This window comes from Streptomyces sp. NPDC127068, from assembly GCF_042724695.1.
GTDB lineage: Bacteria > Actinomycetota > Actinomycetes > Streptomycetales > Streptomycetaceae > Streptomyces.
Genome location: NZ_JBHXEN010000010.1, coordinates 1 through 112,779, shown reverse-complemented (window position 1 = coordinate 112,779; position 112,779 = coordinate 1). Strand labels below are relative to the sequence as shown.

Here is a 112,779-nt window from a genome sequence, read left to right as displayed (position 1 = left end):
TCGGTGCCCGCCTGCGGGAACTGCTTCATCACGGCCCCGTCACCGTACGTGTTCTCGTTGACGTCGGTGGTGTCGAAGCGCCACCCGCCGGCCTGGAGGCACTTCTTCACCGAGTCGATGTGCTTCATCACGAAGTTCGGCATCTCGACCTTGCCCTCGTCGGTGTACGACGTCTCGGGCTCGCTGCACTCCGTGTCCTCGATGGCCTTCGTGGTGTCCGGACCGCGGTACCCCTCGGCGACCTTCGGCGCGGACGCGGTCGGGCTGGGCTTGGCGTCCGGCTCGTCCTCGCCGTCGCCGCCGATGGAGTTGATGATGCCGCCGAGGACGCCGAGGGCGAGGAAGACCCCCACCACGACCGCCACGGTGTTGCGCTTGCGCTTGCCGCCCGGCCCCCGGGAACCCTGCTGCGGCCCCACGGCGTACGGGGCCGGCGCCTGCTGCGTCGCCGCCCCGTACCCGACGGACGGCCCCGGCACCGGGGTCCCGTACCCCTGCTGCGGATAGCCGTACCCCGGTCCGGCGGGAGCCGGCTGCGCGGGGGACGGCGTGGGCGGACCGTAGGGACCCGGCTGGTACGGCGACTGCACGGGGCCCGGTGCGGGCGCCGCGGACCGGTCCACCGGCGGGAAGACGGCCGAGCCGACGCCCGCCCCGCTCGCGGTCGGCGCCCCCGGCACGATGCTGGGCGCGACCTGCTGGAGCGACTGGGCGACCCGCAGGCACTCGTCGCGCATCGCCTCGGCGCTGGGGAAGCGCTCGTTCGGGTTCTTCCGCAGGGCCCGCGCCACCAGCGCGTCCACCGCCGGGGGCACCGACCGGTTGATGGTCGACGGGGCGACCGCGTTCTCCTGGACGTGCGCGTACGCGATGGCCAGCGCCGAATCCGCCTCGAACGGCAGCCGCCCGGTCACCAACTGGAACAGCATGATGCCGACGGAGTACAGGTCGGAGCGCGCGTCGACGCCGCGGCCGAGGGCCTGCTCCGGCGAGAGGTACTGCGGGGTGCCCACGACCATGCCGGTCTGCGTCATCGACGTGACCCCGGACTGCATGGCCCGGGCGATGCCGAAGTCCATGACCTTGGTGACGCCGCGCTTGGTCATCATGACGTTGCCGGGCTTGATGTCCCGGTGGACCAGCCCCATTTCGTGGCTGATTTCCAGCGCCGCCAACACATCGGCGGTGATCTTCAGCGCGGTGTCCGTGGACATCGCACCGAACTGCCTGACGTCCGACTCCAGCAACGAACCGAGCGGCTGGCCCTCGACGTACTCCATCACGATGTACGGGGTGGTGCTGCCGTTCAGCTCGTCCTCACCGGTGTCGAAGACCGACACGATGTTGGTGTGGGTGAGCTTGGCCACGGACTGCGCCTCGCGGCGGAACCGCTCCCGGAACGCGGGCTCGCGCCCGAGTTCGGTGTGCAGGGTCTTGACCGCGACCTGACGGTCGAGCACCGAGTCGTAGGCCAGGTGGACGGAGGCCATGCCGCCCTCACCGAGCAGGTCCCGCAGCTGGTAGCGTCCACCGCCGACCGAACGCCCTGCGTAGCGACCCTGCGCGCGGTCCTGGCTCATGGTCTGCGTCCCCCATCGGCGCGGTCGGTGACTGTCGCCCGGCTCCCGCGTTCGGTGATCGATTGTGCTATTCCCGGCCAAGTCTGCCGGAGGTCACTGACACGTCAAGTTCGGTGCCCGTTCCGTGACCGTACGCGAATGAAGCGTCGCGGAAGCGTTACCGCGTCCCCCGGCCCCGGACACAGGATTTGCCCCGAACGCGACGGTACGGGTTTGATGGCCGGTCCATCTCGGACCGTGGGGGTCGTCAAAGGCTGTAGCGTTGGCAGGCGGAGACCGTAACAACCACCGCACGTACGCGGGCAGAAACGACGGCGAGGACTGATGGCACAGACGCAGCGCGCCCAGGGCCCGTCCGACCCCGAGGCATCTGGCGGCGGCATGGGTGACGCGCCGGAGAACTGGGGCAACGGCGGACTGGTCGGGGACGGCCGGTACCGGCTCACCCACCGGCTGGGCCGGGGCGGCATGGCCGAGGTTTTCGCGGCCGAGGACGTCCGACTGGGCAGGACCGTCGCCGTGAAGCTGCTGCGCGCGGACCTCGCCGAGGACCCGGTGTCCAAGGCCCGGTTCACCCGCGAGGCGCAGTCGGTCGCCGGGCTCAACCACCACTCGGTCGTCGCCGTGTACGACTCGGGCGAGGACCAGGTCGGCCACCAGACGGTCCCGTACATCGTCATGGAGATCGTCGAAGGCCGCACGATCCGCGACCTGTTGATCAACGCCGAGGCCCCCGGGCCCGAACAGGCCCTGATCATCGTCTCGGGAGTGCTGGAAGCCCTCGCCTACTCGCACCAGCACGGCATCGTGCACCGTGACATCAAGCCCGCGAACGTCATCATCACCCACAACGGTGCCGTGAAGGTGATGGACTTCGGCATCGCGCGCGCCCTGCACGGCGCGCAGTCGACCATGACCCAGACCGGCATGGTCATGGGCACCCCGCAGTACCTGTCCCCCGAGCAGGCCCTCGGCAAGGCCGTCGACCACCGCTCCGACCTGTACGCGACGGGCTGTCTGCTCTACGAACTCCTCGCGCTGCGCCCGCCGTTCACCGGTGAGACGCCGCTTTCGGTGGTCTACCAGCACGTCCAGGACATCCCGGTGCCCCCCTCGGAGGTTTCCGACGGGGTCCCGCCGGAGCTGGACGGCCTGGTCATGCGGGCCCTCGCCAAGGACCCCGACGACCGCTTCCAGACCGCCGAGGAGATGCGCGGCCTGATCCAGTACGGCATCCAGATGCTGTACGAGCAGGGCAGCCACACCGGCACCTGGAACACCGGGCCGGTCACCGGTCACGACGCCGCCCACACGCCCGCGATGGGCATGGCCGGGACCACCGCCCTGCCGCACCCCGAATCCGGCACCACGCAGATCCCGCAGCCCATGCTGCGCCCGTCCGGTGACGACGGGGGCTACGGCGGTTACGGCAACTACGACCAGGGCTACGAGCACGACGGCAACGGGGGCGGGCGCAAGAACAAGCTGTGGCTGCTGGCCGTGCTCGCCGTGGTCGCCGTGGTCGTGGGCGTCGCCCTGGCCGTGCGGGGCATGGGCAACGACGACGCCGGCGACGGACAGAAGACGGAGAACAAGCCTTCGACGTCCCAGTCGCAGAAGACGGACAAGCCGAGCAAGAAGCCGGAGACGGAGGCCTCGCCCAGGCAGTCCAACAACTGGGGCAACGGCACCAGCAGCGGCAGCAGCAGCGGTAGCGGCAGCGGCACCTACAACCCGCCCCGGCAGCAGCAGCCGGGCGGCACCGGTGGCAAGCAGTCGTACTCGCAGCGGCCCACCAACCAGGCTTCGCAGCCGGCCACCCAGCCGCCGGCCACCACCAGCCAGCAGCCCACCGGCGGGCAGTCGCAGGGCAACGGCGGCCAGCCCACGGGCGGCAACACCGCTCCGGTGACCGGCGGCAACGACGGCGGTGCCGACAACGGGGGCGCTGCCAACGGTGGCGGCGACGCCGCGAACGGTGGCGGCGATGCGGCTGGCGGCTCCGGTGAAGCCGCGGGTGGCGGGGCGGGGGCCGGGGGCGGCGCGGCGGATGGTGGCGGGGGCGAGCCCCCGCAGCAGTAGCTTCTCCCCCTGGCGGGGACGGCTACTGTCGTCGGTCGGCTGCGGGTCCGTCGTGGTCACCCGCGCAGTTCCCCGCGCCCCTAACGGGGCCCGACCGGGCTGACGCGCCAACCCAGGGGCGCCCCTTTAGGGGCGCGGGGAACTGCGCGAGCAACCCCCGCGGACCCGCGCGTGCCGGACGAGCGTCAGACGGCGGGGCCCGACGGGTCGGACTCGTGCAGGGTGACGAACTGCGGCTCGATCCGGAGGTACACCGGATCGTAGGGCTCGCCGTCCACCCCCCGCGGGGTCGGACCGAACAGCAGGAGCTCCGCGGGCTCGGGCAGCACCGCCTCGCACAGCCCGACCAACTGGACCGACCACTCGGCCGCCCCCGGCTCACACGTGCCGAGGTTGTCCGCCCCGTAGGCGACCACACTGCCGATGCACGCCCGGTGATAGCCGTAACCGCGGTGCATCCGCAGCAGCAGCCGGCCGTCGACCAGGATGTGGCGGGCCGCCGCGAGGAACGGGAGCGCCCGCATGCTCGTGGCCACCCGACCGTGATCGGTACCGGCGAGCAGGGCGAAGGCGCGCTGCTCGGCGCAGGTGCGGTCCGGGGGCGCGGACGGCGACGGGGACATGGGCATAGGGCTCAATGTCGACCATCCGTGCGTCGAGCGCCAGGGAAACCCGCCCCTGCTGCTCGGGACCAAGGTCCCGAATGCCGTCGAAGGGGACCGCACGGAGACGAAGTGCTCCGAACGGTCGCGTGTGCGTTCACTCGAAGGGGTGGATCAGCCCTTGCGGGCGTCCAGCCGGGCCACGTAGGCGGCGGCCTGGGACCGGCGCTCCATGCCGAGCTTGGACAGCAGGCTGGAGACGTAGTTCTTGATGGTCTTCTCGGCGAGGTGCAACCGCTCGCCGATGACCCGGTTGGTGAGCCCCTCGCCGATCAGGTCGAGGATGCGGCGCTCCTGGTCGGTGAGCGAGGCGAGCTTCTCGTCCCCGTCCCGTCCCGAGCCCTTGCGGCCCCCGTCCCGTAGCCGCTCCAGCACCCGGGCGGTGGCGACGGGGTCCAACAGCGACTTCCCGGCGGCCACGTCCCGCACCGCCGCCAGCAGCTCGTTGCCCCGGATCGCCTTCAGGACGTACCCGGAGGCGCCGGCCATGATCGCGTCGAAGAGGGCCTCGTCGTCCGCGAAGGACGTCAGCATCAGGCACTTGACCGACTCGTCCTGGGAGCGGATCTCCCGACAGACCTCGACCCCGCTGCCGTCCGGCAACCGGACGTCGAGCACCGCCACGTCCGGGCGGACCGCGGGGATGCGCGCCAGGGCCTCGGCCGCCGTACCCGCCTCCCCGACGACCTCGATGTCGTCCTCGACGGTCAGCATCTCGTGGACGCCCCGCCGGACCACCTCGTGATCGTCAAGAAGGAACACCGTTATCTTTCCCTCTTCTCGCACGGTGCCAGTCTCACACACGATCTCTTCCCCCGCCGTGGGCCCCCGGGTTACGGTTCGCCTGTTCCGGCCGCCCTGTCCGCATGCCGCGGCGCCCTGACCAGCGAGAGTTCCCGACCGACGCGATTTACTTGGAAATCCAAGGAAAATTGCAGGTCAGACGGGTTTCGCGGCAAGGCGCGACACTGGGTAACGTGCTAGGTGCAGGGCACCCGCCGGGGCACCTGTCACGCCTTTTCCCGGCGGAGCGCACCCACCCCGTGCGCGGTTGCTCGGGGACGGGCGACCGCACTGGCCCTCCCGGCGAACCCGGGTGGCCGGACCGACGGAGGAGCAGTACGTGACCGCGGACAGCACTGTCAGCACTGTTGCAGGAGGGGCGCGGGGGCGCGCCGCCGCCAAGAGGACGTCGGGCGCGCAGCCCGACCTGGTTCAGCTCCTGACCCCCGAGGGCAAGCGGGTCAAGCCCACCAAGGCGGTCGCCGAGTACGCCGCGTACGTCGAGGACGTCACCCCCGAGGACCTGCGCGGGCTGTACCGCGACATGGTCCTGACCCGCCGCTTCGACGCCGAGGCCACCTCCCTCCAGCGTCAGGGCGAGCTGGGCCTGTGGGCCTCGCTGCTCGGCCAGGAGGCCGCCCAGATCGGCTCCGGCCGGGCCACCCGACCCGACGACTACGTCTTCCCCACGTACCGCGAACACGGCGTCGCCTGGACCCGCGGGGTGGACCCGACGCTGCTGCTGGGCATGTTCCGCGGCGTCAACAACGGCGGCTGGGACCCCACCACCAACAACTTCCACCTGTACACGATCGTCATCGGCTCGCAGACGCTGCACGCCACCGGCTACGCCATGGGCATCGCCAAGGACGGCGCGGACTCGGCGGTGATCGCGTACTTCGGTGACGGCGCCTCCAGCCAGGGCGACGTGGCCGAGGCGTTCACGTTCGCCGCGGTGTCCAACGCGCCCGTCGTGTTCTTCTGCCAGAACAACCAGTGGGCGATCTCCGAGCCCACCGAGCGCCAGACCCGGGTGCCGCTGTACCAGCGGGCCCAGGGCTACGGCTTCCCCGGCGTGCGGGTCGACGGTAACGACGTCCTCGCCTGCCTCGCCGTCACCCGCTGGGCGTTGGACCGGGCCCGCCGGGGCGAGGGACCCACCCTGGTCGAGGCGTTCACCTACCGGATGGGCGCGCACACCACCTCCGACGACCCCACCCGCTACCGCCACGACGACGAGCGGGTGGCCTGGGAGGCGAAGGACCCGATCGCCCGCCTGCGCACCCACCTGGAGGCGCAAACCCACACGAACGAGTCGTTCTTCGCGGAACTGGAAGCGGAGAGCGAGGCGTTGGGCAAGCGGGTGCGCGAGGTGGTGCGGGCGATGCCCGACCCGGACCCGCTGACCATCTTCGAGAACGCGTACGCGGACGGGCACGCGCTCGTCGACGAGGAGCGAGCGCAGTTCGCCGCCTACCAGGCGTCGTTCGCGGACGGGGAGGACAAGTAGCCATGGCCGTACAGAAGCTGCCGATCGCCAAGGCGATCAACGAGTCCCTGCGCCGGGCGCTCGACGAGGACCCGAAGGTCCTGGTCATGGGCGAGGACGTCGGCAAGCTCGGTGGGGTCTTCCGGGTCACCGACGGTCTCCAGAAGGACTTCGGCGAGGAACGGGTGATCGACACCCCGCTGGCCGAGTCCGGCATCGTCGGCACCGCGATCGGCCTGGCCCTGCGCGGGTACCGCCCGGTGGTGGAGATCCAGTTCGACGGGTTCGTCTTCCCCGCCTACGACCAGATCGTCACCCAGCTCGCCAAGATGCACGCCCGGGCCCTCGGCAAGATCAAGCTGCCCGTCGTGATCCGCATCCCCTACGGCGGCGGGATCGGCGCGGTCGAGCACCACTCGGAGTCCCCGGAGGCCCTGTTCGCGCACGTGGCGGGGCTGAAGGTGGTCTCGCCGTCGAACTCGTCCGATGCGTACTGGATGCTCCAGCAGGCCATCCAGAGCGACGACCCGGTGATCTTCTTCGAGCCCAAACGGCGCTACTGGGACAAGGGCGAGGTCGACCCCGAGGCCATCCCCGGCCCGCTGCACCGCGCGACCGTCGCCCGGCAGGGCACCGACCTCACGCTCGCCGCGTACGGCCCGATGGTGAAGGTCTGTCTGGAGGCCGCTGCCGCCGCCGAGGAGGAGGGGCGCTCCCTGGAGGTCCTCGACCTGCGCTCCCTCTCGCCGATCGACTTCGACACGGTGCAGCAGTCCGTGGAGAAGACCCGTCGGCTGGTCGTGGTGCACGAGGCACCGGTGTTCCTGGGTACGGGAGCGGAGATCGCCGCGCGGATCACCGAGCGGTCCTTCTACTACCTGGAGGCACCCGTCCTACGGGTCGGCGGCTACTACGTGCCGTACCCCCCGGCGCGGTTGGAGGAGGAGTACCTACCGGGTCTCGACCGGGTGCTCGACGCCGTTGACCGTTCGCTGGCGTACTGAGGGAGGAGGACGTGACGACCATGACGCAGGTGTCCGTACGCGAATTCAGGATGCCCGATGTGGGCGAGGGCCTCACCGAGGCGGAGATCCTCACCTGGTACGTGAAGGTCGGTGACACCGTCACCGACGGCCAGGTGGTGTGCGAGGTGGAGACCGCCAAGGCGGCGGTCGAGCTGCCGATCCCCTACGACGGGGTGGTGGCGGAGCTGCGCCATCCGGCGGGGACCACCGTGGACGTGGGCGAGGTGATCATCACCGTGGACGTGGGCGGCGGCACCGCCTCCGCCCCTGCTCCGGCCACCACCTCCGCGTCCGCCTCGGTCGAAGCGGACGCGCCCGCTCCGGCGACCGCCGAGCCCGCCGGGACCACCGAGCCCCGGGGCCGTCAGCCGGTGCTCGTGGGGTACGGGGTGGCCGAGAGTTCCACCCGGCGCCGGCCCCGCAAGGCCGAGCCCGCCCCGGTGGCCGAACCGTCGCCCCCGACCCCGGCCGCCGCGGCCCCGACCCCGCCCGTCGCGGCCCCCGCCGCGCCCGCCGTCGAACCGGCCGCGCCCGGGGCGAACGGGGCCAGGCCGCTCGCCAAGCCGCCGGTCCGCAAGCTGGCCAAGGACCTCGGGGTGGACCTGGCGGGCGTGACGCCCACCGGCCCGGGCGGGATCGTCACCCGGGAGGACGTCCATGCGGCGGCCACCCCCGAGCCCCGTCCTACGGCGGACCCGGTGCTCCCGGAGACCCCGGCAGCCACCGCCCCCGTCCCGCAGACGACCGCCCCGACCGCCCCGGTCACCGGGCGCGAGACGCGCATCCCGGTCAAGGGCGTCCGCAAGGCGACCGCGCAGGCCATGGTCGCCTCGGCGTTCACCGCCCCGCACGTCACCGAGTTCGTGACGGTGGACGTGACGCGCACGATGAAGCTCGTGGACGAGCTGAAGCGGGAGGCCGACCGCTACGGACTCGCGGGACTGCGGATCAACCCGCTGCTGCTGGTCGCCCGGGCGCTGCTCGTCGCGATCAAGCGCAACCCCGAGGTCAACGCGGCCTGGGACGAGGTCAACCAGGAGATCGTGCGCAAGCACTACGTGAACCTGGGCATCGCCGCCGCGACCCCCCGCGGCCTGCTCGTCCCCAACATCAGGGACGCGCACGCCAAGACGCTGCCCGAACTCGCCGCGGCCCTGGCGGAACTGGTGTCCACCGCCCGGGAGGGCAAGACCTCGCCCGCGGCGATGCAGGACGGCACCGTGACCCTCACCAACGTCGGGGTCTTCGGTGTGGACACGGGTACCCCGATCCTGAATCCGGGGGAGTCCGCGATCCTCGCCATGGGGGCGATCAATCTCCGGCCGTGGGTCCACAAGGGCAAGGTGAAGCCCCGTCAGGTCACCACGCTCGCCCTCTCCTTCGACCACCGTCTGGTCGACGGCGAGCTCGGCTCCAAGGTCCTGGCCGATGTGGCCGCGGTCCTGGAGGACCCCAAGCGCCTCATCGTCTGGTCCTGACCGCGGGTCGGCGCACCGGCGCGACCGCACACGACGAGGGCCCGTCCGCCACCGGACCGATCCGGTGGCGGACGGGCCCGTCGAGCTCCGCCGCGGGGTGCCCGTAAGGCCCCTCAGCGTCGGAAGCCGTAGTCCATCAGCTTCTTCGCGTCCTTCAGCCGGTTGGCGTCCGAGGAGGACGTCAGGACCGTTCCGATCACGGTCTTGCCGTTCCGGGTCGCGGCGAAGACCAGGCAGTACTTGGCCTCGGGCCCCGAACCGGTCTTGATCCCGATCGTCCCGGAGTAGGTGCCGAGCAGCTTGTTGCTGTTGGTCCACGGCATGTCCCGGTAGCCGCCGTTGCGGGTGGTGACCCGCTGCTTCGTGGACTTGGTCTTCACGATCGTGCGGAAGGTCGAGTTCTTCATCACGTTGCTCGCGAGCTTGGTCAGGTCGCGCGGCGTCGAGTAGTTGTTGCCGTTGCCGATGCCGTCGAACGAGTCGAACTTGGTGTTCCGCATGCCGAGGCTGCGCGCGGTGGAGTTCATCTTGCCGATGAACGACTTCACGCGGGCGGCCCGGGTGGAGCCCGTGCCGAACTTGTCCGCCAGTGCGTACGCGGCGTCACAACCGGACGGCAGCATCAGCCCGTAGAGCAGCTGACGGACCGTCACCTTGTCGCCGACGATCAGTCGCGCGGAGGACGCGGTGCGGGACACGATGTAGTCGCTGTACGCCTTCTGGATCGTCACCTTGGAGTTCAGGTTCAGATTGCGCTGCGACAGGACCACCTTGGCGGTCATGATCTTGGTGGTGGACCCGGTGTTGCGCCTGGTGTCCGCGGTCTTGTTGAAAAGGGTGCGGCCCGTGCGGTTGTCCATCACGAAGCCGCCCTTCGCCGTGACGGACGGGACCGGTGCGGCCTGGGCCTGGGTGGCGGTCACCCCGCCCGTCAGCAGTGCCCCCGCGGTGAGCGTCGCGGTGACGGCCGAGGCACGACGAATGCCCTTGATGCCTGTACTCAAGTCGAATGCTCCAAACGCCCCTGGAAATACCGTGCGTGGGTCGCGGCGCAAAGATGCCGCACTCAGTTAAGACTCTTGGGTGGCGCGTAAGGATGCAGGGAAAAGGTAAAGAATCCCCCGCGTCCCACGAAAGAACTTCCTGAAGTCTCTTTGTCGCCAAATGGGCAACCGCTTCGCCCTCCGGTCGCAGGGGGAGGCGGGGGAGGCCGGCCGCCCCCCTCGGGCCCGTCCGCATCCCGGACGCCCCTCCCCATGCGTACGTGTTGTATCTAACCTGTGCACATGCCTGCCTCCGCCGCGCCGCCCGTGACCACCGCGACGACGGGCGACGCCCCCGCCAAACGGCCGCCCGCCGCCGACCGCGTCTACCAACACGTCAAGCAGGGCGTCCTGGACCGCCGCTACGAGGGCGGGACCCTGCTCACCGAGGGGGAGTTGGCCGAGGCGGTCGGCGTCTCGCGCACCCCCGTGCGGGAGGCCCTGCTGCGGCTGGAGGTCGAAGGACTGATCAGGCTCTACCCGAAGAAGGGAGCCCTGGTGCGGCCCGTCTCCGCGCAGGAGATCGCCGATGTCGTCGAGACCCGGCTCCTCGTGGAGGAGCACGCCGTCCGCAAGGCCGTCCCCGCGCCGCCCGCCCTGCTCGCCCGGCTCGCCGAACTCCTGGCGGAGCAACAGGTGCACGCGGCGGCCGGCCGGTACGCCGAAGCGGCCGTCACCGACCGCCGCTTCCACGTCGAGATCGTCCGCAACGCGGGCAACGAGATCCTGTCCCGCCTCTACGAACAGCTCCGTGACCGTCAGCTGCGGATGGGCGTCGCCATGATGCACGCCCACCCCGACCGGATCGCCAGGGCCCTCGCCGAGCACGAGGAGATCCTCGACGCGCTCGCCGCCGGGGACGCCGAGCGGGCCGCGGACATCGTGCACCGGCACATCGGCCGGGTCGCCGACCTCGCCCGGGGAGGGGTCCGGTGAGCGGCGGGTCGGCCGCTGCGGCCGGGGACCCGCCCGGTGGTTGTCGGGCCGTCTCCATCTGGTCGATCGGCGTGTCCGTCTACTTCGTCGCCGTCATCTTCCGCACCTCGCTGGGGGTCGCGGGACTCGACGCCACCGAACGCTTCGGGATCAGTGCCTCCGCGCTGTCCGCGTTCTCGATCCTCCAACTCCTCGTCTACGCGGGCATGCAGATACCCGTCGGGCTGCTCGTCGACCGGTTCGGCACCCAGCGGGTGCTGATACTCGGGGCCGTCCTGTTCACGGCCGGGCAGCTGGGCTTCGCGCTCGCCCCCTCCTACGGGACGGCCCTCGCCGCCCGCGCGCTGCTCGGCTGCGGCGACGCGATGACGTTCATCAGCGTGCTGCGGCTCGGCGCCCACTGGTTCCCGGCCCGGCGCGCACCGCTCATGGCCCAGCTCGCCGGGTTCGCCGGGATGGCGGGCAACCTGGTGTCCACGCTGCTGGTCGCACGGCTGCTGCACGGCGTCGGCTGGACCGCCGCGTTCGCCGGCAGTTCGCTGGCCGGGGTGGTCGTCCTCGTCCTGTTGCTGTTCCTGAAGGACCAGCCGGGGCGGCCCCGTACCGCCGCCGCCCCGGGTTCCGGGGACGCCGCCCCGCCGCCCGACCGCGCACCGGTGTCCGTACGCCGTCAACTGGGCGCCGCCTGGCGCGAGCCCGGTACCCGACTCGGTCTGTGGGCGCACTTCACCGGACAGTTCCCGGCGATGGTGTTCCTGCTGCTGTGGGGGCTGCCGTTCCTGGTGCAGGCCCAGGGCCTCGCCCCCGACACGGCCGGTGACCTGCTCACCCTGGTGGTGGTGTCCAACATGGCGGTGGGCCTCGTCTACGGGCAGGTCATCGCCCGGCACCACGCGGCCCGGCTGCCCCTGGTCCTCGGCACGGTCGGCCTCACGGCCGCGATGTGGGCGCTCACCCTGGCCTGGCCCGGGGGCCGGGCACCGTTCGCGCTGCTGGTCACCCTGTGCGTGGTGCTCGGGGCCTGCGGCCCGGCCTCGCTGATCGGCTTCGACTTCGCCCGCCCCGCGAACCCGCCCGAACGGCAGGGCACGGCCTCCGGGATCGTCAACATGGGCGGCTTCGTGTCGTCCATGGCCACGCTGTTCGCGGTGGGCGTGCTGCTGGACCTGACCGGCGGGGAGTACCGGATCGCGTTCTCCGCGGTGTTCGTGGTGCAGGCCCTGGGGGTCGCGCAGATCGTCCGGCTGCGCCGCCGGACGGCCCGCCGCGAACGCGAACGGCTGGTCGCCAGCCGGGTCACCACCGTGCACGTCCCGGCGTAGCCGCACCCCGCGGTCCGGTTCCCGCGGACGCACGAGGGCCCGTACCGCACCGGGCCCGGACGACCGTCAGGACGTGATCGCGAAGTTCCGCAGGATGGCCGCCGCGAACTCCTGGTCGCCCTCGGTCTTGATCCGGTCGCGGGCGGACTCCGGGGTGATCCGACCGCAGGCGAGTCGGCCGTAGGTCTCCCAGTCGGTGCTCAACGTCACCAGCGGGCCCAGCGAGGGCGCGCCGTCCACGGAACCCCGGCCCTCCGCGTCGACCCGGACCGTCCGCAGGAACTCGACCGTGCCGTGCACGTCGACGACGACCGCGGTTCCGGGCGGGGCACCGGCGTCCTGGGCGACGACCTTCGGCAGCGCCTCCAGCATCACGTCCCGTGCGAGCTGGGCGCCCGGCGAGTCCAGGTTGCCCGGCTGGTTGAGGGCTACCCGGAGGTCCTGCTCGTGGACCCAGATGTCGAACGCGCGCCTGCGCATCGCGAACTCCAGGGTCTCCTCGGCGCCCAACAGGCCCCGGATCTTCGTGTCCGGCTGCCGGTTCTCGTTGCGGATCTGCCGGTTGCGCCGGATGACGGTGTACTCCAGCTCCGCCGTCATCTCCGGGCCCGTGTGGTGGCGCCGGACGTCGACCTGCATCTCCATGTACCGCTGGTGCTCGGTCTGTACGTGGTAGAGGTCGCGGGGCAGGGTGTGGATGGGGCGGGGGTCGCCGAGCATCTCGCAGTCCAGCCCGATGACATGGGAGACGATGTCCCGAACCGACCAGCCGGGGCAGGGGGTCGCTCGGTTCCACTCCCCTTCCACGAGCGGCTGCACCAACTCCGCGATCGCTTCCACGGAGTGCGTCCAGGCGTCGGCGTAGTTCTGAAGGCTGGGATGGAGACTCACGAGACCCCTCGGGCGGTTGGTGCGTGCGGCGGGCTGCTGTGGCGGGACGGGCGGCAGGTGCTTCCGGTGGTGCGGCTGTACGGCATGTACAGGCTGTACGGGGTGGTGCGGGCTCGGGCACGGTCGGGGGTCCGGGGGCTCCCCGGAAAGGCACAGTACGCTGGTTGCGGGCACCCCGGCAGTGCTTTCGTGTGACGATCGTAGGCCGTGTCAACGGCTCCGACGCCAAGGCGGTGGTAGTGTGCGCGCCTCACTCATCCAGACCGGTCCGGACGACGCAGAGTCGATCGAGGAACGTCGCGAACGGGTCGCCGCGCTCGTGCGCGGGCAGGGCGGGCAGCACGGGGGGCGCGCGGACCCCGTGGACCTGGTGGTCCTCCCCGAACTGTGGACGGTCGGTGCGTTCTCCTTCGCGTCCTTCGACGCGGCGTCCGAGCCGTTGGAGGGACCCACCCACGAGGCGATGGCCAAGGCGGCGAGCGACGCCCGGGTGTGGCTGCACGCCGGGTCGATCCCCGAACGGGACCCGGACGGCACGCTGTACAACACCTCCCTCGTCTTCGCGCCCGACGGTTCCCTCGCCGCCAGCTACCGGAAGATCCACCGGTTCGGCTTCGACCGGGGCGAGGCCGTGCTCATGGGTGCCGGCGAAGAACTCGTCACGGTGGCCCTGCCCGGGCTGACCCTGGGCCTCGCCACCTGCTACGACCTGCGGTTCCCCGAGCTGTTCCGGGGCCTGGTCGACCGGGGCGCCGACGCGCTGGTCGTTCCCGCCGGCTGGCCCGAACGCCGGCGCGCCCACTGGTCGCTGCTGGCGCGGGCGCGGGCGGTGGAGAACCAGAGCTTCGTGCTGGCCTGCGGTTCCGCCGGGGAACACGCGGGGGTGCCGCAGGCCGGTCACTCCGCGGCCTTCGACCCCTGGGGCGAGGTGCTGGGTGAGGTGCCGGGCGCTCAGGAGGCGGTGCTCACCGTGGACTTCGACCCGGGGCAGGTCGCGGCCGTCCGCGCGGAGTTCCCGGCCCTGAAGGACCGTCGCCTCGGCGTTCCCTCGGAGTAGGACGGCGCCGTCGTCAGGGCCAGTCGACCAGCTCCACGAAGGTCAGGCCCAACACGGCCACGACGAACGGCGCGACGAGGGCGAGCAACACCCGCGCCAGCGCGTGCTTGCGGCGCGCCGGCAGCAGCCAGGCGGTGAGCAGCAGGGCGGCGGGCAGCAACAGCCCGTAGCGGAAGAGGCCGAACGCGGGTGGGAAGCTCCGGTCGAAGCGGTCGAGCTCCGCGCCCTCGCACGAGTCGCAGGCCATCTGCGACATCCCCACGAAGAACAGCGCGACGAGGGCCGCCGGCACGGTGACGAGCGTCGAGACCAACGGGGCGATCCAGGCGTGGCGGTCGCGGTCGTGCGGTGCGGGGGTCGGTGGCATGCGTCCAGCGAACCGCACGACCGGAGCGGGCGCCTGAGCCCGGGTACTCAACGGGCGGCCCCGAGTCGTTCGTCGCACCTCCCGGGCGTGCCGGCACTCGCTCGGGGCCCGGTAGCCCGTCGTGATCTCGTTGAGTAGCGGTACTCATGTCCGGTCGGCGGCCCGGGCGGAGGCTGTGCACATGACCCGAACGACCCGAACCACTGACGCACGGAGCACACCCGTCCGTCCCCGGCGCCGTCTGCGCCTGACCGTCGCGGCGACCGCCCTCGGCGCCCTCGCCCTCGCCGCCGCCGGGGCGACGACGGCGAACGCCGGCAACACCACCGCCAAGCCCACGGCCACCGCCGCCGCTGAGCCCCGTGTCGACCCGGAGGTCCAGTTCGTGGAGATGCTGAGCGAGGTCGAAGCCTCCTGCCCCACGGAGGACGTGCCGCTGCCCCCGCCGCTGGTCGACCCGGAGGGCGACCCGTTCACCGAGGGGGACCTGCCCGGGGACCGCTCGCGTGCGGAGCGGGAGCTCACGCCGGTCGAGTGGTGCGCGAAGCACCGGCACGAGGAGCGGGTGACGCAGGCGCTCGACGACCTGAAGAAGCCGACCCCCGACGAGGTCAGGAAGGTCCTGAACCGACTCGGTTACCTCGACGGGCGCATCGACCACCTCAAGCGGTCCGGCGCGACCACGAAGTTCGTGATCGACCTGCGCGTCCTCGGCGGCAAGCTCGCCCTCAAGGGCACCGCGGCGGGCCCGGACACCGTGGTCGACGGGTTCGCCGCCGCGGGGAGCGGGCCGCTCGTTCCGGCGAAGCGGACGTAACGACACCCGGATCTCCCCGCGCCCCTCGGACGTCCCCGGGGGCGCGGTCCCGTGCGGGTCAGGCGTCGGGTGCGTGCGCGCGCTGGGCGATCAGGAGGGCGAGGCCGTCGAGGATGCGGTCGAGGCCGAACCGGAAATCGGCGTCCGGGTCCTCGTCCACCCCGGTGAAGACGTCCGCGTCGAGCAACCGGGTGATCGCGGGCTGCCGTTCGGGGTCGGTGAAGCGCCGCAGGGTGTGCGCGTACCGGGCGAGGACCTGCTCGGGGGTGATCCCGCTGCGGGCGATCGCGTCGCGGTGGTCGGCGACGATCGTGGCGTCGGTGCGGACGTACCCGTAGACCAGCGTCATGATGCCCAGTCGTTCCGCGCCGTCCAGGCCGGTGGACTCCAGTGCGGCGAGGCCGCGTTCCATCCAGGCCACCTGGTGCGGCGCGGCGGGCGGGCTGGCGATCGGGAGGCGCAGGAGCCAGGTGTTGCGGTGCAGCACCTCGCGCTGGGCGTACGTCCAGGCGGTCAGGAGCGCGCGCCAACCGGTCGTGCCCTCGGGGACGGGCGGCGGAGTGCCCACGCCCGCGTCCGCCATCAGGAGGTACAGCTCGTCCTTGGCGGCGACGTACCGGTACAGCGACATCGTGGAGGCGCCGAGTTCCTTGGCGACCCGCCCCATGGAGACGGCTTCGATCCCCTCGCGGGCGGCGAGGGTGATGGCGGCGTCGACGATGCGGTCGAGTCCCAGTCCGGGCCGTGGCCCCTTGGCGGGACGTTCCCGTAGGCCCCAGGCCATTTCCAGGCTGGCGGGGAGCCCCGTTTCCGGCTCCGACATCGCTGGTGCTCTCCCTGCTGCCGGTGGGCGTTTGACCCCATCCTAGTTCTGTGTATTACTTACGCAGTAGAGCGTATGGCATACGCAGAAGAGCATGCACGGAAGAGCCGCCCGCGAGGTGCGCCGATCACCGGGAAGGGGATCCCATGGGCGTTCACGCCACCGCCCTCAGCAAGTCCTACGGCGACCTACGGGTCCTGGACGGTCTCCACCTCGACGTTCCGCCGGGCACCGTGCACGCGCTGCTCGGCCCGAACGGCGCCGGCAAGACCACCGCGGTGCGGATACTCGCCACCCTCACCGCCGCCGACTCCGGCACCGCCCGCGTCGCCGGACACGACATCACCGCCGAACGGTCCGCCGTCCGCGCCCGGATCAGCCTCACCGGACAGTTCGCGGCCGTCGACGCCCTCCAGACCGGCGCCGAGACCCTGCGGATGATGGGACGGCTCGCCGGCCTCGGCGCCCGCGCCGCCCGCACCCGCGCCGCCGAACTCCTCGACCGCTTCGACCTCGCGTCCGCCGCCGGGCGCACCGCCGGCGAGTACTCCGGCGGGATGCGCCGCCGGCTCGACCTCGCCGCCGGTCTGGTCTCCCGGCCCGCCGTCCTCTTCCTCGACGAACCGACCACCGGCCTGGACCCCCGCAGCCGACGGGACCTGTGGGAGGTCGTCCGCGAACTGCGCGCCGACGGCACCACCGTCCTGCTGACCACGCAGTACCTGGAGGAGGCGGACGTCCTGGCCGACCGCGTCAGCGTGTTGGACGGGGGCCGCATCGTCGCCGAGGGCACCGTCGCCGCGCTGAAGGAACAGGTGGCCGACCACCGGCTCGACCTCACCCTCGTCTCGCGCGCCGCCTACGAGCGGCTGCTCGCCCGACTGCCCGGTGACCGCCACCACCGCGATCCGGACCGGCTCGTCATCGGACTGGCCACCGACGGCACCGCGGGGCACGTGCGCGGGCTGCTCGACGCGGTCGACCCGGACGGCACCGCGGTCGCCCGGTTCGCCCTGCGCACCGCCACCCTCGACGACGTCTTCCTCGCCCTGACGGGAGCCCCGTGATGACCGCCGCACCGTTCACCACGGCCCGCACCATGGCGGGCCGCAGCCTGCGGATCAGCCGGCGCAGCCCCGACGCGCTGGTGACCGGCCTGGCGCTGCCCGTGCTGATGATGCTGATCTTCGTCTACTTCTTCGGCGGGTCGATCGACACCGGCACCGACTACGTGACCTACGTGGTCCCGGGGACGATCCTGCTGTGTGCGGGCTTCGGCGCCGGTTCCACCGCCGTGTCGGTGGCCGAGGACATGAAGAACGGGATCATCGACCGGTTCCGGGCCGCGGACATCGGCGCCGTCCCGGTGCTCGCCGGGCACGTCACCGCCTCGGTGGCCCGGAACCTCGTCTCCACCGTGCTGGTGCTGGGCGTGGCGCTGGCCATCGGCTTCCGGCCCTCGGCCGGGCCGGCGGGCTACCTCGCCGCGCTCGGCCTGGTCGCCGCCTGGATCGTCGCGATCTCCTGGCTCGCCGCGGCGCTCGGGCTGCTCGCCCGGACCCCCGAGGCGGCGAGCGGCCTCACGTTCCTGATGATGTTCCTGCCGTACCCGTCGAGCGCGTTCGTCCGGATCGAGACGATGCCCACCTGGCTGCACGGCTTCGCGGAGCACCAGCCGCTGACCCCGCTGATCGAGTCGGTGCGCGATCTGCTCCTGGGCCGGGCGGCGGGTGACGCCCCGTGGACCGCCCTGGCCTGGTGCGCCGCGGTCACCCTGCTGTCGCTGGCCCTGTCCCTGCCGTTGTTCCGCCACCGCACCCGGTGACCCGCGAGCCCTCATGGCCAGTCGACCAGCGCCGTGAACAGGGGGTAGCAGGTCGCGGCCAGTACGGGGGCGCCGATCGCCAGGCCGATGCGGCGCCCGCGCAGGAGGCGGCGGCCCGGCAGGACCCAGGACCACACCAGCAGCGCCCCGGCGCCCGCGAGCACGGCCCCGCAGAGCACCACCGCGAGGGTGTAGGACTCCTCGAAGCGGGCGAACTCCGCGGCGTCGCAGGTGGTGCAGGTGAGCTGGGCCAGCAGCGCCATCCCGGCGAGCACGGCGGTCACCGGGAGCAGGACCAGCGTGCCGATCAGCGGGGCGACCCAGGCGTGCGGGTCCGGCCAGTCGTGGGGGCCGGTGACACGGCGGACGGTGGCGGGGGCCGTGGCCGGGGCGGGGTGGTGCGCAGGGTGGTGAGCGGGCATGGGTCAAGCGAACCGGGTGCGCGGGTCGTGCGCCTGAGCGGTCGTACTCACTTCCCGTCCGCGGAACCACCCGGGGGCGGGGGAACGGGCGGGTGCGCGGCGACGGGCGTCTCGCCCTCCGCATGGAGCTTGGGCAGCACCCGGTCGAGCCACCGGGGCGTCCACCACGCGGAGCGCCCCAGCAACGTCATCACCGCCGGCACCAGCAGCAGCCGCACCACGGTCGCGTCGATGAGCACGCTCACCGCGAGGCCGAGCCCCAGCATCTTCACCACGATGTTGTCGGAGATCACGAACGCGGCGAAGACACTGACCATGATCAGCGCGGCGCAGGTGATGACCCGTGCGGTGATCTCCAGCGCGTGCGCGACGCTCGCCCCGGGGTCACCGGTCCGCAGCCACGCCTCGTGGATGCGGGACAGCAGGAAGATCTCGTAGTCCATGCTCAGGCCGAAGACGATCGCGAACATCATCATCGGCACGTAACTCTCGATGGGCACCGTCCCCGACACCCCGAGCGCCGGACCGCCCCACCCCCACTGGAACACGGCGACGACGACCCCGTACGAGGCGGCGATGGACAGCACGTTGAGCACGGCCGCCTTCAACGCGACGAGCACGCCCCGGAAGACCACCAGGATGACGAGGAACGCCAGCCCGACCACGGCGGCGATGATCCACGGCAGCCGGGCGGAGACGATGTCCAGGAAGTCGACCTGCGCGGCCGTCGTCCCCGTGACGTACCCGTGCGCCTCGGTGCCGGACACGGCCTCGGGCAGCACCTCGTCGCGGAGCCGGTTGACCAGGTGGGTGGTCCGCTCGTCCTGCGGGGCGGCCACCGAGTACGCGGTGCCGACCAGGACGTCCCCGTCGGAGGTGGCCTTCAACGGGGTGACGAACGCGGCGTCGGGCACCCCGGTGAGCGCCTGCTGCGCCTCGGTGGCGAGCGCCGCCCGGTCCGCCTGCGGTACGGAGGACTGGTCGACGACGAGGGTCAACGGGCCGTTGGAGCCGGGACCGAACGCGGACGACATCAGGTCGAAGGCCCGCCGGTCGGTGAACGACTTCGGGTCGGCGCCGTCGCCGATGTGCCCCAGTTGCAGGGAGAACACCGGTACGGACAGCACCGCGAGGACCGCGACGCCCGCACCCGTGTACCACCAGGGGCGCCGCTCCACGCGCAGGGCGTAACGGTGCCAGGCCCCGGTGACCTCCGCCCCCGGCTCGGCGTCCGTCTCGGCCACGGGGGCACGCACCCGCAACCGGTCGATGTGCCGCCCGACCAGCCCGAGCAACGCCGGTACGAGGGTGAGCGCGCCCAACACCGCGGTGACCACGGTGACCGCCGCGGCGAGCCCCAGCTTGCCGATGAACGCGATGCCCGACACCCACAGCCCGGACAGCGCGATGATCACCGTGCAGCCGGAGAGCAGTACCGCGTGCCCGCTGGTGGCCGCGGCCCCGCCGGCGGCGGCCACCGGGTCCCGCCCGTCCTTCAGCCCCTGGCGGTGCCGGGTGACCAGGAACAGGGCGTAGTCGATGCCGACACCCAGCCCGATCATCGTGGCGAGGGTCGGCGAGACCGTCGCGAACGTGGACGCGGCGGCCAGCAGGGCGAGCAGCGCCAGCCCGCAGATCACGCTGATCAGCGCGGTGACCAGGGGGAGGACGGCGGCGACGACGCTCCCGAAGCCGATCAGCAGCACGACGATCGCCACCGCGAAGCCGATGACCTCGCTGAGCCGGTCGTTGGGCTCCGGGCGCGCCAGTTCGCCCAGCGGCCCGCCGTACTCGACGTCGACGCCCGCGGAACGGAGCGGCTGCACCGCGTCGTCCACCCCGTGCAGGTAGTCCTCGCCCAAGGTGGACGGCTGGACGCTGAACCGGACGGTGATGTAGGCCGTGTGGCCGTCGGCGGAGAGCGGACCGACGTCCGGCTGCCCGGACGGGGTCGGGGGAGCGGTGAGGGGGTTCTGCGCGGAGAGGACGTCCGGGAGCCCCTGGAGCGAGGCCACGGTCCGGCCCACCTCGTCGCTGACCGAGGAGAGGGGGCGCGCGGAGTCGTTCAGGACGACTTGGGCGCTGTAGCCCCCGGCGGCCGGATCGTGGTCCTTCAGCACGTCGAGGCCGTGCTGAGACTGGGTGCCCGGCAGCGAGAAGTCGTCCGAGTACGTGCCGCCGTACGCGTGGTGCAGCACTTGGAGTCCGGCGAGTGCCGCCAGCCAGAGGACCAGCACCGTGATCGCGTGCCGTGCGCAGAACTCGCCGACCCGCCTCAGGAGTCCGGGCCGGTCCGCGTGCGGAACGCCCGTGGCTGCCATGCCCCGAGTCGAACACCCGGGGCTGCCCCCCGCACGCCGGCCCGTCGATACGGGTGACGCCGGGCGCCGCTGCCAGCTCCCCGGGTCACTTCTCAGGTCACCCCCCGGGTCACTTCTCAGGTCACTTCTCAGGTCACTTCTCGGGTCTGGCGAACACCTGCGTCCAGTGCGGCCCGTCGGCGGCTTCGGCGGCCCGGTCGACGCCGAGACCCATGTGGGTGAAGGGGCAGTGGAGGATGTTGGCGCGGTGGCCGGGGCTGGCCATCCATCCGTCCATCGCCGCGCGTGCGGTGCGCGGTCCGGCGGCCACGTTCTCCCCCACGACCGACCAGGCGTACCCCGCGGCGGTGACCCGGTCCCCCACGCTGCGTCCCTCCGGCGAGGCGTGGCCGAAGTACCCCCGTAGGCCCATGTCCTGGCTGTGTCGGGCCGCCGCCCGGTTCAGCCGGGGGTCGACCGTGACGGGACGGCAACCCACCCGGACCCGTTGGGCGTTGACCAGTGCGGTGACCTGGGCGATCAGTCCGCCCGATCCGGCGGCGACCGGGGCCGGTGCGGGCTGCTGGGGCGCGGGGCGCTCGCGCGGTGCCGGCTCCGGTGCCGGCTTCGTGGCGGGTCCCGGTGCGGGGGGCCGGGCCGGGGCGGGGGGCGGTTCGGTGGTGCGGGGCTCGGTGGCCGTCGGGGCGTCCGGTGTCCCCCCGGCGGTGGGGGCTCCGGAGGTGGCGGGTGCCTCGGCGGTCGGTGGGGCGGGGGTGGTTGCCGGGGCTGCGGCGGTTGCCGGGGCGGTTGCCGGGGACGGGGACGGGGCCGGGGCGGGGCTGCCCGCGCCCACCGTCGCCGTGCTCAGCGTGACGAGCACGGCGAGCGCGCCCCACACACGTCTGCCGCGGACCGGGCGCCGCTTCCCGGTTCGCGTGATGGCTCCGGTCGGTGTCGGTGGCTCGTCGTACACGGTGGTCCTCAGGGTGGGCGGCCCGGCTGCTCCGGGTGAACCGGTCCGGCGCCCCGAGAGGCCCGAACTCCCCTTCCGTATAACAGAAGTGGGAGAAGGGGCGCCCGTCTTCGACCGGGGGAAGACCTCGTTCGTGTGGACTGCTCCCCGCACGTGCGACCTTGCTCGTCAGCAGAATGACCTCACGTGTACAGTCGTAAATTCGTACGAAACTCACATGGGGGGCAGGTCATGGCACTGTTCGGAAACGCGCACACGATCGACCCGAGTCAGGCGGCGCAGGACTACGCCAAGCTGTTGGGCCACGGCGAGCAGGTCCAAGCCGCCTACCAGTTGGTCCGGGACTCGATCCTCTTCACCGACCGCCGGCTCATCCTGGTCGACAAGCAGGGCATCACCGGCAAGAAGACCGAGTACCACAGCATTCCGTACCGGAGCATCACGCACTTCGCGGTCGAGACCTCCGGCACCTTCGACCTCGATGCCGAGCTGAAGCTCTGGGTCTCCGGCAACCCCCTGCCGATCCAGAAGACGTTCACCAAGGGCGTCGACATCTACGAGGTCCAGGCGATCCTCACGCAGTTCGTGGCGCGCTAGGCGATCCGCCCGACGCGACTGCCCGCCTCCCGGACGGACACCGGCCCGTCCGGGAGGCGGATGCCACCCCCTCCCGCCTCGTCCGGGTCCCCCGGGCGCACCATCCCCCACTCGTAGGCAGTGATCACGGCCTGGGCCCGGTCCCGCAGCCCCAACTTGGCGAACAGCCGGTTGATGTGGGTCTTCACGGTGTGGTCGGTGATGGTGAGCCGGACGGCGATCTCGGCGTTCGACAGGCCCCGGGCGATCAGCATCAGCACCTCCGCCTCGCGCGTGGTGAGCCCTTCGGCCCGGCGCGCCGGCCGCACGCCCGCCCGGCTGCTCACGAAGTCGCCGATCAGTCGTTTGGTGATCTCCGGTGACAGCAGTGCGTCGCCGGCCGCCACGACCCTGACGGCGTGCAGGAGTTCGGGGAAGGTCGCGTCCTTGAGCAGGAACCCGCCCGCACCGGCGGCCAGCGCGTCGTACACGTACTCGTCGAGGCCGAACGTCGTCAGCATCAGCACCTTGGGGGCGTCGACGGGATCGGCGAGGATCTCGCGGGCCGCCTCTATGCCGTTCATGTGGGGCATCCTGATGTCCAGCAGGACCAGATCGGGTCGGGTCCGTGCGGTGACCCGCACCGCCTGCACCCCGTCCTCCGCCTCGCCGACGACCTCGATGTCGTCCTGCGTCGACAGCAGATTGACGAATCCGGTCCGCACCACCGACTGGTCGTCCGCGACGACCGTCCGGATCACCCCGCCCGTACCGCCACTGCCCCTCATGCTCCGCATTCCCTTTCTGCTCCTGGTCGCTTCCGGTCGCTGCCCGGCACCCCTCTCCCCTTTGCCTGCCGCAGGTCGACGAGGGAGTGCCGTTCACCACGGGAGTTCCGCGACCACGGTGAAGCCCCCGGCCGGGCCCGCTCCGGCGGTGAGGCGTCCCCCGACCAGGGCGGCGCGCTCCCGCATGCCGTTGAGTCCGTGTCCGTCACCGCGCGCGTCGGGCGGGATGGGTGAGTCGGGCGGGCCGGGCGGGCCGGGTGAGGCCCGCGCCGGCCCGGGCCCGTCGTCCTGGACCCGCACCACCAGCAGTCGGTCCGTGCCGTAGTCGACCTCCACCAGCGTACGGGCGCCCGGCGCGTGCTTGCGGGCATTGGTCAGGGCCTCCTGCGCGATGCGGTAGGCGGACAGTTCCCATACGGCGGGCAGCGCGACGCGCTCCCCGACGACCGTCAACTCCGCCCGCCCGCCCACCGCACGGTGCTGCTCCAGGAGTGCGGGCAGATGCCCCAACGTGGGTTGGGGAGCGGTCAGTACGTGCCCCGGCTCACCAGGGGTGCGCAACACCCCGAGCAGCCGGCGTAGTTCGTCCATCGAGGCACGGGCGTTCCGGGCTATCTGTTGGAAGCCCTCGCGGGCCTCGACGGTCAGGCCCGGCGTCGTGTACGTGGCGCTCTCCGCCTGGACGGCGATCATCGACACCGAGTGGGCGACGATGTCGTGCAGTTCGCGGGCGATGGCCGCCCGTTCCTCCGCCGCCGCCTCCCGTCGCTCCATCGCTATCAGCCGGGCCTGTGACCGGGCGCGCTCCCGCCGGGTCTCGTCCCGGGCCCGGACCGCGTCCCCCATCGCGACCGCGCCGATGACCACGACCGTCAGGATGAACGCCTCCGCGAACAGCCCGAGCGAGGCGCGCTCTCCGATGGCGGGGACCACCACGCCGTCGATGGGCGGCCAGGTCGCTATGTGCACCAGGTTCACGGCCACGGCGCCGAGCAGTCCGCCCAGCACCAGGACCGCCGGGTGCTGCACCCGGTTCCGGGCGAGGGTGTAGACGCCGCACAGCCCGCTGACGATCGTGACCAGGTAGAAGCTGTAGTCGGCGGCGAAGGCGACGAGCCCCGCGGCGACCGTGAGGAACCCGACGGGCGGGCACACGCGCCTCCACACCAGGGACACCGCGGACACCAACACCCCCACGTCCGCCCAGAGCGAGGCGGCCGGTATCCAGATCAGCTCCAGTACCGCGAGGCAGGTGAGGACCCACCCGGTGGCGCTGTAGTAGGTGGACGTGCCGGTCCAACCAGCCCACGAGCGCAGCCGGGCGGTGCGGAGGTTCGATGCAACGCCCATGCGCTCACCGTACGGACGGCAGGAGCGAGACCACATCAACCCGTGGTGTGAGGTGCGGGTTGGCACCGTCGTATGACGCCCCGCCGGCCTTCCCGTTCCTACTCTCGTCGTCGACGGGCGCCGAACGGACTGCGTGCCCGAGTCCCCACCTCAGGAGACCCGCATGCGCACGCTGATCGTCACCAACGACTTCCCGCCCCGGCAGGGCGGCATCGAGACCTTCGTCGGCGCCCTCGCGGACCGCTTTCCCGCCGCCGGGGTCGTCGTCCTGACCTCGGCGGAGCCCGGTGCCGCGGCGCACGACGCCGCTCTCCCGTACCCGGTCGTACGCACCCGGGCCCGCACCCTCCTGCCCACCCCGGCGGCGACGACGAAGGCGGTGCGGACGGCGCGCCGCTACGGCTGCGACCGGGTCTGGTTCGGCGCGGCGGCCCCGCTCGGCCTCATGGCGCGACGGCTGCGGCGGGACGCGGGGGTGCGGACGGCGGTCGCGACCACCCACGGCCACGAGGTCTGGTGGGCACGGACGCCCGGTACCCGCGGCCTGCTGCACCGCGTGGGCGCGCATACCGACGTCGTCACCGTGCTCGGCCCCGCCACCGGCCGCCCAATAGCGGCGGCGCTGCCGCCCGGGGCCCGGGTGGAGCGGCTGGTCCCCGGTGTCGACACGGCGGTCTTCCGGCCCGGGTTGGACGGCACTCCGGCGCGGGCGCGGTACGGCCTCGGTCGTCGCCCGGTGATCCTGTGCGCCTCCCGGTTGGTGCCCCGCAAGGGGCAGGACACCCTGGTCAGGGCGCTGCCGTGGGTACGCCGGGTGATCCCGGACGCGGTGTTGCTGCTGGTCGGGGACGGCCCCCACGAGGCGGAGCTGCGAAGACTCGCGGTGGCGGAGGGCGTGGCGGACGGCGTGGTCTTCGCGGGCGGCCACCCGCACGGCGAACTGCCCGGGTACTACGCCGCCGCCGACGTCTTCGCCATGCCGTGCCGTACCCGCCGACGGGGGCTGGAGGTGGAGGGCCTGGGCATCGTCTACCTGGAGGCCGCCGCGTCCGGGTTGCCGGTCGTCGCAGGTGACTCCGGCGGCGCCCCGGACACCGTGCGCGACGGGGAGACGGGGTACGTGGTCGACGGTCGGTCGGTAGCGGCGGTGGGCGACCGTCTGGTCCGGCTGCTGCGCGACGGCCGGCTCGCGTCCGACATGGGGGCGAAGGGGCGCGCGTGGGTCCGGGCGGAGTGGAACTGGGACCACTCGTACGAGGTGCTGCGCGGCTTGCTGGAGCCGTCCTGACGGAGCTGAGCCCGTGCGGTGGTGCGGTTGGTCCCGTGCGGTGGTGCGGAGCGGAGCGGAGCCCGCGCCGGGGTGGGCTGACCCGGTTCGGTGGCGGGCCTGACCTCGTGCCGGGGCGGGGGCGGCCCGGTCAGCGCGGTGCGATTGGTCCCGTGTCGTGGTGGTGGTCGAGGGGGGACACCCTTCGGCGGCGGGACCGATCCCCGCCGCGACGCCGCCGACCCTGTTCGGCGGTGGGGGCTGATCCCGCGCTGTGGTGCGGCTGACCCGTGCGGGCGATCGGGTTGGTCCCGTGCCGGAGTGGGCCCGACCCCGCTCAGCGGCGCGGCTCATCCGCGCCGTGGCGGACTGATCCCCTGCCGGTCGGTCCCGCCACGGTCGGTCCCGCCGCAGTGGGGGCCGCCCTCGCCCAACATCGGTACTTGGAGAATCCAAGCGTGTGGCGGGGACGTTTCCGTCTTTCGAGGTCGGGTGGGTCGGCCCGGTGGGGCCGGGGAATGCTTTCCAGTGGCAGAAAGTTCTACATTCAACTAAACTCGGATCACGAGGAGGTCCCCACCATGCCCGCTGTGACCGTTGAGAACCCGCTGACCCTGCCCCGCGTGGCTGCACCGAAGGACGCCGACGCGCGTCCGGTGCTGGCCGTGAGCACCGCTCCGAGCGGCTTCGAGGGCGAGGGATTCCCGGTCCGCCGGGCCTTCGCCGGGATCAACTACAAGTACCTGGACCCGTTCATCATGATGGACCAGATGGGCGAGGTCGACTACGCGCCGGGTGAGCCGAAGGGAACCCCCTGGCACCCCCACCGCGGCTTCGAAACCGTCACCTACATCATCGACGGCACCTTCATCCACCAGGACTCCAACGGCGGTGGCGGGACCATCACCAACGGTGACACCCAGTGGATGACGGCGGGTTCCGGCCTGCTGCACATCGAGGCCCCGCCGGAGCAGCTGGTGATGTCCGGCGGCCTGTTCCACGGCCTCCAGCTGTGGGTCAACCTGCCCGCCGCCGACAAGATGAAGGACCCCCGCTACCAGGACATCCGCGGTGGAGAGATCCAGTTGCTCACCACGCCCGACGGCGGTGCGCTGCTCCGGGTGATCGCCGGTGAGCTGGACGGACACGAGGGGCCCGGCATCACCCACACGCCGATCACGATGGTCCACGCGACCGTGCGCCCCGGCGCGGAGGTCACCCTCCCCTGGCGGCAGGACTTCAACGCCCTGGCGTACGTCCTCGCCGGACGCGGCACCGTGGGCACGGACCGTCGTCCGATCCACCTCGGCCAGACCGCGGTCTTCGGCAACGGCTCGTCGATCACCGTCCGCGCGGACGAGTCGCAGGACTCCCACACCCCGGACCTGGAGGTCGTCCTCCTCGGTGGTCGGCCGCTGCGCGAGCCGATGGCCCACTACGGCCCCTTCGTCATGAACACCCGCGAAGAGCTCCAGCAGGCGTTCGACGACTTCCAGAAGGGCCGGCTCGGCACGATCCCGGCGGTCCACGGCATGTGACCCCGGGGCGTCAGCCCCGTGCGCCCGCACGCCCACGGCCCCGTCCGGCCCACCAGCCGGACGGGGCCGTTCGGCGTTCAGCCCAACAGCCCCGCCCAACAGACCCGTCCCGGAACCCCACCCCGGAGCCCCACCCCGGAACCCCGTTCCGGTTCACCACGGGCCCGCCCGCCGTGATTCCGGCCGACCTCGACCCGCGCAGGGAGGCGACGCCCGGCGTACGCCGACCACAAGGCGCGCCGCCGACCGGGTGAACGCCGCCTGCTGGTCGTCGGAGGCGGCGCGAGGGCCCGGTCCGGCGGCTGTCCGAACTCCCCCGGTACAGGGCCACCCGGGGCCACGACGCGGTGGCCGACACCGAGTTCGTCGCCGAGTTCCCGTCCCGGCCGCCCCGATGCGGTGACATCGGAGACACGCCGCCTTTCGGGTGAACATCAGAACTTCGCCGCTCTAAGTCTTGTATGAACGGCTAGCCTCATTAGCAGCATCGCCACATAAGTGGTGATACGTCTCTCCAAAAGGAGGCACTGATGCTCGCTCAGAAGGACATCCGCATCGTCGCTACCTCTAGTGAGGCAACGGCCGTAGGAACACTGATGCTGGAGCCGGAGACCACGGTCAGCGGCGCTCCCATCTACGCGCCGGAGTCTGTCGGTCTTCTGCTGCTCGCCCTGCTCCTGTCCCCCAAGGAGCCGAGGGAGCCGAAGAGTAAGTGAGCTCTCGGGCGAACTTCGCTGCGGCGGCAGACGAACTCGCCACCCGTGTCCTCAGCGCCCTTCGCGGCGCCGGGGACACGGCGTTCATCGCCCGCCATTTCCACACCGCTCCCGATGCGTTGGCCGCTCTCGCCGCCATCCGGGTCATCGGCGCGGACGCCTTCACCCCGCACGTGCTCATCGGCGTTCCCTTCCACACGGAGGACGCCGCCGCCGTGGCCCGGTCGTTCGACGCCTTCCCGGCGTCGGTCGTCGGCGCCCCGGCCCCCGGCGACGGCGGCGTCGTCGCCTGGCGCGACTGGGCGACCGGGCAGCTCCTGACCCGTTTCGGCGGGGAGACCGCCCCCGGCACGGACACCCCGCCCCCCACCGCGGCCGGCGCCCTCACCGACACCGGCGACTGGCAGCAGTGGTCCGTACGGATGGCGCAGCTCGCCTCGCTCGCCACCCCCGGTCTCGACGGCCCGGTGCACGAGGCGGCCCGCGGCGCGGCGCTGTCCCTGTCCCGCGGCGTCACCCGTTCGGTGCTGCGCCGCGACTACTCCACCGCGGTCCGGCTGATCCGCTGGCTCGCCTGGCTCCACCACGAAGGCGTCGCCCTGCCGCTCGACCCGGTGACGACGACGGAGCACGTACGGCTCCTGGGCGGGACGAGCCCCCGCGCCGCGGTCGACCTGGCGGTCGCCCGGCACCTGCTCGAAGGCCAGCTCCCCCAGTACCCCCAGGACCCGGAGGCGGTACGCAGATGACGGTTCCCGAGTCCGTGGCCGTGGCGGCCCGGAGCATGGCCGACCGGGGCCTGTCCTGGCTGCACGCGAACCGTGCCCACGGCGCCTTCCTCCAGGACGGTACGGAGACGCTCGCCGAACCCGACAGCGTCTACAAACCCCTCAGCGAAACCGCGCTCGCCGCCTCCGTCATCCTGCGTGACGGCGTCGCCGGTCCCGGTCAACTGGTCGCTGCACAGAGCCTGTTGGACTTCTGCTGGGACCAGTTCCGGCAGGGCGACATGCTGTACGAACGCCAGCTCCAGCACGTCCTGATGACCGACCCGTTGGAGACCTACGCGGCCTTCGCCCGCTGCGGATACCGCCACGCGGACCTGCACCGGCTGCTCACCCACCTCACCGGGTTGCGTTCCGTCGAGGGAATCGAGCACCTGCCCAACCGCAAGCTCGCGGTGGCCAACGCCGCCCGGGTGGTGGGCCTGGACCGCAAGGACGACTGGGCCGCGCTCACCCGCGACACCTGGCTCGGCGCCCTGCCGGAACCGTGGGCCATCAACTGGATCACCGGATACGCGGTCACCCACACCGTCTTCCACCTCACCGACTGGGGCAGCCGTCCCCAGGGCCTGTCCCCGCAGATCACCGCGTACCTGCGCACCTGGCTACCGGTGTGGATCGACATCTGGCGCGAGGTCGCCCAGTGGGACCTGGTGGGCGAACTCCTCATCGTCGGCGCCAGCCTGGACGAGCCCTACTGCAACCCCGAGGACTGGCAGATGCTCGCCGACCTCCAACAGGAGGACGGCTTCGTCCCCCGCGACGGCGACCCCGTCGACGAGGACCCGGCGCTGCGCTTCGCGGACCACCAACACACCGTCGTCGTCACCGCGGTGGCCGGTTCCGTCGCCCTCGCCCGGGCGGCCGGGGACCGGGCCGTCGGGGACCGGGCGGGCGCCCGGTGACCGACCCGCTCCTCGACGCCCGGTTACGGCCACTGCTCCACGCCGCCAAGGGCGCGACCGCGGTGGCCGTGGCGGCCGGACAGGGCGACGACCGCCTGTTGCTGACCCGGGGGAGCACCCCGGAGACCCGCTTCGAGACCGGCTCGGTCACCAAGACGTTCACCGCGCTGCTGCTCGCGGAACTCGCCGCCCGACGCGAGGTCCGCTACGACGACCCCGTCAGCCGTTACCTGCCCCGCCGGGTGCCGGGCCCCCCGATCACCCTGCTGCACCTGGCCACCCACACCTCCGGGCTGCCCCGGCTGCCCCCGGGCCTGGTCACCGGCTCGGCCCGGCGCGCCTGGTTCAGCAACCCGTACGCCGAGTTCACCACCACCGACCTGCTGGACTCGCTCTCCCGCACCCGGCTGCACCACCGCCCCGGCGCACGGGTGCGCTACTCCAACTTCGGGGCCGGGCTCCTCGGTCACGCACTGGTCCGGGCCGCCGGCGGTCGCGACGACGGGGACCCGGCCGGCTACCCCGCACTGCTGGCCGAACGGGTCCTGACCCCCCTGGGCCTGACGGACTCCGACTGCGACCCCCACCGTCCCCAGGCACGGGGGCACTGGCACGGCCGGCCCCGGCCGGCCTGGCGCATCCCCGGCCTGCCCGCCGCCGGCGCCCTGCGCTCCAGCGCCCGGGACCTGCTCACCACGTTGACGGCCCTGCTCGACCCCACGGCCAGCGCGGCGCCCCCCAGCCTGCGCGCCGCCCTCGCCGACGTGCAGCGCCCGCGGCTGGTGCTCCCCCGCACCGACAACCGCCTCTGCCTGGTCTGGAACCTCCGGCCCCGGCAGGGCCGCCCGCTCCTCCACCACTCCGGTGGCACCCGGGGGTTCACCGCGTTCGTGGGCTTCCTCCCCCGCTCCGGCACCGCGCTCGCCGCCCTCGCGAACACCGCGCCCACCCCCCTCGCCCCCTTCGTGCAGTCCGCGTACGGGACCCTGTGCGCGCTGGAGGACCGGGACCCCGCCCCGGGCTGACCGACCCGTACGGCATCGCGCCTCAGCGTTCCCCCTTCGTCGCGTACACCCATTCGAAGCCGAACCCGTAGGCCGCGTCGATCTGTTGGTGGAGCCACAGCTCCGGCGTCGGACGGAACCACTGGACCTCCCGACGCAGGGACAAGCCGTCGACGGCCGGACGGACCAGGGCGATCGCACACGCGGTCGCCCCGGTCGGCGAATCGTCGAGGTCGATCCGGACGTCCTGCTGCCCCGGGGCGGACACCGTCACCGCGGCACCCAGACTGCGGAAGTCGACGGCGCCCTCGTACACGTACACGTAGAGCAGTAGGCGTTCGAAGAGGTGGGCGTGGTCCAGGCTGACGCGCAGGGTCTCGCCGTCGGAGCTGGCACCGGTGCGGTCGTCCTGGTCGAGGCTGACGTACGGCCATGCGGTGAGGGACCCGTACGCGTCGCCGAGCGCCTGGACCGCCGTACCGTCGCCCTCCCGGCAGGCGACCAGACAGCCGAGGTCCAGGTCCGCGTCCACCCCGGGCCGCCAGTTGAGGTTGGCCTGGAGGACGCCCCGCCCGCCGATCCGGGTCTGCGGTCGGGCGGCGGACAGCACCAGCGGCGCCGGCGCTCCGGGCTCCGGTGCGCGCAACCGGGTCGGGGGGCGGGGACGTTCCTGGCGGGACGGTGCCGGGGCGGGCGCGGTGGGCGCGGTGGGCCCGCGCAGATCGATCACCTGACGTCTGCGATCGTCCCCGGGACGGTGTTCACTGGTGTTCATCGGGCCCCCTCTGCGGTCCCCAACTCCCTTGGAAACACGCCGGATCATATGCCCTGTCCGTGCCTTGTGCGCTAGTATCGGCGGCTGCGCGCGGGGGTCACGGGGGTGAGTGCGAGCGGCGCGCGGGGGCGGGCGACCGGCTCGATCCGGAAGGTCCGCGGTGCGGTGTCCCACCGTTCGACGCCGTCACCGTTGTCGCCGTTCACGGTGTCCTTCCGTGTCCCCTCTTGTACGCTCCGTTCCCTCGCCCACTCCGTCTCCTCCCGTTCCGTCTTCTCCGTCCTCTGTTCTGTGGGGTGTTCATGCCCGTTGGGGTACTGGCCGACCGTTCGGCGGTCGCCGGACAGCTGAGGTACCTGGCCGACCAGCCCGGGCTCGCACCACGGCGGGACGAGCTGACCACGCTCGCCGACGCGCTCCAGGGCGTCGGCGACAGCGATCTCGAACCCTGGACGGAACTCGACCTGTTGGACGCCTACGCCCGCCCGGAGAGCGTCCACGTGCCGGGCGGTGACGACGGGCGACGCGGACTCTGGGGTCTGCTGGAGGCGGTGCTCGGCGCCCTGGTCTTCGTTCCCCTGCTACTCACCTGGATCGGGCTCACCCGGGCGTCGAGCGCGTACGAGGCGCTGATCGGGGCGGACCCGAAGATGGCGGCCCGGCCGTTCCTCCAGCTGTGGCAGACCGGCTTCGAAGGACGGTTGACCGGCTGGTCCACCTTCGGGAACGTGGCGATGTTGGCGACCGGGGCGATCGTCGTCCTGCTGGTCCTCACCACCGTGCACGGCATCCGGCGCGCCCGCGAGGACCGCCGGGAGGCCGAGGCGCAGCGCACCGCCGACGACCTGCTCGCCCGGCTCGTCCCCGTACTGACCAAGGCCCAACTCCTGCTCAACGAGGAGAAGCTGACCTCGCCCGCCCGGTTCACCGGTGAACTCACGAAGGCGGCGGGTTCGTTGGGTTCGCTGGTGCGGCGGTCCGCCACCACGCAGAAGGAGTTGACGGCCGCCGCGTCCGTGGTGGGGGAGGCCGTGGACAGCGCGGAACAGCGGCTCGCGGGGGTGGCGGCTGCGGCCCGGCCCCTGGAGGAGGCCGCGCACCGCATCGAGACGGCGGTCCGCACCACGGGCGGCGACGTGGGCAAGGCCCTCGACGACGTCCGCACCGTCAACGGCGAGGTGCGGGACGCGTTGGGGCGGGCCGGGGAGCGGGTGGAGGACTCGGTCCACACCCTGGGCGCCGCCCAACGTTCGTTCACCACGGCGACGGAGGTGGCCACGGACGTGTCGGCCCGCGTGCTGGACCGGCTCGGGGAGGTCACCGAGGACACGGCGCGGGCGGTCGCCGGCTCCCAGGAGGCGGCGCAGCGGCTCGCCGAGGAGGCCCGGGCGCTGCGGGAGACCGCCGAACGGTTCGCGGAACTCGTCGCGGTGGTCGCGGAGGCGGCCCGGGAGGGCGCGTTCCGCCCCCGGGTGCCGGGCCCGGCCGGCCACCCGGAGCAGGGCGCTGCGCCATCGACCGATCCGACGTGGGGCAACTCGGCGTCGGGCAACCCGACCGTGGCCCACCAGACGTTGGTCAAGCCGACCTTGGCCGAGCGACCGTTGGGCTCCAGCAGCACCGAGGGGCGCACCGGCAGCGGAGTGGAGAGCGCCGCCCCCTACGGTCCCTGGGTCGACGACGAGCCGCAGGACGCCCGTCCCGTCGACGGCGGTGACACGCCCGCGCCCGGCGCGCTGCCCCCGGCGGGCCACCGGTGAGGCCCCCGGGGAGACGGCCGGCGCGGCCCCGTCGGTTCAACGCCCTGCACCTGGCGGGCTGGCTCTTCGCGGACCTGCTGCTGGTCCTCGCGCTGGTCGCGATGGGTGACCAGGGCGACCCGGTCAAGGCCGCGGAGGGCAAGCGGCCCGGCCCTTCGGCGTCTGCGGACGGCACGTCGCCGGCGAAGCCGAAGGGCCCGCGTGCGGTGAACCGCAAACCGGTACGGGTCTCCATCGCGGCGGCCCGCGGCGACGGGGCCCGCATCGTGCGCCAACTGCGTGCGGTGACCGCGAAGCACCGGGGCCGGCAGGCCGCGTTCGTCCTCACCTTCGGGCGCCACGGCGAACCGGGCGCCGGCGGCGACTACGCGCACCGGGTCAACTCGTTGTTGACGAAGGCCCGTCCGGGCATGTTCAAGGGGGCGACGACCCGCGACTTCTGGAAGGGCGGGGCCGCCGGTTCCGCCGATCTGGAGATCTACTTCTACACCTACTGAAGCGACCGTCCCGAGACGACCGTTCCCGGCTCGGAGGACGTTCGCCCCGCCCCACGACCCTGACAGCACCGCCCGGAGGTACGAGAACCGTGCAGATCCTTCCCTTCTATCTCGTGTGTGACGAGTCGGGATCCATGAACGGTGACCCGCTCGACAGCATCAACAGCGCGCTGCCGGAGCTGCACCGCGAGATCAGCACCAACCCGACCGTCGCGGACAAGACCCGGTTCTGCCTGATCGGCTTCTCCAACGACGCCAAGGTGCTGCAACCGTTGGTGGACCTCAGCGACATCGACACCCTGCCGGGCCTCGCGGCCGGGGGACTCACCGCGTACGGGGAGGCGTTCCGCACCCTGCGCACCTGCATCGAGGCGGACGTGACCACGCTGAAGGCGGAGGGCCACGACGTGTACCGGCCGGTGGTGTTCTTCCTCTCCGACGGCGGGCCCACCGACGACGACTGGCAGCAGGCGCACAAGGAGCTGATCGACGCCCGCTACCGGCCGAACATCATCGCGTTCGGCATCGGCGAGGCGGACCGGGCGACGATCGGTCACGTCGCCAACTTCCGGGCGTTCATGCAGCAGGACCAGAGCGTGTCGGCGGCGCAGGCGCTGCGCGAGTTCGCGGCCAGCCTGACCCGGTCGATCGTGCGTTCGGCGAGCAGCATCCCGGCGGACGGCAGCGGCGGGTTCAACCTCGCCGTGGACGAGACCGTGCCCGGCTTCACCTCCGTCTCCCTCGACAAGCTCTGAGGCCGGCCGTGCACCAGCCGGACATCCACCAGCCGGACATCCACCAGCCGGGCGCCCCGCAGCCGGGCGCCCCTCAGGAGTGGCCGCCGGCCGCGTCGGGTCCCGAGGAGACCCCCGAGGCGGGGCAGGCGCGGGCGGACGCGCTCGACGAGGCGTGGAACAGCCTGCCGTCGGGCGTCGGCGCCGTGGCCTACCGGCCCGTCCCCCCGCCGCCGCCCACCCCCGCACCCGTCGCCGCCCCCGAACCGCACGCCCCCGTACCGGAGTCCGCCCCCGTACCGGCTCCGGCGCCCGTACCGGTGGCCGAGGGCGCGCCCGCGGTGGAACCGGCCCCGCCGGGCGCCGCTCCGGAAGCCGTTCGGGTCCCCGCCGCCGTACCGCTGCTGGGCCCCCCGCGGCACAGCGGCCCCAAGCCGCCGCTGTACGCGCCGCACCCCGGCACCCTGCCGTCCGTGCGCGACGACCTCGACGGCGCGGTGGTTCCGGACATCGTCGTGGACGGTGCCACCCACGGGGCGTTGACGGTACGGGCCGCCTCGATCCGCGGGGACTCGCACCGCTACGAGGGCGGTCCGCGCCAGGACGCGCTGGGCGTCACCCGGCTCGGCGGCCCCGACCCGACGAACGGACTGCTGCTGCTCACCGTCGCCGACGGCGTGGGCTCCGCCGCCCGCTCGCACATCGGTTCGCACGAGGTCAGCCGCAGCGTCGCGCTCTTCCTCGACCGGTACGCCGAGCAACTCGCCGAATCGCTGCGCGCCCACGACGAGCCGACGTTCAGCGCGCTGGTGAACTCGGCGGTCGGCAGCGCCGCCGAAGGACTCGCCCGCAGCGTGGCCGAACGCGGCGGGCACCCCGCCGACCACGCCACCACCCTGCGCGGACTGCTGGTGCCCCTCGACCCGCGGGTCCGGGACCGCGGCTTCTTCGCGGTGGGCGACGGCGGCGGGGCGCTGCTGCGCCGGGGCGTGTGGACCGTCGACGTGTTCGGTGAGGGACAGGGCGGCTCCGGGGTCATCGACACCGGCACCGAGGCGCTGCCCGGTTCGCGGTTCGCCCGCTCGCTGATCTACGGTCCCGCCCTGCCGGGGGACCTCCTGGTGCTCTGCACCGACGGCCTGTCCACCCCGCTCGCCGGGGACGCCGGGATGCGGGACTTCCTCGCCGGGGCCTGGGGCTCCGCCGAGGTGCCCGGACCGGTCGACTTCCTCTGGCAACTCCAGTACCGGGTGAAGTCCTACGACGACGACCGCACCGCCGTGTGCTTGTGGGAGGGCCCCGAGGGATGAGCGTGGACGACGGCGCGGACGTCCCCCTCGGCGCACTGGCGGTACGGGACCGCATCGGGGACGGCGGCCAGGGCGAGGTGTTCACCCTGGCCGACCTGCCCACGGTGCTGTACAAGAGCTACCGCGATCCGCGGCAGGTCGACGGGGAGGCGCTCGCCGGACTGGTCGGCGTGCGCCGGGTCCTCGACCCGACGCACCGGGACCGCCTCGACGCCGAGGCCGCGTGGCCGCTGTGCCGGGTCGTCAGCGCGGGCCGGGTGACGGGGTTCCTGATGCGCCGGGCCCCGGAGACGATGACCTGGACCACGGGCACCGGGGACACCAAGCTGACCGAGTTGGCGTTCCTGCTGCGCCCGCCGAAGGCCGCCTGGCAGTCGGTGGCGCAGCCCTCGCCTGCCGAGCGGTACGCGCTGGCCGTGGCCCTGGTCGAGGCGCTGCACCGGCTGCACACCATGGGCCTGGTGCTGGGTGACCTCTCGGCGGCGAACGTGCTGTGGACCCTGCGGCCCGCCCCCGCGGTGTACCTGCTGGACTGCGACGGCGCGCGGCTGGTGGGCCGGGCGCCGGTGCTGGCGCAGGCGGACACCATCGACTGGGGCGACCCCGAGGCGAAGCCCGGTGCCGTCACCGTCGACACCGACCGCTACAAGGCCGCCCTCGCGATCAGCCGCATCCTCGCGCGCGACGCGTACGCGGCCCCGGGCGCACCGTTCACCCCGCTGCCCGGGGTGCTGGACGAACGTCGGGAGCACGCGGTGCGGCGGCTGTTGGACCAGGCCGCCGGGGCCTACGGGGCACGGCCCGACCTCGGACAGTGGCGGGTGGCCCTGGCCGGCCGCGAGGTCATCAAGCTCACGGCCCTCGCCCCGGCGCCCCGACCGCCGGTCGACCGTTCGAAGTTCGACGGTCCGCGGCAGCGCGGCACGATCAACCTCCGGGACTGAGCACCCGCGGGCCGCCGGGGGCGTCACCCGTCGACGGCGCCCGCGGGGCGCACCCGTGGTTCGCCGACCCCTGCGTACGCTATGAACCGTGCGTACCCTTTTGCCCGAACCCGTCCGTCGGACCGCCGCCTGGTGCGTCGTGTTCCTCCTGGTCGCCGGGGTCGTGGCGGTCGGGATCTGGCTGTGCATCGTCTTCAAGACGGCGGTCACCCCGGTGCTGCTCGCCCTGCTGGGCACGGCGCTGCTGCGCCCGCTGTACCGGCGGCTGGTGGCGGCGAAGGTGAACGCCTCGCTGGCGGCGGGCCTGACCTGCGTGGCCGTCGTCGCGGTGGTCGGCGGGGCGGTGTACATCGTGGTCGCCGCGCTCGTCGACTCCGGCCCGCAGATCATCACCTCGCTGCGGACGGCCGGCCGGTCGATCACCGACTACTTCGGGGCGGCCGGCACCTCCCTGGACGACCTGGCGGCCAACGCCAAGGAACTGCTGGGCAAGTTCGGGAGCACCGCGGCGTCCGGGGTGATCACCGGGATCAGCGTCGTCGGCACGATGATCGCGACCGCGGTACTGGCCCTGCTGCTGATCTTCTTCTTCCTCCGGGACTCCGGGCGGGCGCTCGCCGCGCTGCACTCGTTCGCGCCCGGCGGCTCCGGGCACACCCTGGAGGCGATGGCCCGCCGGGCGTTCCGGGCCGTGGAGGGCTTCATGCGCGGGACCACGCTCATCGCGTTCATCGACGCGGTGTGCATCACCGTCGGCCTGCTGGTCCTGGACGTGCCGGGGGCGATCGGGCTGGGCGCCCTGGTCTTCGTCGGCGCGTACATCCCCTACCTGGGCGCCTTCATCTCCGGGGCGGTCGCCGTCCTCGTCGCCCTCGCCGACCGGGGGTTCGTCATCGCGCTCTGGGCGCTCGGGGTGGTGCTCGCCGTGCAGGTGTTGGAGGGGCAGGTGCTCCAGCCGATGATCCAGAGCCGGACCGTGCAGATGCATCCGGCGATCGTGCTGCTGGCGATCACCGCGGGCGCCTCGGTGGCCGGCATCCTCGGGATGCTGCTCGCGGTGCCGCTCACGGCGGCGGCGTTCGGCGTGATCTCGGAGCTGCGCATCCACTACGGCGGCGCGGCGCCCCCGTCCCCGCCCGCGTCTTCGCCTGCCCGATCCTGATCCGGCGTCGGACGGCCGTCTGCGCGGTAGGCCCCGGGTGCCACCGGCCGGACCGGTGGCACCCGGGGGGTTCAGACGGTGCCGAGGGCCGTCCCGATCACCCGGCCGCACCTGCCGCCGATCAGTACGCGGGTGGAGCGGACGAACGCGTCGCGCAGCCGTAACCGACTGCGGGCGGGCCTCACCGGGCGGGGGAGCAGGCCGGGCGTCGGCGGTCCTCGTCGTTGTCCGCGAGGACGTGGCACAGCTCCGCGTGGAGGGCTTCCGCTTCGGAGGGGGACATCCACAGACTGGTGTCGCCCCGGTGCTCACCGTTCCGCACGATCGTGAGCGGCAGTCGGTAGCGGGTGCCGTCGTCACCTTCGATCTTCTGGACGCGTTTGCCCGGGATGCGGTCCGCGCGCCAACCGGCGCCGGGCCTGTATCGGGGATCGACCATCGGGTGTCGCCTGCCCTTCCGTCACGGGAATTGGATAGGTGGACCATTCCACCGGTTGACCTGTCCAGTCAAGGAGGTCAAACGAAGCAACCCCTGCCGAAGCAGGGGTTGTTGGGGGCTGTGCAGGGCATTTCAGCCAGCCGCGTCACTCCGACCGCATGGCGTACTCCTCGGTCCTGGCCCATCGCCCGGCGGGCGTCACGCCCACCTCGTAGGCCAGCGGCCTGCCGTCCGAGTCATAGGAGATGTGGCGCACCTCCGCGACCGCCTGCGGCCCGTCGAGTCCGAGAACGCGCAGCTCGTCGTCGGTGGCGAGCCGCGCACTCCACCAGTCGCGGCCCGTCTGCGGGCGCCGGCCGGTCTGCATCTCCACATAACGCGTGGTGCCCTCGCGCACCCGCTCCCGCTGCAACAGCCGGGGCGCGGCGTCGGCCACTTCGGTGGTGAACCACGAGGTGGACATGGCCGAAGCACGATCACCCTCACGAGTGACACGCTGCCGCCGTGCGACGCTCGCTCCCGTCTCCACGCCCAGTGCGGTGGCGACGTGCTCCGGGGCGGCCGTCAGTTCCGCCGCCAGGATCTCGGCGTACTCCCCCGCCGTGTAGATGTTCCCCGTCGCGACGGCGGTCTGGTACCGCTCGCCCGCGCTGCGCGCCAGCGGAACGCGCGGCTGCACGGTGGTTCCGACGCCCTGTCGGGAGGCGATCAGGCCCTCCTGGCGCAGCACTTGGAGCGCCCGGACGATCGTCGGACGGGAGACGCTCCACCGGTCCGTCATCTCGCGTTCGCTCGGCAGGCTGTCGCCCGCGTTGAGTTCGCCCCGCACGATGCGGCCCCGGATCTCGGTCGCGATCTGTTCGTACTTCGGCAGTGCCATGGGTCGCGTGTCCCTCACTGGTTGGCCAGTTGACTTGTCCAGTGGCCATGGTGCCCCACCGCCGCTTCGGGAGCCAAGCCGGTATCAGGCCGGACACCCGCCCCGGGGAGGGGAGTTGCCGGGCTCTGGCCGCCGTCCGTCACGGCCGCGCTAGGTACCGGGCTCCGACTCCGGCTCCCGCTCGGGCCCTGCGGACTTCGTGGACTCGGCGAGCTCGAACCAGGTGCTCTTGCCCTCGCCGCGGGGGTCCACGCCCCACGCGTCGGCGAGCAGGTCCATCAGCACCAGGCCCCGCCCGGAGGACGCCAACTCGCCGGGCTCGCGCCGGTGCGGCAGGTCGTCGCTGGCGTCGGTGACCTCGACCCGCAGCCGACGCCGGCCCGGTTCGCCGGTCACCTCGGCCGTCATCAGCGCATCGCCGTCCGTGTGGACGAGGACGTTGGTGAGCGTCTCGGACACCATCAGCACCGCCGAGTCGACCTGTTCGCGGTCCGCCCAGTCGTGCAGCAGCTCCCGCAGCTGCTGGCGGCCCGCGGCGATGCGGTGCGGCTCCGCCTGGGCCACCGTCAGCAGGGTCCGCCGGGTCGGCGTCACCGGTTCGGGACGTTCACCGCGGCGCAGCAGCAGGAAGGCGATGTCGTCCTCGCGGCGGTCCGCCAGCGGTCCCGTCGTGTGGTGCGAGGACGGTCCGTGCACCGCCTGGACCAGGCCGTCCGCCAGCTCCTCCAGGCTGTCGCCCGGGTGCTCCTCCAGCGTGCTGCGGATGCGGGCCCAACCGGTGTCCCAGTCGTGGCCGCCCGTCTCGATCAGGCCGTCCGTGCAGATCAGCATGGTCTCGCCGGGTTCCAGGACCAACCGGGTCGTCGGGTAGTCGGTGTCCGGGTCGATGCCCAGCGGCAGTCCGCCGGCCGTCGAGCGGAGCAGGACCGTGCCGTCGGCCAGCCGGATCGCCGGCTCCGGATGCCCGGCGCGGGCGATCTCCAGTACCCCCGTGAGCGGGTCGGCCTCCACGTACAGACAGGTAGCGAAACGGGTCTCGGCGGCCTCCCCGGGCGGCGCGGGACCCGTGGCGCCGTACGGGACGGCGTCCGTGAGCCCGGCGAGGAACCGTCCGGCGCGGGACAGCACCGCGTCCGGGCGGTGGCCCTCGGCCGCGTAGGCGCGCAGCGCGACCCGCAGCTGTCCCATCAGCCCGGCGGCCCGGACGTCGTGCCCCTGGACGTCCCCGATGACCAGGGCGATCCGGCCGGACGGCAGCGGGATCACGTCGTACCAGTCGCCCCCGACCTGGAGTCCGCCGCCGGTCGGCACGTACCGCGCGGCCAGTCGCACGCCGGGGATCTCCGGTCCGAGGGTGGGGAGCATCGAGCGCTGGAGGCCGTCGGTGAGTTCCCGTTCGCTCTCGGCGGCGCCCGCCCGCGACAACGCCTGGGCCAGCATCCGCGCGACGGTCGTCAGGACCGCCCGCTCGTCCGGGGTGAACGTCACCCGGTACGCGAACGCCGCCATCCACGCCCCGATGGTGCGGCCCGCGACGACCAGCGGCAGGAACGCCCAGGACTGCCGCTCGAAGGGTTCCGCGAGCCGCCACGCCGTCGGGTAGTCGCGGCGGTAGTCGCCGGGCGAGGACAGGTACACGGCCCGTCCGGTGCGCACCACCTCGGCCGCCGGGTAGTCGGTGTCCAGCGGCATCGCGGTGAAGGGGCCTTCGGCGCCCGGGGAGTGCCCGTGGTGGCCGATGACGGTGAGGTGGTCGCCCGCCAACCCGAACACGGCGAGGCCGTCGGGGCTGAAGCCGGGCATCGACAGCCGGGCCGCGACCCGCAGCACCTCCGCCGTCGACCGGGCCTCCGCCAGCGCGCGCCCCGCGTCCAGCAGGAACGCCTCCCGGGAGCGGCGCCAGTCACCGGTGACGGGGGAGTGCGCGGCGGCGCCCGGCGGCTGCTCGCCGATCTCCTGGAGCACGCCGACCAACTCGTACGAACCGGTCTCGCGGTGGTACGTGGGCTTGGAGCGGCTGCGCACCGTGCGGATCACCCGGCCCCGCTCGTCCATGATCCGCAGGCGGGCCTCGGCGAGGGAGTCCTCCGCGACGGCGAGCCGGACGACCCCGTCGATCTCGTTCCAGTCGACCGGGTGGAAGCGGGCGCGCACCCGGGCCTCCGTGACCTCGCCGGCGACCGGCGGCAGACCGAGCAGCCGGGCGGCCTCCGCGTCGACGGTGACGACACCGGCGGCGGTGTCCCAGTGCCACAGCCCGCTGCGGAGCGCCCTGAGCGCCTCCTCGGCGCCGGGCAGGGCGGACGCCCCGGCCCGTGCGGAGGGCGGGGGCTCTTCGGTACGCATTGCCCCACTGTAGGAATATCGGACCGGAAAAGGCCACCGCGTCCGGGGGCGGCGCCGGCCCGCGGGGCAACGGAACGCGGGGAACGCGCGGGGCGGCCGGGGTGCACGGGGCGGCCGGGGCGGGCGCACAAACGGGGCGGGGGATCTTGGGGGCGGGCGGTAACCTTGACGGGCCCGGCACTGCACTCCGTCAAGACTGGATGAACCACGATGCATCGGTACAGGTCCCACACCTGCGGCGAGCTCCGCGCCTCTGACGTCGGCGCCGACGTCCGGCTGAGCGGCTGGCTGCACAACCGTCGAGACCTGGGCGGCATCCTCTTCATCGATCTGCGCGACCACTACGGCATCACCCAGCTCGTCGCCCGCCCCGGCACCGCCGCGGCCGAGGTCCTGGACAAGCTGACCAAGGAGACCGTCGTCCGGATCGACGGCAAGGTCGTGTCCCGCGGCGCCGACAACGTCAACGCCGAGCTGCCGACCGGTGAGGTCGAGATCGAGGCGGACGCGGTCGAGGTGCTGGGCGCGGCCCAGCAGATCCCGTTCACGATCAACGCCGAGGACGGGGTCAACGAGGAGCGGCGCCTGGAGTACCGCTTCCTCGACCTGCGCCGCGAGCGCATGCACCGCAACATCATGCTGCGGACGGCCGTGATCTCCGCGATCCGCCACAAGATGGTCGCCCTCGGCTTCAACGAGATGGCGACCCCGATCCTCACCGCGACCTCCCCCGAGGGCGCCCGTGACTTCGTGGTCCCGTCCCGGCTGCACGCGGGCCGCTTCTACGCGTTGCCGCAGGCCCCGCAGCAGTTCAAGCAGCTGCTGATGATCTCCGGCTTCGACCGCTACTTCCAGATCGCCCCCTGCTTCCGGGACGAGGACGCCCGCGCGGACCGTTCGCCGGGCGAGTTCTACCAGCTCGACGTGGAGATGTCCTTCGTCGAGCAGGAGGACGTGTTCCAGCCCATCGAGAAGCTGATGACGGAGCTGTTCGAGGAGTTCGGCGGCGGCCGTCCGGTCACCTCGCCGTTCCCGCGCATCCCGTTCCGCGAGTCCATGGCGAAGTACGGCTCCGACAAGCCGGACCTGCGGGCCCAGCTGGAGCTGGTCGACATCACCGACGTGTTCGAGGGCTCCGAGTTCAAGGCCTTCGCCGGCAAGCACGTACGGGCCCTGCCGGTGCCCGACGTCTCCGGTCAGCCGCGCAAGTTCTTCGACCAGCTCGGTGAGTACGCCGTCGAGCAGGGCGCGAAGGGCCTCGCCTGGGTCCGGGTCGCGGAGGACGGTTCGCTGACCGGCCCGATCGCGAAGTTCCTCACCGAGGAGAACGTCGCCGAGCTGACCAAGCGCCTGGCCCTGGCCCCCGGCCACGCCGTGTTCTTCGGCGCCGGCGAGTACGACGAGGTCTCGAAGATCATGGGCGCGGTCCGCGTCGAGGCCGCGAAGCGCGCCGGCCACTTCGAGGAGGGCGTCTTCCGCTTCTGCTGGATCGTCGACTTCCCGATGTACGAGAAGGACGAGGAGACCGGCCGCATCGACTTCTCCCACAACCCGTTCTCCATGCCGCAGGGCGGCATGAAGGACCTGGAGGAGAAGGACCCCCTGGACATCCTGGCCTGGCAGTACGACATCGTGTGCAACGGCGTCGAGCTGTCCTCCGGCGCGATCCGCAACCACGAGCCCGAGGTCATGCTGAAGGCGTTCGAGATCGCGGGCTACGAGCGCGACACCGTGGAGCAGGAGTTCGCGGGCATGCTCCGCGCGTTCCGCTTCGGCGCCCCGCCGCACGGCGGCATCGCCCCGGGCGTCGACCGGATCGTCATGCTCCTCGCCGACGAGCCCAACATCCGGGAGACGATCGCGTTCCCGTTGAACGGGAACGCGCAGGACCTGATGATGGGTGCGCCGACGGAGCTGGACGAGTCCCGGCTCCGTGAGCTGCACCTGAGCGTGCGCAAGCCCCAGCCGAAGTAGTTCCTCTCTTCCCCGAAGGGCCGGCGACCTCCCCGGAGGCGCCGGCCCTTCGGCGCGCCGTACGGTTCCCGGCGGTACGCGTTCCCCTGCGGGTGCGTGGGGGTCGCCCGCGCAGTTCCCCGCGCCCCTGACGGGGCGCCTCTCGGGTCACGCGTGTTCGTCCGCGCCACGGCGGTCAGGGCGTAGGTCTGCCGGGTGGTGCGGTAGCGGACGACGGGTCCGCCGTTCAGGGCGGTGCGCAGGACGGCGGCGGCCCGCGCGTTCTCTTTACTGTGTAGAGCGGCAAGGTTCTGGGACGCTGGTGAAGAGGGAGGACCCGTGCCCGAAGGCGGGTGGACGCACGCTTCCGCGCCGTACCTGAGGCCCCCTGCGGCGGGTCAGGCCGACGCCTGGACCACCGAGACCGCCGCCAAGGGGCGCAAGGGGACGCAGCGCGTCGTCCGGGCCGGGGAGGTCCGGGCCTCCCGCGAGGTGGCGGAGCTGCTGGGGCTCCACGAAGCGGCGGAGGTGATCGTCCGGCGGAGGGTCATGTTCCTCGACGGGGAGCCCACGGAGCTGACGGACACCTACTACCCGGCGGCCATCGCCCGGGGCACCCGTCTGACGGAGACCTCGAAGATCCCCGGTGGCGCCGTCACCCTGCTGGCGGACCTCGGACACGTCGCCCACGTCGTACGCGAAGTGGTGCGTGCGCGGATGCCGGACGCTCAGGAACGGGAGTCGCTGGCGATGGGCGCCGACGCCCCCGTACTGACCCTGACCCGGGTCACGGCGGACGACCGGGGCGTCCCGTTCCAGGTCGACGTGTCGGTCTTTCCGGCCGCCACCCAGGAACTCAGCTACGAGAGGAGGGTGGACTGACATGCCCGAGACCCATGAAGACACCTTCGACCGGCGTCCCCTGCACGAGCGCATCGCCGCGGATCTACGCGACGAGATCATGTCCGGTGTCCTGGCGCCCGCCACCAACCTGCCCTCCACGCAGCGGCTGAAGGAGCGGTTCGAGGCGTCGAGCGCCACCGTGCAGAAGGCGTTCGGATACTGAAGGACGAACGCCTGGTCATCGGTCGAGCGGGCTCGGGGGTGACCGTCCGTGAACACCGGCAGGACACGATCCGCCCGGCCGACTTCGGAAAGCCTGCTGGGCCTGGCCGGGACCGGAACGGCGGTGGAACGGAAGCAACTCCTGCTGCACGACGGAGAGCCCGTCGAACTGGTCTCGTCGTACTACCCTCTCGACCTCGCACGGGGAACCGCCCTGGCGGAAGCCCGGAAGATCCGGGGCGGGACACCGGCTCTTCTGGCCGGAATGGGATACCCGCCGAGGCTCACCGTCGACCGCGTGTCGGCCCGCGTACCGACCCAAGCCCAGTACGAGGCGTTGCGTCTACCGACGGATCTGCCGATCCTGCGCACGCTGCGGGTCGTGTACAGCGACGACGAACGCCCGATCGAGGTGACCGTGACGGCGAAGGCGGGCCATCTGTACGAACTGCAATACGAGTTCGAGTAGTCCCGAGGTTCACACCCCGTACGCCCCCGCAAGCCCCTTCCACTCCCCTTCATCACATGGTGCGACGATCCGCACGTCGCACGGCATGGGGCGCTCCTACACTCCCGGTCATGTCACCACTCGTCACGAGTTCTCCCCCGACCGGGGCTAGAGCCCTACCCTGGGAGTCACCACCGATCCAGGAGTCCAGCATGAGCGGCGCTGAACAGGGCCCGGGTGTCCTGAACCAGGAGAAGTTCGAGCAGCTTGCCCGCTTGGGCGACCGTGTGGACGAAGCCCTGCGCTTGGAGTTCATCAACGGAAGGATCGGGGAGAAGGCAGTGCCGGACGGTGCCCACGGACGGATCATCGTCTGGTTGATGCAGTTGTGCTCGCAGACCCTGCCTGGGGCGTGGCTCTTCGGGGAGCAGGGCATCCGGGTGGAGAGCTACCGCAGCGGTAATGCACGCCCTGACGGTGTGCTGGCGCCCATTGAACATTTCGTCAACCAGGGCGAGTGGGCCTCCGCCGACGGGGTCCTCATGGTCGTGGAGGTCACCTCCTCCGACTCGGACACCACGAACCGCGACCGGGTGGAGAAGCCCCGTGCGTACGCCGAGACCGGCATCCCCGTCTACCTGCTGATCGACCGCGGCACGCACGAGGTCAAGGTCCACTCCCTGCCGGACGGAGTGCGCTACGAATCCGTGCTCACCGTCCCCTTCGGCAAGACCGTGCCGCTGCCCGACCCGGTCGGCTTCGACCTCGACACGGAGCCCCTGACCCACTGGGTGAGCTGAGGCCGGCCCGCACCGGACAGCGCACCCCGGCCGCAGCGCACCTGATCAGGGGCGCGGGGAACTGCGCGAGCAACCACCGCGCACCCGCACGGGGCGGCGCACCGCAGGTGGACGTACGGAAGGGCCGCAACGGACGACCCGCGCGGCCCTTCGGCAAGCCGGAACGGCGACGAACTACTCCCCGCCGCCGAAGCGGACCCGGAACGCCTCCAGGTCCTCGTCCGTGATCTTCGCGAAGAGCACGGGCGGCACCGTGAACGACGTCCCCACCGGCACGGTGCCCAACGCGGACGCCTCAGCCGGCGTGACCCACAGCGCCGTGTCGCCCTCCAGGGCGAACACGCCCCGCATCGCCTTCGCGGTGGCCGGGATGAACGGTTCGGACACCACCGCGTACAGGTGGATCAGGTTCATCGCCGTGCGCAGCGTCAGCGCCGCCGCCTCCGGGTCGGTCTTGATCTCCAGCCAGGGGGACTTCTCCTCCAGGTAGGAGTTGCCCGCCGACCACAGCGCGCGCAGCGCAGCCGCGGCCTTGCGGAACTGGAGGGCCTCCATCTGCTCCTCGTACTCGGCGAGCAGCCGGGCGATCTCCGTACCGAGCTTCTCCTCGGCGACACCGGGCGTACCGCCGGCCGGGACCTCGTCCCCGAACCGCTTCTTCGAGAACGACAGCACCCGGTTGACGAAGTTGCCGAGGGTGTCCGCCAGGTCCTTGTTCACCGTGGCGGTGAAGTGCTCCCAGGTGAACGAGGAGTCGTCGGACTCGGGGGCGTTGGCGATCAGGAAGTACCGCCAGTAGTCCGCGGGCAGCACGTCGAGCGCCGCGTCCGTGAACACGCCCCGCTTCTGCGAGGTGGAGAACTTGCCGCCGTAGTACGTCAGCCAGTTGAACGCCTTGACGTAGTCGACCTTCTTCCACGGCTCCCGCACGCCCAACTCGGTCGCCGGGAACATCACCGTGTGGAAGGGGACGTTGTCCTTGGCCATGAACTCGGTGTACCGGACGGTGTCGTCGGCCTCGTACCACCACGACTTCCAGTCCCGGACCTCACCGGCGGGCGCCGCGTCGGCCCACTCCTTCGTCGCGGCGATGTACTCGACGGGCGCGTCGAACCACACGTAGAAGACCTTGCCCTCGGCCGCCAGCTCCGGCCAGGTGTCCGCCGGTACGGGCACGCCCCAGTCCAGGTCGCGGGTGATCGCGCGGTCGTGCAGGCCCTCGGTCAGCCACTTGCGGGCGATGGAGGAGGCGAGCTGCGGCCAGGCGTCGCCGACCTCGTCGATCCACGCCTCCACCTCGTGCTGGAGCTTCGACTGGAGGAGGAACAGGTGCTTGGTCTCGCGGACCTCCAGGTCCGTGGACCCGCTGATCGCCGAGCGCGGGTTGATCAGGTCCGTCGGGTCGAGGACCCGGGTGCAGTTCTCGCACTGGTCGCCGCGGGCCTTGTCGTAGCCGCAGTGCGGGCAGGTGCCCTCGACGTACCGGTCCGGCAGGAAGCGGCCGTCGGTCGGCGAGTACACCTGGCGGATCGCCCGCTCCTCGATGAACCCGTTCTCGTTGAGCTTGCGGGCGAAGTGCTGGGTGATCTCCACGTTCTGCGCCGAGGAGCTGCGGCCGAAGTAGTCGAAGGCCAGCTCGAAGCCGTCGTACACGGCCTTCTGCGCGTCGTGCGCCTGCGCACAGAACTCGTCCACCGGCAGACCGCGCTCCTTGGCCGCCAGCTCGGCGGGGGTGCCGTGCTCGTCGGTGGCGCAGATGTACAGGACGTCGTGGCCGCGCTGGCGGAGGTACCGGGAGTACACGTCCGCCGGAAGCATGGACCCCACCATGTTGCCCAGGTGCTTGATCCCGTTGATGTACGGAAGGGCGCTGGTGATGAGGTGTCGAGCCATCGGGGGCTGCTCCCAGTTCGCGGTGTGCGGTGATGGTCTGTGCCGGCCGGTGACCGGGCCTCGCGGCCCCGCCCCGCCGGGTGCGGAATCCACAAATCCTATCCGACGGGCAGGGGCGCCCCGCGCGGAGTTTCTCCGCGGGGACGCCCCTGTGGGACCCCTCTACCGGGCCGTACCGGCTGCTCAGCCGTCGCGCTCAGCCGCGCCGGGCGGCCAGCCAGTCGGGCAGCGCGGCGAGCAGCCCGTCGTACAGCTCCTTGTCGGTGAGTTCCCGGGGCGCGGGGCCCGCGTGGTAGAACGCCGCGTTGTCGGCGGTCAGCTTGCGCAGGTAGTCGAAGCCCTTCGCCTCGTGCTCGCCGAACGCGACGAACTGGAAGAACAGCGGCAGCCGGGCGGCCTCGGCGAGTGCCTCGGTGGCCGGGCCCTTGGCGTCCGGGGGACCGTCGACCTGGAACACGACCAGTGCGGGGTCCTCGGACCCCGACTTCTCGTAGTGGGCCACGACCTCCGCGATCGCCGCGGGGTAGCTGGTGCGGCCCATGCGTCCGGCGGCGGCGTGCAGCTCGTCGACCCGTCCCTCGTACGCGGTGAGGTCCAGCTCCCCGGTGCCGTCCACCTCGGTGGAGAACAGCACGACGGGGACGGTCGCCGTCTCGTCCAGGTGCGCGGACAGGGCGAGCGCCTGCTCGCCGAGCCCCTGCGCGGAGCCGTCCTTGTAGTAGCCGCGCATCGAGCCGGAACGGTCCAGCACCAGGTACACCCGCAGGCGGGTGCCCGTGAGGTCGCGCTTGCGCAGCGCGGCGCCCGCCGCCTTGTACCCGGTGACCAGGCCGGGCGCCCTGGTCCGCACCCGCGCCAGGCTCCACGCGGGCTTCCCGGCGGGTACGGGCTCGGCGGCCGGTTCCGGTGCGGCAGCGGGCTCGGCCTCCACTACGACCTGCGGCTCCGGTACGGCCTCGGGCTCCGGTGCAGCGACCGGCGCGGTGACCGGTGCGGTGATCGGCTCCGCGGGCGCGGGGATCGTGGGCGCCGCCTCGGTGACGACCGGCTCAGCGGCCGGTGCGGCCACCGTCTCGGCGACTGGTGCGGGGGTCGGGTCCGGCTCCGTGGCGGGGGCCGGGATCACCGGCTTGGCCTCGACCTCGGTGACCGAGGCGGTCGGGGCCGTCGCCGCTGCCGGTGCCGCCGACTCGGAGGACGTGGCCGGCACGGCGGACGCGGCCGGTGCGGCGGGCTGGGCGGGGACCACCGGGGACGGGTCCCGCACCGGCTCCGCGGGCCGGGGCACGCTCACCCGGTCGAACGCGGCGGAGACGAGTTCGTCCGCGGACGACTGCGCCGGGAGCCGCACCCCGGCGTCCGTGTCCTCGTCCGTACCGGACGCGGTCGTACCGGACGTGGTCGTGCCGGACGCGGTGTCCGACGGCGCGGAACCGTCAGCGGAACCGGAATCAGTGCTGGTGTCCTTGCTCGACGGCTCGCCCGAGGTCGAAGCCGGAGCCGGAGCCGGAGCTGATGTCTCGGCGGTGGCGGTGGCGGTGGCAGCGGCGGGGGCTGTGGCTGTGGCCGCGGGAGTGGCCGATTCCGTGGCGGACTCCGCCGCCTCAGCCCCCTCCGCCACCTGCGGCGATTCGCCTTCGGCACCCTGCGCAGGGCCTTCCGACTTCTTCGACCGACCGAAAACGCCCCGCAGCCGACTCAGAATGCCCATGTGCGCAACCCTTCAGATGAGTTGTTCTGTCAATCCCTGGCCAGGATGGCCACGTAAGGTTAGCCAAACGCCCCGGCGATCAGCGGCCGACCCACCCCGACGGCCCAACGGCGCCCCCGCTCTCCCTGCCGGGTTCACTCCGCGTTCACGTTTCGTCCCTCCCTTCGCGAGGGGAACGCCCTAGGTTCGCGCCGTACGCACACCGAGCCGAACACACCCACAAGGGGACGAGACGTGCGCAGACTGCTGCCGATGACCACCACCTCTCACCCGGGCGGTCGCTCCGCCCTCACCTGCCGCTACCGCTGCGGCGACGCCTGCTTCGGCGAGGTGCCCAACACCAGCGACAACGCGTACGCGGGCGACATCATCGCCGGAGCCGTCAGCCGCCGTTCGCTGATGCGGTCGGCGGCCGTGGTGACCGTCACCGCCGCGGCCGGTGGCGCCCTGCTCGGCACCGGGGCGTCCGAGGCGCAGGCCGCCCCGGCCGGGGGGGCCGTCGCCGGTCGGCACCGGCCGCCGCGGGACCGGGCGGCCCGCGGGCTGCGGTTCAGCCCGGTCGCCCCGAACCGCAACGACGCGGTCACCGTGCCCGAGGGGTACGGGCAGAACCTGGTGATCCGTTGGGGCGACCCGATCCTGCGGGGCGCCCCGGCCTTCGACCCGGAGCGGCAGAGCGCCGCGGCGCAGGCCGGCCAGTTCGGCTACAACAACGACTTCCTGAGCCTGCTGCCGCTGCCCCGGGAGCACGGCCGGCAGCTGCTCGTGGCGAACCACGAGTACACGGACGAGGTCCTGATGTTCCGGGACTACGACCCCGAGAACCCGACGCGCGAACAGGTGGAGATCGCCTGGGCCGCGCACGGACTGTCGGTCGTGGTCGTGGCGGACCAGCGCCGCACCGGCCGGTTGACCGCCGTACCGCGCCACCACCTGAACCGGCGCCTCACCATGACCAGCGAGTTCCGGCTGACCGGGCCCGTCGCGGGCCACCGGCTGCTGCGCACGGGGGCCGACCCGCGGGGCGTCACCGTGCTGGGCACCCTCAACAACTGCGCGGGCGGCGAGACCCCGTGGGGCACCACGCTGCACGGCGAGGAGAACTTCAACCAGTACTTCGGCCACGCCGACCGGGTCACCGATCCGGTGACGGCGGCCCGGCTGAAGCGGTACGGGATCACGGGCGGCGCGTCGGAGCGCAAGTGGGAGCGGTTCGACGACCGGTTCGACCTGACGAAGGAGCCCCACGAGGCGAACCGGTTCGGCTGGGTCGTGGAGCTGGACCCGTACGACCCCGACTCGACGCCGCGCAAGCGGACCGCGCTCGGCCGGTTCAAGCACGAGGCGGCGCAGCCCCGGCTCACCGCCGACGGCCGGCCCGTCGTCTACATGGGCGACGACGAGCGCTTCGACTACTTCTACAAGTTCGTCTCCTCGAAGAGGCGCATGCGCGGTAACAGCCGCACCGCGCACGCGCACAACCTGACCCTGCTGGACGAGGGCACCCTCTACGTGGCGAAGCTGACCGGGGACTCCCCGGCCGCGGAGCTCGACGGCACCGGAACGCTCCCCTTGGACGGGGAGTTCGACGGCGGCGGCCGGTGGATCCCGCTGGCGACCGCGGGCCCGCGCGGACGCGCCGTCTCGCACGTGCCGGGCATGACCGCCGAGGAGGTGTACGTCTTCACCCGGCAGGCCGCGGACAAGGCGGGCGCCACCAAGATGGACCGCCCCGAGGACGTGGAGCCGTCCCCGCACAGCGGCCGGGTGTACGTGGCCCTCACCAACAACTCCGACCGCGGCAAGCCCGACAAGCCCGGGGCGGACGAGGCGAACCCGCGCAACCGCAACAAGCACGGTCAGGTCCTCGAACTCACCGAGTACGGCAACCGCCCCGAGGCCACGCGCTTCGCCTGGAGCCTGTTCCTGGTGGCGGGCGACCCGGACGACCCGGCGACGTACTTCGCGGGTTTCCCCAAGGACCGGGTCTCGCCGATCTCCTGCCCGGACAACCTCGCCTTCGACCCGCACGGCAACCTGTGGATCTCCACGGACGGCAATGCGCTCGGCACCCACGACGGACTGTTCGGCGTCGCGACCCGCGGGGAACGCCGGGGCGAACTGAAACAGTTCCTGACCGTGCCGACCGGGGCGGAGACCTGCGGTCCGATCGTCCAGGACCGTCGGGTGCTGGTCGCCGTGCAGCACCCGGGCGAGGTGGACGGCGCGAGCGTGGAGCGGCCGGCGAGCACCTGGCCGGACGGTCCGGGGCGGATCGTGCGGCCCTCGGTGGTCGCGGTCTGGCGCACCGACGGTCACGCCATCGGCACCTGACCCCACCGACTCGGCCGCCGGGGCGACGGCACGGGCCCGGGCTCCGGCCCCGCACGCGCCACGGGTACCGAACCCGGTACGGGGCCCGACCCCGTTACGGACACCCGGCCGTGCCCCGGCAGGCGGACCGGCGCGACCGGGTGTTCGACCGGATGCTCAGCAGGACGTCCGTGGGGGTGTTCGGCGGGGGGTTCGACGGCGGGGGCCGGGGCGGCGGGCCGGACGGGGCTGCTCCGGCCCCGGTCCGCCAACCACCGGGCGTAGGCGGGCGCTTCCTGCGCCGCCTCCGCATAGGCCGCCGCCAGGTCGTCGAAGGCCGCGTCCAACTCCGTGCAGGTCCGGGCCACCAGCAGCAGCCGCACCCCGATCGGGTCGCCCTCCAGGGGGCGCACCACGGTGTCCGGTCGGGGCAGCGTGGTCGGTTGGGACACCGTCACCACCTCGCCGGTGGCGACCAGGGTGTACGCGGTGAGGTAGTCCCCGTGCAGCACCCGCGGGTTGAGCCCGGCCTCCCGCAGCACCCGGGACACCGCGTCCCACTCCCCGTCCACGGTCGAGTCGACCATCCAGCGGTCGTGCGCCAAGGCGCCGACCGGTACGGAGCGCAGGGCCGCCGCCGGGTGGTCGGCCGCCAACGTCACGAACTGGGGCTCCCGTTCGACGAGGACCCGGCTGCGCAGTTCGGCGGGGAAGCGCAGCGGGCTGCCCTCCACCTCGTGCACGAACGCCACGTCGAGTTGACCGTCGGCGACCATGCCGAGCAGCGCGTTCGACGACACGTCCATCTGGAGCGTCGGCTCCGTGCCCGGGTGGCGCTGGCGCAACCTGCGCAGCCAACCGGGCAGCGCACGGCTCGCGGTGGAGCCGATCAGCAGTTGGGTGCCGTCCGTGGCGCGCGCCGCGGCGGCCCGGGTGTCGTTGACCAGGGCCCGCATCTCCGCGACCAGCGGGCGGGCCCGCCCGAGCAGCACCCGGCCGAGCGGGGTGGGGCGGCAACCGGACCGCTCCCGGGTGAACAGCTTGCCGCCCACGGCCTGTTCGATGCGGCGCAACTGCGTGCTGAGGGTGGGCTGAGCGACGCCCAGGGCCCGGGCCGCCTTGTGCAGGCTGCCCGTGTCGGCGATGGCGCACAGGGCGCGGAGGTGCCTCACTTCGAGGTCCATGACAAGTGAGCGTAGGCCCGCTCAGGGCACCCGCACCAGACGGTCCTCGTCACACTCCCGGGACTCCCGGGATTCCGGAGCCGTTCGGGCCCCGTGCTGACGCGTCCGTAACGGGGTGCGTCAAGGAAGCGATAGGGCCGGGCTATCACCACTTGCCATCATCCCGAACTCGCGTTCCTCCCTGAAACTCCTTAGCAGTCGAACCGGTTCCCACCCCCCACCCCCCTCGGGACCCCGCTCCCCGGGGCCCCACCCGGACCCGATCGCACACAAGAGGAGCGCACCATGAAGCCCCCCACACGCTTCCTGTCAGCCGCCCTGGGCCTCGGCATCGCCGCGGTGACGGCAGCCGCGGCCACCCTCCCCGCCGCCGCTGCGGACGCCCGCGCCGCCGAGGCCACCACAACCGCCTCCACCACCGAGTCGATCGCCCGCTACGAGGGGTCCAAGGAGGACTCCGCCGCGACCAAGAGGTTCTTCGAGGCGGTCGTGAAGTCGGTGGCCGAGAAGCGGGCCGCCAACCCCGGCGCCCGTCTGGTGACCGTCCGCTACAACGCGTCCAGCGCGCCGTCCTTCCGCGGCCAGATAGCCAGCAGCACCGCCATCTGGAACAGCTCGGTGTCCAACGTGCGGCTCCAGGAGGTCACCGGCGCCGCGGACTTCACCTACCGCGAGGGCAACGACCCGCGGGGTTCGTACGCCTCGACCAACATGCACGGCCGCGGGTTCATCTTCCTCGACTACCGCCAGAACCAGCAGTACGACTCCACCCGGGTCACCTCGCACGAGACGGGCCACGTGCTGGGCCTGTACGACAACTACCGCGGCCCGTGCAGCGAGCTGATGTCGGGCGGCGGTCCGGGCACCTCGTGCCGCAACGCCTACCCCAACGCGGCGGAGCGCGCACGGGTCAACCAGCTCTGGGTCAACGGCTTCGCCAAGGCCCTGGAGAAGGCGGGCGCCACGCTCGGCACCGCCAAGAACGGCTGACGCACCACCCCCACACCAGGTACGTCCGCTCACCCCCCACAGGTGCGGGCCGCCCCTCTCGCCGGGCGGCCCGCACCACCCGTTCCCTCCGGCGCGGGGCGCCTCACACCAGTCGGCGTATCTCGCCGCGCACCCGGTAGAAGCCGCCGGCGGAGGTGTGCAGCTCGTCCACCACGTACCGGGCGCCCGGTTCGCGCATCCCGCGCGGGAACTGGACGTTCCACCGCGGGTCGTAGCCGTCCGACACGACGTGCACCCGCATCCGGGAGCCCGTCTGGACGCACTCCACGACGATTCCGCCCGCCGGCGCCGCCGAGACGGTCGCCAGCGCGGACACCGAACTCACCGGCGTGTACGCGGGCAGCGCGGCGGCCGACTTGACGTCCCTGGCCACCGGCACGGTGCCCTGCTGGGCGGCGGCGATGGCGGCGTCCGAGGCGTCGATGCAGACCAGCGAGCCGTCCGTGGTGACCATGTACAGCCGCTCGTCCAGGTACTGCATGGACAGCGCCGAGCCGCTGCCGGTGCCGAGCTTCCACAGCCGGTTGCCCGCGGCGTCGAAGCAGTACACCGAGGACGAGGAGTCGCCCGCGAACACGTAGGCGCCGCCGGGCGCGGTGGCGCAGGAGTACACCGAGGTGTCGCAGCGGTAGTCGGCGACGACCGCACCGGTGGACTTCGCCAGCCGCTGGACCACGTGCCGCGCGGTGCCCGCGTACACCGAGTCGTCCTCCTGCCAGCCGAACAGCACGCCGCCCCGGGTCGGGGTGTGCCACAGCTCGCCCGTGCCGTTCTGCGCGTACGCCGTCACGCCCGTGCCGTGCCCGTGGTAGACGCCCCGTGCGTCGGCCCGGACCATCCACCCGTGCTGGCCCTCCGACTTGCGGGACCATTGGTGTTCGTCCTCGTGGTCGATCACCGTGAGCCCGCCGCGGGCGTCGGAGACGTTGAGGACGCCCTCGTGGATGTCCAGCCAGAAGATGTCGACGTCCGGGGCGATCGTGTACGCCCCGAACGGCAGCTTGGACGACAGGTCGTACACCGTGCCGTCGTCGCAGCCCGCGTAGATCCAGAAGTCGTCGGCGACCAGGCACTTGACGCCGTCCGGCAGGGAGTAGCGGGCCAGCACCTCGCCGCCGTGGCTGAGCGAGTAGACGTCACCCGCCTGGTTGCCGACCCAGCAGCGGTCCTGGTCGATGTGGATGCCGAACGCCGCGGAGCCGGTGCGCAGTCGCCACAGCACCGGGGCGGTGGAGCGGGCCGTCGACGGGGCGGAGCTCACCTGGCGGCGGGTCACCGGGCGGGCGGCCCTGGCTCCCTGCACGGCGGGCGCGTAGCCCTTGCGGACCTTCTCGCCGACCTTCTTCGCTGCGGCGGCCCGAGCCTTCACCTCGGTGGGGAACGAGGACACCGTCGTCTGGCCGTCCGCGCCGATCCGCCCGTACCGCACGGAGACCACGGTGCCGTCGACGGTCACCTCGTAGAACTTGTGCGCGCCGCCGCCTTCCTGCGACAGCTCCAGATACGTCGTCGAACGCGCCACGGCAGACCCCTCCCCAGGACGGAACCGGCCGTTCCGTCGGCCCGTTCTCACTACCTCGGACAGTAGGGCGCCCCACTGACAACGAGGCCCCGTACGCTCACGCCGGACCCGCTCCCGTAGGCGTGCCGCTGGCGCCGAGTACCCTCGACCGGGCCGCCGTCATTTCCACGTCAGCATCAGGCCGAAGCAGTCCTCGCACCCGTCGTCCTTCGGAGCGAGGAGGATCCGTAGCCGCCGCTGCTCCCCTTCGAAGGCGACCTGGACCGTCACCTCCTCCTTGTCCAGCGGCCCGAAGTCCGCGGTCATGGGACCCTGCGCCCGGCCTCCCCACTCCGACACCCAGGTCCGAGCGATGTCCTCGGCTTCGTCGCCGTCCAGTGCGAGTTCCTTCAGGCCGTCCGCGTCCTGCTCCTGGAGGCGGGCCAGGACGCGTTCGACGGCGGAGAGGGTTCCGGGGGAGGGCCGTCCCGTGACGCTCAGGTCGAGATCGGCGACGCCGGTCCTGTGGCGCTGCGGGGTCTTGTCGGTGTCGTAGGGCAGGAACGCCCAGACCAGCAGCAACAAGGTGATGACGCCGGCGACCACGCCGGACCTCTTCACCGGACCGTCCCGGTGCGTAGGGTGCTCATCGTGGTCGTACTCCTGTTCGGCTCGCGCGGTACTCAGATGCGAGGACGGCCCCACCCGCCCCGTGGTTCCGGAACCGGAGGTCACGCCATGAACGTACGCGAGACGCACAGCGCCCTGTTGGGTCGCCTGTTGCCCGACGACGCACCGGGCGAACTGGACGTGCGCAGCGGGCAGTTCCATGACGTCGTCATCGGCGCGGACCGTGTCGTGTGCCTGCCCCGGACCCGGGCGGCGGCCGGTCGACTCCCGGAGCGCGCCGCCGTGCTGAGCGCCCTCGCCGGGCTCGACCTGGGCTGTCGGACGCCCGAGCCGCTGGACCGTGGCGACGGTGAGGTGCCGTTTCTGGTGCTGAGTCGGATTCCAGGGGAGCCGTTGCAGGCGGACGTGCTCGGCGACGCCGCCGTGGCCGACGCCGTCGCGGCGCAGTACGCCGCGTTGCTGGCGGGGCTGGCGCGCGCCGGCTCCGATGCGAGCGTGCGCGCGCTGGTGCCCGTGGCGCCGGAGGACCAGTGGAGCCGGTTCGCGGACGGCGTGCGTACGGAGTTGTTCCCGTTGATGTCCGGGGACGGGCGGCTACGGGCCGGGCGGGAGCTGGCCGCGCTGGACGGGCTTGCGCACCGCACCGGAGCCGTGGTGCACGGGGACCTCGGGGCCGAGAACGTCCTGTGGGAGTGGCGGGACGGCTCGCCGCACCTCGCCGGGGTGCTGGACTGGGACGAGGTGTCCCTCGGCGACCGCGCCGAAGACCTCGCGGCCGTCGGCGCCGGTTACGGACCCGGGTTCCTGGCGCGGCTGCTCGGCCGGATCGACGATGAGGACCCCGGGCTCGGGGTGCGCATCGCCGCGGTACGGGGCACGTTCGCCCTGCAACAGGCACTCTTCGCCCTGCGCGACGGTGACGGGGACGCACTCGCGGACGGTCTGGCCGGCTACCACTGAGCGGCTCGTCACAGCTGCGGTACCGGCACCGGGCGGGAGCCCTCCGCCAGGGAGCGGGCGCCCGCGACGCCCACCAGGGAGGCGGCGACCGCGTCCCGCACCGGGACCAGCGGCGAGGCGCCCCGTTCCACCGTTGCGCGGAAGGCGCGCAGCAGCAACACCGTGCCCTCGGCGCGGCGTTCGACGGGGGAGCCGTCCACCAGGACGTGCGGCGGTGTCCGTTCCTCGTCGCGGACCGTGCCGTCGGGTGTCGTCCAGCCCTCGTTGCGTACGCGTACCGCGTAGGCACGGTCGCCGGGTGCGCGCAGTGACTCCGCGAGGCCGTGGGTGCCGCGCACCGAGAGCCAGCTCCAGTGGCTGTCGGGTTCGCCCTGGAGGAAGCCGTGTCGGGTGACGGCCAGCGCCCCGCTGGACAGGCGGACCGTCATCACCACCGCGCTGCGCGGGTCCCGCTCGTCGACGGTGAACGCCGCCACCTCGACCGGTCGGGCGCCGGTCAGCGCCAGCACGGGGGAGAGGGTGTGGGTGCAGTACGCGGTGGGGGCGATGCGGCCCCGCCAGTGGTTCGGGTCGCCGATCAGGGAGGTGACCGTTTCGGGCGCCATGCCGTGCAGGTAGTCCGCCTCGATCAGGGAGATCCGGCCCAGCTCACCGGCGTCGGCGGCGGCCCGGACCAGCCGGACGTGCGGGTGGACGACGTAGTTCTCGGCGAACGAGTACGTGGCCGTCGAGCGGTCCGCCGCGGCGATCAGTTCCCGGCCCTCCGCCTCGTCGGTGCAGGCGGCGGATTCGGACAGGACGTGCACGCCGCGGTCGAGGAAGGCGACGGCGAGCGGTGCGTGCGCGTCGAAGTCGTTGGCGAGGACCACCGCGTCCAGGGGGCGTTCGAGCAGGTCCTCCCAGCGTTCGGTGAGTTCTGTGTCGGGGAGGTCCGCGGCGGCTGCGGCGCGGCGTTCGGGGTCGCGGTCGCACAGGGCGACGACGTCCATCCCGACCCGTCGGCACCAGTGCGCCAGGTGCAGCCCCATGCCCAACCCGATGACTCCCACACGTATCCGCATGGTTCCAACGTCATGGTCATCGGGCCTTCGTGCAAGCCGTTTTCGGGGGCGCGGACTATCCGCGGGGCGTCTTGTGCAGGGTCAGGTCGACGACGACCGTGCGGTGGTCGGTGTCGCCCAGGTCGAGGAAGCGGGCGTCGCGGGCGGCGAAGTCGCGGGACACGAGCACGTGGTCGATCTGCGCGCCGATCAGTCCGGCGGTGGAGGAGGGCCAGGTGGCGGTGCGGGAGGAGTCGGCGAGCCGGGCGCCGTCGCGCAGCCCCGCGTCGACCAGCCGGCGGAACGCGGCGTGGTCCTGGGTGGCGTTGAAGTCCCCCGCGACGATCATCGGGCCGGCCGCGACCCCGTCCTCGGCGGCGGCGAGGTCGTGCAGGGCGTCCAGTTCGCGGCGCCAGGTGCCGAGTCCGCCGGGCAGCGGGGGCATGGGGTGCGCGAGTTGCAGGCGGACCCGTTCGCCCTTGACCTCGGTGGTGGCGCCCGGCATGCCGAGGGTGCTGCCGGGTATCCCCGCGGTGGCTCGCAGCGGGGTGCGGCTGAGGATCGCGGAGCCCTCCGCGCCGTACGCCTCGACCGCGGTGCGGTGCGGGTAGTCCGCGCCGATCTCCTTGCGCAGCTCCGCCAGGCAGCCGGGGTCGCACTCCTGGACGAAGAGCAGGTCGGGGCGTTCCCGGCGGACCGCGTCGATCAGGGTGTCGGTCGCCACGCTGTACTCGACGTTCGAGGTCATCACCCGGAGCTCGGCGTGCGGCGGGCCGTCGGGCGTGGAGGTCTTGCCGTAGGGCTCGGAGTACCAGGCGACCAGGCCCAGCGCGAGCACGCCCCAGACCAGGCCGGTACGCCAACGGGCGAACGCGGCGAGCAGCAGGGCCGCCCCGGTCGGGACGGCCAGCCAGGGCAGGAACGCGAGGAGCTGCGGCACGGGGGTGAAGCCGTCGCTGTCGAGGAGCCGGCAGCCCGTCACCACGCTGACGCCCAGGAGCAGCAGGCCCGCGAGCCAGGCCCGGGCCCCGCGTCGGCGCCGGGGTGCGGGCGGCGGCGGGCCGGGCAGGGTGTCGTCGTCGGTCCGCGTGGGCGTTGCCATGTCCCGCTGTTCCTTCCGGCCGTGCGGCCCGCTTCCGGTGGGGCCCGGCGGTTCCGTGCGGCTCCGTGGGCTACGTGTCGTCGTCTGCATCCTCTCCCAAGGACGACGACGCCCGGCCGGTCGCGGTTGCCCGGGCGGGCGGGCGGTGGGCGCGGGGCGCGGCGTCCGCGGCGGGCCGGGGCGGCCCGGCGGGGTGTCCGGCGGGGTGGGTGAACGGGGTGATCGTGAGGGTGCGCCCGGCGGGTTCGAGTACGGGGGCGGGCGGGGCGGCGCGTGCTCCGCGCACTCCGGAGAACCGGCCGGCGGCCCAGCCCGCGAGGCCCACCGCGAGCCCGAGGACCAGGATCACCCGTACCGCGGTGCGCAACGAGCCGGTGAGGGCGTCGAACACCGCGCCGGCCGCCGCGCGGGACACGTGCGGCGGGAGGTCGCCCAGGGTGACCTCGCGGACCACGGCGATGGCGATGGCCAGCACCGCCGCCGCCGCTGCCGTGCCGAGGGCCGTCGCGGTGACGGCGCGGCGGCGGAGGGTGGCCAGCAGGATGCCGCCGAGGGCGAGCAGGACGGAGCCGACGGGCAGCCAGAGACCCGCGAGTTCGAGCATGTGGACCCCCTTGCGGAGTCGTTCGGGTTCCTCGCCGCTGAGCACGGTGACGACCGTGGGTTGCACGGGGATGCGCCGGGCGAAGGGCACCCCGTCGTCGACGAGGCTCTGCTTGACCTGCGCGGTGACGGCGGCCAGGTCGATCGTGACGCCTTCGCCGTGCTGTTCGCGGACCGCGCGCATCACCACGCCGTGGGCGGTGCGGTTGGCGGTGTCCCAGCTGCCCCGGTAGGCGTCGGTGGCGGTGAAGGAGCCCACCGCGTCCCGGACGAAGACCCGTACGGGGCCCTTCTGGAGGGCGTCGGGGTCGACCTCGCGCATGATGCCGGCGGTGACGGCGTCCGCGAGGGCGTCCCGTACGCCCGGTTCGGTGGCCAGGGGCGCCATGGCGGCGGTGTACGCGTCGGCGTCGCCGAGTTCGCTGCGGGCCCAGACGGCGGCGGTGGCGAGGGGCAGCAGCGCACAGGCGGCGACGATCAGCGTCGCGGAGGCCGTGCGGCGCAGTCGGCCGCGTCTGGTGGGGGGCACGGTTCCACGCAACGGCGCGCGGGCGGCCGGCGCGAGCCGGGGGGTGGTGTTCGGGTGGGTCTGCACCCGAGCGGCGCGTGCTGCGTGGCGGGGGCGGGAGAGGTGTGCTGCCGGTTGCAGGGGCCCGCCCCCGGTTCGCCGTCCGGTGCTACTTGCGGTTGTACATGCGCATGGTGAGCGTGCCGAAGACGACGACCAGCACCACGGACCACCCCAGCGACCAGGCGAGTTCCGCGGCCGGCCACTCACCGGCCATGAGGTCGCGCACGGCGGTGGCCACATGGGTGATGGGGTTGTGGTTGACGAACGTCTGGAGCCAACCGGGCATGGTCTTGGGGTCGACGAAGATGTCGCTGAGGAAGGTCAGCGGGAAGATCACCATCATGCTGACGCCCATCACGGACTTCTCGGTGCGCAACAGCAGTCCGAGCATCGTCCACACCCAGGACACCGCGAACGAGAAGACGATCAGCAGGGCGACGCCGGCGAGGACGCCGAGCAGGCCGCCGTCGGGGCGGAAGCCCATGATCAGCCCCACGGTGATCATCACGATGGAGGCGATGACGTAGCGCAGCATGTCGCCGAGGAGGTAGCCGACCATCGCGGCGGGGCGCCAGATGGGCAACGTGCGGAAGCGGTCGAAGACGCCCTTGTCGATGTCGGTGTTGATGGCGACACCCGTGTACATCGTGATCATGACGATGGACATGACCAACATGCCGGGCAGGAGGTACTGGATGTACTCCTGGGGCGAGCCGGCGAGGGCCCCGCCGAAGAGGTACGTGTACATCAGGATCAGCATGATCGGGAAAGCCGTCACATCGAACAGCTGTTCGGGAACGTGCTTGATCTTCAGCATGGCCCGCCAGCCGAAGGTGAGGGAGGCCGACAGCGGCCCGGGCCGGTGCGGGCGCTCCCGGGGGACGAGGAGTTCCGCGAGCGAGTCGGTACTGACCGGTGCGAGGTCCTGGGCGTCCGTGGTCGTGGTCGCGGTGCTCATGTGAGGGCCTCTTTCGCGGGGGTGCCCGTGGCGGGACGGTCGGCGGAGCCGTCGGCGGGCCGGTCGGTGGGGTGACCGGCGGGGCGGTCGGTGAGGGCGAGGAAGACCTCGTCCAGGCTCGGCTGGCCGAGGGCGAAGTTGTCGACCTTGATCCCGGCCCGGGACAGTTCGGCGAGCGCCCGGGACGCCTGCCCGGTGGGGTCCTGGCCGTCGACGGGGTCCTGACCGATCCGGACGGTGAGGGCGACCGGGTCGGATTCGAGCGTGACGGGCGCGTCGAGCACCCGGCCGAGCAGGTCCCGGGCCTCCGGGCGCTGGTCGGCGTGGCGCAGCCGCACGTGCACGGCCCCCGCGCCGACGGACGCCTTCAGTTCGCCCTTGGTGCCCTCGGCGATGACCCGGCCCTTGTCGATCACGGCGATCCGGGACGCCAGCTGGTCGGCCTCGTCGAGGTACTGCGTGGTCAGCAGCACGGTGGTGCCCTGGGCGACGACCGCCCGCACGATGTCCCACACCTGGTTGCGGCTGCGCGGGTCGAGTCCGGTGGTGGGCTCGTCCAGGAACAGCAGGTCCGGGGTGTTCAGGATCGAGGCGGCGATGTCGATCCGGCGCCGCATCCCGCCGGAGTAGCTCTTGACCTGCCGGCCGGCCGCCTCGGTGAGTCCGAACGCGCCGAGCAACTGCTCGGCCCGCCCGTACGCGGCCTTGCGGCCGTGTCCGGTGAGCCGGGCCAGCAGCACCAGGTTCTCGGTGCCGGTGAGGTCCTCGTCCACGGAGGCGTACTGGCCGGTGAGGCTGACCCGGGAGCGCACGGCGTCGGCCTCGTGGACCACGTCGTGCCCGAACACCCGGGCCTCGCCGCCGTCGGGGCGCAGCAGGGTCGCCAGCATCCTGACGGTGGTGGTCTTCCCGGCGCCGTTGGGCCCCAGGACGCCGTACACCGTGCCGGTGGGGACGGTCAGGTCGACGCCGTCGACCGCCCGGTTGTCGCCGAAGGTCTTCACCAGACCCGCGGTCTCGATCGCCGGGGCACCGGGCTGCGCTGCCGCCCGCCCGCCCTTTCTGTTGCTCATATCCGCCTCGCCGTGAAGTGGGTGATCTTGTGGCATTTGTTGTGCTTCGTTCCATAGTCCGTGGTGCACGGTTCAAGGGGAAGACCGACCCGGAACCGGAAACTCATCGCCTCCGCGGCACTTTTCTCGAACATGTGCGCGATCAAGGGGGCGGGCCGTCGTGGTGGCCGAGCAGGCACGCGCTGCCGGGGTCACGAGTTGCCGGGGTGCGGCCTCGGGTGTGCTCTGGAGGAGGTGGGGCGCACGGCGCGGACCGCCGCGGCCCACCGGCACCCCGAGAGGAGTGGTCCCATGACGCATGCGGCACCCGCACCCGGCGCCCCCGCGGCACCCGGTGGCACCCCGACCGCAGGACGCACCGCTGGACGCCACCGCGCCCCGCGCACCCGCACCGGTGTCGACCCCAGGGCGACGGGCACCTGGCTGCCCGTCCTGGCGGGCATCGTCTACGGCTTCTGGGTCGCGGGCATCAGCCGCGACGCCAGCGGCTACCAGGTCACCGGCTGGAACATCCTGCTCGGCTTCGTCAGCGGCATCCTCTTCGCCGGGATCGCCTTCGCGCTGCACCGCGTCGGCCCCGCACTGCCCAAGGAGGCCCGCGCGCTGGCCTGGGCGGTCTTCGCCGGGCTCGCCGTCGGCTTCTGCTACAGCCAAACGGGTCACTCGGTCCTGCTGGCCACCGGGATCGCCCTCGGCGCGGCCTTCGGCACCGGCGCCGCGACGTTCTACCACTACTACACGACCGAGGACTGAGCCCACCGGCCGTCCGGCGCGCCCGCCCCATGCCCCCGCCCGAGCTCACTCCGCCCGACCTGCCGGACGGCCCCGTGGACCGGTTGTCCGGCGGCTCCGGCGCGTCCTCCCTGCTACGGATCAGGGGCTACAGCGTGGCGTGGGTGGCGCCCCTGGTCCTGCTGGTCGGACTGCTCCTCTTCGACCTGAACACCTCCGGCGAGTTCCGGGTGATCTCCTGGATCGTGATGGTCCCCGGCATCTCCGCCGCACTGTGCGGGGTGTGGACGACCGCCGTCTTCGCGGTGCTCTCCATCGTCACCTACCTCAGCATGGACAACACCTGGCCGCACCAGTACCAGACGGGGTTGCCCGACTTCATCCTCGTCACGGCCGGCGGCGTGCTCGCCGTGGCCGCCTCCTGGGTCCGCATCCGCAACGAACGGCGCGCGCTGCACATGCGCGACGTGGTCGAGACGACCCTGCGGACCGTGCTGCGCCCGCTGCCCGCGCGCTGGGGCGGACTCGACCACGCCGCCGTGTACCTGGCGGCGGACCGGGCGGCGAAGGTCGGCGGCGACTTCTACGACATCCAACCCAGCCCGCACGGCACCCGGGTGCTGATCGGGGACGTCCAGGGCAAGGGCCTCGGCGCGGTGGACGGGGCGGCGGTGCTGCTCAGTTCGTTCCGGGAGTCCGGCTACTACGAACCGGAACTGAGCACCGTGGCCGAACGGTTGGAGTCGCGGATGATGCGGCACCGCTTCTACTGCATGCAGGTGGGGCGCGACGACAGCGACCGGTTCGCCACCGCGGTCCTGCTCGGGTTCCCCCCGCTCGCGGTGACCGGCCGGCCGGTCACCTTCGTCAACTTCGGCCACCAGCCGCCGCTGGTGGTCGGCCCGGCCGGGGTGCGCGAACTCCCGCCGGGCGACGGGCTCCCGCTCGGTCTGGGCGATCTCTTCGAAAGCCGCGTCCACGTGCAACAGGTCGCCCTCGGGCCCGAGGAGACGCTGCTCCTGGTCACCGACGGGGTCACCGAGGCACGGGACGCGCACGGGACGTTCTTCCCGCTGGCCGCGGCCGTCGCCCAGGCGCTCGCGGACGATCCGGCCACCGCCCGGCCCGATCGCCTGGTGGCCTTCGTGCGGGACGCCACGCTGCGGCACGGCGGGGGGCACCTGGGGGACGACACCACGATCTTCGCGGTGCGGGCGTTGGGCGCGGTGCTCCCCCTCGACGGCGTCCCCGGCGCGTCCGCCCCGCTCGACGAGGACCGCGCCCCGGACCCCCCACCCGGCCCGGAGGACCCCTGACGCCGGTGCGCGGCGGGGGACCGGACGGGTGCCCCGCGGCACGAAGGACAGCGACCGCACGAGAACGCGCGGTACCGGAAGGGCCGCCGGGACGGACGCGACTCCGACCGCGGGCCCGCGTTGAGCACGTCTCGAGACGAGTTCGGCCAGATTCATGACAGTACGCTGAGCCGGCACGCAGGAAAGTGCGGGGTTGCGACGCCACAGTTGTCGCTGTCATGAAGACCTCGAAAAGCCAACCGACGATCCTCGATCGTAAGGGCAATGCTCAGCCATGCAACTGATGACAACACCACGGTTACCGCGCCTCCGAAACGGGGATGCCCCAGGGCAAGGAGGATTTCGGGAAACCGCTCCTCACCGACGGCGACGTGACTGTGTACGCTCCAGTTCGCCGAGGTGACGCACTGTCCGTACCGGTCAAGATCACCAACTACGGTGCGAGGCGCGCCTTCTACGAGGTCGACGTGCGTCTCACCGGACCGGGCGGATTCGACGCGACGGTACGCGTCGAGACAGCGGTGGTCGGTGTCTATCACGGCACCTCGTGGCCCACGGAACTCACGGCGGAGGACCCGGGCAAGCCACTGCCCGAGAATCCCAAGGTCGTCATCGTCAAGAACGACCGGCAGGAACGACACAACTGACCTGCCGTGCGCACTCCGTGGGAATCACGAAGGTGGTGGGCGACGGCACTCGGGGTGAACCTCCTCTCCGGGGCCCGCTCCCCTTGGTCCGGTCCGCTCGGCGGACGCGTAGCATCGGGGTCCCCCGCCCGCCCCGAGAGGAGCCCCGTCGTGACCAGCGGCGACGCCCCGGACCAGCAGGACGCCGCCCCGGCCCCCGAACGCAAGGGGCAGCGCACCCGGCGCCGCATCCTGGAGGCGGCCCGGCGCCAGTTCGCGCAGTCGGGCTACGAGCGGACGACGATCCGCGCCATCGCGGCGGACGCGGAGGTCGACAAGGCGTCCGTGATCCAGTACTTCGGGACGAAGCTGAACCTCTTCCGGGAGGCGGTGGAGTGGCGCATCCCGGTGGCGGAGCTGACGACCGACGACCTCGGTGAGTCCGTCGGGAACTACCTGCGGGTCATGCTCGGCGCCTGGTCGAACGCTCCGGAGACCCCGACCGCACTGCTGCGGGCCAGCATGAGCAGCGAGGAGACCGCGGAGCTGCTGCGCGGTCGGATCACCGAGCAGGCGGTGGACCCGTTGGCGGAACGGCTCGGCGACGACCCGGACGCCCGGCTGAGGGCGGCCCTGGTGGGCGCGATGATGATGGGCATCGCCACGCACCGCCATGTGCTGCGGATGCCGGACCTCGCGGACGCGGACCTCGACGACGTCCTGCGCCTCGCCGTCCCCGTCCTCCGCGAACTGATCGCCCCCGAGCCGTAACCGTACGCAGCCCGTACCCAGTACCCCGTACGCAGTCCGTAGCCGAAGCCCGCCGCACCCCTGTGTGGCGGGCTTCCGTGCGTCCGGATGCCCGGGCGGGACGCCGGGTGTGATGCGTTTCTCACCGGGCGGTGAGAAATAAAAATCAACGTGCGTATAGTTTTCTCCCTTGGCGTGTCCGGGCGGACCGGTCCGCCCTGACGAGGAGCTCCCCCATGACGACGACAGCAGCGAGCGCGCCCACCAGCGGAGCGCCACCCGCCGGAAGGTCCCTCGGCTGGGCCCTGGTGGTGATCGCCGCGGCCCAGCTGATGGTGGTGCTGGACGGCACGATCACGAACATCGCCCTGCCGAGCATCCAGACCGACCTGGGCGTCTCCGCGGGCACGCTCGCCTGGATCGTGAACTCGTACGCGCTGGCCTTCGGCGGTCTGCTGCTCCTCGGCGGGAAGGCGGGCGACCTCTTCGGGCGCCGTCGGATGTTCCGCTTCGGCATCGTCGTGTTCACGGTCGCCTCGATCCTCGGCGGCTTCGCGACCAACGAGGTCCTGCTGATCGCGGCCCGGGTGCTCCAGGGCGTGGGCGCGGCGGTCGCCGCCCCGACCGCGCTGTCGCTGATCGCGACCAACTTCCCCGAGGGCGCCCCGCGCAACAAGGCGATGGGCGTCTACGCGGCGATGGCCGGCATCGGCTCGACGGTCGGTCTGCTGCTCGGCGGCGTCCTGACCGACTACCTGGACTGGCGCTGGGTGTTCTTCGTGAACGTCCCGATCGGCATCGCGGTGCTCCTGGGCACCCGGCTGCTGGCCGAGGGCCGGCCGGAGCACGGGCGGCTGGACATACCCGGCGCCATCACCGGCACCGGCGGTCTGATCGCGCTCGTCTACGGGATCACCCGCGGCGGCGAGCACAGCTGGACCGACGGTCTCACCCTCGGCTCGTTCGTCGTGGCGCTGGTGCTGCTGTCGCTGTTCCTGGTCTTCCAGTCCCGGGTGGAACACCCCATGCTGCCGCTGCGGCTGCTGCGTGACCGGGGCCGTGCGGGCGCGTACGTGACCATGCTGTTCCTGGGCGCGGGCATGTTCGCGACCTTCTACTTCCTGACCCTGTACCTCCAGCAGGTGCTCGGCTACAGCCCCGTCAAGACGGGCCTGGCGTACCTGCCGTTCAGCATCGGCATGAGCATCTCGGCCACGCTCGGCTCCCGACTGATCTCCCGCTGGTCGGCCCGTCGGATCGCGGGCCCCGGACTGCTGGTCGGCGCGCTCGGCATGCTGTGGTTCGCGACCCTGGAGCCGGACTCCTCGTACACCTGGCACCTGGCGCCCGCGATGTTCGTCACCGCACTGGGCCTGGGCGCGAGCTTCGTCCCGATGACCCTGGGCGCCGTGCGCGGGGTCGCCCCGCAGGACTCGGGCATCGCCTCGGCCCTGCTGAACACCGCTCAGCAGATCGGTGGCGCGCTGGGTCTCGCGGCCCTGACGACGGTCGCCATGACGACGGCCGACGACCTGGTGCCGGACGCCTCGGCCACCTTCTACCGGGCGGCGGCCACGGGTGACGCGGGCCTGATGAGCCGCGCGGCCGAGGCGCTGACCGAGGGGTACGCGACAGCGTACCTGGTGGCGGCGGGCCTGTTCGTGGCGGGACTGGTGATCACGGTCACCGCGCTGCGCGACACCCGGCCCACGGACGGGGCCGGCGCCCCGCCCGCGGCACATCTGGGCTGACCCGGGAGCCGGCGGTCACGACCCGGGCGGTACGGACACGGTCCGTGCCGCCCGCTCGTCGTCCGACGGCAGGGCGCCTACGCGGTCTCCCGCTCGCGTTGGAGCCGCGCCCGCTCCACCCGCTCCTTGGCCTCCCGGCGCTTGCGCTGGCGCGGGCCGAAGGTGAACAGGTTCAGGGCGAGGACCACCAGCCCGAGGACGAACCACAGCGGGCCCCGGCCCTGGGCGTACGAGACGGACCCGAGGACCAGCAGGAAGCCCGCGCCGAGCAGTCCCGCCCAGTCGGCGAGCCGGCTCATCGTGTTCCCGAACCTGAAACCGCGTCCGCTGTCACTCACCCGGTGCCTCCCGTCCCGCCCTGCGGCTGATCCCGCCCATTGTGACCCGGGCGGCGCGAAAGGCGAAGGCCCGCGGACCGTCCGTCCCCACCCGCGTACGGGTGCGCGCGGGCTATCCGTACATGCGGCGCATCGCGAAGTCGACCATCTGCTCGACGGCCTTCGCGTCGAAGACCATCCGGTGGTCGCCCTCCATGTCGAGCACGAACCCGTACCCGGTGGGCAGCAGGTCGATGACCTCGGCGCCGGTGATCACGAAGTACTTGGACTCCTTGCCCGCGTACCGGCGCAGCTCCTTGAGCGTGGTGAACATCGGGATCACCGGCTGCTGGGTGTTGTGCAGCGCGAGGAAACCGGGGTTGTCGCCGCGGGGGCAGTAGACCTTCGAGGTCGCGAAGATCTGCTGGAAGTCCTCGGCGGCCATCGAGCCCGTGGTGAACGCCCGCACCGCGTCCGCGAGCGAGGGTGGGGACGGCTCCGGATACAGCGGGGGCTGCCCCGCGTACCCGCCGGCCATCTGAGGGGGCGGGGACTGCGGCTGCGCGTAACTCTGCCCAGGGGCGGCGCCGCCTGCGTGCTGGTCGTAGCCGTACATGGGCGCAAGCGTACCGAGCGGCGGCCCCGCGGCGGGCCCCGCCCGCAATACCGTCCGGTACGGCCCGGCCGCGGAGGGTTTCCGAGACGTCGACCGGTCGGGGGTTGCCGTTATTACCCATGGGTAGCATCATCGTAGATACCCGCTACTCGTCAGTACGTGTGTCATACCCGAGCTACCTACGGAGCCGTCGCCATGGGGCACTACAAGTCGAATCTCCGCGACATCGAGTTCAACCTCTTCGAGGTGCTCGGGCGCGACAAGATCTACGGAACCGGACCGTTCGCCGAGATGGACGTGGAGACGGCCCGCAGCGTCCTCGCCGAGATCGCCCGCCTCGCCGAGAACGAGCTGGCCGAGTCGTACGCCGACGCCGACCGCAACCCGCCCGTGTTCGACCCGGAGACCGGCGCCGCCCCCCTGCCCGCGTCCTTCAAGAAGTCGTACCGGACGTTCATGGACTCCGAGTACTGGCGCCTCGGCATCCCCGAGGAGATCGGCGGCACCACCGCGCCCGCCAGCCTCATCTGGGCGTACGCCGAACTGGTCCTGGGAGCCAACCCGGCCATCTGGATGTACTCCTCCGGCCCGGCGTTCGCCCGCATCCTCTTCGAGGAGGGCACCCCCCAGCAGCAGCGGATCGCGGAGATCGCGGTCGAGCGCACCTGGGGCTCCACCATGGTCCTCACCGAGCCCGACGCGGGCTCCGACGTGGGCGCCGGCCGGGCCAAGGCCGTGCAGCAGGAGGACGGCTCCTGGCACGTCGACGGCGTGAAGCGGTTCATCACCTCGGGCGAGCACGACCTGGAGGAGAACATCCTCCACTACGTCCTCGCCCGCCCCGAGGGCGCGGGACCCGGCACCAAGGGCCTGTCCCTCTTCCTCGTCCCGAAGTTCCTCTTCGACTTCGAGACCGGGGAACTCGGCGAGCGCAACGGCGTGTACGCCACCAACGTCGAGCACAAGATGGGCCTCAAGGCGTCCAACACCTGCGAGGTCACCTTCGGCGACCGGCACCCCGCCAAGGGCTGGCTGATCGGCGACAAGCACGACGGCATCCGCCAGATGTTCCGCATCATCGAGTTCGCGCGGATGATGGTCGGCACCAAGGCGATCTCCACCCTCTCCACCGGCTACCTCAACGCCCTGGAGTACGCCAAGGAGCGCGTCCAGGGCACCGACCTGGCCCACTTCATGGACAAGACCGCCCCCAAGGTCACCATCACCCACCACCCCGACGTGCGCCGCTCGCTGATGACGCAGAAGGCGTACGCGGAGGGCATGCGCGCGCTGGTGCTGCACACCGCGAGCGTCCAGGACGCCATCGTCGCCAAGGAGGCGGCCGGCGAGGACGCCGCGCACGAGCACGCGCTGAACGACCTGCTGCTGCCCATCGTCAAGGGCTACGGCTCCGAGAAGGCGTACGAGCAGCTCGCCCAGTCGCTCCAGACCCTCGGCGGCTCCGGCTACCTCCAGGAGTACCCGGTCGAGCAGTACATCCGGGACGCCAAGATCGACACCCTCTACGAGGGCACCACCGCGATCCAGGGCCAGGACTACTTCTTCCGGAAGATCGTCCGCAACCAGGGCGCCGCACTGAACTCCCTCGCCGAGGAGATCAAGAAGTTCCTCGCCATCGGCTCCGGCGGCGAGGAGCTGGCGGGGGCCCGGGAGCAGCTGGCCCGGGCGGCGGCCGACCTCGAAGCGATCGTCGGCGTGATGCTGACCGACCTCGCGGCCACCGAGCAGGACGTCCGCTCCATCTACAAGGTCGGCCTCAACACCACCCGGCTGCTGCTCGCCTCGGGCGACGTGGTCATCGGCTACCTGCTGCTGCGCGGGGCCGCGGTCGCCGCCGAGAAGCGGGAGTCGGCGTCCGCCAAGGACCGCGCCTTCTACACCGGCAAGATCGCGGCGGCCCGGTTCTTCGCGGCGAACGTCCTGCCCGGCGTGGGTGCGGAGCGCCGGATGGCCGAGGGCGTCGACCTCGGGCTGATGGACCTCGACGAAGCGGCGTTCTGACCTCCGGCCGCGCGCGTTTCCGGACGCGATGCCGTCTCGACCGGCCCCCGGAGGATCGGTACCGTCGGCATCTGCCAAAGGCATGTACATTTCAGCTGAGGCCCGCTCCCACCCACGGGAGCGGGCCCCCGGTCGTCGTTAAGGTGAACCCATGAGCCAACCCCCCCGCTTCGACCGCGGCCACACCGACGATCTGATGACGTTCCTCGCGGCCGGCCCCTCCCCCTACCACGCCGTGGCGAACGCCGCCGAGCGGCTGGAGAAGGCCGGATTCCGGCAACTCGCCGAAACCGACGCCTGGGACGGAACAGCGGGCGGGAAGTACGTCCTGCGCGGTGGCGCGATCATCGCCTGGTACGTCCCCGAGGCGGCCTCCCCCCACACCCCGTACCGCATCGTCGGCGCCCACACCGACTCCCCCAACCTGCGCATCAAGCCCCAGCCCGACAGCTCCGCGCACGGCTGGCGGCAACTCGCGGTCGAGATCTACGGCGGCCCCCTGCTCAACTCCTGGCTCGACCGCGACCTCGGCATCGCCGGCCGCCTCTCGCTGCGCGACGGCACCCACCGACTCGTGAACGTCGACCGCCCGCTCGCCCGCGTACCGCAGCTCGCGATCCACCTCGACCGCAAGGTCACCCCCGAGGGCCTCAAGCTCGACCCGCAGCGCCACATGCAGCCCGTCTGGGGCTTCGGCGACGCCCACGAGGGCGACCTCATCCACTTCCTGGAGGACGAGTACGACCTCGCCCCGGACTCGGTCACCGGCTGGGACCTGATGACCCACCCCGTCGAGGCCCCCGCCTACCTCGGCCGGGACAAGGAACTCGTCGCCGGCCCCCGGATGGACAACCTGCTCTCCGTCCACGCCGGGGTCGCCGCCCTCGCCGCCGCCGCGGCCACCGAGGACCTCCCCTACATCCCCGTCCTCGCCGCGTTCGACCACGAGGAGAACGGCTCCCAGTCCGACACCGGCGCCGACGGCCCGCTGCTCGGCTCCTGCCTGGAACGCAGCGTGTACGCACGCGGCGGCTCCGTCGAGGACCGGGCCCGCGCCCTCGCCGCGACGGTGTGCCTGTCCTCCGACACCGGCCACGCCGTGCACCCCAACTACGCCGAGCGGCACGATCCAACGCACCACCCGCGCGCCGGCGGCGGACCGATCCTCAAGGTCAACGTCAACAACCGCTACGCCACCGACGGCTCCGGCCGCGCCGTGTTCGCCGCCGCCTGCGAGAAGGCCGGCGTCCCGTTCCAGACCTTCGTCTCGAACAACGCGATGCCCTGCGGCACCACCATCGGCCCGATCACCGCGGCCCGGCACGGCATCAAGACCGTCGACATCGGCGTGGCCATCCTCTCCATGCACAGCGCCCGCGAACTGTGCGCCGCCGACGACCCGCACCAACTGGCCAACGCCCTGGTCGCCTTCCTCACCGGCTGACCCACGACCCCGCCCGGACCGCCCGGCGGCGGACCCGTCCGCATGGTCGCCCCCGCCCCGGGTACCCGCTGCCCGAACGGAACTGCCGTACTGACGGGCACAGCCGAGCGGGAGGCGAGATCCATGGGACTGAGCGGATGCATCGTGTTCATCGCGGTGGGGGCCATCCTCACCTTCGCGACGGACTGGGAGGCGCAGGGCGTCGACCTCGACGTCGTCGGACTCATCCTGATGGCGGTGGGCTTCATCGGCGCGGTCGCCTTCACGAGCATCGCCCGCCGCCGTCGCGTGGTGGTGCCCGGCGGCACCACCACGGTCGTCGACAGCGAACGGGACCACCGCTGACCGGACGGCCCCGCTAACCGGCGGCCGTCTCCTCGTCGAGGCCCGCCAGCACCAGCGGCAACCGCCCCGCGCCGCCCGCCACCAGCCGGACCGGGACCCCCCAGTCCTGCTGGTGGACGTGGCACGCCGGATACGCGTTCGCCGGGTCGTCGTCGCAGGACGCCGCCATCGCCGACACGTGCAGCACCCCTTCCGGCACCGCCGGGTCCCACTCCAGCGCACGGGACAGCTCCGTACCGGCGCCGGCGCCCGCCCGCAACAGCTCCGGCGGCGTCGAGGACACCAGCAGCCGCGTCGACGGACCGTACCGGGTGTCCAACTTCTGCCCCGCCGGCGCCCGGAACACCACGTCCAACCGGAACGCCCCCGGCGCCACCTCGGTCGGCTCCCGCCGGGTGCGGTGCGCCACCGACTCCACCCGCACCGCCTCCTCGGGCAGCCGCAGCCGGGTCAGCCGGTGCCGCGCCGACTCCACGACGACGACGTCCCCGTCCACCACCACCGCGTCCGAGGGCTCCCGCAGATCGGTCGCCAGGGTGGTCACCGCACCGGTCGCCGGATCGTAGCGGCGCAGCGCGTGGTTGTACGTGTCGCTCACCGCGACCGAACCGTCCGGCAGCACGGTCACGCCCAGCGGGTGCTGCAACAGCGCCTCGGCCGCCGGACCGTCCCGGTGCCCGAAGTCGAACAGCCCGGTGCCCACGGCGGTGCCCACCGTGCCGTCCGCGGTGATCCACCGCAGGGCGCTCGTCTCCGCGTCCGCCACCCACAGCCGGTCGGCGCCCGCCGCCAGCCCGGACGGCTGCGCGAACCACGCCTCGGCGGCCGGCCCGTCCACCAGGCCCTCGTTGGTGGTCCCGGCCGCCACCGCGACCGTGCCCGCCACCGGGTCGAACGTCCACAACTGGTGGACGCCCGCCATCGCGATCCACACCCGGTCGTCGAAGTACGCCACGTCCCACGGCGAGGAGAGGTCCACCTCCCGCGCCGGACCGCCGGTGGGCGAGCCCTGCCACCACTGCCGCCCGGTGCCCGCGAGGGTGGTCACCGCACCGGTCGCCGGGTCGAAACGGCGCACCGCGTGGTTCACCGTGTCCGCGACGACCACCGAACCGTCCGGCAGCGCCGCCAGCCCCTGCGGTTCGCTGAACGCGGCCACCTCGGCGGGCCCGTCGACCAGACCCCGCTGCCCGGAGCCGATCCGCCGCACCACGGTCTCACCGTCCGCCGCCAGCTCCACCAGCCGGTGCCGGGTGGTGTCCGACACCAGGAACCCGCCGGACGGCAACAGCAGCGCCTTGCCCGGGAAACGCAGGTCCGTCGCCACCGGCTCGGGCGCCACGTACGGGCCGTCACCGCGCCGCAGGGTGCCCTTCGCCCCGTGCTCCGCCTCCAACTCCGCCACCAGCCGGGCCAGCGCGTGCGCATGCCCCTCGCCCGCGTGCTGCGCGACGACGTACCCCTCGGGGTCGATCACCACCAGCGTCGGCCAGGCCCGCACGGCGTACTGCTTCCAGGTGACCAGCTCCGGATCGTCCAGCACCGGGTGCTCCACCCCGTACCGCTCCACGGCGTCCACGACGGCCGCGTGCTCGGCCTCGTGCGCGAACTTCGGCGAGTGCACCCCGACGATCACCACCGTGTCCCGGTGCCGCTCCTCCAGCTCCCGCAGCTCGTCCAGCACGTGCAGGCAGTTCACACAGCAGAAGGTCCAGAAGTCGAGGATCACGATGCGACCCCGCAGGTCGGCCAGGGTGAGGGCCTTGCCGCCCGTGTTGAGCCAGCCACCGGCGCCGACCAGCTCGGGGGCGCGGACCCGGGCACGGCGGCGGGGCACGGGGGCCGGGGCGGCGGTGGGCTCGGGGGCGGGCGCCGGGGCAGCATCGTTCATGCTTCAAGCTTGCCACTCGGTCCGGGGCGCGGCTGCTCCCGCGGACGGTCCGGGCGGCAGTACCGGTGGACGAGGTCGGTGTGGTCGGGGAAGCGGGCCACGAGTTCCCCGGGCCGGCCGAGGGTCATGTCGGCGTAGTCGAATCCGGGGGCGACGGCCTCGCTCATGAGGGCGTGGTCGCCGGCGGTGAGGTGGCACGCCTTCCACACGCCCCCGGGCACGGCGAGGGTGAGGGTGTGGCCCCGTCGGAGGTCCTGGCCCAGGACGGCGGTGCTGTGTCGGCCGTCGGGGTGGAGCAGGTGGTAGGTGACGGGTTCGCCGTGCTGGTGGAAGTGGAGGATGTCGGACCGGTTCCGGTTCCAGTGGCCGATCGGCGACCCGTGGGTGAGGAGGTAGTGGATGGCGGTCAGGGTGTAGCGGTAGCCCCCGGACGTGGGGACCCGGGGGCGGTGGTCCGCTTGGAAGGTCCGTCGGAAGTACCCGCCCTCCACATGGGCCTCCAGGCCGAGGGCGTCGATCCAGTGCTGTGCCGTGCGCACGGTGCCTCCCGCGGTCGTGGCGGCCCCGCTCCGAACGGGCCGTCGCCGCCGGTGCGAACCTCCGGTGTCCTCACGAGCTACTACAACGCCCGTGGGCGCCCCCGAGTCACTGACCCGTTGGTCGCAGCGGCCCACCGGGTAGGTTCGGTCCCGACTGACGCGCGGAGCGCGTGAGAGGCACGAGGAGTCCAGGTGGATTTCCACGAGGAGTGGCGGCAGTTGAAGGAAGCGGCAGCCCGCCGCGCACGGACCGCCGAACGCAACGCGGACGCACCGGCGGTGCCGGGAAGCGGGCCCCCGGCACCGCAGTCCGCCCCACGAACCACAGCTGAGGGATCGTCAACAACACGTGCGCCCGCGTCCGTTGCCGGCGCCCCGACACGGGTGTCGTCGGACACCGCCCGGATCGCGGCGCTGGAGCGCATCGCCGGGTTCCGCGAGTCGCTGGTGCTCGTCCCGCTCGACGGGGACGGCGATCCGCTGACCCTCGCCTTCGGCGGGCTGGCCTGGATCTGCGCGTTCACCGACGAGGAGGCGCTCGGCCGGTTCGCGGTGGCCCGCGGCGAGGAGACGCGCGACTGGCCGTACCGCAGGACGTACGGGTTCCGGCTGCTGGACGAGGTGGTGCCGGCGGCCGGGTTCCCGTGCGGGGTGGCACTCAACGCGGCCGGGCCGGACGGCTGGGTCCTGCCACCGGTGCGGGGCATCGTCCCGGACGGCGCCGCCCTCGACTCCGCGCACCCCGATCCGCCCCGCACACCACCGCACCTGCACCACGGAGGGGCACCCGCATGACCGATCACGTTGACCTGGCGTCGTCCAAGGCGGCGTTGGGACAGATCGCGCAGGGCATCACCGACACCCTGGGGGAGTTGAACGAACTCGGGATGGTCGGCCGGGCCAGCACCGGCCGTGGCTTCTCGGACCTGGCCCTGACCGGACTCCAGACCGGCCACGACGGTCTCAGCTCCACCCTGGAGGACTTCTGCGAACGCTGGGAGTGGGGGGTGCGCGGACTCGTGCAACAGGGCAACGAGTTCGCCGCCGACGTCGGACTGTCCGCGGGCGTGCTGCACGAGGTGGACCAGTACGTGCAGGGCAGCTTGAAGGTGGTGGTGAACGCGGGCATCGGCAACCCGTACGCCACCGAGGACGAGATCACCGGCAAGGACTGGGGCGAGGTGCTGTCCAGCAACCCGTACACCCACGTCCGGGACGCCGACTACAGCCGCGAGTCCTTCGAGGACGCGCGGCACGCCTCGCAGGAGGCGTGGAAGGGCGCCACGCGCGAGGTCTTCGGCGCCGATCACCTGCTCCAGAACCAACTGTTGGACGCGGTCGGCGTGCGCGACGAGGTGCAGGGCGCGGTGGACCGCGCGACCGAGCCGGCGCCCCGGGAAGGTGACGGCTGATGGGCTGGGGACCCGACATCGACCTCGGCGGCCTCAAGGACCTCGCGGACAAGGGCCTGGGCCACATCGAGGACGGCATCGACGCGGGGAAGAAGGCGGTCGGCGAGGGCGTCGACTGGACCACCGACCGCATCGGCGACGGCCTGGACCACGTCGGCGCCCAGGACCTCGCGGACACCGTCGAGGACTTCGGCGACGACCTCGCGTCCGAGCTCGGGGCCTCGGTCCGCGAGCAGCGGCTCGGCGAGACCGAGGAGGCGAACGAGCTGGTCCACGGCAAGCCCGGTGACATCCGGAGCACCGCGCGCCACCTCGCCGACTTCCGGGGCGCCTTCAACCGGGTCGGCGACGGGATGCGCGGGCTCGGCTCGGACCGCTGGAAGGGCGAGGCGGCCGACGCGTTCCGGGCGGAGTTCGCGATGCACCCGGCCGACTGGCTGCGGGCCGCCGACGCGTTCGAGGGGGCGGGCCTCGCCCTGACCCGCTACGCGGACGTGGTCCAGTGGGCGCAGGACCAGGCCCAGCGGGCGATCGAGCTGTACCGGACCGGCAAGAAGGCGTCCCAGGACGCGATCGAGGCGCACAACACCAAGGTCGACGCGTACAACGCCGCCGTCACCGCCGACCGGGACCCCGGGCCCGTACCGCCGCCCTTCACCGACCCCGGGGCCGCCGACCGGAGCCAGGCCCACGACCTGCTCCGGGAGGCCCGTCGGCAACGCGACGAGGCGGCGCGCGAGGCGCAACGCGTCCTCCAGGACGCGCTGGAGCACGCCCCGGCCGAGCCGCCGCCCACGGACCGGATGGTGCTGAACGTCGCCGACCACGCCGTGGGGCAGGCGATCGAGGTGACCCATGTCGCGGGCGGCGTGCTGAAGGGCGCCGCGGGGGCCGTCAACTTCGTACGTGGTCTTAACCCCCTGGACCTCTATAACCTCACGCACCCCGCGCAGTACGGGCAGAACGTCGCCACCACCCTGGCCGGGGTGGTGTCCGCCGCGGCGAACCCGCAGCGCATCCCCGGGGCGCTGTGGGACAGCTTCAAGGAGGACCCCAGCGAGGGGTTCGGCCGGCTGATCCCGGAGCTGCTCGGCACGAAGGGCCTGGGCGCGGTCCGCACCACGGCCCGGGTCGCGGACGACGTCGCGGACGCGGCGAAGGCGACGCCGGCGACGCCCTCGTGGGGGGACCTCGCGAAGGCGACCGACACGGTCAAGGAGAAGGCGATCCACGCCGACTCCGTGGACCCCGCCACCGCGCAGAAGTACCTCGACGCACAGTTCCCCTGGCTGCGGGACCTCAACAACACGAACCAGCCCGGCTACACGCAGAACTGCACGTTCAACGTGGTGACGGTGGACCGGCGCCTCGACGGCGTCGAAGTCAGCGCGGCGCCCCGGCCGAAGCCCGGTGACATTCCCTTCAAGGAACTGGGCGTCGGCCCCGAGTCGTTCACCCAGGTGAAGAGCTACGACGACATCATCCGGGACCTGAATGCGCGAGGGGACGGTGCACGTAGCGTGGTCTACATCGGCCGGGAGAGCTCGGCCCACGTGTTCAACGCGGTGAAGACACCGGACGGAGTGGTCTTCCTGGACGGCCAGAGCGGTGGCCTCGCCATGTTGGAGAAGGGGACCACGATGATTGCCCACATCCCGTACAAGTAGTAGCGCAGGACGGACACCTCATGTTGAGCAAGGAAGAAGCCCTCCAGGCGGCACGCCAGTTCCTGGACGCGGCCTATGCCGACGACTCCTCGGGATGGACGATCGTCGTTCTGCCCGACGGGTCGTACCGGTACCACGCGGGTTGGGCGGTGCGGTTCGATTCACAGGAGGCCCTGGACAGCGGACAGCCGTGGGTGGGCCCCATGATGAAGATCCTCCTCGTCCCCGACGACGGCTCGGAGCCGGAGTTCCCTCCCACGAACATCCCCGTCCCGGACTACCTGGAGAAGCTCGCCGCAGGCGAGTGGCCGGCGAGCGGAGGCGCGCGATGAACGCCGTGGACCCGTCCGGCGCCGCCCGGCACTGGCTGCACCGCACCTACGGCGACCTCGTGGAGCTCGCCGCCCCGCACCCCGTCGCGCAGGACGCCCGCACCTGGATGTTCAGCTGCCGCACGGTCCCCCAGCCCGGCTACCCGAGCACCCCGATGCTGGCCTCCTCGGTGGTGGTGCCGAAGGACGGGGGCGAGCCGTTCCACCCCGCGTCCGACGACCCGTTCGGGGACGCCGCCGGCTACCCCGGCCCCCCGCAGGCACAGCAACCAGCGGCACGCGCACGGCGGTTGAACGCCCGGGGCTGTGTGGTCACGGTCGCCGCGCAGGTGACCGGCGGCGCCCCGTCGACACCCCTGCCGTGGCAGCCGGTGCACGAGGCGCCCGGCTGGTGGAACCTGCTGCTGCGCCGCTACTTCCCGGGTGCCGAGGCGCTGCGCTGCGCCGACTGGGACGAGGTCGTGCGCCGGGCGAAGGAGCCCGGGCCCGGCACCCGGGGCGTGGTCTGGGTACGGCGCGAGACCGGCGGCGCGGAGGCCAGCGGGCACCTGCTGTACGTGCTCAACGACGGCGGGAACGTCGTCTTCCTGGACGGCATGACGGGCGGCCTCGGCCGCCTGGACACCCTCGGCGTAAGGGAGTTGACGTTCGCGCGGGTGCGTCCGGCGGGGTCCGGCGCGGCGCCCGCGCCCGACTTCGGGGCGGCCCGCCGCAAGGCCGAGGAGTGGGTGCGCGCGTCCTGGTCGGAGCCGGTGGAACTGGTGGCGCCCGATCCGGCGGACGAGACGGCCCGCGGCTGGCTGTTCGCCTGCGACACCACGTCGTCCCTGCGCACCGGGGACTGGCGGGAGTCGATGGTCGACGCGGCGGTGGTGGTGCCGAAGGACGCCGAGGAGCCGTTCCTGTTGCCGAACTCCGATCCGTGGGGGCACTTCGCCACCTGGGACCGGGGCGGTCCGGCGGGCACGGTGCCGCAGCCGGGGCGGGCGGCCTGGTTCGTGCCCACGCTCGCGGAGCTGGGCGGGGTGCTCGCGGTGACGGAGCACGCGACGGCGACCGAGGCGGTCGCGTCCCTGACGGCGCTGCCGCCGGGCGGTCGGGCGCTGGTGTGGGTGCGCCGGCTGGACGGGCGGGGCCGCCCGTCGACCGGTGTGCTGTTGACCGGGTTCCGCACCGCGGAGGGCGCCGTGGGTCTGGTGGACGGTTCGGCGCGGACGTTCAGCGGTCTTGAGGGGCTGCGGGAGTGCGGGGTGCGGGTCATCCGCTACCGGTGAGCCCTCCCGGTCGTCCAGGGCCGGGACTTCTCCGACATCACGTTCGACTTCTGAGCCCGACCCTGGCTTCGGGCCGCCGTCCCCGAGCGGGGCGGCGGCTCACCCCGTGAACGCGGCCGTGGTGACGTCCCGTTCCAGTTCGGCGCGGGAGAACCCGTAGGTCCCGATGCCGGAGACCTTGATCACCAGGCAGAACCGTTCCACCGACGACAGCCGCTCGGCCACCCGCTCGTACTCGCGCCGCAGGAAGTGGACCGCGGCCAGATTGGCCGTGGACGTCTGGCCCGACACCACGAACACCGGGCACTCGGACTCCACCGGCTGGAACTTGGCGACGAGCACGAACTCCCGGTTGTTCTTGTCGAACGGGTACTTCTCCCCGCCCACCTCGATGGCCACCGAGTCCGGATGCCCGGGGTCGTAGGGGTGGAGGGTCACTCCGGGCAGATGGGCGGCCAGATGGCCGCCCGTGCGCAGGTTGGCGCCCCCGGTGGGGCCGCCCACGCAGAACTCGGTGCGGTCACCGTTGCTGCCCCGGAAGCTCCCGGCCTCCAGGACCACCTTGCAGTCCAACTCGCCGGCCAACAGCGCCAGCGCCATGGCGGCCTCGACGTCCCGGTAGGTCGCGGTCTGGGGCGAGCCGTGCTTGTTGCCCAGCACGATCAGGCAACTCTGCCCGGGGCGGACCCCGAAGAACGCGGCCCGCTTGTTCACCGCGCGGGTCCGTTTCGCCCGTTCCCACAACCAGACCAGGGCACCGCCCAGGAAGCTGGTCACCAGCCCGATCACGATGTTGCCCAGCACCGACTGAATCGTCGTCCCCCTCCTGCTCAGGTCCGCATCGTTTCACGCACCGCCGGGCGCGCACCAGCACACGGGCGCCCAGCGCGAACCGCCGGCGCGCGGCTCACAGCGAGCGCAACAGCGCCAGCGTGTCCGTGAGTTCCTTCCGCAGCACCCGCCCGGCCGCAGCCTCGTCGCCCCGCTCGACCGCGGCGACCAACCGGGCGTGTGCCGCGTCGCCGTGGTCGGGGTCGTCCGCCCGGAGGTCCAGTACGTCCACCAGGTCGAGCAGCCCCCGGCGCAGCACCGGCACGAACTCGGCGAACAGATCGCTCAGCACCGGGTTGTGGGCCGCGGCGACCACCGCCCCGTGCAGCGCGATGTCGGCCGTGACGAACGCGGCGTGGTCGTCGGGCGCGCAGGCCCGGCGGGCGGTCAGGGCGGTGTGCAGGGCGGCCACGTCGTCGTCCGTGCGGCGCCGGGCGGCGATCCGGGCGGCCTCCACCTCGACGATCATGCGGACCTCGTAGACGTCCGTCACGGCGGCCCGGCGCAGTCGGGCCGACCACTGTTCGGGGGAGGCGGTCGCGAGGACGAAGACCCCGGAGCCCTGGCGGGCGCGGACCAGCCCGGCGCAGGCCAGGGCGCGCAACGCCTCCCGGACGGTCGAGCGACCCACCCCGAGGGCCTCGGCCAGGGCCAGCTCCCCGGGGAGCTTGGAGCCGACCGTCCAGGTGCCGTCGGCGATGTGCTCGCGCAGCCGCTCGGTGGCCTGCTCGACCAGCGAGGACGGTCGCAACGCGTGTAGGTTCATGGTGAGTTCACGCTCCATTCGATGCCCTCTCAAGTTGTCTGAGGACCTGAGGGGTGGTTAAGGTGCTCCGCATGCTGGCACACGGGCTGCTCCTTCTCGGTCGCCGCTGCGGGGTCTGACGCGACCGGCACCCCGCAGCGGGGCTTCGGGCTGCCGGTCCACGGACGACCGACCGAAGGACGCTCCGATGGCATCCGCCGTCCCCACCACCGTGTTCCCCACCCTGCACACCCCGTCCGGTGAACTCCCGGACCACGCACCGCACTGGAACCCCCAGCGCCCGAGCAGCATGCCGTACCAGCGCTACCGTCCCGCGCACCAACGGGTCCCGCTGCCCCCGGTCGACCGGTCCTGGCCGACGCGCCGCATCGAACGCGCCCCGCTGTGGGTGCCGGTCGACCTGCGCGACGGCAACCAGGCACTGGCCGAACCGATGGACACCGCCCGCAAGCGCCGCCTGTTCGACCTGCTGGTCACCATGGGCTTCAAGGAGATCGAGGTCGGCTACCCCTCCGCGAGCCGCACCGACTTCGACTTCGTCCGCCACCTCGTCGAGGCGGACGCCGTCCCCGACGACGTCACCGTCTCCGTGTTCACCGCCGCCCGCCGCGACCTCATCGACCGGACCCTCGACTCCGTCGAAGGGCTGCCCCGCACCCTGGTGCACCTCTACACCGCGACGGCGCCCACCTGGCGGGACGTGGTGCTGGGCCGTTCCCGGGCCGAGGTGCACGCACTGGTCCGGGAAGCCGCCACCCATCTGCTGCGCCGGGCGGAGGAACGGCCGGGCGCGGACATCCGCTTCGAGTTCTCCCCGGAGGTCTTCAACCTCACCGAACCGGACTTCGTCCTGGAGGTGTGCAACGGCCTCACCGACCTGTGGGAGGCGAGCGGGGACCGGCCCGTGGTGCACAACCTGCCGGCCACGGTCGAGATCGCGACGCCCAACGTCTACGCGGACCAGATCGCCTACGCGGACCGCCACCTCGCCCGCCGCGAGCACGTCATCCTGTCGGTGCACCCGCACAACGACCGCGGCACCGGCGTCGCCTGCGCCGAACTCGCCCTGTTGGCCGGCGCCCAGCGCGTCGAGGGCTGCCTGTTCGGCAACGGCGAGCGCACCGGGAACGTCGACCTGATGACCCTCGCCCTCAACCTGTACACCCAGGGCGTGGACCCGATGCTCGACCTGTCCGACATCGACGCGGTGCGCGAGGTGGTCGAGTACTGCAACCGGCTCCCCGTGCCCGACCGCCACCCCTACGCCGGCGACCTGGTGCACACGGCGTTCTCCGGCACCCACCAGGACGCCATCGCGAAGGGCCTGGCCCACCACGCCAAACGGGCCGCCGAGTTGGGCGTCCCGGAGACCGCGGCGCCCTGGTCGGTGCCGTACCTGCCGGTCGACCCGGCGGACATCGGGCGCACCTACGAGGCGGTCATCCGCATCAACTCGCAGTCCGGCAAGGGCGGGGTCGCGCACCTGCTGCGCGTCCACCACGGACTCGACCTCCCCGCGGACCTGCGCCCCGACTTCGCCCGCGCGGTGCAGCTGCGCACCGACGACAGCGGCCGGGAGCTGTCTCCGGCCGAGTTGGGCGACCTCTTCCACACCACCTACGTCGCCCCCGGCCAGGAGGGCCAGGAGGACCAGGAAGGCCAGCAGGGCGCCCACGCCCTCGTCACCGTGACGGCGGACGCACCGGGCGCCGGCAGCGGCCGGTGCGGCTGCACCCTGCGCATCGACGGCCGGGAGCACTCCGGCCACGGGGACGCCCCGCAGTCCGCGGTCGTCGAGGCCCTGCGCGCCGCGGACGTCCCCGTCGAACTCCTGGCCCACACCGGGCACCCCGTGGAAGGCGGTGGGCACGCCGCCTACGCCGCCTGCCGGGTGGACGGCGTGCCGCACTGGGGCGCCGGCCGCGACCCCGATCCGCTGGTCGCGGCGGCCCGCGCGGTGCTGGCCGCCGTCCACCGCGCCGACCGGGACCGCTCGTGACCACCGCCCCGGTGCTGAGCGTGCGGGCCCGCCGGCCGGCGGAGCTGCCCGCGCGGTGAGCAACGCGGCGCCCGTTCCCCTGGCCCGCCGGGAGGAACGGGCGCCGCGCCCACCGCCACCGGGACGGTTAACCTCGCCCGATGACGGACGACACGAAGCCGGACGAGGCGAAGGCGGACGAGACGAAGCCGGTCGCGACGAAGCCGGTCGCGACGAAGCCGGTCGCGACGGAGGCGGCCGAGGACCTGTCCGCGCGCGCGGAACGGCACCGCGGGGAACTACGCGTCCACTGCTACCGGATGGTCGGCTCGTACACGGACGCCGAGGACCTCGTCCAGGAGACGTTGATCCGCGCCTGGCGGGCGCGGGAGTCCCTGGACGACCCCGCGCGGCTGCGCCCCTGGCTCTACCGCATCGCGACCCGCGTCTGCCTGGACTTCCTCGGCGGCCCGGCCCGGTCCCGCGAGGTCGCCACCGCCACCTCCGCCATCGCCGAGGTGCGCTGGCTGGAGCCGTACCCCGACTCCCTGCTGGACGGGACGATCGCCCGGGAGACCATCGAGCTGGCGTACCTCGCGGCGATCCAGCACCTCCCGCCGCGCCAGCGGGCCGTACTCATCCTGCGGGACGTGCTCGGCTTCCCGGCGGACGAGACGGCGAGGACCCTGGAGGTCACCGTCGCCGCGGTCAAGAGCGCACTCCAGCGGGCCCGCGCCACCCTGCGCACCCACCTCCCGCCGCGCCGCGCCGACTGGGGCCCGGCGACCGCACCGAGCGCCGCGGAACGGGCCACCCTGCGCCGCTACGTGACCGCCTCGCAGAACGCCGACCTGACGGAACTGACCGCCCTGCTACGGGAGGACGCCCGCCAGACCATGCCGCCGGTGGCCCGCGTCTACGAGGGCCGCACCGCGATCCTCGACCTGTGGCGGCCGGTGCTCCAGGGCCCGGACCGGTGGGGCGAGTGGCGGACCGTGGAGGTCACCGTCAACCGGCAGCCCGCGGCCGTGAACTACGTCCGCGAACCCGGGGACACCGAGTACCGCGCGGTCAACATCGACGTGCTGCGGATCGAGGACGGGCTGGTCGCCGAGATCACCACCTTCGGCCCGGAGGTCCTGCCCGCACTGGGCCTGTCCCCGATCCTGTAGCTCCCGCGGGCTCCGCGTCACTCCGACCGGCGTGCCGTGACCCAGGTCACAGCGCGCCGACCGATTCCTTTTCCGCGGCGGCACCCGTCATAGGGGCGTCCCGCGCAACGACGCAGCGCCGACACGACTCCGCGAAAGAGGAACCCCATCATGAGCATGAAGAACTTCGACCGACTGCTCGGCACCTGGAACGTCACCGGCGGCGCCGAGGGCACCGTCACCTACCGCTGGCTGCCCGGCGAGCAGTTCCTCGTCCAGGACATCGACCTCACCCAGTACGGGCAGGCCGTCACCGGCATCGAGGTCATCGGCCGGCTGAAGCCGTTCGGCGCCGAGGAGCCCAGCGAGCACGTCCACTCCCGCTACTACGACAGCGCGGGCAACACCTTCGACTACCTCTACGAGATCGAGGACGACACCCTGGTCATCTGGGCCGGCGAGAAGGGCTCGCCCGCCCACTACCGGGGCACCTTCAACGCCGGAGGCGACACCGTCAGCGGCGCCTGGACCTACCCCGGGGGCGGCGGCTACGCGTCCACCATGACCCGCACGGCCGGCTGAACCACCCGGAAGGCCCGGGGGCGCGGCGCACGCACCGCACCCCCGGGCCGGGGCCACTCAGTCCTCGGCGCCCTCGGCGCCGCCCGCGCCGCCTTCCAGATCGCCCTCCGTCTCCAGGAACACCTGGCGCAGCGCGTCCAACGTCGCCGGGTCGGGCTTCGCCCACAGCCCCCGCGACTCGGCCTCCAACAGCCGCTCCGTGATGCCGTGCAACGCCCAGGGGTTGGCCTCCTGGAGGAAGGCACGGTTCTCCGGGTCGAGGACGTACGCCTGCGTGAGCTTGTCGTACATCCAGTCCGCGATCACCCCGGTCGTGGCGTCGTAACCGAAGAGGTAGTCGACCGTCGCCGCCAGCTCGAACGCGCCCTTGTATCCGTGGCGGCGCATCGCCTCGATCCACTTCGGGTTGACCACCCGGGCCCGGAACACCCGCGAGGTCTCCTCGACCAGGGTGCGGGTGCGCACCGTCTCCGGCCGGGTCGAGTCACCGATGTACGCCTCGGGCGCCGTACCGCGCAGCGCCCGCACGGTCGCCACCATGCCCCCGTGGTACTGGAAGTAGTCGTCCGAGTCGGCGATGTCGTGCTCACGGGTGTCCGTGTTCTTCGCCGCGACCGCGATCCGCTTGTACGCGGTCTCCATCTCCTCCCGCGCCGGCCGACCGTCCAACTCGCGCCCGTACGCGTAACCGCCCCACACCGTGTACACCTCGGCGAGGTCCGCATCGGTGCGCCAGTCCCGCGAGTCGATCAGCTGGAGCAGCCCCGCCCCGTACGTGCCCGGGCGGGAACCGAAGATGCGGGTGGTGGCCCGGCGCTCGTCACCGTGCGCCGCGAGGTCCGCCTTCACGTGCGCCCGCACGTAGTTGGTCTCGTCCGCCTCGTCGAGGTCCGCGACCAGCCGCACCGCATCGTCCAACAAGCCGATGACGTGCGGGAACGCGTCCCGGAAGAAGCCCGAGATGCGCAGCGTCACATCGACGCGGGGCCGCCCCAGCTCCTCGGCCGGCACCGCCTCCACCCCGGTGACCCGGCGCGAGGCGTCGTCCCACACCGGACGCACCCCGAGCAGCGCCAGCGCCTCCGCCACGTCGTCGCCCGCGGTGCGCATCGCGCTCGTCCCCCACAGGGACAGACCCACCGACGTGGGCCAGTCGCCGTTGTCCTCGCGGTAGCGGGCCAACAGCGAGTCGGCGAGGGCCTGACCGGTCTCCCAGGCCAGCCGGGACGGCACGGCCTTCGGGTCGACGGAGTAGAAGTTGCGGCCCGTCGGCAGCACGTTCACCAGACCGCGCAACGGCGAACCCGAGGGCCCCGCCGGCACGAACCCGCCGTTCAACGCGTGCACCGCGTGGTCGAGTTCCTGGTGCGTGGCGTTGAGCCGCGGCACCACCTCGTGCGCCGCGAAGTCCAACACCCGGGCCACGTCCGGCCCGTGGTCGGCGGCCACCACCGCGACCGCCGCCGGGTCCCAGTCGGCCGCCTCCATCGCCTCGACCAGCGCCCGCGCCGCCTCCTCCGCCGCGTCGGCCCCGGTGCGGGTCGCCGCCGACTCGTCCAGGCCCAGCGCCTCCCGCAGCCCCGGCAGCGCGGTGGTGCCGCCCCAGATCTGCCGGGCCCGCAGGATCGCCAGCACCAGGTTCACCCGGTCCCCGGCCGCCGGCGGCGCCCCCAGCACGTGCAGACCGTCCCGGATCTGCGCGTCCTTGACCTCGCACAGCCACCCGTCGACGTGCAGCAGGAAGTCGTCGAAGCCGTCGTCGTCGGGGCGGTCCTCCAGGCCCAGGTCGTGGTCGAGCCGGGCCGCCTGGATCAACGTCCAGATCTGCGCCCGGATCGCCGGCAGCTTCGCCGGGTCCATCGACGAGATCTGCGCGTACTCGTCGAGCAGCTGCTCCAGCCGCGCGATGTCCCCGTACGAGTCGGCGCGGGCCATCGGCGGCACCAGGTGGTCGATCAGCGTCGCGTGCACCCGGCGCTTGGCCTGGGTGCCCTCACCCGGGTCGTTCACCAGGAACGGGTACACCAACGGCAGGTCACCGAGCGCCGCATCGGGCGCGCACGCCGCGGAAAGACCCGCGTTCTTGCCGGGCAGCCACTCCAGGTTGCCGTGCTTGCCCAGGTGCACCATCGCATCGGCGCCGAAGCCGCCGTCCTCGCGGGACGCCGCGATCCACCGGTACGCCGCCAGGTAGTGGTGCGAGGGCGGCAGGTCCGGGTCGTGGTAGATCGCGATCGGGTTCTCGCCGAAGCCCCGCGGCGGCTGGATCACGATCAGCAGGTTCTCGCGGCGCAGCGCCGCGAGCACGATGTCACCCTCCGGGTTGTGGGTGCGGTCCACGAACATCTCACCGGGCGCCGGGCCCCAGTGCTGCTCCACCGCCGACCGCAGCTCCTCGGGCAGCGTCGCGAACCAGCGACGGTAGTCGGCCGCCGGAATGCGCACCGGGTTCGCCGCCAACTGCTCCTCAGTCAACCAGTCCTGGTCGTGGCCGCCCGCGTCGATCAGCGCCCGGATCAACTCGTCGCCGTCGCCCGACACCAGCCCCGGGATGTCCTCCACGGGCCCGAACTCGTACCCCTCCGCGCGCAGCCGCCGCAACAGCGCCACCGCACTGGCCGGCGTGTCCAGCCCGACCGCGTTGCCGATCCGGGCGTGCTTCGTCGGATACGCCGACAGCACCAACGCGATCCGCTTCTCCGCGGCCGGGATGTACCGCAGCCGCGCGTGCCGCACCGCGATCCCCGCGACCCGCGCCGCCCGCTCCGGGTCGGCGGCGTAGGCGGGCAACCCGTCCTCGTCGATCTCCTTGAACGAGAACGGGACGGTGATCAGCCGGCCGTCGAACTCCGGCACCGCGATCTGGCTGGCCGCGTCCAACGGGGAAACGCCCTCGTCGTTGGCCTCCCAGTCGGCCCGCGACGAGGTCAGACACAGCGCCTGGAGCACCGGCACGTCCAGCCCGGTCAGCGCGCCCGCGTCCCAGGACTCGTCGTCGCCGCCCGCCGACGCCTCGGCCGGCCGGGTACCGCCCGCGGCGAGCACCGTCGTCACGATGACGTCCGCCGCGCGCAGGGCGTCCAACAACTCGGGCTCGGGGCTGCGCAGCGACGCCACGTACAGCGGCAGCGGCCGGCCGCCCGCGTGCTCCACCGCCTCGCACAGCGCGGCGACGAACGCGGTGTTGCCGCTCATGTGGTGCGCCCGGTAGTAGAGGACGGCCACCGTCGGCACGCCGTCCGCTTCGGCCCTCACCGGGGTGCGCTCCAAGGGCCCCCAGGCGGGAGCGGGCGCCGGCGGCTCGAAACCGTGACCGGTGAGCAGCACGGTGTCCGACAGGAACCGGGCCAGCTGCGACAGGTTCGCCGGCCCGCCGTGCGCGAGGTACGCGTGCGCCTCCGCGGCGATGCCCACGGGCACCGTGGACGCCGCCATCAGCTGGGCGTCCGGCGCCTGTTCACCGGTCAGCACGACCACCGGCAGGCCCGTCGCGGTCAGCTGGTCGAGCCCGTCCTGCCAGGCCCGGACCCCGCCGAGCAGCCGCACGACGACCAGCGCGACCCCGTCCAGCAGCCCCGGCAGATCACCCAACGGCAACCGGGACGGGTTCGCGAAGACATAGGGGACGGGGTTGCCCGTGCGGTTCGCCGCGCGTGCGCTCAGCAGGTCCGTGTCGGACGTCGAGAGGAGGAGGATGCGGGGCGCGACCGGCTCGGGCTGTGCGCCGTCCGTTTCGCCGGTCTCATCGGGGGAGTGCAGCATGCGGCATCGGCCTTCCTCGGGGTGTCCGCGCCCCGGGTGGTGTCGGACGGCGGGAGTTCCTGGCTCGTCCGGCCCGCGGGGGCCGGGACACAGTGGCGGGACCGCGCCGGATTCGCACCGGCTTCCTCCCCTGTCGCCGTCGTGGCGATGGCGGGCCCGGTTGGCCCGCCACGGACCATCGTATGCAGTTCCGCTCCGCGGCTGAATGGCGCCTCACGTGCGGATTCGTCACTCCCCTCCCCCTTGACGCAGCCCGACCACACCCTTTGTACGAGTGCGGTGACCGTCCCCGCGACGCCCCGGGTGTGCGGTGCGCCCCGCACACCCTGCCGGTGGGGCCCGCCGCCGGCCCTCCAGCGCAGGCCGGTCCCTGGTCCCGGGTGTCCGCTGACCGGGGGGTCGGCCCGGTCGGGCCCGCCGACAAATGCTTCGACATCGCCCCGGCGATCAGGGACGCTTCCCGCGATGACCAGAATCGACGACACACCACCCGCGTGGGACGAGCGCACCCAGCTCACCACGTTCCTCGACTACGCACGCGACACCGCCCGCGCCAAGTGCGACGGCATCTCCGCGGAGCACGCCCGCACGGCGCTGTTGCCGGGCTCGCCGCTGATGACCGTGAGCGGCTTGATCAACCACCTCCGCTGGGTCGAGTACTACTGGTTCCAGGTGGTCTTCCTCGGCGAGGAGGACGAGGGCCCCTGGACCGACGAGGACCCCGACCGCGAGATGCGCATCGCCGTCGACTTCCCCCTCGGCCAGCTGCTGGACGAGTACGCCGAGCAGAGCGCCCGCTACCGCGCCCTGGTCGCCGCGCACGACCTGGACCGCCGGGCCGAGCGGGCCGTGCGCGACGGCGTCCACGTCGACCTGCGCTGGATCGTCCTCCACCTCACCGAGGAGACGGCCCGGCACAACGGCCACCTGGACATCCTGCGCGAACTCCTGGACGGCACGACGGGGTAGGGCCCGTCCGTCTCGGTGGCGTGCCGTGCCCGTGTGAAGCTGTGCGCCATGGTGCCCTCGACGGTCCGCGGACTCGCCCTGCCCGCCCGGCTGACGTCCCTCATCGCCCGCGGCCACTGGCGCCACCCGGGCGATGCCGCGCTGGCGGAAGCCGTCCCGTGGTTCGAAGACCCGCTCGCCTTCGTGCGCAACCCGGAACAGATGACGTTCGCCTCGCAGTCGATGGACCTCCTCGCCGACGATCCGCATGCCACCTACTTCAGCGTGGCCCGCGGAAGCAGGACCGCCGGCCCGCTCGAACTCCCGTGGCTCGACGCCGAGCGGGCCGTGCTGATCGCCATCACCCGCAACCCCGGTGACGACGGCGCCCTGGCCCTCGACTACCGCTCCGACCCCGCGGACCCGCGCATCGTCGGCAGCGACTTCTGGGCGGACCCCAGCGCGTGCCGATGGCGGATCGTCGCCCCCACCTTCTCGGACTTCGCCACGAGCCTGGGCCTGTAACCTCCGACACGTCACGGCTGCCCGACGGTGGACCAACCGCTGGACGGACGCGAAGCTTTGCCTCTGCGTAGAAGAAGCATCCACAGTGCCTCAGCTGGAACTCTCAGCCACCTTTTCAGCCACTTTGGCTGATTGGTCTGATTCTCGACTTCTTCATGAAAACGGTCCCTCGGCCGGCTAACGTCGCAGGTCAGCTCCTCTGCTCCCCGCGCACGCGGGGTTGGACCCGCCGCCCCGACGCCTCCCGTTGAAGGAGTTCACTGCTCCCCGCGCACGCGGGGTTGGACCCCGAACAGCCCGGAGGGTGGAACCGATGACGAGCTGCTCCCCGCGCACGCGGGGTTGGACCCGCGCCGCGGAGGAGGCCCGCAAGGCAGCCAAGCTGCTCCCCGCGCACGCGGGGATGGACCCTTCCACCGGCCGCCGGTGCGCATCACGGACGGCTGCTCCCCGCGCACGTGGGGCTGCTGTCCACCGAACCGCTCGCGCTGGGCGACCCCACCGGTAGGGTCGCCACCGATTCGAATTCATCGGAGCCGGGCTGTCCCCGTTGGCCAGATGCGGTCGACGGGGATGCCCGCGGCTTGCGCTTCGAGGACGGTGTCCGCGGTTCCGCCGCCCTTGCCCGACGGCGGCTCGCCGTCCCACACGGCCGCCAACCGGTCGGCACGTTGGAGCAGTTCGGAGTTGGCGGTGGCGTACGCGTGCCGGTCGGCGGTCTCGTAGGGGAGGACGATGACCTCATCGGCTGCGGTGACGAGGCGGTCGAAGGTCTCTGCGTGGTCGGGGCGGACCTTCCGTTCGCGGTAGTCCCGCGAGGGGATCACCACGACCAGACGTCCACCGGCGTCCAGCACCGCCTCGGCGAAGAGCGAGTCGGCGCCCTTGGCGATGCAGGAGACGCCCACCAGGTCCCCGGCGTGCGGTGCCAGCGTCTCCGCCAGCGCGGCCCGGACCAACGGCACGCTGGCAGCGGTCAGGTCCATGTGCCCCGTGACGGCGATCGTCGCCATGTCTCTCCCTCAGTTCGCCAGCAATTCGCGGACCCGGGCCCGCACTTCGGAGACCGTAGACGATGAGGACCGGCTGACGGTGTAGGGGTAGAGGTTGCTGAGCTGTGCCCGGACACGGCTTGACCGTGTGCGGGCAGCAGCGTCGACGGCCTGATGCGTATGGTCGACGGCACCGGCTACGTCTCCCAGTAGGAAGTGGCATTCTGCGAGCCCGATCAGGTCGAGGGCGTAGCTGCGGCTGACTTCCGGACCTCGCTCCGACAGCGCTGTGCGAATCGACTCGGCTGCGCCTTCCGCGTGGCGGCTCGGATCGTGGCGTGCCAGATCGAGTAGGCGCCCTCCGGTGACTCCGGCCAACTCCGCAGCGTCAAAGTACGCAATCCAGTAGGGCTCGTCGTTGCCTGCTTCGGTGAGCGATTCAGATGCTTCCTCCGTCGCTCGCCGGAAGGCACTTGCACGGCCCATCGCTGCGTAAGCCCACGCCTCGCGGGTGTGAAGCATGGACCGTAGGCGGGGAGCGTCCGTTCGGTCGACCCCCTTCTGCGCGAGCCGCACGAGTTCGAGAGCGTCCTGAGGGCATTGGTTGTAGAGCATCTGACGTGCCATGCCAGCCAAGAGGTTGGCACCGAACGCCCGATCTCCCGCGGCGTGAGCAGCACGAAGAGCCATGCGGTAGTAGTCCTGCGCCTGCTTCTGAAGCCCCGAGTCCCAGGCCATTGTGGCCGCGGTGCCACCTAGCTGGGCCATCACCCAGACTCCGGACCCGGCACCACACTCCACTTCCACCACCACACCCTGCGCCCTTTGCCTGAAGGCCCGCATCTTCGGCCTACCCGAACACACCTGCCACCTCTGGACCCCCACCAGCCCCGAGATCCACCAAGGCCGCATACGACTCCGCCTCCGCCTGCGCGACCGCCCCCAACCCTGCCCGTGCCCCTGCCGCACCCAGAACCATGCCCGACGGGGCACCAACCGCTAGACAGACGACATACTTTGACCCTGCGCAGAAGCGTCTCGACAGAGGGAGGATTCACAAGTGCAGCAGGTGGAACCCGTGCTCGCCTTTTCAGCTGCTTTGGGTGTTTGGTCGGATTCTCGACTTGTTAATGAAAACGGCCCCTCGGCCGGCTAACGTCGCAGGTCAGCTCCTCTGCTCCCCGCGCACGCGGGGATGGACCGGGCTTGCGATTCTGCGCTCACCTAGTGCAAGCTGCTCCCCGCGCACGCGGGGGTGCTCCTGGGGCGTGGGCTGGCTGCTCCCACCCTGTGCGGCCGATGAGGCTCAGCCCTTCTCTCCCATGGCGGCGTGCAGCCAGTCCAATGGACCTTGGGATAGGAGCTCGTCGGCGAGGCGGGTTCCGGACTCGGTGACGAGTCGGGTGCGGCTGTTGTCGATCCAGCGTTGTGCGTGTTCGTGGCCCTGGGCCCGGTATTCGATGCCCTGGAGCATGCACTCCAGCTTGTCGGCGTCCCGGGCGCAGACCGCCTCCGGCGTTTCCTTGCCCTCGTACTCGGTGACGAGTTCGCGTACGGCCGTGGCCAGCGGTTCGGGCATGCCGCGGGTCTGGTCGGCCGTCACCGCTTCGGGGTCGCCGGGTGCCGCGTACCTCTTGCCGAGGTGGTTGACGTCGCCGGTGCGAGTCTCCTGCGTGTCGTGCCAGACGGCCAGGAGAGCGGCACGGGCGGGGTCGGCGCCTTCGAGCTTCGCGATGACCGAAGCGATCAAGGCGGTGCGCCAGGAGTGCTCGGCCACGCTCTCTGGGTCCCGCACCCCGGCCATCCACCAGCCCGTTCGGCGGGCGTTCTTCAGCGTTCCCGCTTCGAACAGGAAGTGCGCCACCTGGGACAGGTCATCGGCCACGTCCATCTCCTCTCACGCCTTGGCAAGGCGGATTGCGTACCGGATGCCGTCCAGCTCCCGGCGGGTCTGTTGCGAGATCTGGTGGTCATCCAACATCACGGGAAGACGTTCGCGCAGGAGACTGCTTGCTTGGGACGGTACGTGCAGAAGGTTGGGGCGTATTGACAGCAGGGCCCACAAGGTATGCACATTGAGATCGAAGAATCCGTGTTGAGGAGTTAGCCCCTTGACGAGATGTGCGTACAGGCGGTTTCCCTGCCAGGTCCCTTGTACGGGGTCGGCGATGAAGTCGTCGGACAGCTGAACGTGTGGTGCCTCACCGATTCAGTAGGCCCAGTAGTTCAGGTTCGCTGCCTCTGTCTTCTCGTCATCCCCGAGGGTTCGGGTGATGAAGTGGGACATCCGGTCGCGATCTCCTTGCCGCGCGGAGACTGTGGCGACGGAGCGTTCATTGAGCCATGATTCCAGCCAGCCGTCGGGACGCTGGGTGCGTTGTTGATGCGTGAGCCAGTCGGTGGTGTCTTTGCGCTTGTCGTAGCCGGCCAGGTAGAGGGCTTGTCGACGCAGAAGAAACTGCCCTGCCCCTTGGGCCCGTTCGGCTGTCTTCCGCATACAGGTGAAGAAGCGGGACCGGCCGTCGGCAGGGACTTCCGGTCCGTTGGGCGTGGGACCACGGCGGAGCTTCGGCGGGGTGGGCAGGCTCCTCAAAGCATCTGGCGTTACGCCGTTGAGGGGCCATGCGAGAACTTCAACGAGGTCACGTTGGAGGACCCATGAGCCCATTGGGCTGTCGTTCGCTGGAACTTGGCCGTCGAGGCAACTGGTTAGCAAGACGTCGGCGTCCATCGCTCGCTCAAGGCTCATCAGCAAGGCAGGCGCAGCACCGAGTCGCATGAGGCGGTGTCGGTGTACGAGCATCTGGCCAACGGACATGGCCATGAGCGGGCGTCGTCCTGCCTCCCATCCGGCGATGGAGTCTGCTGAGACGCGAAGTTGCTCGGCCAAGGTCTCCTGGGTATGCCCAAGCTGCTCGCGGATGAGTCGGAAGACGTAGCCAGAAATGACACCTGTCCGGCCTCGCATTGGTGGTCCCTGACTGGCAGTCGGGGTATCTGGTGCTGCCCTGTGCATGAAGGGCTTTCCTTCCGTGAAATCAGGCCGCACTGCCTTGAACCATCCGTACTGGGGGTCACTTCGCGTGTGGGTCCGCGCTACCTATCGTCGTGTTCCAGTCACGGCTGGCAACTCAGCGTAGTAGGGAAGGTGGCACCGTGGGCCTGGTTGAACAGACTGCGAACAACCCTGAGGGCGAGTCTGAGCCCCTGCTGAAATCGAAAGCGCTTTTGCTAACCGATCGGTTGACGGAGTGGGCGCGCACTCGTGACGCGGGTGAGCGGGCGGCGGTCGCCGCGCTGATCCATGAGGGTGATGTGTTGGCCCGCGGGGACGTCCGTGACCTCCTCGTCGTGGATACGGGGAGGGTGGCGTCGTTGGACTGGCCGCGGTTCGAGGGCCAGTACCGTACGGCTCTTGTCCTGGACACCAGTGAGCGGGCGTTCTTGGATCTCGTTGTGGCGGTGGGGTTTCCGCGACTCGTGCCGCTCTGGCAGGTGGAGAACTTGGGTGAGCGGCGGCTTGCGATCGTGTTGCGTGCGTTGGCGGCGTTGGCCGGCTGCGACACGATCGCGGTGGGTACGCGGGCGTGGTGATGTTCTGCGTGCGGTGTCTGCTGCCGATTCGCGAGGGTCAGCAGTATGACGCGCAGGTGCGTCAGTCCCCGGTCGGTACCCTGTACCGGGCCTACGCCCACGCGGAGTGCCCCGCCCCGGGGCCCGTCCGGGTCGTCGTGTCGGTGGAGCGGGTCGCTGTCACGCGCCGGTACTTGGACCACGTCACTACCTGCTCCGACTGCGCCTCCGACGCCCTTGGCTGCCCGCCCGGGCGGGAGCTGCGTGCGGCGTGGAAGGCCACGGCCAGACCCGGACCCGACGCCGAGGCTCTGTAGGCCGCGCCGTGAGCCCCCGTACCGAACAGGTCCTGTACGTCCTGACGATCGCCGCGTTGCTCGGCGCCCTCGCGTACGGCATCACCACCCACCCCTGAACCACACCCGCCGGGCCCGTCGACCCTGCCCGTCATCCAAGGGACACCCATGCGCCGCACCCGCCTCCACTGCGCCCGCTGCCAACAACCCATCCGCCCGTGGCAGCGCCGCACCCACCTACTCAGCTACTCCGACTCCGGACCCGGCACCACCCTCCACTTCCACCACCACTGCATCCCCGCGGCAATGCCCTGCGCCCCCTGCCTGAAGGCCCGCATCTTCGGCCTACCCGAACACACCTGCCACCTCTGGACCCCCACCAGCCCCGAGATCCACCAAGGCCGGCTACGACTCCGCATCCGCCTGCGCGACCGCCCCCTACCCTGCCCATGCCCCTGCCGCACCCAGAACGGCGCCCGACAGGGCACCAACCGCTAGACAGACGACATACTTTGACCCTGCGTAGAAGCGTCTCGACAGAGGGAGGATTCACAAGTGCAGCAGGCGAAACTCGTGCTCACCTTTTCGGCTGCTTTGGGTGATTGGTCGGATTCTCGACTTGTTAGTGAAAACGGCCCTTCGGCCGGCTAACGTCGCAGGTCAGCTCCCTGCTCCCCGCGCACGCGGGGATGGACCCTCCCTGATCTCGGTACCCGCGAGCCAGTCCGTCTGCTCCCCGCGCACGCGGGGATGGACCCCGCTGGTCCTGGCGCTCCACCAGAGCCTCAAGCTGCTCCCCGCGCACGCGGGGATGGACCCGCCACGTTGCCGTACTGCTCGCGGACGATGGGCTGCTCCCCGCGCACGCGGGGATGGACCCACCTTCACGTCAGCGCGAACTTCGGTTGGGCCCTACTCCCCGCGCCCGCGGGGATGCCCCCACCCCCACCACCCCTAGGTACGCTCAAAGGGTGCAGAACGCGGAGCCGTACCGAGCGGAAGTCCCCGAAGCCCCCCCACCCGGGGTGACCGGCGACGCATGCCCGGGTGCGCTGCGGCTGCACCCCGCCGACGACGGCGCCCTGGCCCGGGTACGGATACCCGGCGGCGTCCTGACCCCGGCCCAGGCGGAACACCTGAGCGCCGCCGCCGCCCACCTGGGCGACGGCGACCTGCACCTCACCTCCCGCGGAAACCTCCAGCTCAGAGGTCTGGGTGAGGACTGCGGAGCGGCCCTCGCCACCGTACTGACCGAGGTGGGCCTGCTCCCTTCGGTGGCCCACGAGCGGGTGCGCAACATCGTCGCGTCCCCCCTGTCCGGCCTCGACGGCCACGGGCACCGCCCCGTCGGCCCCTGGCTCCGCGAACTGGACGCCCTGCTGTGCGCCAGCCCCCGCACCCCGGCCCTGTCCGGACGGTTCCTGTTCGCCGTGGACGACGGCCGCGGCGACATGGCCGCCCTGGAACCGGACATCACCCTGATCGCCGACGAACCGGGCAGCGGCACCGCGACCGTGCACCTGGGCGACGTCGCGACCCTCACCGTCTCCGCGTCCGAAGCCCCGCGCACCGCCCTGCACGCAGCCGAAGCGTTCCTCGCAGCGGCCAGCGCGGCCCACGCGACGGGCGCCGACCGCGTCTGGCGGATCGCCGAACTGCCGGGCGGCCCCGAAGCCGTCCACGCCCTGGCCACGGACACCGCCCGCCGCACCGGCACGGCCCCTCGCACCGGCACCGCCCGCCACACGAACACGACCCGCCAGACCGGCACCACCCCCCGCACCGGCACCGCCAGCCCCACCCCGACGACGAGCACCCCCACCCCAGGCGAACCCCCCACCCCCGGCGAACCCCCGCTCCCCGGCGCCCTCCCCGGCGGCGTCAGCGTCCTCGTCCCGCTCGGCCGGATCACCCCCACCCAATGGACCGCCCTGCGGGAACTCGCCGACCGCACCGGCGGCGAACTCCGCCTCACGCCCTGGCGCGGCGTGATCGTCCCCGGCGCGACCGGGGCCGACCTGCCCGACCTCGCGGCCACCGGACTGGTCACCGCCCCCGGCTCCCCGTGGGACGGGGTCACCGCCTGCGTCGGCCACCCCGGCTGCGCCAAGTCGCTCGCCGACGTCCGCGCCGACGCGGCCGCCGCCCGCCGCACCGTACGGGGGCTGCCCGTGCACTGGTCGGGCTGCGCCCGCCGCTGCGGCCGTCCCCGTGGCGAGCGGGTCGACGTCGTGGCGACCACCACCGGGTACGAGGTCAGCACCGTCCGCGGCAGCGGCCCCGCGCACCCCACCTCGGTGACGGGCACCGCAACCCTCGCGACTACCGTTGCGGCGGCACGCACCGCACCCTGAGCAGCCGCGAACCACCACGGACCACCACGAAGCGAGAACAGAGTGTTCGACTACGAGAAGGACGGCGCGTCGATCTACCGCCAGTCCTTTGCCACCATCCGCGCCGAGGCGGACCTGACCGGGCTGCCCTCCGACGTCAGTCGCGTCGCGGTCCGGATGATCCACGCCTGCGGCATGGTCGACCTCGTACGCGACCTCGCCCACTCGCCCGACGTGGTGGCCCGCGCCCGGGAAGCGCTGCTCGCCGGCGCGCCCATCCTGTGCGACGCGAACATGGTGGCGAGCGGCGTGACCCGCAAGCGGCTGCCCGCCGACAACGAGGTGCTGTGCACCCTGTCCGACCCGGCCGTGCCGGAACTCGCAGCCAAGCTGGGCACCACCCGCAGCGCCGCCGCACTCGAACTGTGGCGGGACCGCCTGGACGGCGCCGTCGTCGCGGTCGGCAACGCGCCCACCGCACTGTTCCGGCTGCTGGAGATGGTCCGCGAGGGCGCCCCGCGCCCGGCCGCCGTGATCGGCGTGCCCGTCGGGTTCATCGGCGCCGCCGAGTCGAAGGACGCGTTGGCCGCCGACCCGTCGGGCCTGGAGTACCTGGTGGTGCGCGGCCGACGCGGTGGCAGCGCCATGGCCGCCGCCGCGCTGAACGCCATCGCGAGCGAGGAAGAATGAGCATGCGGGGCACCGAAGCCGACCACAGCAACAGCAACAGCAACAGCGCCACCGACCCCACCGACCGGACGGGACGTTTGTACGGGGTCGGGCTCGGGCCGGGCGACCCGTCCCTGATGACCGTCCGGGCCGTCGAGGTCATCGCCGCCGCGGACGTCATCGCGTACCACAGCGCCCGTCACGGACGTTCCATCGCGCGTTCCATCGCGGCCCGCCACCTGCGCGCGGACCACGTCGAGGAACCGCTCGTCTACCCGCTCACCACGGAGACCACCGACCATCCCGGCGGCTACCGCGGTGCGATGGACGAGTTCTACGAGGAGGCCGCCGCCCGGCTCGCCGCGCACCTGGACGCGGGCCGCAGCGTCGCCGTCCTCGCCGAGGGCGACCCGCTGTTCTACGGCTCCTACCAGCACATGCACAAGCGGCTCGCGCACCGCTACCCCACCGAGGTGGTGCCCGGCGTCACCTCGGTCAGCGCCTCGGCGGCCCGCCTCGGCACGCCCCTGGTGGAGGCGGAGGAGGTCCTGACGATCCTGCCGGGCACGCTGCCCGAGGAAGAGTTGACGGCCCGCCTCGCCGCGACCGACTCGGCCGTGGTGATGAAGCTGGGCCGCACCTTCGGCAAGGTCCGCCGCGCCCTGGAGGCGTCCGGGCGCCTCGCCGAGGCCCGGTACGTGGAGCGGGCCACCATGGACGGCGAGCGCACCGCGGACCTCGCGGACGTTGCCGAGGACTCCGTACCGTACTTCTCGGTCGCCGTGCTGCCGAGCCGGATCGACGCCCCGCGGCCGGTCCGCGAACGCGGCGAGGTCGTCGTGGTCGGCACCGGACCGGCGGGCCCGCTGTGGCTCACCCCCGAATCGCGGGGCGCCCTCGCCGCCGCGGACGACCTCGTCGGCTACACCACCTACGTGGACCGGGTGCCGCACCGCCCCGGCCAGGTGCGGCACGGCTCCGACAACCGCGTCGAGTCGGAGCGCGCCGAGTTCGCCCTGCAACTCGCCGCGCGCGGCCGGAAGGTCGCCGTCGTCTCCGGCGGCGACCCCGGGATCTTCGCCATGGCGACCGCCGTCCTGGAGGTGGCCTCGGAGGAGGCGTACCGGGACGTTCCGGTACGGGTCCTGCCGGGGGTGACCGCGGCGAACGCCGCGGCGGCCCGCGCCGGCGCCCCGCTCGGCCACGACTACGCCACGATCTCGCTGTCCGACCGGCTCAAGCCGTGGGAGGTCATCGCGGAGCGGCTGCACGCCGCGGCCCGCGCCGACCTGGTCCTCGCCCTCTACAACCCGGGCTCCCGCTCCCGCACCTGGCAGGTCGGCAAGGCCCGTGACCTGCTGCTGGAGCACCGCGCCGCGGACACTCCGGTGGTCGTCGCGCGGGACGTCGGCGGGGACGGCGAACGGGTCCGGGTCGTCACCCTCGGCACGCTCGACCCGGCCGAGGTGGACATGCGCACGATCCTGCTCGTCGGCTCCTCGCAGACCCGCACGGTGCGGCGCGGCGACGGCGACGGCGAGACGATCGTGTGGACGCCCCGCCGCTACCCCGAGACGCCCAGCGGTTCACCCGAAGCCGGGGCCGAAGCCGGAGCGCCCAGCGGCGCGCCCGAGGCGTGAGCCGACCTCAACGCTCCCCGCGCACCCACCGGGCGGCCTCCTCGGGACCCGTCACCATCGGCACGCCCGCGGGCACGGGCGGCCGGCGGACGATCACCACGGGCACCCGGGCCTCGCGGGCGGCGGTGAGCTTCGGCGCGGTGGCCGGACCGCCGCTGTCCTTGGTGACCAGCACGTCGACGCGGTGCGCGGCGAGCAACGCGCGCTCGTCGTCCAGCGCGAACGGCCCGCGGTCCAGCAGGACGTGCATCCGCGGCGGCACGGGCGGCTGGGGCGGGTCCACGGAACGGACCAGGAACCACAGCCGGTCCAGTTCCGCCGTGCCCGTGAACGCGGCGAGCCCCATCCGCCCGGTGGTGAGGAACACCCGCGCCCCGAGCGTCGGCAGCAGCGCCGCGGCCCCGGCCAGCGAATCGACCGGGTGCCAGTCGTCGCCGTCCACGGGCTGCCAGCCGGGCCGCCGCAGCACCACCAGCGGCACCCCGGTCGCCGCCGCGGCCCCCACGGCGTTCGTGCTCATCCGCTCCGCGAACGGGTGCGTGGCGTCCACCAGCACGTCCACCCGTTCCCGTACCAGCCACGCGGCGAGCCCGTCCGCCCCGCCGAAGCCGCCGATCCGCACCTCACCGGCCGGCAGCCGGGGCGCGGCGACCCGTCCGGCCAGCGAGGACGTCACCCGTAGGTCCGGGGCGCTCCCGACGAGCAGCGCGGCGAGCCGACGGGCCTCGGCCGTCCCTCCCAGGACCAGTACGTGCACGGAACCGGACTCCCCTCATGGCCACTGACCCCGCCGGCCCCTCCGGCGGACGCGGAGCCCAACTCAAACACACCGGTCTGCGGCCCGGCTGGACGACCGGTGCCTGCGCGACCGCGGCGACGACCGCCGCGTACACCGCCCTGCTCACCGGGGAGTTCCCCGACCCGGTGACGATCACCCTGCCCCGGGGCCAGACCCCGTCCTTCGCGCTCGCCGTCGAGGAACGGTCCGCGGACGGCTCGGCGACCGCCGGGATCGTCAAGGACGCCGGCGACGACCCGGACGTCACGCACGGGGCGCTGGTCCGCGCCACGGTACGGGTGCTGCCGCCGGGTTCCGGGGTGGTGTTCCGGGCGGGTCCCGGCGTCGGTACGGTCACCCGGCCCGGGCTGCCGCTGCCGGTCGGCGAACCCGCGGTGAACCCGGTGCCCCGGCAGATGATGCGCGAACACGTGGCCCGGGTCGCCGCACGGTACGGGGGCGGCGGCGACTGCGAGGTCACCGTCTCCGTCGACCACGGCGAGGAGTTGGCCCGCTCCACCTGGAACCCCCGGCTCGGCATCCTCGGCGGGCTGTCCATCCTCGGCACCACCGGCATCGTCGTGCCGTACTCGTGCTCGGCGTGGATCGACTCCATCCGCCGCGGGGTGGACGTCGCCCGGGCGGCGGGCCGCACCCATGTCGCCGCGTGCACGGGCGCCACCTCGGAGCGGACGGTCACCGAACTGCACGGGCTGCCGGAGGACGCCCTGCTCGACATGGGCGACTTCGCGGGCGCCGTCCTCAAGTACCTGCGCCGCCACCCCGTCGACCGGCTCACCGTCTGCGGCGGCTTCGCCAAGCTGTCCAAGCTGGCGGCCGGCCACCTCGACCTGCACTCGGCGCGGTCCCAGGTGGACAAGGGGTTCCTGGCCACGCTGGCGGCGGGCGCCGGCGCGGACACGGCGCTGACCGGGGCGATCAGCACCGCGAACACGGGTCTCGCGGCGCTGCGGCTCGCGGAGGAGGCTGGGGTGCCGCTCGGAGACCTGGTCGCCGCGCAGGCGCGCAGCGAGGCCCTCGCCGTGTTGCGGGGGGCGCCCGTCGCGGTGGACGTCGTCTGCATCGACCGCGCGGGCCTGATCGTCGGCCGTACTCCCTGACGGGGCGGGCGCGTCGCCGGTACCGGTGCCCACCGGCCCTTCGGGGGTGTCCCTGCTCGGACACGTCGACTAGAAACGTGCCATGCGCAAACTCGTCTACTACGTCGCCACCACGCTCGACGGATACATCGCCGGCCCGGACGGTGCCGACCCCACCGGCCCGAACGGCTTCTGGCCCGTCCCCGAGGACTACCTCCAGCACCTCGCCACCGAGTACCCGGAGACGCTGCCAGGGCCCGCCCGGCAGGCCCTGTCCGTCACCGCCGAGGGCACCCACTTCGACACGGTGCTCGAAGGACGGCGCACCTATGAGATCGGGCTCGCCGCCGGGCTCACCAACGCCTACCCCCACCTGCGCCACCTGGTGTTCTCCCGCACGATGACCGAGAGCCCGGACCCGGCGGTGGAGCTGGTCGCCGACGACCCGGTGGAGACCGTGCGCAAGCTCAAGCAGGAGCCGGGCAAGGACATCTGGCTGCTCGGCGGCGGCGAACTGGCGGGCTCCCTGTACGGCGAGATCGACGCGCTGATCCTGAAGGTGGGACCGCTGACCATCGGGGACGGCATCCCGCTGTTCTCCCGCAAGGCCGCGTTCGACCCGCGCACCTGGACCCTCACCGACCACACCGCCCTCCCGAGCAGCGGCGTGTTCCTCACCTACACCCGCACCCCCTGACCCCCGGGGGCGCCCGCCCCCCGGGGGGCGGGCCCCTTCAGGGGCGCGGGGAACTGCGCGAGCAACCACAACGCACCCGCGGACACACGCCGCCCAGGAACCGCCCCCACCAGGAACCCCCCGGACCCCCCGGATAAAGTGCGTCGGTGACGACCGAAGCCCCCCACCCCCACCCCGTGGCCCTCATCGGCATCGGCGCGGACGGCTGGCCGGGCCTACCCGACGCGTCCCGCGAAGCCCTCCGCACCGCACAGGTGATCCTCGGCGCCCCCCGCCAACTCGCCCTGCTGCCCACGGAGTGCACCGCGGACCGCGTCCCCTGGCCGTCCCCCCTGCGCCCCGCGGTCCCCGCCCTCCTCGCCGCCCACGCGCACCGCCGCCTCGCGGTGCTGGCCAGCGGCGACCCCATGTTCCACGGCATCGGCCGCGCCCTCGCGGAGGTCGTCGGCCCGACCGCGCTGGACGTCCACCCGCACCCGTCCTCCGTCTCCCTCGCCTGCGCCCGCCTCGGCTGGCCCGTCGAGGACACCGACGTGGTCACGGCCGTCGGCCGTCCCGTGGACCGCCTCGCGGCGCTGCTGCACCCGGGCCGCCGGGTCCTGGTGCTCAGCGCCGACGCCGACGGCCCCGCCGCGGTGGCCGCACTGCTGCGGGACCGCGGCTTCGGCCCCAGCCCCGTCCGTGTCCTGGAACGACTCGGCGCCCCCGACGAACACCTCACCCAAGCGCAGCGCGCCGACGCGTGGACCCGCCCGCCCGGCGCCGCCCTGAACCTCGTCGCCGTGGAGTGCGTACGCGCTCCGGACGCCGTGGCGCTCGGCATCGTGCCCGGCCTGCCGGACGCCGCCTACGAGAACGACGGCCAGCTCACCAAACGACACGTGCGGGCCGCGACGCTCGCCGTGCTGGCCCCCGAACCCGGCGAACTGCTGTGGGACGTCGGCGGCGGCTCGGGTTCCGTCGCCGTGGAGTGGCTACGGGCCCACCCGTCCTGCCGGGCCGTGAGCGTGGAACGCGACCCGGAGCGGGCCGAACGCATCGCCCGCAACGCCCGCACGCTCGGCGTACCCGGACTGCGGGTCGTCACCGGGGCGGCCCCCGACGCGCTCGACGGACTACCGGCCCCCGACGCGGTGTTCATCGGCGGCGGCCTCACCGCACCCGGACTGCTCGACCGCTGCTGGGCGGCGCTACGGACCGGCGGGCGGCTCGTCGCGAACACGGTGACCCTGGAGTCCGAGGCGCTGCTCGCCGAGGCCCGCCACCGGCACGGCGGCGAACTCGTCCGGCTGGCCGTGGCGCACGCCGTGCCGGTGGGCCGGTTCACCGGCTGGCGTCAGGCCATGCCGGTCACCCAGTGGGCGGCACGCAAGGAACTCGACGCGGCGACGCCGGAATCCGTCCGGCACCAGGGAGACGGCGCATGACCGTGTACTTCATCGGCGCGGGCCCCGGGGCCCCCGACCTGATCACCCTCCGGGGCGCCCGACTGCTGGGCTCCTGCCGGGTCTGCCTGTACGCGGGCAGCCTCGTCCCCCGGGAACTGCTCGCCGAGTGCCCGCCGGACGCCCGGCTGATCGACACCGCGAACCTCGACCTCGACCGGATCACCGAGGAACTGGTGCGCGCCCACGGCGAGGGCCACGACGTGGCCCGACTGCACTCCGGTGACCCCTCCGTGTTCAGCGCGGTCGCCGAGCAGATGCGCCGGCTCGACGCGGCCGGCGTGCCGTACGCGATGGTGCCGGGCGTGCCGGCCTTCGCCGCGGCGGCGGCAGCGCTGGGGCGGGAGCTGACGGTGCCCACCGTGGGGCAGACCGTCGTCCTCACCCGCATCGCCCAGCGGGCCACCCCGATGCCGCCCGGCGAGGACCTGGCGACGCTCGGCCGCAGCGGCGCGCTGCTCGTGCTGCACCTCGCGGCCCGGTACGCGGACCGGGTGGTCGCGGAGCTGCTGCCGCACTACGGCGCTGACTGCCCGGCCGCGGTGGTCGCGTACGCCAGCCGCCCGGAGGAGGTCGTGCTGCGCGGGCCGCTCGCCGGCATCGCCGAACAGGTCCGCGCGGCGGGCGTACTGCGTACCGCGGTGATCATCGTCGGCCGCACGCTGGGCGCGTCCGCCTTCCCCGACAGCTACCTCTACTCCCCGGACCGCGACCGCACCCCGAACTGAGCCGCGGACCCCGCTGCCCGGCCCTTCACCCTCCGACGACGTCGGCGTCCCGCGCGGCCGACAACCACGCGGGGAACTCCGTCAGCAGCCGGTCGTACAGCTCCTTGTCGGAGACGGTCCGGGGCGACCGACCGGCGGCGAAGAACCCGGCGTTGTCCACCACCCGGCGGGCGGGCACGGGCAACTCGTCCAACCTGCGCAGGAACCGGAACTCGTCCTCCCCGAAGCCGACGAACTGCCAGAAGATCGGCAACCTCGCCGCCGTGCACAGGACGTGCTCGGCGGCGGCCTTGGACGTCGGGGAACCGTCGGTCTGGAAGACCACGAACGCCGGATCGCGGGAGCCGCACGCCTGGTAGTGGTCGATGACCGCCTGCATGGCGACGTGGTAGTTGGTGCGCCCCATGTGCCCCAGCGACTCGTGCAGGGGGTTGATCCGGTCCCGGTAGGCGTCCAGGCTGATCTCGGCGGTCCCGTCGACGTCCGTGGAGAAGAAGACGACCGGCACCACCCCGTCGTCGTCGAAGTGCGCCGCCAGTGCGAGGGCCTGCTCGGCCAGGTGCTGGACGGAACCGTCGCGGTAGTAGGGGCGCATGCTCCCGGACCGGTCCAGGACCAGGTAGACGGCGGCCCGCTGCCCCTCGACACGGTGCTCGGCGAGCGAGGCGGCGGCCGTCTTGTAGAGGCTGACCAGTCCCGGCGCCCGGGCCGACACCTTCTCCAGACTGATCGCCGGGGCGACGGGTGCCGCGGCCGCCTTCCGGTAGTCGATCCTGGGACGCTTGCGGTAGTCGATGGCCATACGGAGTGATTGTTCACCAACGGGCCGCGGCTGTGGGGTACTTCACCGGAAAACGACTTCGGGACGTGGACGGCCCACCGCTCACCGTTCCTCCTCCCACACCACGACGACCCTCACCGGGAGGTCCGTGTCCTCCTGGACGACCCCGGCGAGCAACGCCCGTTCCCCCAGGGCCCACCGTCTGCACGCGACGAAGTCGTCGGCGTCCCGGTCCCTTCCGCCCGCCGCCACGAGGTCGACGGCGAGCGGCGACGCGACGAGCCCGGCGACCACGCCCGCCAGCACCGCCTCACCGTCCCGGTAGACCGCCTCCAGGTCCCCGAAGTACCCGGTGTCCTCGTCCACGTCCCGCAGCCACACGGTCAACTCGACCCGTACGCCCCCGTCGTAGGGGTGCACCCATCCCCGTACCCCGCCCTTGTCCCACGACGACTCGAACCCGTCCCGCAACCGCCCACCGGGCTCCCACCCCCGAGCCGCGAACCCACCCGCCACACCCGCCCCGGTAACGGGCACCAGCCCCCGCACCCCACGCAACAGGTCCACCACATCGTCCAGCCCCGCCCGTCCCACCATGCCCCCCACCGTACGGAGGGAGGCGGTCTGGCCCCGGGACACCGCGACCGGAAGCATGGCGGGCATGAACAGGGTCCACGACGACGAACGGTTGGCCGGGGTCTACGAGAGCGGCAACGAGATGCCCGACGACGCGCTGTCCGCCTGGACGCGGCTGATCGGCTCCTTCGCGAGCCGTACGGCTCCCGCGATCGTCGAGGTCGGCTCGGGCACCGGCATGTTCTGCTCGGCGATGGCCCGTTGGCTGGACGCGTCGACCGTGGTCGGGGTGGAGCCCTCCACGCCCATGCTCACTCAGGCCCGGCGCCGCAACCCGCACCCCGCGGTCCACTACGTGACCGGCACCGCGGAAGCCCTCCCCACCCGCGACGGCCTGTTCGACCTCGCCCTCCTGTCCCGGGTGGTCCACCACCTGCCCGACCGCCCCCGGGCGGCACGAGAACTGGCCCGGGTCCTGCGCCCCGGCGGCGTCGCCGTCGTCCGCACGACGTTCCGGGACGCACTGGACGCGCTGGTCTACGACTACTGGCCGCGCCTGCGCGAACTGGACGAACGACGGTTCCCGTCCCGGGACCAGGTGGTGCGGGACTTCACCGGAGCGGGTTTCACGGTCCACACCGTCACCGCCTTCGCGCAGCCCGTCACCGCGAGCCTGGGCGCCTACCACGCCCGGATGACCGCCCGCCCCCAGTCGAAGTTCACCCGGCTCACCGCCAGGGAGTTCGACCACGGCCTGCGGTGCCTGGCCGCCGACGCCCGCAGCGAGCCGCCGACCCGCCCCGTCCCCGTCACCGAACGCTACGACGTCGCCGTGTTCACGGCCCCCTGAGCGGGGCCCGACACCTCCACCGACGTGCCCGCCGTGTCGGGGGCCCCGCGCCGGACGTGACGGCGATGGCGGACGAAGGCGACGGCCCGCGCCACGAGCACCGCACCGGAGGCGAGGGCGCCGACGGCCGCCCACACGACGAGGGCGGGCCAGGCGTAGGCCACCTGGGTCAGGGTCCCGGAGCGGTTCATCAACAGGCCCATCAGCGCGGCGAGTTGCGCGAGCAACAGGATCGGCAGGGCCTGCGGCAGCAGCCGCAGCGCCACCACCCACCACCGCCGCCGGACGGCGCGCCGCGCCCAGTGCCCGGCCCGCACCACGCCGCGGACCCCGAGGCCCGCCGCCAGCAGGGTGAACGCCGCCAGGACCCAGTCGGCCGTCATGGAGAAGGGCGCGGACACCTCCGGCTCCTCGCCCCGGGCGAGGTCGACCAATCCCTCCACGATCTGCGGGGCGTCGTCTCCGGCGATCATCCCGGTGTTGGTGACGACCGCGATCCCGATCCGCTGCTCGGGCAGCAGGGTCGCCATCGAGTTGTGGGTCAGCAGCTGACCCGTGTGCTGGATCGCCGGCGGCCCGTCCCCCTCCCGGTTCACCCACCAACCCATCGCGTAGTCGGTGTCCTTCGTCGCCGCGGGCGGAGTGTGCGTGAGCGCGACGGTGCGCGCCGTGGCGATGCGCCGACCGTCGGCGGACACCCCTTCGTTGTTCTGCGCGATCAACCACTGCGCGAAGTCCTCGGCGGTGGTGACCACGCCGTGGCTGCCGGTCGCGAACCAACGCGGCTGGGGACGGGAGACCGTGGTGCCGTAGGCGCGGACGTAACCGCGGGCCCGGTCGGGCATCTCGGTGGTGTTGCCGACGGACGCGGTGCGTTCCATCCCCAGCGGCTCGAACACCTCGGTGGACAACTGCTCGGCGAAGGGCCGCCCGCTCACCACCTCGACCAGCCGTGCGGCAACGAAGAAGTTGGGGTTGTGGTACCGGTGCCGACTGCCGGGATCGGTGGCGAGGGGCGCCCCGCGCATCGCGGCGACCGCCTGTTCCAACGTGCGGGGTTGGGCGAGGGTCAGATCCGGATGGGCGGAGTCGGCCATGCCGGAGGTCTGGGTCAGCAGCTGCCGGACGGTGATCTCCCCGGCGCGCCGGTCGGCCAGGGTGAACTCGGGCAGGTAGTGGCGTACGGGACGGTCGAGTGCGACCTCGCCCGCCTCGACCAACTGCATGACGGCCAGCGCGGTCATGGCCTTCGATAGGGAGGCCACGGGGACCCGGGTCCGTTCGGTCATGGGCCGCCCGGACGCGGTGTGCCCGTACCCCGCGGTGTGCACGACCCGGTCGCCCCTCGTCACGGCGACGACCGCACCCGGAAGACGGGTCTGTGCCACGTAGTCGCGGACGAACCGGTCGATCGAGGCCGGGTCCAGGGAGGCGGTGGAACCGGCCACCGAGGTGCCGGGCGCGACGGTCACGGTGACCGCGGTGGCCATGGCGACCACGGCGACCACGGAGATCCGGAACGCGGCCGGAAGGGCACCGGGCGGGCGGCGGACGGGGGAGCGGAAGGCGAACGGCTTCATGGTGTCCAGTGCACCGCTGAGCCCCCCGTCCGCACACGGGCACGCACACCAGTCCCCAGGTAGTGCCCGCACTACCGACACCCGTTCCCGCCTCCCCTACGGTCGCAGCATGCACCACAGAACCGCCTGGCAGGCCCTCGGCCAGAACCCGCTACGGGTCCTCCGCTCCAGCTGGCCCTGGCGGTCCTTCGCCTACCTCCTGACCGGCGCCGCCTTCGGCGCCCTCACCAGCACCGCCCTCGCCCTCGCACTGGTCGCCGGACTCGTCTCCCTGGTCCTGGTGGTCGGACCGCTGATCCTGCTCGGCGTGGCCCTTTCCGGCGTCGCCGTCAGCCGTTTCGAACGGTGGCGGCTGCGCCTGGTGGACCTGGACCCCGTGCCCGACCCGCACCGTCCCCCCGAGCCACCCGGAGCGGTCGGCTGGCTGCGCACGCGGCTGGGGGAGACGGCGACCTGGCGCGAACTCGGCTTCACCGCGGTGTCGGCGACCGCGCTGTGGTGGATGGACCTCCTCGTCCTGGGCTTCGCCCTGGTCGTCCCGGTGCTGGTGATGGTGTCCCCGCTCGGCGACCCGCACGCCTGGCCGCTGGCGGTCGTCGGCGTCTGCCTGCTTGCCCCGGCGCCGTACACGATCACCGCCTGGGCGGGTGCCAGAGCCGCGGTGACCCGGCTGATGCTGACCCCGCGCGACAGCGAACTGGGCCACCAGCTCACCGACGTACGGGCCTCCCGGGCACGGCTGGTCGACGCCTTCGACGCGGAGCGCCGCCGCATCGAACGGGACCTGCACGACGGGGCCCAACAACGGCTGGTCTCCCTCAACATGCTGCTCGGCCTGGCCCGCCTCGACGCCGGCCCCGACCTCCCGCTGGCCGAACAACTCGCCCGGGCCCAGGCACAGGTCGGGCTCGCCGTCGACGAACTGCGGGAGCTGAGCCGTGGCGTCCACCCGAAGGCCCTCACCGACCACGGTCTGGCCGCCGCCGCCGAGAACCTCGCGGCCCGTTCGGTCCTCCCGGTCACGGTCGACATCCGCCTGCCGCACCGGATGCCCGTGCCCGTGGAGACCACCGCGTACTTCGTGATCGCCGAAGCCCTGACCAACGCCACCAAACACAGCGCGGCGACCGGCGTCGAGGTGCTCGCCCGAGTGCACACCGATGTGCTCACCCTCTCCGTCAGCGACGACGGCACGGGCGGCGCCACCCCCGAAGGGGGCACCGGACTGACCGGGCTGGCCGACCGGGTCGCCGCGGCGGACGGCCGCCTCCGAATCTCCAGCCCGCCGGGCGGCCCTACCCTGGTCCACGTGGAGCTGCCGTGCCGTTGACCGTCGTCCTCGCCGAGGACTCCCCCCTGATGCGCGACGGCCTGGTCGGGCTGCTCACCCGCTTCGGCCACCAGGTGCTCGCCGCGGTCGGCGACGCGGACACCCTGGTCACCGCGGTCCGCGAACACCGCCCCGACATCGTCGTCACCGACGTCCGCATGCCACCGGACCACACCGACGACGGCCTGCGCGCCGCCATCGCCCTGCGCGCCGAGTCCCCGACCCTGCCGGTCCTGGTCCTCAGCCAGTACATCGAGCAGTCCTACGCCGCCCATCTGCTCGACCTGGGCAGCGACAGCGGAGTCGGCTACCTGCTCAAGGACCGGGTCAGCGCGGTCAGCGAGTTCGTGGACGCCGTCACCCAGGTCGCCGGCGGCGCCACGGTCGTGGACCCCGAAGTGGTGCGCCAACTCCTCAACCGCCGCCGCGACCCCCTGCAACGCCTCACGCCCCGCGAACGGGAGGTGCTGGGCCTGATGGCGGAGGGCCGCGCCAACGGCGAGATCGCCCGCGCGCTGTTCGTCAGCGAAGCGGCCGTGAACAAGCACGTCGGCAACATCCTCCAGAAGCTCGAACTCCACCTCGACGGCGAGGGCCACCGCCGCGTCCTCGCCGTCCTGGCCTACCTCCGCGCCTGACCCGCGGCCCCGAAGCCCGCCCCGGCGCCCACGTCCGCCAGCCAACTCCCGTGCGACTGCGCTCCATGAGCCACTCTTGGCACTCGGGCCGTACGGCGTCCACGTTGGTGAACGCGTCCCGGGCCGCCGACCACGTGGGCCCCGGCCTCGCGTAGCGGTCGGGGGAGCGGTTCGGCCCTCCAGCGGAGGAGACGCCCCCAGCGTCGCCTCCAAGTTGGTCAGGACAACAAACAACCCCCTGGCTGCGAGCCGGCGGGTTGATACCGGAGCGGGTGACGAGAATCGAACTAGCGCTCTCAGCTTGGGAAGCTCGGGTCCTTTGGCGGCGATTGCTGTGCTGACCTGCGGCGGGGTGGTGTTGGTGTCTGGTACGCCCATGGGGCAGGTTCCTGCTGTTCCCCGCAGTTCCCCGCAGGATCTGGCACGCGAGTGGCACGTACCTTCGCCTCGTACGTTCCTTGGCGAAGCAGTACCGGGAGTGTCTGATCGTCAGCCGACGACAGGCAGCCACGACAGCGGGTGGCCGACCGATCACGCACGCGCGGGTCTCAGCGCACCCCACCGGCCCCAGCCGCATCGCCATGTCGTCGACCAGAGCGAGCCACGCTGGTGGACGTGGACTGGCCGTCCGGTGCTTCTGGTCCGTAACTCTAGCCAGATCAGTCACTGTCGGTCATCTCGGTCATTTCCGGCCGCGGATCGACGCCACCGGATGAGGCTGGCTGTTGTGGTTGCGGTACTTCGGTGCTGTACAGCCACAACTGATCACCAGTGGCTGTGACCTGCGTCTGCCCCATCGATCAACGCTCTGACCTGCCGCTGAGCTGTTGACGTTGGTCATCGTTGAGCACCCTTCTACGGCCCCAGGACGGCCAGGGAGGGCGCTCGTTCGCTCAGTCGTTCTTCAGTCTTATCAATGTCCCGATCTCCCCGGGTGGGGGCAGAAGTGAGAAGGAGGGCTACGGGGCCTCCATTTCTGAAGCGGCCTCAACTGTCAGTGGTGAGGGCTACCCTAGAAATGCGCAGGCGCGAACAAGCCACGTTCGCCCCCCACACCTCGTGCGACGGTACGTCAGTTAGCGGAGGCACCGATGAGCGTGGACAGCTTGTGGTCCAAGATTGACCTTTCGGTTAAGAGCCCCTCTGGCCAAGGGGCGGCTGGAGGGGTTGCAGAGCCTGCCGCTGAAGAAAAGTTCAAGCCGTGGGCTAAATGGAAGTTTCGCCTTCTCGACTTCATTGGGTCTGCTGTCTGGATCTATGTGATCGTTAAGCTTTTCATCTTCGATATCGACACGTACTTGATTGAGGATTTCTTTCCGGGTGTTGCGGGTGTGCTCGATTATCGATTCCTTTTTACTGGAGGAATGTTCGTCTTGCTCGTCCTTTTCTCTAAAGGGCGGCGAATGAAGTATCTTTATGTGGCCTTCTTTCCCTTGGTGGTTTCATTCTGGAAGATTCCCAAATGGTTCTACAGGGCCAAGAGTTGGATTGCCGTTTTCACGTTCCTTAATGTGGCTGCAATGGCAATTAGGCATCTGAAGTGGAACGCCACTACCAGGTTCTGTGCCCTTCTCTCCCTTGTGGGGGTTACTGCATCTAGTAATCGAGTAGTTCTGGCGCTCTGTGTGGGCTACCTGGGGCTGTATTTTATCCTCTTGATGGCCCGAACTATTTGGTTCTCAATTAAACCCTCTCATTTCCTGAAGTCGCAACAGACCCTGATTGACAAAATTTCGGGCGCGTCATTTATTGCTCAAATCACCTCGGTCAGTCCCGAGTTGAAAGATTCAAATCTAGAGAAGTTTAGTGCGGTGCAGCTCGCTACCTTTCAGTCGAACCTCGGTATGGCGGTGCTGTGTGGTCGAGCGACTTACTATTGGGCTTATCAGCTCGAGAAGTATCGCACTAGTGCGGCAGCCCTGGTGTTGAGTGCTGTCGCATACGCCAGTCTTTACGTGCAGGGCATCGTCGTTTTCTCGGTGATCAACTGGGCGCTTCTCGAGATGGATCCTGCGGCCTTCGCCTACTCGGAGACCCCGTCATTCCTTCAAGTTGCGTACTATTCGCTCTTTCATGGGGCAGGTTCTGCTCTCTCCCCAGTTTCTCCCGTAGCGGTCGCTGTTAAGATCGCAACCAATATCGTTGCGCCCCTCTTCGTTACTGCTCTCGTTACTCAGTTCCTCATCAATCGCCGGCAGGTGGAACAGGACGCAGCGGCAGAAGAAGCTATCAAGAAGATCAAGGCTGCAGGTGCGGAGCTGGAGAAAAGGTTCAGGCTGGAGTATGAAATCTCGACGGAGGAAGCCGTCGCGCGGCTGCAGGCACTGGGTGAGAATTTCTTCCTCACTGCCATTACGGCTATGTCCTCTCAGCTACCCCCCGATTACGACTCCGACTAGAGTGGCGGTGTAGAGATCGGTGGAGCGGCTTTGGGCTGGAGCTGCTTTGAATCGAGTGATCTTGGCTCCGTAAGCTGATGGCGAGTGGGGCAGTCTTTTGAATCTGCCTGCTAAAGCACGACGTTGGGGCCATGGACTTAGAACTCCTATCGGAATGACTTCAGGCGTCGCCAGCAGATGAGTGCGCATCCGAGGGTGAGGAAGGCTTCGTGGATGTCGTCGCGTATCTCCCAGCGGATCCGCAGGCGACGCAACCAGTGCAGGTGAGCGAACGCACGCTCCACGACCCAGCGTTGGGTGCCCAGGCCGGAGCCGTGCTCGGTGCCGCGG

Annotated in this window: 103 protein-coding genes, 2 pseudogenes, 2 CRISPR repeat arrays and 1 riboswitch (1 of these 108 only partly in view); of the genes and pseudogenes, 62 read left to right on the top strand and 43 right to left on the bottom strand. The window is 72.2% G+C overall.

Annotated features, from left to right (window positions below):
* A protein-coding gene (locus tag ACFWIA_RS08810; protein WP_387001830.1) for a protein kinase crosses the window boundary here: on the bottom strand, positions 1 to 1,580 show its 5' portion. 64 nt of this gene lie to the left of the window's left edge; 1,580 of the gene's 1,644 nt are visible here — the first part of the coding sequence; the start codon lies at positions 1,578 to 1,580; its stop codon lies beyond the left edge, outside the window.
* A 324-nt stretch (positions 1,581 to 1,904) separates the two neighbouring features.
* Here ACFWIA_RS08810 and ACFWIA_RS08805 point away from each other — a divergent pair, with 324 nt between their 5' ends.
* On the top strand, positions 1,905 to 3,662 hold the full coding sequence (locus tag ACFWIA_RS08805) for a protein kinase (RefSeq protein ID WP_387001828.1): 1,758 nt from the start codon (positions 1,905 to 1,907) through the stop codon (positions 3,660 to 3,662).
* Positions 3,663 to 3,847: 185 nt separating this feature from the next.
* On the opposite strand, the gene ACFWIA_RS08800 is transcribed toward ACFWIA_RS08805, so the two are convergent.
* Both ACFWIA_RS08800 and ACFWIA_RS08795 read right to left on the bottom strand, forming a co-directional pair.
* Entirely contained in the window at positions 3,848 to 4,285 is a 438-nt protein-coding gene (locus ACFWIA_RS08800; RefSeq protein ID WP_387001908.1) for a pyridoxamine 5'-phosphate oxidase family protein, read from the bottom strand.
* Between the two features lie 153 nt (positions 4,286 to 4,438).
* Positions 4,439 to 5,110: a response regulator gene (locus ACFWIA_RS08795; protein WP_385489118.1), complete on the bottom strand. Its 672-nt coding sequence runs from the start codon at positions 5,108 to 5,110 to the stop codon at positions 4,439 to 4,441.
* A 337-nt stretch (positions 5,111 to 5,447) separates the two neighbouring features.
* On the opposite strand from ACFWIA_RS08795, the gene pdhA reads away from it, so the two are divergent.
* Genes pdhA through ACFWIA_RS08780 form a run of 3 tightly spaced genes read left to right on the top strand, consistent with a single transcriptional unit; the run spans position 5,448 to position 9,099 of the window.
* Entirely contained in the window at positions 5,448 to 6,617 is a 1,170-nt protein-coding gene (gene pdhA, locus ACFWIA_RS08790) for a pyruvate dehydrogenase (acetyl-transferring) E1 component subunit alpha (RefSeq protein ID WP_387001826.1), read from the top strand.
* A gap of 2 nt (positions 6,618 to 6,619) precedes the next feature.
* On the top strand, positions 6,620 to 7,600 hold the full coding sequence (locus ACFWIA_RS08785; protein WP_387001824.1) for an alpha-ketoacid dehydrogenase subunit beta: 981 nt from the start codon (positions 6,620 to 6,622) through the stop codon (positions 7,598 to 7,600).
* A gap of 11 nt (positions 7,601 to 7,611) precedes the next feature.
* A complete protein-coding gene (locus ACFWIA_RS08780) occupies positions 7,612 to 9,099 on the top strand; it encodes a dihydrolipoamide acetyltransferase family protein (RefSeq protein WP_387001823.1) in 1,488 nt (495 codons plus the stop codon).
* A gap of 113 nt (positions 9,100 to 9,212) precedes the next feature.
* Here ACFWIA_RS08780 and ACFWIA_RS08775 read toward each other — a convergent pair whose 3' ends face one another.
* Positions 9,213 to 10,103 (bottom strand): D-alanyl-D-alanine carboxypeptidase family protein, encoded by an 891-nt coding sequence (locus ACFWIA_RS08775; protein ID WP_387001821.1) that lies wholly within the window; start codon positions 10,101 to 10,103, stop codon positions 9,213 to 9,215.
* Between the two features lie 282 nt (positions 10,104 to 10,385).
* Here ACFWIA_RS08775 and ACFWIA_RS08770 point away from each other — a divergent pair, with 282 nt between their 5' ends.
* Positions 10,386 to 11,078, top strand: coding sequence for a GntR family transcriptional regulator (locus ACFWIA_RS08770; protein WP_387001819.1), 693 nt, complete (start codon positions 10,386 to 10,388; stop codon positions 11,076 to 11,078).
* Positions 11,075 to 12,400 (top strand): nitrate/nitrite transporter, encoded by a 1,326-nt coding sequence (locus tag ACFWIA_RS08765; protein WP_387001817.1) that lies wholly within the window; start codon positions 11,075 to 11,077, stop codon positions 12,398 to 12,400. Before ACFWIA_RS08770 ends, ACFWIA_RS08765 begins: the two co-directional genes overlap by 4 nt.
* A gap of 66 nt (positions 12,401 to 12,466) precedes the next feature.
* On the opposite strand, the gene ACFWIA_RS08760 is transcribed toward ACFWIA_RS08765, so the two are convergent.
* Positions 12,467 to 13,291 (bottom strand): maleylpyruvate isomerase family mycothiol-dependent enzyme, encoded by an 825-nt coding sequence (locus tag ACFWIA_RS08760; RefSeq protein ID WP_387001815.1) that lies wholly within the window; start codon positions 13,289 to 13,291, stop codon positions 12,467 to 12,469.
* A 241-nt stretch (positions 13,292 to 13,532) separates the two neighbouring features.
* Here ACFWIA_RS08760 and ACFWIA_RS08755 point away from each other — a divergent pair, with 241 nt between their 5' ends.
* The gene (locus tag ACFWIA_RS08755; protein WP_387001813.1) at positions 13,533 to 14,348 is read left to right on the top strand and encodes a carbon-nitrogen family hydrolase; all 816 of its coding nucleotides are present in this window, start codon (positions 13,533 to 13,535) and stop codon (positions 14,346 to 14,348) included.
* Between the two features lie 13 nt (positions 14,349 to 14,361).
* Here the strand turns inward: ACFWIA_RS08755 and ACFWIA_RS08750 are convergent, their stop codons facing one another.
* Positions 14,362 to 14,715, bottom strand: coding sequence for a hypothetical protein (locus ACFWIA_RS08750; RefSeq protein WP_387001811.1), 354 nt, complete (start codon positions 14,713 to 14,715; stop codon positions 14,362 to 14,364).
* Between the two features lie 181 nt (positions 14,716 to 14,896).
* Between ACFWIA_RS08750 and ACFWIA_RS08745 the strand changes: the two genes are divergently transcribed.
* Entirely contained in the window at positions 14,897 to 15,532 is a 636-nt protein-coding gene (locus ACFWIA_RS08745; RefSeq protein WP_387001809.1) for a hypothetical protein, read from the top strand.
* 58 nt (positions 15,533 to 15,590) lie between these two features.
* Here the strand turns inward: ACFWIA_RS08745 and ACFWIA_RS08740 are convergent, their stop codons facing one another.
* On the bottom strand, positions 15,591 to 16,355 hold the full coding sequence (locus tag ACFWIA_RS08740) for a TetR/AcrR family transcriptional regulator (RefSeq protein WP_387001806.1): 765 nt from the start codon (positions 16,353 to 16,355) through the stop codon (positions 15,591 to 15,593).
* 146 nt (positions 16,356 to 16,501) lie between these two features.
* Between ACFWIA_RS08740 and ACFWIA_RS08735 the strand changes: the two genes are divergently transcribed.
* Positions 16,502 to 17,422 (top strand): ATP-binding cassette domain-containing protein, encoded by a 921-nt coding sequence (locus ACFWIA_RS08735; protein WP_387001804.1) that lies wholly within the window; start codon positions 16,502 to 16,504, stop codon positions 17,420 to 17,422.
* Positions 17,422 to 18,180: an ABC transporter permease gene (locus ACFWIA_RS08730; protein ID WP_387001802.1), complete on the top strand. Its 759-nt coding sequence runs from the start codon at positions 17,422 to 17,424 to the stop codon at positions 18,178 to 18,180. The genes ACFWIA_RS08735 and ACFWIA_RS08730 overlap by 1 nt, the downstream gene beginning before the upstream one ends.
* Positions 18,181 to 18,191: 11 nt before the next feature.
* Here the strand turns inward: ACFWIA_RS08730 and ACFWIA_RS08725 are convergent, their stop codons facing one another.
* From ACFWIA_RS08725 to ACFWIA_RS08715, 3 genes are all read right to left on the bottom strand, one after another.
* Entirely contained in the window at positions 18,192 to 18,602 is a 411-nt protein-coding gene (locus ACFWIA_RS08725) for a hypothetical protein (protein WP_387001800.1), read from the bottom strand.
* 47 nt (positions 18,603 to 18,649) lie between these two features.
* The gene (locus ACFWIA_RS08720; RefSeq protein WP_387001798.1) at positions 18,650 to 20,923 is read right to left on the bottom strand and encodes an MMPL family transporter; all 2,274 of its coding nucleotides are present in this window, start codon (positions 20,921 to 20,923) and stop codon (positions 18,650 to 18,652) included.
* Between the two features lie 133 nt (positions 20,924 to 21,056).
* Positions 21,057 to 21,875, bottom strand: a complete 819-nt coding sequence (locus ACFWIA_RS08715; protein ID WP_387001797.1) for a CAP domain-containing protein — start codon at positions 21,873 to 21,875, stop codon at positions 21,057 to 21,059.
* Between the two features lie 231 nt (positions 21,876 to 22,106).
* Between ACFWIA_RS08715 and ACFWIA_RS08710 the strand changes: the two genes are divergently transcribed.
* Complete coding sequence (locus tag ACFWIA_RS08710) at positions 22,107 to 22,472, top strand: PH domain-containing protein (RefSeq protein WP_387001796.1); 366 nt, start codon at positions 22,107 to 22,109, stop codon at positions 22,470 to 22,472.
* Here the strand turns inward: ACFWIA_RS08710 and ACFWIA_RS08705 are convergent.
* Positions 22,469 to 23,239 carry a response regulator gene (locus ACFWIA_RS08705; protein WP_387001795.1) on the bottom strand — a complete coding sequence of 257 codons (771 nt, stop codon included), beginning with the start codon at positions 23,237 to 23,239 and terminating at the stop codon, positions 22,469 to 22,471. The two genes, ACFWIA_RS08710 and ACFWIA_RS08705, sit on opposite strands and share 4 nt — an antisense overlap.
* 93 nt (positions 23,240 to 23,332) lie before the next feature.
* Positions 23,333 to 24,589, bottom strand: a complete 1,257-nt coding sequence (locus ACFWIA_RS08700; protein ID WP_387001794.1) for a sensor histidine kinase — start codon at positions 24,587 to 24,589, stop codon at positions 23,333 to 23,335.
* Between the two features lie 163 nt (positions 24,590 to 24,752).
* Here ACFWIA_RS08700 and ACFWIA_RS08695 point away from each other — a divergent pair, with 163 nt between their 5' ends.
* The 6 genes from ACFWIA_RS08695 to ACFWIA_RS08670 all read left to right on the top strand — a co-directional run bounded on the left by ACFWIA_RS08695 (position 24,753) and on the right by ACFWIA_RS08670 (position 30,825).
* A complete protein-coding gene (locus ACFWIA_RS08695) occupies positions 24,753 to 25,877 on the top strand; it encodes a glycosyltransferase family 4 protein (protein ID WP_387001793.1) in 1,125 nt (374 codons plus the stop codon).
* A gap of 560 nt (positions 25,878 to 26,437) precedes the next feature.
* The gene (locus tag ACFWIA_RS08690) at positions 26,438 to 27,394 is read left to right on the top strand and encodes a pirin family protein (protein WP_387001792.1); all 957 of its coding nucleotides are present in this window, start codon (positions 26,438 to 26,440) and stop codon (positions 27,392 to 27,394) included.
* Between the two features lie 530 nt (positions 27,395 to 27,924).
* Complete coding sequence (locus ACFWIA_RS08685) at positions 27,925 to 28,110, top strand: hypothetical protein (protein WP_387001791.1); 186 nt, start codon at positions 27,925 to 27,927, stop codon at positions 28,108 to 28,110.
* A complete protein-coding gene (locus ACFWIA_RS08680; protein ID WP_387001789.1) occupies positions 28,107 to 28,859 on the top strand; it encodes a hypothetical protein in 753 nt (250 codons plus the stop codon). The genes ACFWIA_RS08685 and ACFWIA_RS08680 overlap by 4 nt, the downstream gene beginning before the upstream one ends.
* Positions 28,856 to 29,800, top strand: coding sequence for a DUF6895 family protein (locus tag ACFWIA_RS08675; RefSeq protein WP_387001787.1), 945 nt, complete (start codon positions 28,856 to 28,858; stop codon positions 29,798 to 29,800). Before ACFWIA_RS08680 ends, ACFWIA_RS08675 begins: the two co-directional genes overlap by 4 nt.
* Positions 29,797 to 30,825 carry a serine hydrolase domain-containing protein gene (locus tag ACFWIA_RS08670; RefSeq protein ID WP_387001785.1) on the top strand — a complete coding sequence of 343 codons (1,029 nt, stop codon included), beginning with the start codon at positions 29,797 to 29,799 and terminating at the stop codon, positions 30,823 to 30,825. Before ACFWIA_RS08675 ends, ACFWIA_RS08670 begins: the two co-directional genes overlap by 4 nt.
* A gap of 22 nt (positions 30,826 to 30,847) precedes the next feature.
* Here ACFWIA_RS08670 and ACFWIA_RS08665 read toward each other — a convergent pair whose 3' ends face one another.
* A complete protein-coding gene (locus tag ACFWIA_RS08665) occupies positions 30,848 to 31,579 on the bottom strand; it encodes a tellurium resistance protein (protein ID WP_387001783.1) in 732 nt (243 codons plus the stop codon).
* A 71-nt stretch (positions 31,580 to 31,650) separates the two neighbouring features.
* Positions 31,651 to 31,785 carry a hypothetical protein gene (locus tag ACFWIA_RS08660; RefSeq protein WP_387001781.1) on the bottom strand — a complete coding sequence of 45 codons (135 nt, stop codon included), beginning with the start codon at positions 31,783 to 31,785 and terminating at the stop codon, positions 31,651 to 31,653.
* A 96-nt stretch (positions 31,786 to 31,881) separates the two neighbouring features.
* Here ACFWIA_RS08660 and ACFWIA_RS08655 point away from each other — a divergent pair, with 96 nt between their 5' ends.
* The 6 genes from ACFWIA_RS08655 to ACFWIA_RS08630 all read left to right on the top strand — a co-directional run bounded on the left by ACFWIA_RS08655 (position 31,882) and on the right by ACFWIA_RS08630 (position 37,986).
* On the top strand, positions 31,882 to 33,339 hold the full coding sequence (locus tag ACFWIA_RS08655) for a methyl-accepting chemotaxis protein (protein WP_387001779.1): 1,458 nt from the start codon (positions 31,882 to 31,884) through the stop codon (positions 33,337 to 33,339).
* Complete coding sequence (locus ACFWIA_RS08650) at positions 33,336 to 33,836, top strand: hypothetical protein (RefSeq protein WP_387001777.1); 501 nt, start codon at positions 33,336 to 33,338, stop codon at positions 33,834 to 33,836. The genes ACFWIA_RS08655 and ACFWIA_RS08650 overlap by 4 nt, the downstream gene beginning before the upstream one ends.
* A gap of 89 nt (positions 33,837 to 33,925) precedes the next feature.
* Positions 33,926 to 34,591, top strand: coding sequence for a VWA domain-containing protein (locus tag ACFWIA_RS08645; protein ID WP_387001776.1), 666 nt, complete (start codon positions 33,926 to 33,928; stop codon positions 34,589 to 34,591).
* Positions 34,592 to 34,599: 8 nt separating this feature from the next.
* Positions 34,600 to 35,880, top strand: coding sequence for a protein phosphatase 2C domain-containing protein (locus tag ACFWIA_RS08640; protein WP_387001774.1), 1,281 nt, complete (start codon positions 34,600 to 34,602; stop codon positions 35,878 to 35,880).
* Positions 35,877 to 36,824 (top strand): hypothetical protein, encoded by a 948-nt coding sequence (locus ACFWIA_RS08635; RefSeq protein ID WP_387001772.1) that lies wholly within the window; start codon positions 35,877 to 35,879, stop codon positions 36,822 to 36,824. Before ACFWIA_RS08640 ends, ACFWIA_RS08635 begins: the two co-directional genes overlap by 4 nt.
* Positions 36,825 to 36,912: 88 nt before the next feature.
* Positions 36,913 to 37,986: an AI-2E family transporter gene (locus ACFWIA_RS08630; RefSeq protein ID WP_387001770.1), complete on the top strand. Its 1,074-nt coding sequence runs from the start codon at positions 36,913 to 36,915 to the stop codon at positions 37,984 to 37,986.
* Between the two features lie 181 nt (positions 37,987 to 38,167).
* Here the strand turns inward: ACFWIA_RS08630 and ACFWIA_RS08625 are convergent, their stop codons facing one another.
* From ACFWIA_RS08625 to ACFWIA_RS08615, 3 genes are all read right to left on the bottom strand, one after another.
* Positions 38,168 to 38,425: a hypothetical protein gene (locus ACFWIA_RS08625; RefSeq protein ID WP_387001769.1), complete on the bottom strand. Its 258-nt coding sequence runs from the start codon at positions 38,423 to 38,425 to the stop codon at positions 38,168 to 38,170.
* A 145-nt stretch (positions 38,426 to 38,570) separates the two neighbouring features.
* Positions 38,571 to 39,305, bottom strand: a complete 735-nt coding sequence (locus ACFWIA_RS08620; RefSeq protein ID WP_387001767.1) for a GntR family transcriptional regulator — start codon at positions 39,303 to 39,305, stop codon at positions 38,571 to 38,573.
* A gap of 150 nt (positions 39,306 to 39,455) precedes the next feature.
* Complete coding sequence (locus tag ACFWIA_RS08615) at positions 39,456 to 41,651, bottom strand: SpoIIE family protein phosphatase (protein WP_387001765.1); 2,196 nt, start codon at positions 41,649 to 41,651, stop codon at positions 39,456 to 39,458.
* Positions 41,652 to 41,861: 210 nt separating this feature from the next.
* Here ACFWIA_RS08615 and aspS point away from each other — a divergent pair, with 210 nt between their 5' ends.
* From aspS to ACFWIA_RS08590, 5 genes are all read left to right on the top strand, one after another.
* Complete coding sequence (gene aspS / locus ACFWIA_RS08610) at positions 41,862 to 43,625, top strand: aspartate--tRNA ligase (protein WP_387001763.1); 1,764 nt, start codon at positions 41,862 to 41,864, stop codon at positions 43,623 to 43,625.
* Positions 43,626 to 43,943: 318 nt separating this feature from the next.
* A complete protein-coding gene (locus ACFWIA_RS08605; protein ID WP_387001762.1) occupies positions 43,944 to 44,486 on the top strand; it encodes a GntR family transcriptional regulator in 543 nt (180 codons plus the stop codon).
* A 1-nt stretch (position 44,487) separates the two neighbouring features.
* The gene (locus tag ACFWIA_RS08600) at positions 44,488 to 44,670 is read left to right on the top strand and encodes a GntR family transcriptional regulator (protein WP_387001760.1); all 183 of its coding nucleotides are present in this window, start codon (positions 44,488 to 44,490) and stop codon (positions 44,668 to 44,670) included.
* Between the two features lie 48 nt (positions 44,671 to 44,718).
* A complete protein-coding gene (locus tag ACFWIA_RS08595; protein WP_387001758.1) occupies positions 44,719 to 45,138 on the top strand; it encodes a UTRA domain-containing protein in 420 nt (139 codons plus the stop codon).
* 191 nt (positions 45,139 to 45,329) lie between these two features.
* Positions 45,330 to 45,917: a Uma2 family endonuclease gene (locus ACFWIA_RS08590; RefSeq protein ID WP_387001756.1), complete on the top strand. Its 588-nt coding sequence runs from the start codon at positions 45,330 to 45,332 to the stop codon at positions 45,915 to 45,917.
* 174 nt (positions 45,918 to 46,091) lie between these two features.
* On the opposite strand, the gene metG is transcribed toward ACFWIA_RS08590, so the two are convergent.
* Both metG and ACFWIA_RS08580 read right to left on the bottom strand, forming a co-directional pair.
* Positions 46,092 to 47,810 (bottom strand): methionine--tRNA ligase, encoded by a 1,719-nt coding sequence (metG, locus tag ACFWIA_RS08585; protein ID WP_387001755.1) that lies wholly within the window; start codon positions 47,808 to 47,810, stop codon positions 46,092 to 46,094.
* Positions 47,811 to 48,006: 196 nt separating this feature from the next.
* Positions 48,007 to 49,521 (bottom strand): VWA domain-containing protein, encoded by a 1,515-nt coding sequence (locus ACFWIA_RS08580; RefSeq protein ID WP_387001753.1) that lies wholly within the window; start codon positions 49,519 to 49,521, stop codon positions 48,007 to 48,009.
* Between the two features lie 234 nt (positions 49,522 to 49,755).
* Between ACFWIA_RS08580 and ACFWIA_RS08575 the strand changes: the two genes are divergently transcribed.
* Positions 49,756 to 51,855 (top strand): PhoX family protein, encoded by a 2,100-nt coding sequence (locus tag ACFWIA_RS08575; protein ID WP_387001751.1) that lies wholly within the window; start codon positions 49,756 to 49,758, stop codon positions 51,853 to 51,855.
* Positions 51,856 to 52,061: 206 nt separating this feature from the next.
* On the opposite strand, the pseudogene ACFWIA_RS08570 reads toward ACFWIA_RS08575, so the two are convergent.
* Positions 52,062 to 53,018, bottom strand: a pseudogene (locus ACFWIA_RS08570) (LysR family transcriptional regulator); the annotation flags it as partial.
* A 285-nt stretch (positions 53,019 to 53,303) separates the two neighbouring features.
* On the opposite strand from ACFWIA_RS08570, the gene snpA reads away from it, so the two are divergent.
* Positions 53,304 to 54,008, top strand: a complete 705-nt coding sequence (gene snpA / locus ACFWIA_RS08565; protein WP_387001748.1) for a snapalysin — start codon at positions 53,304 to 53,306, stop codon at positions 54,006 to 54,008.
* 103 nt (positions 54,009 to 54,111) lie between these two features.
* On the opposite strand, the gene ACFWIA_RS08560 is transcribed toward snpA, so the two are convergent.
* Both ACFWIA_RS08560 and ACFWIA_RS08555 read right to left on the bottom strand, forming a co-directional pair.
* The gene (locus tag ACFWIA_RS08560) at positions 54,112 to 55,551 is read right to left on the bottom strand and encodes a WGR domain-containing protein (RefSeq protein ID WP_387001746.1); all 1,440 of its coding nucleotides are present in this window, start codon (positions 55,549 to 55,551) and stop codon (positions 54,112 to 54,114) included.
* Positions 55,552 to 55,710: 159 nt separating this feature from the next.
* Positions 55,711 to 56,151, bottom strand: coding sequence for a hypothetical protein (locus ACFWIA_RS08555; RefSeq protein WP_387001744.1), 441 nt, complete (start codon positions 56,149 to 56,151; stop codon positions 55,711 to 55,713).
* Positions 56,152 to 56,268: 117 nt separating this feature from the next.
* On the opposite strand from ACFWIA_RS08555, the gene ACFWIA_RS08550 reads away from it, so the two are divergent.
* A complete protein-coding gene (locus tag ACFWIA_RS08550; RefSeq protein WP_387001742.1) occupies positions 56,269 to 57,120 on the top strand; it encodes a phosphotransferase family protein in 852 nt (283 codons plus the stop codon).
* Between the two features lie 8 nt (positions 57,121 to 57,128).
* Here the strand turns inward: ACFWIA_RS08550 and ACFWIA_RS08545 are convergent, their stop codons facing one another.
* The 5 genes from ACFWIA_RS08545 to ACFWIA_RS08525 form a co-directional block, all read right to left on the bottom strand.
* Positions 57,129 to 58,181 (bottom strand): Gfo/Idh/MocA family protein, encoded by a 1,053-nt coding sequence (locus ACFWIA_RS08545; RefSeq protein ID WP_387001740.1) that lies wholly within the window; start codon positions 58,179 to 58,181, stop codon positions 57,129 to 57,131.
* 55 nt (positions 58,182 to 58,236) lie between these two features.
* Positions 58,237 to 59,262 (bottom strand): endonuclease/exonuclease/phosphatase family protein, encoded by a 1,026-nt coding sequence (locus tag ACFWIA_RS08540; protein WP_387001738.1) that lies wholly within the window; start codon positions 59,260 to 59,262, stop codon positions 58,237 to 58,239.
* A 70-nt stretch (positions 59,263 to 59,332) separates the two neighbouring features.
* The gene (locus ACFWIA_RS08535) at positions 59,333 to 60,394 is read right to left on the bottom strand and encodes a hypothetical protein (RefSeq protein ID WP_387001736.1); all 1,062 of its coding nucleotides are present in this window, start codon (positions 60,392 to 60,394) and stop codon (positions 59,333 to 59,335) included.
* 148 nt (positions 60,395 to 60,542) lie between these two features.
* Entirely contained in the window at positions 60,543 to 61,394 is an 852-nt protein-coding gene (locus ACFWIA_RS08530) for an ABC transporter permease (RefSeq protein ID WP_387001733.1), read from the bottom strand.
* Positions 61,391 to 62,467, bottom strand: coding sequence for an ATP-binding cassette domain-containing protein (locus ACFWIA_RS08525; protein WP_387001731.1), 1,077 nt, complete (start codon positions 62,465 to 62,467; stop codon positions 61,391 to 61,393). The genes ACFWIA_RS08530 and ACFWIA_RS08525 overlap by 4 nt, the downstream gene beginning before the upstream one ends.
* A 291-nt stretch (positions 62,468 to 62,758) precedes the next feature.
* Between ACFWIA_RS08525 and ACFWIA_RS08520 the strand changes: the two genes are divergently transcribed.
* The 5 genes from ACFWIA_RS08520 (at position 62,759) to ACFWIA_RS08500 (ending at position 67,642) form a co-directional block, all read left to right on the top strand.
* Entirely contained in the window at positions 62,759 to 63,220 is a 462-nt protein-coding gene (locus tag ACFWIA_RS08520; RefSeq protein ID WP_387001729.1) for a hypothetical protein, read from the top strand.
* 29 nt (positions 63,221 to 63,249) lie between these two features.
* Positions 63,250 to 64,515 carry a PP2C family protein-serine/threonine phosphatase gene (locus ACFWIA_RS08515; RefSeq protein WP_387001727.1) on the top strand — a complete coding sequence of 422 codons (1,266 nt, stop codon included), beginning with the start codon at positions 63,250 to 63,252 and terminating at the stop codon, positions 64,513 to 64,515.
* Positions 64,516 to 64,886: 371 nt separating this feature from the next.
* Positions 64,887 to 65,162: a hypothetical protein gene (locus ACFWIA_RS08510; RefSeq protein ID WP_387001725.1), complete on the top strand. Its 276-nt coding sequence runs from the start codon at positions 64,887 to 64,889 to the stop codon at positions 65,160 to 65,162.
* A 150-nt stretch (positions 65,163 to 65,312) separates the two neighbouring features.
* The gene (locus ACFWIA_RS08505) at positions 65,313 to 65,912 is read left to right on the top strand and encodes a TetR/AcrR family transcriptional regulator (RefSeq protein WP_387001723.1); all 600 of its coding nucleotides are present in this window, start codon (positions 65,313 to 65,315) and stop codon (positions 65,910 to 65,912) included.
* Between the two features lie 215 nt (positions 65,913 to 66,127).
* Positions 66,128 to 67,642, top strand: a complete 1,515-nt coding sequence (locus ACFWIA_RS08500; protein WP_387001721.1) for an MFS transporter — start codon at positions 66,128 to 66,130, stop codon at positions 67,640 to 67,642.
* A gap of 77 nt (positions 67,643 to 67,719) precedes the next feature.
* On the opposite strand, the gene ACFWIA_RS08495 is transcribed toward ACFWIA_RS08500, so the two are convergent.
* Together ACFWIA_RS08495 and ACFWIA_RS08490 are read right to left on the bottom strand one after the other, a co-directional pair.
* The gene (locus ACFWIA_RS08495) at positions 67,720 to 67,980 is read right to left on the bottom strand and encodes a hypothetical protein (RefSeq protein WP_387001719.1); all 261 of its coding nucleotides are present in this window, start codon (positions 67,978 to 67,980) and stop codon (positions 67,720 to 67,722) included.
* A 112-nt stretch (positions 67,981 to 68,092) separates the two neighbouring features.
* Positions 68,093 to 68,575, bottom strand: a complete 483-nt coding sequence (locus ACFWIA_RS08490) for an SseB family protein (RefSeq protein ID WP_385488949.1) — start codon at positions 68,573 to 68,575, stop codon at positions 68,093 to 68,095.
* A gap of 195 nt (positions 68,576 to 68,770) precedes the next feature.
* On the opposite strand from ACFWIA_RS08490, the gene ACFWIA_RS08485 reads away from it, so the two are divergent.
* The 3 genes from ACFWIA_RS08485 to ACFWIA_RS08475 all read left to right on the top strand — a co-directional run bounded on the left by ACFWIA_RS08485 (position 68,771) and on the right by ACFWIA_RS08475 (position 72,386).
* Complete coding sequence (locus tag ACFWIA_RS08485; protein ID WP_387001717.1) at positions 68,771 to 70,597, top strand: acyl-CoA dehydrogenase; 1,827 nt, start codon at positions 68,771 to 68,773, stop codon at positions 70,595 to 70,597.
* Between the two features lie 151 nt (positions 70,598 to 70,748).
* Positions 70,749 to 72,041: a M18 family aminopeptidase gene (locus tag ACFWIA_RS08480; protein WP_387001715.1), complete on the top strand. Its 1,293-nt coding sequence runs from the start codon at positions 70,749 to 70,751 to the stop codon at positions 72,039 to 72,041.
* A 123-nt stretch (positions 72,042 to 72,164) separates the two neighbouring features.
* Positions 72,165 to 72,386 carry a DUF6458 family protein gene (locus ACFWIA_RS08475; protein ID WP_387001713.1) on the top strand — a complete coding sequence of 74 codons (222 nt, stop codon included), beginning with the start codon at positions 72,165 to 72,167 and terminating at the stop codon, positions 72,384 to 72,386.
* A 13-nt stretch (positions 72,387 to 72,399) separates the two neighbouring features.
* Here ACFWIA_RS08475 and ACFWIA_RS08470 read toward each other — a convergent pair whose 3' ends face one another.
* A complete protein-coding gene (locus ACFWIA_RS08470) occupies positions 72,400 to 74,277 on the bottom strand; it encodes an NHL domain-containing thioredoxin family protein (protein WP_387001711.1) in 1,878 nt (625 codons plus the stop codon).
* The gene (locus ACFWIA_RS08465; protein ID WP_387001708.1) at positions 74,274 to 74,816 is read right to left on the bottom strand and encodes a cupin domain-containing protein; all 543 of its coding nucleotides are present in this window, start codon (positions 74,814 to 74,816) and stop codon (positions 74,274 to 74,276) included. Before ACFWIA_RS08465 ends, ACFWIA_RS08470 begins: the two co-directional genes overlap by 4 nt.
* Before the next feature lie 384 nt (positions 74,817 to 75,200).
* Here ACFWIA_RS08465 and ACFWIA_RS08460 point away from each other — a divergent pair, with 384 nt between their 5' ends.
* From ACFWIA_RS08460 to ACFWIA_RS08440, 5 genes are read left to right on the top strand one after another with little or no spacing between them, the layout of a single operon-like run.
* Positions 75,201 to 75,611 (top strand): SseB family protein, encoded by a 411-nt coding sequence (locus ACFWIA_RS08460; protein ID WP_387001705.1) that lies wholly within the window; start codon positions 75,201 to 75,203, stop codon positions 75,609 to 75,611.
* Positions 75,608 to 76,228 (top strand): hypothetical protein, encoded by a 621-nt coding sequence (locus ACFWIA_RS08455; RefSeq protein WP_387001703.1) that lies wholly within the window; start codon positions 75,608 to 75,610, stop codon positions 76,226 to 76,228. Before ACFWIA_RS08460 ends, ACFWIA_RS08455 begins: the two co-directional genes overlap by 4 nt.
* Entirely contained in the window at positions 76,228 to 77,895 is a 1,668-nt protein-coding gene (locus tag ACFWIA_RS08450; RefSeq protein WP_387001702.1) for a putative T7SS-secreted protein, read from the top strand. Before ACFWIA_RS08455 ends, ACFWIA_RS08450 begins: the two co-directional genes overlap by 1 nt.
* Positions 77,896 to 77,915: 20 nt before the next feature.
* On the top strand, positions 77,916 to 78,227 hold the full coding sequence (locus ACFWIA_RS08445) for a YrhB domain-containing protein (RefSeq protein ID WP_387001701.1): 312 nt from the start codon (positions 77,916 to 77,918) through the stop codon (positions 78,225 to 78,227).
* A complete protein-coding gene (locus ACFWIA_RS08440; RefSeq protein WP_387001699.1) occupies positions 78,224 to 79,501 on the top strand; it encodes a YrhB domain-containing protein in 1,278 nt (425 codons plus the stop codon). The genes ACFWIA_RS08445 and ACFWIA_RS08440 overlap by 4 nt, the downstream gene beginning before the upstream one ends.
* A 99-nt stretch (positions 79,502 to 79,600) precedes the next feature.
* Here ACFWIA_RS08440 and ACFWIA_RS08435 read toward each other — a convergent pair whose 3' ends face one another.
* On the bottom strand, positions 79,601 to 80,305 hold the full coding sequence (locus ACFWIA_RS08435; protein ID WP_387001697.1) for a hypothetical protein: 705 nt from the start codon (positions 80,303 to 80,305) through the stop codon (positions 79,601 to 79,603).
* Positions 80,306 to 80,408: 103 nt separating this feature from the next.
* Positions 80,409 to 81,098: a FadR/GntR family transcriptional regulator gene (locus ACFWIA_RS08430; RefSeq protein ID WP_387001694.1), complete on the bottom strand. Its 690-nt coding sequence runs from the start codon at positions 81,096 to 81,098 to the stop codon at positions 80,409 to 80,411.
* A 187-nt stretch (positions 81,099 to 81,285) separates the two neighbouring features.
* On the opposite strand from ACFWIA_RS08430, the gene ACFWIA_RS08425 reads away from it, so the two are divergent.
* From ACFWIA_RS08425 to ACFWIA_RS08415, 3 genes are all read left to right on the top strand, one after another.
* Positions 81,286 to 83,097, top strand: coding sequence for a 2-isopropylmalate synthase (locus tag ACFWIA_RS08425; protein ID WP_387001692.1), 1,812 nt, complete (start codon positions 81,286 to 81,288; stop codon positions 83,095 to 83,097).
* A 140-nt stretch (positions 83,098 to 83,237) separates the two neighbouring features.
* Positions 83,238 to 84,248, top strand: coding sequence for an RNA polymerase subunit sigma-70 (locus ACFWIA_RS08420; protein WP_387001691.1), 1,011 nt, complete (start codon positions 83,238 to 83,240; stop codon positions 84,246 to 84,248).
* 150 nt (positions 84,249 to 84,398) lie between these two features.
* A complete protein-coding gene (locus ACFWIA_RS08415; protein ID WP_387001690.1) occupies positions 84,399 to 84,809 on the top strand; it encodes a hypothetical protein in 411 nt (136 codons plus the stop codon).
* A 57-nt stretch (positions 84,810 to 84,866) separates the two neighbouring features.
* On the opposite strand, the gene cobN is transcribed toward ACFWIA_RS08415, so the two are convergent.
* Complete coding sequence (cobN, locus tag ACFWIA_RS08410; protein WP_387001688.1) at positions 84,867 to 88,571, bottom strand: cobaltochelatase subunit CobN; 3,705 nt, start codon at positions 88,569 to 88,571, stop codon at positions 84,867 to 84,869.
* A 53-nt stretch (positions 88,572 to 88,624) separates the two neighbouring features.
* Positions 88,625 to 88,699: riboswitch (cobalamin riboswitch) on the bottom strand.
* Between the two features lie 337 nt (positions 88,700 to 89,036).
* On the opposite strand from cobN, the gene ACFWIA_RS08405 reads away from it, so the two are divergent.
* The gene (locus ACFWIA_RS08405) at positions 89,037 to 89,540 is read left to right on the top strand and encodes a DinB family protein (RefSeq protein WP_387001686.1); all 504 of its coding nucleotides are present in this window, start codon (positions 89,037 to 89,039) and stop codon (positions 89,538 to 89,540) included.
* A gap of 48 nt (positions 89,541 to 89,588) precedes the next feature.
* Complete coding sequence (locus ACFWIA_RS08400; RefSeq protein WP_387001684.1) at positions 89,589 to 90,044, top strand: hypothetical protein; 456 nt, start codon at positions 89,589 to 89,591, stop codon at positions 90,042 to 90,044.
* Positions 90,045 to 90,243: 199 nt separating this feature from the next.
* Positions 90,244 to 90,508: direct repeats of the CRISPR family, unit length 21 nt; unit sequence CTGCTCCCCGCGCACGCGGGG.
* A 63-nt stretch (positions 90,509 to 90,571) separates the two neighbouring features.
* On the opposite strand, the gene ACFWIA_RS08395 is transcribed toward ACFWIA_RS08400, so the two are convergent.
* The 4 genes and pseudogenes from ACFWIA_RS08395 to ACFWIA_RS08380 form a co-directional block, all read right to left on the bottom strand.
* On the bottom strand, positions 90,572 to 91,057 hold the full coding sequence (locus tag ACFWIA_RS08395; protein WP_387001682.1) for a hypothetical protein: 486 nt from the start codon (positions 91,055 to 91,057) through the stop codon (positions 90,572 to 90,574).
* 9 nt (positions 91,058 to 91,066) lie between these two features.
* The gene (locus ACFWIA_RS08390; protein ID WP_387001680.1) at positions 91,067 to 91,804 is read right to left on the bottom strand and encodes a hypothetical protein; all 738 of its coding nucleotides are present in this window, start codon (positions 91,802 to 91,804) and stop codon (positions 91,067 to 91,069) included.
* Positions 91,805 to 92,342: 538 nt separating this feature from the next.
* Positions 92,343 to 92,921: an HD family hydrolase gene (locus ACFWIA_RS08385; protein ID WP_387001679.1), complete on the bottom strand. Its 579-nt coding sequence runs from the start codon at positions 92,919 to 92,921 to the stop codon at positions 92,343 to 92,345.
* Positions 92,922 to 92,933: 12 nt separating this feature from the next.
* Positions 92,934 to 94,004, bottom strand: a pseudogene (locus tag ACFWIA_RS08380) (helix-turn-helix domain-containing protein).
* Positions 94,005 to 94,192: 188 nt separating this feature from the next.
* Between ACFWIA_RS08380 and ACFWIA_RS08375 the strand changes: the two are divergent.
* The 5 genes from ACFWIA_RS08375 to ACFWIA_RS08355 all read left to right on the top strand — a co-directional run bounded on the left by ACFWIA_RS08375 (position 94,193) and on the right by ACFWIA_RS08355 (position 99,547).
* On the top strand, positions 94,193 to 94,630 hold the full coding sequence (locus tag ACFWIA_RS08375; protein WP_387001677.1) for a hypothetical protein: 438 nt from the start codon (positions 94,193 to 94,195) through the stop codon (positions 94,628 to 94,630).
* Positions 94,631 to 95,073: 443 nt separating this feature from the next.
* Complete coding sequence (locus tag ACFWIA_RS08370; RefSeq protein WP_387001675.1) at positions 95,074 to 95,403, top strand: hypothetical protein; 330 nt, start codon at positions 95,074 to 95,076, stop codon at positions 95,401 to 95,403.
* A 170-nt stretch (positions 95,404 to 95,573) separates the two neighbouring features.
* Positions 95,574 to 95,846: direct repeats of the CRISPR family, unit length 29 nt; unit sequence CTGCTCCCCGCGCACGCGGGGATGGACCC.
* Positions 95,847 to 95,876: 30 nt separating this feature from the next.
* The gene (locus ACFWIA_RS08365) at positions 95,877 to 97,259 is read left to right on the top strand and encodes a cobalamin biosynthesis protein CobG (protein WP_387001673.1); all 1,383 of its coding nucleotides are present in this window, start codon (positions 95,877 to 95,879) and stop codon (positions 97,257 to 97,259) included.
* A 42-nt stretch (positions 97,260 to 97,301) separates the two neighbouring features.
* Complete coding sequence (locus ACFWIA_RS08360) at positions 97,302 to 97,928, top strand: precorrin-8X methylmutase (RefSeq protein WP_387001671.1); 627 nt, start codon at positions 97,302 to 97,304, stop codon at positions 97,926 to 97,928.
* A 2-nt stretch (positions 97,929 to 97,930) separates the two neighbouring features.
* A complete protein-coding gene (locus ACFWIA_RS08355; protein WP_387001669.1) occupies positions 97,931 to 99,547 on the top strand; it encodes a precorrin-2 C(20)-methyltransferase in 1,617 nt (538 codons plus the stop codon).
* 7 nt (positions 99,548 to 99,554) lie between these two features.
* Here ACFWIA_RS08355 and ACFWIA_RS08350 read toward each other — a convergent pair whose 3' ends face one another.
* Entirely contained in the window at positions 99,555 to 100,304 is a 750-nt protein-coding gene (locus ACFWIA_RS08350; protein ID WP_387001667.1) for a cobalt-precorrin-6A reductase, read from the bottom strand.
* 17 nt (positions 100,305 to 100,321) lie between these two features.
* Here ACFWIA_RS08350 and ACFWIA_RS08345 point away from each other — a divergent pair, with 17 nt between their 5' ends.
* From ACFWIA_RS08345 to cobM, 4 genes are all read left to right on the top strand, one after another.
* Positions 100,322 to 101,446: a cobalt-precorrin-5B (C(1))-methyltransferase gene (locus ACFWIA_RS08345; RefSeq protein ID WP_387001665.1), complete on the top strand. Its 1,125-nt coding sequence runs from the start codon at positions 100,322 to 100,324 to the stop codon at positions 101,444 to 101,446.
* 82 nt (positions 101,447 to 101,528) lie between these two features.
* Positions 101,529 to 102,122 carry a dihydrofolate reductase family protein gene (locus tag ACFWIA_RS08340; RefSeq protein ID WP_387001663.1) on the top strand — a complete coding sequence of 198 codons (594 nt, stop codon included), beginning with the start codon at positions 101,529 to 101,531 and terminating at the stop codon, positions 102,120 to 102,122.
* Between the two features lie 146 nt (positions 102,123 to 102,268).
* Entirely contained in the window at positions 102,269 to 103,549 is a 1,281-nt protein-coding gene (cbiE, locus tag ACFWIA_RS08335) for a precorrin-6y C5,15-methyltransferase (decarboxylating) subunit CbiE (RefSeq protein ID WP_387001661.1), read from the top strand.
* Positions 103,546 to 104,295, top strand: a complete 750-nt coding sequence (cobM, locus tag ACFWIA_RS08330) for a precorrin-4 C(11)-methyltransferase (protein WP_387001659.1) — start codon at positions 103,546 to 103,548, stop codon at positions 104,293 to 104,295. The genes cbiE and cobM overlap by 4 nt, the downstream gene beginning before the upstream one ends.
* Positions 104,296 to 104,320: 25 nt before the next feature.
* On the opposite strand, the gene ACFWIA_RS08325 is transcribed toward cobM, so the two are convergent.
* Positions 104,321 to 105,097: a VWA domain-containing protein gene (locus ACFWIA_RS08325; protein WP_387001657.1), complete on the bottom strand. Its 777-nt coding sequence runs from the start codon at positions 105,095 to 105,097 to the stop codon at positions 104,321 to 104,323.
* 81 nt (positions 105,098 to 105,178) lie between these two features.
* Positions 105,179 to 105,739: a hypothetical protein gene (locus tag ACFWIA_RS08320; protein WP_387001655.1), complete on the bottom strand. Its 561-nt coding sequence runs from the start codon at positions 105,737 to 105,739 to the stop codon at positions 105,179 to 105,181.
* Here ACFWIA_RS08320 and ACFWIA_RS08315 point away from each other — a divergent pair.
* The gene (locus ACFWIA_RS08315; RefSeq protein ID WP_387001654.1) at positions 105,738 to 106,502 is read left to right on the top strand and encodes a class I SAM-dependent methyltransferase; all 765 of its coding nucleotides are present in this window, start codon (positions 105,738 to 105,740) and stop codon (positions 106,500 to 106,502) included. The two genes, ACFWIA_RS08320 and ACFWIA_RS08315, sit on opposite strands and share 2 nt — an antisense overlap.
* Here the strand turns inward: ACFWIA_RS08315 and ACFWIA_RS08310 are convergent.
* On the bottom strand, positions 106,472 to 108,082 hold the full coding sequence (locus ACFWIA_RS08310) for a serine hydrolase domain-containing protein (RefSeq protein ID WP_387001652.1): 1,611 nt from the start codon (positions 108,080 to 108,082) through the stop codon (positions 106,472 to 106,474). The two genes, ACFWIA_RS08315 and ACFWIA_RS08310, sit on opposite strands and share 31 nt — an antisense overlap.
* Before the next feature lie 109 nt (positions 108,083 to 108,191).
* Here ACFWIA_RS08310 and ACFWIA_RS08305 point away from each other — a divergent pair, with 109 nt between their 5' ends.
* From ACFWIA_RS08305 to ACFWIA_RS08295, 3 genes are all read left to right on the top strand, one after another.
* Positions 108,192 to 109,412 (top strand): sensor histidine kinase, encoded by a 1,221-nt coding sequence (locus ACFWIA_RS08305; RefSeq protein WP_387001650.1) that lies wholly within the window; start codon positions 108,192 to 108,194, stop codon positions 109,410 to 109,412.
* Positions 109,403 to 110,050, top strand: coding sequence for a response regulator (locus tag ACFWIA_RS08300; protein ID WP_387001648.1), 648 nt, complete (start codon positions 109,403 to 109,405; stop codon positions 110,048 to 110,050). Before ACFWIA_RS08305 ends, ACFWIA_RS08300 begins: the two co-directional genes overlap by 10 nt.
* A 1,091-nt stretch (positions 110,051 to 111,141) precedes the next feature.
* Positions 111,142 to 112,449 carry a hypothetical protein gene (locus ACFWIA_RS08295; protein ID WP_387001646.1) on the top strand — a complete coding sequence of 436 codons (1,308 nt, stop codon included), beginning with the start codon at positions 111,142 to 111,144 and terminating at the stop codon, positions 112,447 to 112,449.
* A 146-nt stretch (positions 112,450 to 112,595) separates the two neighbouring features.
* Here the strand turns inward: ACFWIA_RS08295 and ACFWIA_RS08290 are convergent.
* The coding region (locus ACFWIA_RS08290; RefSeq protein ID WP_387001644.1) for a transposase at positions 112,596 to 112,779 on the bottom strand (184 nt) is incomplete at its 5' end.

Excerpts from the sequence above, each read along its gene's own strand:
- ACFWIA_RS08805 (WP_387001828.1), top strand. The coding sequence starts at position 1,905 with ATGGCACAGACGCAGCGCGCCCAGGGCCCGTCCGACCCCGAGGCATCT.
- ACFWIA_RS08800 (WP_387001908.1), bottom strand. The coding sequence starts at position 4,285 with ATGTCCCCGTCGCCGTCCGCGCCCCCGGACCGCACCTGCGCCGAGCAG.
- ACFWIA_RS08785 (WP_387001824.1), top strand. The coding sequence starts at position 6,620 with ATGGCCGTACAGAAGCTGCCGATCGCCAAGGCGATCAACGAGTCCCTG.
- ACFWIA_RS08770 (WP_387001819.1), top strand. The coding sequence starts at position 10,386 with ATGCCTGCCTCCGCCGCGCCGCCCGTGACCACCGCGACGACGGGCGAC.
- ACFWIA_RS08750 (WP_387001811.1), bottom strand. The coding sequence starts at position 14,715 with ATGCCACCGACCCCCGCACCGCACGACCGCGACCGCCACGCCTGGATC.
- ACFWIA_RS08745 (WP_387001809.1), top strand. The coding sequence starts at position 14,897 with ATGACCCGAACGACCCGAACCACTGACGCACGGAGCACACCCGTCCGT.
- ACFWIA_RS08740 (WP_387001806.1), bottom strand. The coding sequence starts at position 16,355 with ATGTCGGAGCCGGAAACGGGGCTCCCCGCCAGCCTGGAAATGGCCTGG.
- ACFWIA_RS08735 (WP_387001804.1), top strand. The coding sequence starts at position 16,502 with ATGGGCGTTCACGCCACCGCCCTCAGCAAGTCCTACGGCGACCTACGG.
- ACFWIA_RS08730 (WP_387001802.1), top strand. The coding sequence starts at position 17,422 with ATGACCGCCGCACCGTTCACCACGGCCCGCACCATGGCGGGCCGCAGC.
- ACFWIA_RS08725 (WP_387001800.1), bottom strand. The coding sequence starts at position 18,602 with ATGCCCGCTCACCACCCTGCGCACCACCCCGCCCCGGCCACGGCCCCC.
- ACFWIA_RS08720 (WP_387001798.1), bottom strand. The coding sequence starts at position 20,923 with ATGGCAGCCACGGGCGTTCCGCACGCGGACCGGCCCGGACTCCTGAGG.
- ACFWIA_RS08710 (WP_387001796.1), top strand. The coding sequence starts at position 22,107 with ATGGCACTGTTCGGAAACGCGCACACGATCGACCCGAGTCAGGCGGCG.
- ACFWIA_RS08705 (WP_387001795.1), bottom strand. The coding sequence starts at position 23,239 with ATGAGGGGCAGTGGCGGTACGGGCGGGGTGATCCGGACGGTCGTCGCG.
- ACFWIA_RS08700 (WP_387001794.1), bottom strand. The coding sequence starts at position 24,589 with ATGGGCGTTGCATCGAACCTCCGCACCGCCCGGCTGCGCTCGTGGGCT.
- ACFWIA_RS08695 (WP_387001793.1), top strand. The coding sequence starts at position 24,753 with ATGCGCACGCTGATCGTCACCAACGACTTCCCGCCCCGGCAGGGCGGC.
- ACFWIA_RS08690 (WP_387001792.1), top strand. The coding sequence starts at position 26,438 with ATGCCCGCTGTGACCGTTGAGAACCCGCTGACCCTGCCCCGCGTGGCT.
- ACFWIA_RS08685 (WP_387001791.1), top strand. The coding sequence starts at position 27,925 with ATGCTCGCTCAGAAGGACATCCGCATCGTCGCTACCTCTAGTGAGGCA.
- ACFWIA_RS08675 (WP_387001787.1), top strand. The coding sequence starts at position 28,856 with ATGACGGTTCCCGAGTCCGTGGCCGTGGCGGCCCGGAGCATGGCCGAC.
- ACFWIA_RS08665 (WP_387001783.1), bottom strand. The coding sequence starts at position 31,579 with ATGAACACCAGTGAACACCGTCCCGGGGACGATCGCAGACGTCAGGTG.
- ACFWIA_RS08655 (WP_387001779.1), top strand. The coding sequence starts at position 31,882 with ATGCCCGTTGGGGTACTGGCCGACCGTTCGGCGGTCGCCGGACAGCTG.
- ACFWIA_RS08635 (WP_387001772.1), top strand. The coding sequence starts at position 35,877 with ATGAGCGTGGACGACGGCGCGGACGTCCCCCTCGGCGCACTGGCGGTA.
- ACFWIA_RS08625 (WP_387001769.1), bottom strand. The coding sequence starts at position 38,425 with ATGGTCGATCCCCGATACAGGCCCGGCGCCGGTTGGCGCGCGGACCGC.
- ACFWIA_RS08620 (WP_387001767.1), bottom strand. The coding sequence starts at position 39,305 with ATGGCACTGCCGAAGTACGAACAGATCGCGACCGAGATCCGGGGCCGC.
- ACFWIA_RS08615 (WP_387001765.1), bottom strand. The coding sequence starts at position 41,651 with ATGCGTACCGAAGAGCCCCCGCCCTCCGCACGGGCCGGGGCGTCCGCC.
- aspS (WP_387001763.1), top strand. The coding sequence starts at position 41,862 with ATGCATCGGTACAGGTCCCACACCTGCGGCGAGCTCCGCGCCTCTGAC.
- ACFWIA_RS08600 (WP_387001760.1), top strand. The coding sequence starts at position 44,488 with ATGCCCGAGACCCATGAAGACACCTTCGACCGGCGTCCCCTGCACGAG.
- ACFWIA_RS08590 (WP_387001756.1), top strand. The coding sequence starts at position 45,330 with ATGAGCGGCGCTGAACAGGGCCCGGGTGTCCTGAACCAGGAGAAGTTC.
- metG (WP_387001755.1), bottom strand. The coding sequence starts at position 47,810 with ATGGCTCGACACCTCATCACCAGCGCCCTTCCGTACATCAACGGGATC.
- ACFWIA_RS08580 (WP_387001753.1), bottom strand. The coding sequence starts at position 49,521 with ATGGGCATTCTGAGTCGGCTGCGGGGCGTTTTCGGTCGGTCGAAGAAG.
- snpA (WP_387001748.1), top strand. The coding sequence starts at position 53,304 with ATGAAGCCCCCCACACGCTTCCTGTCAGCCGCCCTGGGCCTCGGCATC.
- ACFWIA_RS08550 (WP_387001742.1), top strand. The coding sequence starts at position 56,269 with ATGAACGTACGCGAGACGCACAGCGCCCTGTTGGGTCGCCTGTTGCCC.
- ACFWIA_RS08545 (WP_387001740.1), bottom strand. The coding sequence starts at position 58,181 with ATGCGGATACGTGTGGGAGTCATCGGGTTGGGCATGGGGCTGCACCTG.
- ACFWIA_RS08540 (WP_387001738.1), bottom strand. The coding sequence starts at position 59,262 with ATGGCAACGCCCACGCGGACCGACGACGACACCCTGCCCGGCCCGCCG.
- ACFWIA_RS08530 (WP_387001733.1), bottom strand. The coding sequence starts at position 61,394 with ATGAGCACCGCGACCACGACCACGGACGCCCAGGACCTCGCACCGGTC.
- ACFWIA_RS08525 (WP_387001731.1), bottom strand. The coding sequence starts at position 62,467 with ATGAGCAACAGAAAGGGCGGGCGGGCGGCAGCGCAGCCCGGTGCCCCG.
- ACFWIA_RS08520 (WP_387001729.1), top strand. The coding sequence starts at position 62,759 with ATGACGCATGCGGCACCCGCACCCGGCGCCCCCGCGGCACCCGGTGGC.
- ACFWIA_RS08515 (WP_387001727.1), top strand. The coding sequence starts at position 63,250 with ATGCCCCCGCCCGAGCTCACTCCGCCCGACCTGCCGGACGGCCCCGTG.
- ACFWIA_RS08500 (WP_387001721.1), top strand. The coding sequence starts at position 66,128 with ATGACGACGACAGCAGCGAGCGCGCCCACCAGCGGAGCGCCACCCGCC.
- ACFWIA_RS08490 (WP_385488949.1), bottom strand. The coding sequence starts at position 68,575 with ATGTACGGCTACGACCAGCACGCAGGCGGCGCCGCCCCTGGGCAGAGT.
- ACFWIA_RS08485 (WP_387001717.1), top strand. The coding sequence starts at position 68,771 with ATGGGGCACTACAAGTCGAATCTCCGCGACATCGAGTTCAACCTCTTC.
- ACFWIA_RS08480 (WP_387001715.1), top strand. The coding sequence starts at position 70,749 with ATGAGCCAACCCCCCCGCTTCGACCGCGGCCACACCGACGATCTGATG.
- ACFWIA_RS08475 (WP_387001713.1), top strand. The coding sequence starts at position 72,165 with ATGGGACTGAGCGGATGCATCGTGTTCATCGCGGTGGGGGCCATCCTC.
- ACFWIA_RS08470 (WP_387001711.1), bottom strand. The coding sequence starts at position 74,277 with ATGAACGATGCTGCCCCGGCGCCCGCCCCCGAGCCCACCGCCGCCCCG.
- ACFWIA_RS08455 (WP_387001703.1), top strand. The coding sequence starts at position 75,608 with ATGACCGATCACGTTGACCTGGCGTCGTCCAAGGCGGCGTTGGGACAG.
- ACFWIA_RS08450 (WP_387001702.1), top strand. The coding sequence starts at position 76,228 with ATGGGCTGGGGACCCGACATCGACCTCGGCGGCCTCAAGGACCTCGCG.
- ACFWIA_RS08445 (WP_387001701.1), top strand. The coding sequence starts at position 77,916 with ATGTTGAGCAAGGAAGAAGCCCTCCAGGCGGCACGCCAGTTCCTGGAC.
- ACFWIA_RS08440 (WP_387001699.1), top strand. The coding sequence starts at position 78,224 with ATGAACGCCGTGGACCCGTCCGGCGCCGCCCGGCACTGGCTGCACCGC.
- ACFWIA_RS08430 (WP_387001694.1), bottom strand. The coding sequence starts at position 81,098 with ATGAACCTACACGCGTTGCGACCGTCCTCGCTGGTCGAGCAGGCCACC.
- ACFWIA_RS08425 (WP_387001692.1), top strand. The coding sequence starts at position 81,286 with ATGGCATCCGCCGTCCCCACCACCGTGTTCCCCACCCTGCACACCCCG.
- ACFWIA_RS08420 (WP_387001691.1), top strand. The coding sequence starts at position 83,238 with ATGACGGACGACACGAAGCCGGACGAGGCGAAGGCGGACGAGACGAAG.
- ACFWIA_RS08415 (WP_387001690.1), top strand. The coding sequence starts at position 84,399 with ATGAGCATGAAGAACTTCGACCGACTGCTCGGCACCTGGAACGTCACC.
- cobN (WP_387001688.1), bottom strand. The coding sequence starts at position 88,571 with ATGCTGCACTCCCCCGATGAGACCGGCGAAACGGACGGCGCACAGCCC.
- ACFWIA_RS08405 (WP_387001686.1), top strand. The coding sequence starts at position 89,037 with ATGACCAGAATCGACGACACACCACCCGCGTGGGACGAGCGCACCCAG.
- ACFWIA_RS08400 (WP_387001684.1), top strand. The coding sequence starts at position 89,589 with ATGGTGCCCTCGACGGTCCGCGGACTCGCCCTGCCCGCCCGGCTGACG.
- ACFWIA_RS08395 (WP_387001682.1), bottom strand. The coding sequence starts at position 91,057 with ATGGCGACGATCGCCGTCACGGGGCACATGGACCTGACCGCTGCCAGC.
- ACFWIA_RS08390 (WP_387001680.1), bottom strand. The coding sequence starts at position 91,804 with ATGGCCCAGCTAGGTGGCACCGCGGCCACAATGGCCTGGGACTCGGGG.
- ACFWIA_RS08370 (WP_387001675.1), top strand. The coding sequence starts at position 95,074 with ATGCGCCGCACCCGCCTCCACTGCGCCCGCTGCCAACAACCCATCCGC.
- ACFWIA_RS08355 (WP_387001669.1), top strand. The coding sequence starts at position 97,931 with ATGCGGGGCACCGAAGCCGACCACAGCAACAGCAACAGCAACAGCGCC.
- ACFWIA_RS08345 (WP_387001665.1), top strand. The coding sequence starts at position 100,322 with ATGGCCACTGACCCCGCCGGCCCCTCCGGCGGACGCGGAGCCCAACTC.
- ACFWIA_RS08340 (WP_387001663.1), top strand. The coding sequence starts at position 101,529 with ATGCGCAAACTCGTCTACTACGTCGCCACCACGCTCGACGGATACATC.
- cobM (WP_387001659.1), top strand. The coding sequence starts at position 103,546 with ATGACCGTGTACTTCATCGGCGCGGGCCCCGGGGCCCCCGACCTGATC.
- ACFWIA_RS08325 (WP_387001657.1), bottom strand. The coding sequence starts at position 105,097 with ATGGCCATCGACTACCGCAAGCGTCCCAGGATCGACTACCGGAAGGCG.
- ACFWIA_RS08315 (WP_387001654.1), top strand. The coding sequence starts at position 105,738 with ATGAACAGGGTCCACGACGACGAACGGTTGGCCGGGGTCTACGAGAGC.
- ACFWIA_RS08320 (WP_387001655.1), bottom strand. The coding sequence starts at position 105,739 with ATGCCCGCCATGCTTCCGGTCGCGGTGTCCCGGGGCCAGACCGCCTCC.
- ACFWIA_RS08310 (WP_387001652.1), bottom strand. The coding sequence starts at position 108,082 with ATGAAGCCGTTCGCCTTCCGCTCCCCCGTCCGCCGCCCGCCCGGTGCC.
- ACFWIA_RS08305 (WP_387001650.1), top strand. The coding sequence starts at position 108,192 with ATGCACCACAGAACCGCCTGGCAGGCCCTCGGCCAGAACCCGCTACGG.
- ACFWIA_RS08295 (WP_387001646.1), top strand. The coding sequence starts at position 111,142 with ATGAGCGTGGACAGCTTGTGGTCCAAGATTGACCTTTCGGTTAAGAGC.